This is a genomic window from Agrobacterium sp. BT-220-3 (assembly GCF_025910175.1).
Classification (GTDB): domain Bacteria; phylum Pseudomonadota; class Alphaproteobacteria; order Rhizobiales; family Rhizobiaceae; genus Agrobacterium; species Agrobacterium oryzihabitans.
In genome coordinates this window covers 1-114,418 of the sequence record NZ_JAPAIX010000011.1, presented here as the reverse complement: position 1 = coordinate 114,418, position 114,418 = coordinate 1, and the positions used below count along the sequence as shown (strand labels likewise).

104 protein-coding genes (1 of these 104 cut by a window edge) are annotated in these 114,418 nt (G+C 59.4%); 47 read left to right on the top strand and 57 right to left on the bottom strand.

Features of this window, described 5'->3' with window-relative positions; all coding sequences use genetic code 11:
• A protein-coding gene (locus tag OK142_RS21445) for a helix-turn-helix domain-containing protein (protein ID WP_216333414.1) crosses the window boundary here: on the bottom strand, positions 1-185 show its 5' end (the start). The gene continues 712 nt to the left of window position 1, outside the view; only the first 185 of its 897 coding nucleotides appear in the window; its start codon is at positions 183-185; the stop codon falls past the left edge of the window.
• A gap of 86 nt (positions 186-271) precedes the next feature.
• Between OK142_RS21445 and OK142_RS21440 the strand changes: the two genes are divergently transcribed.
• The 6 genes from OK142_RS21440 (at position 272) to OK142_RS21415 (ending at position 8,340) form a co-directional block, all read left to right on the top strand.
• Positions 272-1,543 carry an ABC transporter substrate-binding protein gene (locus OK142_RS21440; protein WP_498685047.1) on the top strand — a complete coding sequence of 424 codons (1,272 nt, stop codon included), beginning with the start codon at positions 272-274 and terminating at the stop codon, positions 1,541-1,543.
• 262 nt (positions 1,544-1,805) lie between these two features.
• Positions 1,806-2,666 carry a carbohydrate ABC transporter permease gene (locus tag OK142_RS21435; protein WP_498685046.1) on the top strand — a complete coding sequence of 287 codons (861 nt, stop codon included), beginning with the start codon at positions 1,806-1,808 and terminating at the stop codon, positions 2,664-2,666.
• Complete coding sequence (locus OK142_RS21430; protein WP_082185888.1) at positions 2,663-3,499, top strand: carbohydrate ABC transporter permease; 837 nt, start codon at positions 2,663-2,665, stop codon at positions 3,497-3,499. The genes OK142_RS21435 and OK142_RS21430 overlap by 4 nt, the downstream gene beginning before the upstream one ends.
• A gap of 10 nt (positions 3,500-3,509) precedes the next feature.
• Positions 3,510-4,595: an ABC transporter ATP-binding protein gene (locus OK142_RS21425; protein WP_498685044.1), complete on the top strand. Its 1,086-nt coding sequence runs from the start codon at positions 3,510-3,512 to the stop codon at positions 4,593-4,595.
• 36 nt (positions 4,596-4,631) lie between these two features.
• Positions 4,632-6,635, top strand: a complete 2,004-nt coding sequence (locus OK142_RS21420; protein WP_498685043.1) for an aldo/keto reductase — start codon at positions 4,632-4,634, stop codon at positions 6,633-6,635.
• A gap of 472 nt (positions 6,636-7,107) precedes the next feature.
• Positions 7,108-8,340, top strand: a complete 1,233-nt coding sequence (locus OK142_RS21415) for a M24 family metallopeptidase (RefSeq protein WP_498685041.1) — start codon at positions 7,108-7,110, stop codon at positions 8,338-8,340.
• Positions 8,341-8,350: 10 nt separating this feature from the next.
• On the opposite strand, the gene OK142_RS21410 is transcribed toward OK142_RS21415, so the two are convergent.
• The 3 genes from OK142_RS21410 to OK142_RS21400 all read right to left on the bottom strand — a co-directional run bounded on the left by OK142_RS21410 (position 8,351) and on the right by OK142_RS21400 (position 10,379).
• Entirely contained in the window at positions 8,351-8,668 is a 318-nt protein-coding gene (locus tag OK142_RS21410) for a cupin domain-containing protein (RefSeq protein WP_003499912.1), read from the bottom strand.
• 41 nt (positions 8,669-8,709) lie between these two features.
• Positions 8,710-9,447, bottom strand: coding sequence for a FadR/GntR family transcriptional regulator (locus OK142_RS21405; protein ID WP_137038802.1), 738 nt, complete (start codon positions 9,445-9,447; stop codon positions 8,710-8,712).
• Between the two features lie 134 nt (positions 9,448-9,581).
• Entirely contained in the window at positions 9,582-10,379 is a 798-nt protein-coding gene (locus OK142_RS21400; RefSeq protein WP_498685039.1) for an NAD-dependent epimerase/dehydratase family protein, read from the bottom strand.
• A gap of 174 nt (positions 10,380-10,553) precedes the next feature.
• Here OK142_RS21400 and kduI point away from each other — a divergent pair, with 174 nt between their 5' ends.
• The 9 genes from kduI to OK142_RS21355 all read left to right on the top strand — a co-directional run bounded on the left by kduI (position 10,554) and on the right by OK142_RS21355 (position 19,395).
• Complete coding sequence (kduI, locus tag OK142_RS21395) at positions 10,554-11,378, top strand: 5-dehydro-4-deoxy-D-glucuronate isomerase (protein ID WP_003499907.1); 825 nt, start codon at positions 10,554-10,556, stop codon at positions 11,376-11,378.
• Complete coding sequence (kduD, locus tag OK142_RS21390; protein WP_035225647.1) at positions 11,375-12,118, top strand: 2-dehydro-3-deoxy-D-gluconate 5-dehydrogenase KduD; 744 nt, start codon at positions 11,375-11,377, stop codon at positions 12,116-12,118. Before kduI ends, kduD begins: the two co-directional genes overlap by 4 nt.
• A gap of 113 nt (positions 12,119-12,231) precedes the next feature.
• On the top strand, positions 12,232-13,143 hold the full coding sequence (kdgD, locus tag OK142_RS21385; protein ID WP_498685037.1) for a 5-dehydro-4-deoxyglucarate dehydratase: 912 nt from the start codon (positions 12,232-12,234) through the stop codon (positions 13,141-13,143).
• Between the two features lie 35 nt (positions 13,144-13,178).
• Positions 13,179-14,315: a D-galactarolactone cycloisomerase gene (locus tag OK142_RS21380; RefSeq protein WP_498685035.1), complete on the top strand. Its 1,137-nt coding sequence runs from the start codon at positions 13,179-13,181 to the stop codon at positions 14,313-14,315.
• Complete coding sequence (locus tag OK142_RS21375; protein WP_498685032.1) at positions 14,312-15,190, top strand: amidohydrolase family protein; 879 nt, start codon at positions 14,312-14,314, stop codon at positions 15,188-15,190. Before OK142_RS21380 ends, OK142_RS21375 begins: the two co-directional genes overlap by 4 nt.
• A 141-nt stretch (positions 15,191-15,331) precedes the next feature.
• Complete coding sequence (locus OK142_RS21370) at positions 15,332-16,309, top strand: TRAP transporter substrate-binding protein (RefSeq protein WP_498685031.1); 978 nt, start codon at positions 15,332-15,334, stop codon at positions 16,307-16,309.
• 78 nt (positions 16,310-16,387) lie between these two features.
• Positions 16,388-16,909, top strand: coding sequence for a TRAP transporter small permease (locus OK142_RS21365; protein ID WP_082185897.1), 522 nt, complete (start codon positions 16,388-16,390; stop codon positions 16,907-16,909).
• Positions 16,910-18,190, top strand: a complete 1,281-nt coding sequence (locus tag OK142_RS21360; RefSeq protein ID WP_035225635.1) for a TRAP transporter large permease — start codon at positions 16,910-16,912, stop codon at positions 18,188-18,190.
• A gap of 110 nt (positions 18,191-18,300) precedes the next feature.
• The gene (locus tag OK142_RS21355) at positions 18,301-19,395 is read left to right on the top strand and encodes a glycoside hydrolase family 88/105 protein (RefSeq protein WP_498685029.1); all 1,095 of its coding nucleotides are present in this window, start codon (positions 18,301-18,303) and stop codon (positions 19,393-19,395) included.
• Between the two features lie 211 nt (positions 19,396-19,606).
• On the opposite strand, the gene OK142_RS21350 is transcribed toward OK142_RS21355, so the two are convergent.
• From OK142_RS21350 to OK142_RS21330, 5 genes are all read right to left on the bottom strand, one after another.
• The gene (locus tag OK142_RS21350; RefSeq protein ID WP_444759636.1) at positions 19,607-22,102 is read right to left on the bottom strand and encodes a TonB-dependent receptor; all 2,496 of its coding nucleotides are present in this window, start codon (positions 22,100-22,102) and stop codon (positions 19,607-19,609) included.
• Between the two features lie 91 nt (positions 22,103-22,193).
• The gene (locus OK142_RS21345; protein ID WP_498685027.1) at positions 22,194-23,144 is read right to left on the bottom strand and encodes a FecR family protein; all 951 of its coding nucleotides are present in this window, start codon (positions 23,142-23,144) and stop codon (positions 22,194-22,196) included.
• Positions 23,141-23,665 (bottom strand): RNA polymerase sigma factor, encoded by a 525-nt coding sequence (locus OK142_RS21340; protein WP_313609743.1) that lies wholly within the window; start codon positions 23,663-23,665, stop codon positions 23,141-23,143. Before OK142_RS21340 ends, OK142_RS21345 begins: the two co-directional genes overlap by 4 nt.
• Positions 23,666-23,810: 145 nt before the next feature.
• Positions 23,811-25,076, bottom strand: a complete 1,266-nt coding sequence (locus OK142_RS21335; RefSeq protein ID WP_498685025.1) for a HAMP domain-containing sensor histidine kinase — start codon at positions 25,074-25,076, stop codon at positions 23,811-23,813.
• On the bottom strand, positions 25,073-25,804 hold the full coding sequence (locus tag OK142_RS21330) for a response regulator (RefSeq protein ID WP_498685022.1): 732 nt from the start codon (positions 25,802-25,804) through the stop codon (positions 25,073-25,075). The genes OK142_RS21335 and OK142_RS21330 overlap by 4 nt, the downstream gene beginning before the upstream one ends.
• A gap of 202 nt (positions 25,805-26,006) precedes the next feature.
• Here OK142_RS21330 and OK142_RS21325 point away from each other — a divergent pair, with 202 nt between their 5' ends.
• From OK142_RS21325 to OK142_RS21310, 4 genes are all read left to right on the top strand, one after another.
• Entirely contained in the window at positions 26,007-26,624 is a 618-nt protein-coding gene (locus OK142_RS21325; protein ID WP_498685020.1) for a hypothetical protein, read from the top strand.
• Between the two features lie 124 nt (positions 26,625-26,748).
• Positions 26,749-26,997 (top strand): hypothetical protein, encoded by a 249-nt coding sequence (locus OK142_RS21320; RefSeq protein WP_137038790.1) that lies wholly within the window; start codon positions 26,749-26,751, stop codon positions 26,995-26,997.
• 2 nt (positions 26,998-26,999) lie between these two features.
• Positions 27,000-28,223, top strand: coding sequence for an efflux RND transporter periplasmic adaptor subunit (locus OK142_RS21315; protein WP_498685018.1), 1,224 nt, complete (start codon positions 27,000-27,002; stop codon positions 28,221-28,223).
• A gap of 2 nt (positions 28,224-28,225) precedes the next feature.
• Positions 28,226-30,184 carry a MacB family efflux pump subunit gene (locus OK142_RS21310; RefSeq protein ID WP_498685016.1) on the top strand — a complete coding sequence of 653 codons (1,959 nt, stop codon included), beginning with the start codon at positions 28,226-28,228 and terminating at the stop codon, positions 30,182-30,184.
• 16 nt (positions 30,185-30,200) lie between these two features.
• Here the strand turns inward: OK142_RS21310 and OK142_RS21305 are convergent, their stop codons facing one another.
• Complete coding sequence (locus tag OK142_RS21305; RefSeq protein WP_003499836.1) at positions 30,201-30,437, bottom strand: acyl carrier protein; 237 nt, start codon at positions 30,435-30,437, stop codon at positions 30,201-30,203.
• Positions 30,438-30,749: 312 nt separating this feature from the next.
• Between OK142_RS21305 and OK142_RS21300 the strand changes: the two genes are divergently transcribed.
• Positions 30,750-31,847 carry an acyltransferase family protein gene (locus OK142_RS21300; protein ID WP_498685012.1) on the top strand — a complete coding sequence of 366 codons (1,098 nt, stop codon included), beginning with the start codon at positions 30,750-30,752 and terminating at the stop codon, positions 31,845-31,847.
• Positions 31,848-32,126: 279 nt separating this feature from the next.
• Here the strand turns inward: OK142_RS21300 and OK142_RS21295 are convergent, their stop codons facing one another.
• The 14 genes from OK142_RS21295 to OK142_RS21230 all read right to left on the bottom strand — a co-directional run bounded on the left by OK142_RS21295 (position 32,127) and on the right by OK142_RS21230 (position 41,232).
• Positions 32,127-32,435, bottom strand: a complete 309-nt coding sequence (locus OK142_RS21295; RefSeq protein WP_003499825.1) for a hypothetical protein — start codon at positions 32,433-32,435, stop codon at positions 32,127-32,129.
• A gap of 12 nt (positions 32,436-32,447) precedes the next feature.
• Positions 32,448-32,738: a hypothetical protein gene (locus OK142_RS21290; RefSeq protein ID WP_498685010.1), complete on the bottom strand. Its 291-nt coding sequence runs from the start codon at positions 32,736-32,738 to the stop codon at positions 32,448-32,450.
• A gap of 578 nt (positions 32,739-33,316) precedes the next feature.
• The gene (locus tag OK142_RS21285) at positions 33,317-33,454 is read right to left on the bottom strand and encodes a hypothetical protein (protein WP_003499822.1); all 138 of its coding nucleotides are present in this window, start codon (positions 33,452-33,454) and stop codon (positions 33,317-33,319) included.
• A gap of 86 nt (positions 33,455-33,540) precedes the next feature.
• Positions 33,541-33,819: a hypothetical protein gene (locus OK142_RS21280; protein WP_082185907.1), complete on the bottom strand. Its 279-nt coding sequence runs from the start codon at positions 33,817-33,819 to the stop codon at positions 33,541-33,543.
• A 148-nt stretch (positions 33,820-33,967) separates the two neighbouring features.
• Positions 33,968-34,183, bottom strand: a complete 216-nt coding sequence (locus OK142_RS21275) for a hypothetical protein (protein ID WP_003499818.1) — start codon at positions 34,181-34,183, stop codon at positions 33,968-33,970.
• Between the two features lie 35 nt (positions 34,184-34,218).
• Complete coding sequence (rpsU, locus tag OK142_RS21270; RefSeq protein ID WP_035225615.1) at positions 34,219-34,455, bottom strand: 30S ribosomal protein S21; 237 nt, start codon at positions 34,453-34,455, stop codon at positions 34,219-34,221.
• 27 nt (positions 34,456-34,482) lie between these two features.
• Complete coding sequence (locus OK142_RS21265; RefSeq protein ID WP_003499813.1) at positions 34,483-34,770, bottom strand: hypothetical protein; 288 nt, start codon at positions 34,768-34,770, stop codon at positions 34,483-34,485.
• A gap of 111 nt (positions 34,771-34,881) precedes the next feature.
• Entirely contained in the window at positions 34,882-35,091 is a 210-nt protein-coding gene (locus OK142_RS21260) for a cold-shock protein (RefSeq protein WP_003499811.1), read from the bottom strand.
• A gap of 270 nt (positions 35,092-35,361) precedes the next feature.
• Complete coding sequence (locus OK142_RS21255; RefSeq protein ID WP_003499808.1) at positions 35,362-35,532, bottom strand: hypothetical protein; 171 nt, start codon at positions 35,530-35,532, stop codon at positions 35,362-35,364.
• Between the two features lie 336 nt (positions 35,533-35,868).
• Positions 35,869-37,104: a Gfo/Idh/MocA family protein gene (locus tag OK142_RS21250; RefSeq protein WP_498685003.1), complete on the bottom strand. Its 1,236-nt coding sequence runs from the start codon at positions 37,102-37,104 to the stop codon at positions 35,869-35,871.
• Between the two features lie 19 nt (positions 37,105-37,123).
• Positions 37,124-37,945: a sugar phosphate isomerase/epimerase family protein gene (locus OK142_RS21245; protein ID WP_003499802.1), complete on the bottom strand. Its 822-nt coding sequence runs from the start codon at positions 37,943-37,945 to the stop codon at positions 37,124-37,126.
• Positions 37,946-37,971: 26 nt separating this feature from the next.
• The gene (locus tag OK142_RS21240; RefSeq protein ID WP_498685000.1) at positions 37,972-39,135 is read right to left on the bottom strand and encodes a dihydrodipicolinate synthase family protein; all 1,164 of its coding nucleotides are present in this window, start codon (positions 39,133-39,135) and stop codon (positions 37,972-37,974) included.
• 10 nt (positions 39,136-39,145) lie between these two features.
• The gene (locus OK142_RS21235; protein ID WP_216332335.1) at positions 39,146-40,288 is read right to left on the bottom strand and encodes a Gfo/Idh/MocA family protein; all 1,143 of its coding nucleotides are present in this window, start codon (positions 40,286-40,288) and stop codon (positions 39,146-39,148) included.
• 245 nt (positions 40,289-40,533) lie between these two features.
• On the bottom strand, positions 40,534-41,232 hold the full coding sequence (locus tag OK142_RS21230; RefSeq protein ID WP_082185910.1) for a TetR/AcrR family transcriptional regulator: 699 nt from the start codon (positions 41,230-41,232) through the stop codon (positions 40,534-40,536).
• 118 nt (positions 41,233-41,350) lie between these two features.
• Here OK142_RS21230 and OK142_RS21225 point away from each other — a divergent pair, with 118 nt between their 5' ends.
• From OK142_RS21225 to OK142_RS21210, 4 genes are all read left to right on the top strand, one after another.
• Positions 41,351-42,640, top strand: coding sequence for an ABC transporter substrate-binding protein (locus tag OK142_RS21225; RefSeq protein WP_035243412.1), 1,290 nt, complete (start codon positions 41,351-41,353; stop codon positions 42,638-42,640).
• 6 nt (positions 42,641-42,646) lie between these two features.
• Positions 42,647-43,600 (top strand): carbohydrate ABC transporter permease, encoded by a 954-nt coding sequence (locus OK142_RS21220; RefSeq protein WP_003499791.1) that lies wholly within the window; start codon positions 42,647-42,649, stop codon positions 43,598-43,600.
• Complete coding sequence (locus tag OK142_RS21215) at positions 43,593-44,468, top strand: carbohydrate ABC transporter permease (RefSeq protein WP_498684997.1); 876 nt, start codon at positions 43,593-43,595, stop codon at positions 44,466-44,468. The genes OK142_RS21220 and OK142_RS21215 overlap by 8 nt, the downstream gene beginning before the upstream one ends.
• Before the next feature lie 84 nt (positions 44,469-44,552).
• The gene (locus OK142_RS21210; protein WP_313616561.1) at positions 44,553-45,629 is read left to right on the top strand and encodes an ABC transporter ATP-binding protein; all 1,077 of its coding nucleotides are present in this window, start codon (positions 44,553-44,555) and stop codon (positions 45,627-45,629) included.
• 221 nt (positions 45,630-45,850) lie between these two features.
• On the opposite strand, the gene OK142_RS21205 is transcribed toward OK142_RS21210, so the two are convergent.
• Genes OK142_RS21205 through OK142_RS21190 form a run of 4 tightly spaced genes read right to left on the bottom strand, consistent with a single transcriptional unit; the run spans position 45,851 to position 50,571 of the window.
• Complete coding sequence (locus OK142_RS21205; RefSeq protein ID WP_498684993.1) at positions 45,851-46,627, bottom strand: sugar phosphate isomerase/epimerase family protein; 777 nt, start codon at positions 46,625-46,627, stop codon at positions 45,851-45,853.
• Entirely contained in the window at positions 46,624-47,640 is a 1,017-nt protein-coding gene (locus OK142_RS21200; protein WP_498684991.1) for a hydroxyacid dehydrogenase, read from the bottom strand. Before OK142_RS21200 ends, OK142_RS21205 begins: the two co-directional genes overlap by 4 nt.
• Positions 47,637-49,514 (bottom strand): DUF2264 domain-containing protein, encoded by a 1,878-nt coding sequence (locus tag OK142_RS21195; RefSeq protein WP_498684990.1) that lies wholly within the window; start codon positions 49,512-49,514, stop codon positions 47,637-47,639. Before OK142_RS21195 ends, OK142_RS21200 begins: the two co-directional genes overlap by 4 nt.
• Positions 49,507-50,571 (bottom strand): LacI family DNA-binding transcriptional regulator, encoded by a 1,065-nt coding sequence (locus tag OK142_RS21190; RefSeq protein WP_137038775.1) that lies wholly within the window; start codon positions 50,569-50,571, stop codon positions 49,507-49,509. The genes OK142_RS21195 and OK142_RS21190 overlap by 8 nt, the downstream gene beginning before the upstream one ends.
• A gap of 112 nt (positions 50,572-50,683) precedes the next feature.
• Between OK142_RS21190 and OK142_RS21185 the strand changes: the two genes are divergently transcribed.
• Positions 50,684-51,976: an ABC transporter substrate-binding protein gene (locus tag OK142_RS21185; RefSeq protein ID WP_035225569.1), complete on the top strand. Its 1,293-nt coding sequence runs from the start codon at positions 50,684-50,686 to the stop codon at positions 51,974-51,976.
• 102 nt (positions 51,977-52,078) lie between these two features.
• Here the strand turns inward: OK142_RS21185 and OK142_RS21180 are convergent, their stop codons facing one another.
• The 4 genes from OK142_RS21180 to OK142_RS21165 form a co-directional block, all read right to left on the bottom strand.
• Positions 52,079-52,813: an ABC transporter ATP-binding protein gene (locus OK142_RS21180; RefSeq protein ID WP_498684987.1), complete on the bottom strand. Its 735-nt coding sequence runs from the start codon at positions 52,811-52,813 to the stop codon at positions 52,079-52,081.
• Positions 52,810-53,679, bottom strand: coding sequence for an ABC transporter permease (locus tag OK142_RS21175; RefSeq protein ID WP_498684986.1), 870 nt, complete (start codon positions 53,677-53,679; stop codon positions 52,810-52,812). The genes OK142_RS21180 and OK142_RS21175 overlap by 4 nt, the downstream gene beginning before the upstream one ends.
• On the bottom strand, positions 53,676-54,671 hold the full coding sequence (locus tag OK142_RS21170; protein ID WP_498684984.1) for an aliphatic sulfonate ABC transporter substrate-binding protein: 996 nt from the start codon (positions 54,669-54,671) through the stop codon (positions 53,676-53,678). Before OK142_RS21170 ends, OK142_RS21175 begins: the two co-directional genes overlap by 4 nt.
• Positions 54,672-54,820: 149 nt before the next feature.
• Positions 54,821-56,149, bottom strand: a complete 1,329-nt coding sequence (locus OK142_RS21165) for an LLM class flavin-dependent oxidoreductase (RefSeq protein WP_498684983.1) — start codon at positions 56,147-56,149, stop codon at positions 54,821-54,823.
• Between the two features lie 225 nt (positions 56,150-56,374).
• On the opposite strand from OK142_RS21165, the gene OK142_RS21160 reads away from it, so the two are divergent.
• The gene (locus OK142_RS21160; RefSeq protein WP_498684982.1) at positions 56,375-56,632 is read left to right on the top strand and encodes a hypothetical protein; all 258 of its coding nucleotides are present in this window, start codon (positions 56,375-56,377) and stop codon (positions 56,630-56,632) included.
• Between the two features lie 245 nt (positions 56,633-56,877).
• Here OK142_RS21160 and OK142_RS21155 read toward each other — a convergent pair whose 3' ends face one another.
• The 6 genes from OK142_RS21155 to OK142_RS21130 all read right to left on the bottom strand — a co-directional run bounded on the left by OK142_RS21155 (position 56,878) and on the right by OK142_RS21130 (position 62,773).
• Positions 56,878-57,999, bottom strand: coding sequence for a sn-glycerol-3-phosphate import ATP-binding protein UgpC (locus OK142_RS21155; RefSeq protein ID WP_498684981.1), 1,122 nt, complete (start codon positions 57,997-57,999; stop codon positions 56,878-56,880).
• 40 nt (positions 58,000-58,039) lie between these two features.
• Complete coding sequence (locus tag OK142_RS21150) at positions 58,040-58,924, bottom strand: ABC transporter permease subunit (RefSeq protein ID WP_137038768.1); 885 nt, start codon at positions 58,922-58,924, stop codon at positions 58,040-58,042.
• 7 nt (positions 58,925-58,931) lie between these two features.
• On the bottom strand, positions 58,932-59,822 hold the full coding sequence (locus tag OK142_RS21145) for a carbohydrate ABC transporter permease (RefSeq protein ID WP_035243448.1): 891 nt from the start codon (positions 59,820-59,822) through the stop codon (positions 58,932-58,934).
• 86 nt (positions 59,823-59,908) lie between these two features.
• Positions 59,909-61,252, bottom strand: coding sequence for an extracellular solute-binding protein (locus OK142_RS21140; RefSeq protein WP_003499749.1), 1,344 nt, complete (start codon positions 61,250-61,252; stop codon positions 59,909-59,911).
• Positions 61,253-61,512: 260 nt separating this feature from the next.
• A complete protein-coding gene (locus OK142_RS21135) occupies positions 61,513-61,986 on the bottom strand; it encodes a VOC family protein (RefSeq protein ID WP_035243406.1) in 474 nt (157 codons plus the stop codon).
• A 196-nt stretch (positions 61,987-62,182) separates the two neighbouring features.
• Entirely contained in the window at positions 62,183-62,773 is a 591-nt protein-coding gene (locus OK142_RS21130) for a methyltransferase family protein (RefSeq protein ID WP_498684976.1), read from the bottom strand.
• Between the two features lie 293 nt (positions 62,774-63,066).
• Between OK142_RS21130 and OK142_RS21125 the strand changes: the two genes are divergently transcribed.
• From OK142_RS21125 to OK142_RS21115, 3 genes are all read left to right on the top strand, one after another.
• On the top strand, positions 63,067-64,851 hold the full coding sequence (locus OK142_RS21125) for a methyl-accepting chemotaxis protein (protein ID WP_498684975.1): 1,785 nt from the start codon (positions 63,067-63,069) through the stop codon (positions 64,849-64,851).
• A 239-nt stretch (positions 64,852-65,090) separates the two neighbouring features.
• Positions 65,091-65,984, top strand: coding sequence for a transglycosylase SLT domain-containing protein (locus OK142_RS21120; protein ID WP_498685067.1), 894 nt, complete (start codon positions 65,091-65,093; stop codon positions 65,982-65,984).
• Positions 65,985-66,133: 149 nt separating this feature from the next.
• A complete protein-coding gene (locus tag OK142_RS21115; protein ID WP_498684972.1) occupies positions 66,134-66,547 on the top strand; it encodes a hypothetical protein in 414 nt (137 codons plus the stop codon).
• 45 nt (positions 66,548-66,592) lie between these two features.
• Here OK142_RS21115 and OK142_RS21110 read toward each other — a convergent pair whose 3' ends face one another.
• From OK142_RS21110 to OK142_RS21100, 3 genes are all read right to left on the bottom strand, one after another.
• Positions 66,593-70,171, bottom strand: coding sequence for a TonB-dependent receptor domain-containing protein (locus tag OK142_RS21110; RefSeq protein WP_498684971.1), 3,579 nt, complete (start codon positions 70,169-70,171; stop codon positions 66,593-66,595).
• A 161-nt stretch (positions 70,172-70,332) separates the two neighbouring features.
• Positions 70,333-71,256 (bottom strand): FecR family protein, encoded by a 924-nt coding sequence (locus OK142_RS21105; RefSeq protein ID WP_498684969.1) that lies wholly within the window; start codon positions 71,254-71,256, stop codon positions 70,333-70,335.
• Positions 71,257-71,342: 86 nt separating this feature from the next.
• Positions 71,343-71,852 carry an RNA polymerase sigma factor gene (locus OK142_RS21100; protein WP_313607675.1) on the bottom strand — a complete coding sequence of 170 codons (510 nt, stop codon included), beginning with the start codon at positions 71,850-71,852 and terminating at the stop codon, positions 71,343-71,345.
• 253 nt (positions 71,853-72,105) lie between these two features.
• Between OK142_RS21100 and OK142_RS21095 the strand changes: the two genes are divergently transcribed.
• From OK142_RS21095 to OK142_RS21070, 6 genes are all read left to right on the top strand, one after another.
• The gene (locus OK142_RS21095) at positions 72,106-73,086 is read left to right on the top strand and encodes a 3'-5' exonuclease (protein ID WP_498684968.1); all 981 of its coding nucleotides are present in this window, start codon (positions 72,106-72,108) and stop codon (positions 73,084-73,086) included.
• Between the two features lie 213 nt (positions 73,087-73,299).
• Positions 73,300-74,385, top strand: coding sequence for an ABC transporter ATP-binding protein (locus OK142_RS21090; RefSeq protein WP_498684966.1), 1,086 nt, complete (start codon positions 73,300-73,302; stop codon positions 74,383-74,385).
• A 30-nt stretch (positions 74,386-74,415) separates the two neighbouring features.
• Entirely contained in the window at positions 74,416-75,705 is a 1,290-nt protein-coding gene (locus OK142_RS21085; protein WP_082185933.1) for an ABC transporter substrate-binding protein, read from the top strand.
• A 238-nt stretch (positions 75,706-75,943) separates the two neighbouring features.
• Positions 75,944-76,855: an ABC transporter permease gene (locus tag OK142_RS21080; RefSeq protein ID WP_498685065.1), complete on the top strand. Its 912-nt coding sequence runs from the start codon at positions 75,944-75,946 to the stop codon at positions 76,853-76,855.
• A gap of 4 nt (positions 76,856-76,859) precedes the next feature.
• A complete protein-coding gene (locus OK142_RS21075) occupies positions 76,860-77,678 on the top strand; it encodes an ABC transporter permease (protein WP_498684965.1) in 819 nt (272 codons plus the stop codon).
• An 11-nt stretch (positions 77,679-77,689) separates the two neighbouring features.
• The gene (locus OK142_RS21070; RefSeq protein WP_498684962.1) at positions 77,690-78,499 is read left to right on the top strand and encodes an aspartate/glutamate racemase family protein; all 810 of its coding nucleotides are present in this window, start codon (positions 77,690-77,692) and stop codon (positions 78,497-78,499) included.
• Here the strand turns inward: OK142_RS21070 and OK142_RS21065 are convergent.
• Positions 78,454-79,266 carry a hypothetical protein gene (locus OK142_RS21065; RefSeq protein WP_498684960.1) on the bottom strand — a complete coding sequence of 271 codons (813 nt, stop codon included), beginning with the start codon at positions 79,264-79,266 and terminating at the stop codon, positions 78,454-78,456. The genes OK142_RS21070 and OK142_RS21065 overlap by 46 nt on opposite strands.
• Before the next feature lie 592 nt (positions 79,267-79,858).
• Here OK142_RS21065 and OK142_RS21060 point away from each other — a divergent pair.
• The 5 genes from OK142_RS21060 to chrA all read left to right on the top strand — a co-directional run bounded on the left by OK142_RS21060 (position 79,859) and on the right by chrA (position 85,461).
• A complete protein-coding gene (locus tag OK142_RS21060; RefSeq protein WP_498684959.1) occupies positions 79,859-80,758 on the top strand; it encodes a hypothetical protein in 900 nt (299 codons plus the stop codon).
• A gap of 50 nt (positions 80,759-80,808) precedes the next feature.
• Positions 80,809-82,677, top strand: coding sequence for a tyrosyl-tRNA deacylase (locus OK142_RS21055; protein ID WP_498684957.1), 1,869 nt, complete (start codon positions 80,809-80,811; stop codon positions 82,675-82,677).
• A gap of 231 nt (positions 82,678-82,908) precedes the next feature.
• A complete protein-coding gene (locus OK142_RS21050) occupies positions 82,909-83,451 on the top strand; it encodes a hypothetical protein (RefSeq protein WP_082185939.1) in 543 nt (180 codons plus the stop codon).
• A gap of 132 nt (positions 83,452-83,583) precedes the next feature.
• Complete coding sequence (locus tag OK142_RS21045) at positions 83,584-84,066, top strand: hypothetical protein (RefSeq protein ID WP_498684956.1); 483 nt, start codon at positions 83,584-83,586, stop codon at positions 84,064-84,066.
• A gap of 186 nt (positions 84,067-84,252) precedes the next feature.
• Complete coding sequence (chrA, locus tag OK142_RS21040; protein ID WP_498685064.1) at positions 84,253-85,461, top strand: chromate efflux transporter; 1,209 nt, start codon at positions 84,253-84,255, stop codon at positions 85,459-85,461.
• Here chrA and OK142_RS21035 read toward each other — a convergent pair.
• Positions 85,456-86,346, bottom strand: a complete 891-nt coding sequence (locus OK142_RS21035; protein ID WP_498684954.1) for a LysR family transcriptional regulator — start codon at positions 86,344-86,346, stop codon at positions 85,456-85,458. The genes chrA and OK142_RS21035 overlap by 6 nt on opposite strands.
• Positions 86,347-86,479: 133 nt before the next feature.
• On the opposite strand from OK142_RS21035, the gene ampC reads away from it, so the two are divergent.
• The 3 genes from ampC (at position 86,480) to OK142_RS21020 (ending at position 90,993) form a co-directional block, all read left to right on the top strand.
• Positions 86,480-87,637, top strand: coding sequence for a class C beta-lactamase (gene ampC / locus OK142_RS21030; RefSeq protein WP_498684953.1), 1,158 nt, complete (start codon positions 86,480-86,482; stop codon positions 87,635-87,637).
• A gap of 253 nt (positions 87,638-87,890) precedes the next feature.
• Positions 87,891-89,213 carry a solute carrier family 23 protein gene (locus OK142_RS21025; RefSeq protein WP_498684952.1) on the top strand — a complete coding sequence of 441 codons (1,323 nt, stop codon included), beginning with the start codon at positions 87,891-87,893 and terminating at the stop codon, positions 89,211-89,213.
• Positions 89,214-89,406: 193 nt separating this feature from the next.
• Complete coding sequence (locus OK142_RS21020) at positions 89,407-90,993, top strand: ABC-F family ATP-binding cassette domain-containing protein (RefSeq protein WP_498684951.1); 1,587 nt, start codon at positions 89,407-89,409, stop codon at positions 90,991-90,993.
• A 163-nt stretch (positions 90,994-91,156) separates the two neighbouring features.
• Here OK142_RS21020 and ehuA read toward each other — a convergent pair whose 3' ends face one another.
• The 11 genes from ehuA to OK142_RS20965 all read right to left on the bottom strand — a co-directional run bounded on the left by ehuA (position 91,157) and on the right by OK142_RS20965 (position 103,089).
• Positions 91,157-91,936, bottom strand: a complete 780-nt coding sequence (ehuA, locus tag OK142_RS21015) for an ectoine/hydroxyectoine ABC transporter ATP-binding protein EhuA (RefSeq protein ID WP_082185943.1) — start codon at positions 91,934-91,936, stop codon at positions 91,157-91,159.
• Positions 91,933-92,625: an ectoine/hydroxyectoine ABC transporter permease subunit EhuD gene (ehuD, locus tag OK142_RS21010; protein ID WP_035243392.1), complete on the bottom strand. Its 693-nt coding sequence runs from the start codon at positions 92,623-92,625 to the stop codon at positions 91,933-91,935. The genes ehuA and ehuD overlap by 4 nt, the downstream gene beginning before the upstream one ends.
• Before the next feature lie 13 nt (positions 92,626-92,638).
• The gene (gene ehuC / locus OK142_RS21005) at positions 92,639-93,304 is read right to left on the bottom strand and encodes an ectoine/hydroxyectoine ABC transporter permease subunit EhuC (protein WP_003499678.1); all 666 of its coding nucleotides are present in this window, start codon (positions 93,302-93,304) and stop codon (positions 92,639-92,641) included.
• Between the two features lie 60 nt (positions 93,305-93,364).
• Positions 93,365-94,216, bottom strand: coding sequence for an ectoine/hydroxyectoine ABC transporter substrate-binding protein EhuB (gene ehuB / locus OK142_RS21000; protein ID WP_498684949.1), 852 nt, complete (start codon positions 94,214-94,216; stop codon positions 93,365-93,367).
• A 61-nt stretch (positions 94,217-94,277) separates the two neighbouring features.
• The gene (doeB, locus tag OK142_RS20995; RefSeq protein WP_498684947.1) at positions 94,278-95,291 is read right to left on the bottom strand and encodes a N(2)-acetyl-L-2,4-diaminobutanoate deacetylase DoeB; all 1,014 of its coding nucleotides are present in this window, start codon (positions 95,289-95,291) and stop codon (positions 94,278-94,280) included.
• A 4-nt stretch (positions 95,292-95,295) separates the two neighbouring features.
• Positions 95,296-96,474: an ectoine hydrolase DoeA gene (gene doeA, locus OK142_RS20990; protein ID WP_498684945.1), complete on the bottom strand. Its 1,179-nt coding sequence runs from the start codon at positions 96,472-96,474 to the stop codon at positions 95,296-95,298.
• On the bottom strand, positions 96,471-97,484 hold the full coding sequence (gene eutC / locus OK142_RS20985) for an ectoine utilization protein EutC (RefSeq protein ID WP_498684944.1): 1,014 nt from the start codon (positions 97,482-97,484) through the stop codon (positions 96,471-96,473). The genes doeA and eutC overlap by 4 nt, the downstream gene beginning before the upstream one ends.
• A complete protein-coding gene (eutB, locus tag OK142_RS20980; RefSeq protein ID WP_498684941.1) occupies positions 97,481-98,500 on the bottom strand; it encodes a hydroxyectoine utilization dehydratase EutB in 1,020 nt (339 codons plus the stop codon). Before eutB ends, eutC begins: the two co-directional genes overlap by 4 nt.
• A gap of 67 nt (positions 98,501-98,567) precedes the next feature.
• Positions 98,568-100,016, bottom strand: a complete 1,449-nt coding sequence (gene ehuR / locus OK142_RS20975; RefSeq protein WP_498684938.1) for a MocR-like ectoine utilization transcription factor EhuR — start codon at positions 100,014-100,016, stop codon at positions 98,568-98,570.
• A gap of 176 nt (positions 100,017-100,192) precedes the next feature.
• Positions 100,193-101,596 carry an aspartate aminotransferase family protein gene (locus OK142_RS20970; protein ID WP_498684936.1) on the bottom strand — a complete coding sequence of 468 codons (1,404 nt, stop codon included), beginning with the start codon at positions 101,594-101,596 and terminating at the stop codon, positions 100,193-100,195.
• 14 nt (positions 101,597-101,610) lie between these two features.
• Positions 101,611-103,089: an NAD-dependent succinate-semialdehyde dehydrogenase gene (locus OK142_RS20965; RefSeq protein WP_498684932.1), complete on the bottom strand. Its 1,479-nt coding sequence runs from the start codon at positions 103,087-103,089 to the stop codon at positions 101,611-101,613.
• Between the two features lie 121 nt (positions 103,090-103,210).
• On the opposite strand from OK142_RS20965, the gene OK142_RS20960 reads away from it, so the two are divergent.
• The gene (locus tag OK142_RS20960; RefSeq protein WP_003499661.1) at positions 103,211-103,678 is read left to right on the top strand and encodes an Lrp/AsnC family transcriptional regulator; all 468 of its coding nucleotides are present in this window, start codon (positions 103,211-103,213) and stop codon (positions 103,676-103,678) included.
• Positions 103,679-103,713: 35 nt separating this feature from the next.
• On the opposite strand, the gene OK142_RS20955 is transcribed toward OK142_RS20960, so the two are convergent.
• Positions 103,714-104,997, bottom strand: a complete 1,284-nt coding sequence (locus OK142_RS20955) for a cystathionine gamma-synthase family protein (RefSeq protein WP_498684930.1) — start codon at positions 104,995-104,997, stop codon at positions 103,714-103,716.
• Positions 104,998-105,123: 126 nt separating this feature from the next.
• Here OK142_RS20955 and OK142_RS20950 point away from each other — a divergent pair, with 126 nt between their 5' ends.
• On the top strand, positions 105,124-105,582 hold the full coding sequence (locus OK142_RS20950; RefSeq protein ID WP_137038745.1) for an Lrp/AsnC family transcriptional regulator: 459 nt from the start codon (positions 105,124-105,126) through the stop codon (positions 105,580-105,582).
• Between the two features lie 49 nt (positions 105,583-105,631).
• Here OK142_RS20950 and OK142_RS20945 read toward each other — a convergent pair whose 3' ends face one another.
• A complete protein-coding gene (locus tag OK142_RS20945; RefSeq protein WP_498684928.1) occupies positions 105,632-106,696 on the bottom strand; it encodes a class I SAM-dependent methyltransferase in 1,065 nt (354 codons plus the stop codon).
• A gap of 240 nt (positions 106,697-106,936) precedes the next feature.
• Here OK142_RS20945 and OK142_RS20940 point away from each other — a divergent pair, with 240 nt between their 5' ends.
• Positions 106,937-107,749, top strand: a complete 813-nt coding sequence (locus OK142_RS20940; RefSeq protein ID WP_498684926.1) for a nickel-binding protein — start codon at positions 106,937-106,939, stop codon at positions 107,747-107,749.
• Between the two features lie 151 nt (positions 107,750-107,900).
• Here the strand turns inward: OK142_RS20940 and OK142_RS20935 are convergent, their stop codons facing one another.
• Positions 107,901-109,109: an MFS transporter gene (locus OK142_RS20935; protein WP_080836920.1), complete on the bottom strand. Its 1,209-nt coding sequence runs from the start codon at positions 109,107-109,109 to the stop codon at positions 107,901-107,903.
• A gap of 697 nt (positions 109,110-109,806) precedes the next feature.
• Here OK142_RS20935 and OK142_RS20930 point away from each other — a divergent pair.
• Entirely contained in the window at positions 109,807-113,382 is a 3,576-nt protein-coding gene (locus tag OK142_RS20930) for a P-loop NTPase fold protein (RefSeq protein ID WP_498684924.1), read from the top strand.
• Positions 113,383-114,418: the final 1,036 nt, after the last annotated feature.

Here is a 114,418-nt window from a genome sequence, read left to right as displayed (position 1 = left end):
CCCATGCGGTAATGCACCGATCCCGACATCACATAGTTCACCTCCACCTGGGCATGCCAGTGCGGCCGGAGCATGATGGGCGGGTGATTGTGAAAAAGCTGCAGCGTCGTCGGCATGCCCTCGATGCTGCTGGCGCCCGGCTGGTAGAAGGCTCTTTCGGCAATCTTACTTTCCGCCAAATCGATGTTCCCTTTTTACGAGACAGATTTCCTGCCGCCGGTAATGTGCCCATGTTCGCTGAAGAACGGCAATTGAAAAAGGGAGGTTTTCAATGTGCTTTAAATTTCTTGGCGCGTCTACTGCTCTGGTGCTTCTCGCAGCCCCGGCATTCGCGCAATCCGAGACCGTCACCATCTGGAGCTGGAATGTCGCGGCTTCCGCGCTGAAATCCACGGTCGAAGGCTTCAACAAGCAGAATCCGGATATAAAGATCGTCGTTGAAGACCTTGGAAACAATCAGGTTTTTGACAAGACGCTGGCGGCCTGCGCCGCCGGTGGCGATGGTCTGCCTGACATCGTAACCATTGAGAACTTTGAGGCGGAGCTGTTCTGGAGCCGTTTTCCCGATTGTTTCGCCAATCTGACCGAGCTTGGCTACTCGCCTGAGAAGCAGGCGCTTTTTCCCGATTTCAAGCGCACGGAACTGGAGGTGGAAGGTGTCGCCTATGCCGTTCCGTGGGATTCCGGTCCTGTGGCGGTGTTTTATCGCCGTGACTTCTACGAAAAGGCGGGTGTTGATCCCGCCACCATCAAGAGCTGGGACGATTTCACCGATGCGGGCAAGAAGGTCATGGCGGCCAATCCCGGCACGGTGATGGCGCAGGCCGATTTCAACGGTGACAGCGAATGGTTCCGCATGATCGCCAACGAGCAGGGATGCGGTTACTTTTCGACCGACGGCCAGAGCATCACCATCAACAAGCCTGCCTGTGTCGCGACCCTTGAAAAGGTCAAGCAAATGAAGGATGCGGGCATCATCACGGCCGCGATCTGGGACGAGAAGATCCAGGCCAATACGGCCGGCAAGGCTGCAAGCCAGATGTATGGCGCCTGGTATGAAGGCACCGTTCGCTCCGGCTCCCCCGATCTTTCGGGCAAGTGGGGCGTCTATCTGATGCCGAGCCTCACGCCCGATGGCCCGCATGCCGCCAATCTCGGCGGTTCTTCGCTGGCGATCAGCTCGACGTCCGAGCACAAGGAAGCCGCCTGGAAATATATCGACTATGCGCTCACCACCAATGAGGGGCAGGTGACGATGCTGAAATCCTTCGGCCTCGTTCCCTCGTTGCTCTCCGCCATCGATGATCCTTTCGTCAAGGAAAAGCAGCCCTATTGGGGCGGGCAGGCGGTCTGGACCGATATTCTGGCAACCCTGCCGAAAATCGTGCCGAGCCGTGGCACGGCGTTCCAGTCGGATGCGGATGCGATCTACAAGGCGGCGCAGACCAAATATTTCGCGGGCGGGTATCCGGATGCGAAAGCAGCGCTCGACGATGCGGCCAAGCAGATCGAAACGGCGACAGGGCTACCGGTCGCGCAGTAAGCCGGTGGCTGTTTTATGGACCGAGAGGGTGCTGCACTTTTCTTCTCCCCGAGGGAGAGAAGTCCGCGGCAGCGGGATGAGGGGGCGAGGGTAGAGATATCCAGAGAGCCAGCCCCCTCATCCGACCCTTCGGGCCACCTTCTCCCCCTCGGGGGAGAAGAATTAGACCGCACCGTTTTGCAAAGGCCTTCCCCACATAGGGGCGCGCTCTTTCTGAAGCTTTTCCATTTATCCGGCCATCGTCCGGCATCTGGAGGTCGTCATGCCGTCAAGGAACAGGATCGCTTATGCGTTCCTTGCGCCCTATCTCCTGATTTTCGCCACCTTCTGGGTCTGGCCGATCATCAGCTCGTTCATGCTGTCGTTCCAGAATACCCGCATCAATCCCTGGCAGTTCGCGCCCTCCATGAACTGGGGGCGGCTCGTCTCCGATCCGGCGTTTTACAACGCGCTTTATAATACGCTGATCATTCTCATCATTCAGGTGCCTGTCATGATCGCGCTTGCGACCGTCATGGCGGTGCTGCTGAACTCGCCGCTGTTGAAGGTGCGCCCGCTTTATCGTTTTGCCTTCTTTGCACCCGTCGTCGTTGGAGAGGTCGCTTATGCGGCCGTTTTCCGGCTGATGTTCAGTGCCGATTTCGGCATCATCAACAAGCTCATCACCTCCGTTGGCCTTTCGCCAATCTCGTGGTTCGACAATGCCAATGCGGCGATGGCGCTGGTCATCATCGCCGTCACCTGGCGCTGGGCGGGGTATAACGCCATCATCATTCTGGCCGGGCTGCAATCCATTCCGGGCGATGTCTATGAGGCGGCGACGCTGGACAAGGTGAGCAAGCGGCAGCAGTTCTTCCACATCACCCTGCCGCTGTTGAAGCCCATCATCCTCTTCTGCGTGGTCCTGTCGGTCATCGGCACCATGCAGCTTTTCGCCGAACCCTTCCTCATCACCAACAGGGGCGGGCCGGGCGGCGGCACGGAGACGCTGGGGCTGTTCCTGTATCGGCAGGGCTTCACCTCACTCAATTTCGGTTACGCCTCGGCCATCGCCTACACCATGGCGGCGCTCGCCATCGCCATTTCACTTCTCAATCTCTGGGTCGGGAGGGAGCCGAAATGAGATCGAAATCCAGATCGCTTTTCTGGCAGAAGATTGCCCTGCATGCGGCGCTGACGCCGCTCGCCGTCATCTGGCTGTTTCCGCTGTGGATGATGTTCGTGTTTTCGACCATGCCGGATTACGGCATTTTCAGCCCGGATATCGTGCTCGTCCCCTCCACCAATTTCATTGAGAATTTCAACAACCTGCAGGCGGATACCGACTTCCTCAGGGCCATGTTCATCTCAATCACCGTCGCCGTCATCTACACGGTTCTTTCGGTGTTCCTGACCTCGATGGCGGGCTGGGCGCTGGCGCGGTACCGCTTTGCGGGACGCTCGGTGGTGATTGCCATCATTCTCGGTACCATCACACTGCCTTTCGCGGTCGTCGTCATTCCGCAATTCATCATGGTGGCGCGGGAATTCAAGCTCGCAAACACATGGGTGGCGCTGATTGTGCCGCCGCTGTTCAATTCGCTCGGCGTGCTGTTCATGCGGCAGTCTTTCTCGATGATGCCGACGGAGCTTTTCGATGCGGCAAGGGTCGAGGGTGTCAAGGAATGGCAGATATTCCTGCGTATCGCCTTGCCATTGGCGCGACCCACCATGGCGGCGCTGTCGATCATCCTCTTCCTCGCCTCGTGGAACAATTATCTCTGGCCGCTTCTCATCAATTCCCGCCCAGGAATGATGACCGCACCCGTGGCGCTTGGCACCCTCATCGGGCTCACCAAAGTGTCATGGGGCGGCATCATGGCCGGCGCGGTTCTGCTCACCGCGCCCATCCTCGTGGTTTTTGTGGCTCTGCAGCGTCACTTCATCGCCGGCATTTCCGCCGGGGCAGTCAAGTAAGGGAGGCCGCATGGCGGAACTTTCGCTCAAAAACGTCGTCAAGCGCTTCGGCGCGCTCGAAGTCATCCACGGTGCCGATCTCGAAATTGCCGACGGTGAGTTCGTGGTCTTCGTCGGCCCGTCCGGCTGCGGCAAATCCACGCTTCTGCGCATGATCGCCGGGCTGGAGGATATATCGGACGGCGATGTCAGCATCGGCGGCAGGACGGTCAACGACGCCGATCCGGCCGATCGCGGCATCGCCATGGTGTTCCAGTCTTACGCGCTCTATCCGCATATGACGGTTGCCGAAAACCTCTCCTTTGGTCTGAGGATGAACGGCAATCCCAAAGCCGATACGCAAAAGCGCGTCAGCCGCGCCGCCGAAATTCTGCAGATCAACGAGTTGATGGAACGCCGGCCGAAACAGCTTTCCGGCGGGCAGCGGCAGCGCGTCGCCATCGGCCGCGCCATCGTGCGTGAGCCGCAGGTCTTCCTGTTCGATGAACCCCTGTCGAACCTCGATGCGGAACTTCGGGTGCAGATGCGGGTGGAAATCTCGCGGCTGCACAAGCAGCTCGGCACCACGATGATCTACGTCACCCATGACCAGACCGAGGCAATGACGCTGGCCGACAAGATCGTGGTTCTGCGCGCGGGCAATATCGAACAGGTCGGCGCGCCGCTCGATCTTTATGACGACCCCGCCAACCGTTTCGTTGCCGGTTTCGTCGGTTCGCCGAAGATGAATTTTCTGGAGGCGACCGTCATCGGTATGGGCGCGGAGAGCGCAACGCTGTCGCTCGACAGCGATCCCGCCGTACGGCTGACCCTGCCTGTACGGGATCGCTTGAGCGAGGGAAGCAAGGTCTCGCTCGGTATCCGGCCCGAACATTTTGCCGATGCCGGAAAGGGCGATGCCGATCTCACCGTGCATGTCGATGTCGCCGAGCATCTCGGCAATACCAGCTACGTCTATGCCCGGACGGCAGGCGGCGAGCAGCTTGTGATCGAGCGCCCGGAATCGCGCGATGTCGCCAATCGTGACCGGCTGACGGTCGGTCTCTCGGCCCGCAAGGCCTTTCTTTTCGACAGCAAGGGCACCCGCCTGCGCTGAACCTTTTCCCAAGCACCCATGACAGACGAGGATTTCATGACGACCGACCAACCGATCCGCTGGGGCATCATCGGCCCGGGCACCATCGCCAGGACTTTTGCAGACGGCATTGCCCATTCCCGTACCGGCAGGTTAGAGGCCATCGCCACCCGCAATCCGGAAAAGCCCGGCCTTACTGACGCCTTTGTCGGCGCGCGCATCATTCATGGTTACGATGCGCTGCTTTCCGACCCCGATATCGACGCAGTTTATATCGCCACACCCCATACCGGCCACGCGGAATGGGCGATCAAGGCGATCCGGGCGGGTAAGAACGTGCTGGTTGAGAAACCGATCGCGCTTTCCGCCTATGATGCCGACGCCATTTTCCATGAGGCGAAAAAGGCCGGTGTCTTTGCCGGCGAGGCCTATATGTACCGCCTGCATCCGCAGACGGCGAAACTGGTGGAATTGATCAGGAGCCGAGCCATTGGCGATATCCGTATCATCCGCTCCAGCTTCGGTTTCAACATGGGCTCTTTCCGGGCCGATCATCGGCTTTTCGCCAATGAGATGGCGGGTGGCGGCATTCTCGATGTCGGTGGTTATCCCGTATCCATGGTGCGGCTGATTGCCGGTGCCGTGGATGGCAAGCCCTTCGCCGAACCGGAAAAGGTTGTGGGTGCGGCCCATCTCGGCCAGTCGGGCGTTGATGAATGGGCCTCGGCCGTTCTTAAATTTTCAAACGGCATCGTCGCCGAAGTCTCCTGCTCGATCATGGCGGGGCAGGACAATGTGCTGCGCATCATCGGTTCGGAAGGCCGTATCGAGGTTAAGGATTTCTGGTTTGCCGCCGGCCACAAGGGCGGCACCGGCCGGATCGATATCTTCAGGGGCGACAAGACCGAGACCATCGAGTTGCCGGAGGACCGCTGGCTCTATTCATTCGAGGTCGATGCGGCAGGCGAGGCGATCAGGCAGGGCAAGCAGGAGTTCGCTGCGCCTGGCATGGGCTGGGCCGACAGTCTCGGCAATCTGCGGGTCATGGACCAATGGCGCGCCTCTGTCGGCCTTGAATACAGCGTCGAAAAGGCGACCTCTCGTGTCGCGAATATTGCCGGTGGAAAGGTCGTGGCCGGTCATGCGGTTCCGAAGCGGCAGATACCGGGTGTTGCCAAGCCCGCTTCGGTGGTTGCGCTCGGTTTCGAGTTCTTCCCCAACTTCGCCTCCGCATCCCTGACGCTCGATGCCTTTTATGAGGCGGGCGGCAATCTGTTCGATACCGCTTATGTCTACGGTGCGGGCAAAACAGAGGCGATTTTCGGTGACTGGCACACCAGCCGCAAGGTGCCGCGTGAGGAGATCGTGCTGATCGGCAAGGGAGCCCATTCGCCGCTCTGCTATCCGGATATGATCGCCAAACAGCTCGATCAGTCGCTCGAGCGTCTGAAAACGGATTATGTCGATGTCTATTTCATGCATCGTGACAATCCGGATGTGCCGGTTGGCGAATTCGTGGATGCGATGGATGCCGAAGTGCAGCGCGGCAGTATTCGCGGAATTTTCGGTGGATCGAACTGGACGCGCGAACGCATGGACGAGGCGGCAACCTATGCGCAGAAGAATGGCAAACAGGCCCCCGGCGCTCTTTCCAACAATTTCTCGCTTGCCGAAATGCTTGATCCCATCTGGGCGGGATGCGTGGCGGCGTCGGATGAGGACTGGAAGGCATGGCTCCAGTCCCGTCAGATCCCGAACTTCGCCTGGTCGAGCCAGGGGCGCGGCTTCTTCACCGACCGCGCCGGGCGGGACAAGCGTGATGACGAGGAAATCGTCCGCGTCTGGTATTCCGACCGCAATTTCGATCGCCGTGACCGCGCGATCGAGCTTGCCCGTAAACTCGGCCGCCACCCGATCCACATCGCGCTTGCTTACGTCATCGCACAACCTTTCCCTGTCATCCCGTTGATCGGGCCGAGGACGATAGCGGAGCTTGAGGACAGCCTTTCGGCGCTGGATATCAGCCTGACGGATGAGCAGGTGAAGTGGCTGGAGGCGTGACCGGTAGCGGATTATCCCGGGGGTAGTCGGGCGAAAACTGCAAAACATTTGTCATCCTCGGGCTTGACCCGAGGATCCACAACCCGCCGAAAAATGGATCCTCGGGTCAGGCCCGAGGATGACGTCGCGGCTGTGGGGAGATTTGTGAGCAGCTCTGCAGTGGATTTGCCCCGAACGTCAATCAATGAGGCGTCGCCGCCCGTTTCTTCTCCCCGCCGGGGAGAAGATGCCCCGAAGAGGTAGATGAGGGGGCAAGCTCTCCGCATATCTCTGCCGTCGCCCCCCCTCATCCCGCTGCCGCGGACTTCTCCCCGGCGGGGAGAAGAAACAAGAGGCACCCGCTCGCGCCGAATTGTGAGCTTCCGGTTGTGGGTGTCATCTTCCACCTTCATTCCTCTCCCGGCGACTGCTAAAGCGTAGGTTCATAAACGGTGCGGTCTCGCACCGCAGGCAAACGATCTACGGGGTTCCCATGAGCGATATCGACCGAAGCCGTGCGCAGCAGCTGATGCGGGAGGCGGATATCGAGGCGCTGGTGCTTTTCCAGCCGGAAGCCTTTCGTTATGCGGTCGGGGCGCATGCGGGTGTCGCGACGATGTGGGGCAGGGCGGGTTCGGCAATCGCGCTGGTGCCCGCCGATGCCGGGACGAGATTGGGCGCTGTCGTCAGCGATCATGCCGCACCTCTTGTCGCAAGGGCCGCGCCCGATGTCGATTTGCGCTGCCATCGGATCTGGATCGATATGGTCGATCTGTCGAACGTCGAAAACATCTCGCAGGTGGACGATGCCTATCGCCGCCACAATTCCGGTGGGCCAAGACCGGAGACATTCGATCGGGCCGCCTGTTTCGGTCTGCTGGCCGATCTTCTGCGGGAGCGCGGGCTGTCTGCGGCGCGCCTTTGGGCGGACCTGGAATTCATGCCCGCCGCTGATTTTCTCGCCCTGCGTCAGGCCCTTCCCGATGTCACCTGGGTGGACGGTTCGACGGTGCTGAAACGTCTGCGTGCCGTAAAATCCGAACGCGAGACAGGGCTCCTCAGACGGGCGGCGGCCGCCGCCGAGGCCGGACTGATCGAGATGGCGGCCGCCATCCGGCCTGGAGCGGCGCTTGGCCAGCTTTCAGCCGCCTGGAAAACAGGCGCACAGGCGCATGCCCACAACTCGGGTTTTTCGTTGAGCGGCCATTGGGATTACATATCCATCGGCCCGGCTTTGTCGGATATGGCGGCGGTCGTTACGCCGGGCGCGCTGATCAAGGCCGATGTCGGCACGCTGGTCGACGGTTATTCGTCGGACGGCGCGCGGACGTTTTCCTGGGGGCCGGTCTCTCCGCTCGCGGCCGATATTTTCAAGGCGCTGGAGGCAGCCTTTGCCCGTGGGCTCGAAGCTCTCCGCCCCGGCAATACATTCGGTGCCGTGCACGCCGCCATGCTGGCCTCGATGCGCAGGCAAGGTTTCAGCGAATATTATCGCGGCCATTTCGGCCATTCCGTCGGGGGTGGCGTGGGTATTGAGGAATGGCCGTTCTTTTCCCATGACAATCCGGAAATCATTCTGCCCGGCATGGTCGTGGCGCTTGAAGCGCCTTTCTATGGCGAAGGGCTGGGGGCGCTGATGATCGAGGACCAGTTCCTCGTCACCTCGGCAGGGACAGAGTGCATGAACAGCCTGCCACGCACCCTGCGGGATTTGTCTCTAGACTGATTGCCGTCCCTCAGAGAAAATCGTCGCGGCGCGGGGTGAAGCAGTCGATCAGCTCGCCCTCTTCCAGACACAGGCAGCCGTGCTCGATGTGGCCGGGGACGACGAGACTGTCGCCTTTCTGAAGGTCGTAGGCCTCGCCATCGCGGTAAAAGCGGAAGCTGCCGCTGGCGACATAGGTGGATTGCACATGCGGGTGGCTGTGCAGCTTGCCTTCCGCACCGGTTTTGAAGCGGAACGAAACAACCATCAGTTCAGGCGCTTCGGACAGCACGGTGCGTTCAACGCCATCGTCGGGTGAAACTGTCGGGAATGTCGGAAGCTGCTGCATGTCGTTCTCCTCGGTCTTGCAATATGGATATGCGGGAAGTTTCAGCGTGGTGCGCGCAGCATGGCGCGATACCGCGTCTGGCTGCTTTTCAGGTGGTGACGCATGGCGCTTCTGGCCGCCTCTTCGTCACCGTCCTGTATCGCAATCAGGATTGCTTCATGCTCGCCGACAAGCCGGTTGAGATCGGCGGGCGAAAGCACGGTTTCCGTGCCGTTTTCAGCAACGGCGCGGCGCGGAATGAGGGTCGGGCCCAGCACCTGTAGAAACTCACTGAAGCGCGGATTGTTGGTCGCCTCGGCAACCGCCAGGTGAAAGGCGAAATCAGCTTCTGCCGTCGGAATGCCCTTGGCGGCGCTGGCGCGGAAGGCATCGAAGGCTTCGATGATCTTTTCCTCCTGCGCCGGCGAGCGGCGAAGGGCGGCAAGACCGGCAGCATCCCCCTCGACGGCGGTGCGCAGTTCCAGCATTTCGATCAGCGACGAGACACGGGCGAGATCGACATTGTGGAAAGGCCGTCGCTCGACTGGCGCTGGCTCCAGTACAAAGACGCCCGCACCCTGACGCGGTTCGACCAGACCATCGGATCTGAGTGACGCGATGGCCTCACGCACCACGGTGCGGCTCACGCCGAATTCCTGCGTCATCTGCGCTTCGGAAGGCAGGCGCTCGCCCGTCTTGTAACGGCCCTTGGCTATCTGGCTGCGGAGCTCCTCCGAAACCTTCACCACAAGCGTCTTGGCTTGCGGAGCTGCGGGTTCGGAGGTTGTCGCTTTTGTCATTGTCATCGCCGTTCTAAAAAAGGGTGCAGGTTTGCGCCCGGTATTCCTCGATACGTTATTCGCGGCCCGGCTTGCAATCCCGCTCCTCGCACAGGAAAGACCGGTTGTCGCGCCTGCCGGTCTCATAGGGCATTTCAGTTCGCCTTGAAGATCGGGTTGTCGATGAAAACGCCGCCCTGAAACCGTGCCACCGCATCGTTCGGGTCCGGTTGCGGCATTGTCTCGGCAATGTGCTGCCGGAAGGTCTCGGCATTGTCCTTCGGTTTCCAGCCAAGCCAGCCGAGGTGCGAATTGTCCCACCAGCCCGCATCATTGGCCGATGCGCCCCAGATGACCGGGCAACCGAGCACGGGCGCGCGGAAAACCGCCTCTATCAGCGATACGAAGTCATCCTGCGAAAACCAGGTCGACAACATGCGGTGGTTTTGCGGTTCTGCCGTGCAGGAGCCGATACGGACCAGCGCCGTCTCCTGACCGAATTTTTCGAAATACATGCGGGCGAGGCTTTCACCGAAACATTTGGAAACGCCGTAAAGACCGTCCGGCCGGAAGGGGATGTCCGGTCCGAGCCGCTCGGTCTGGGAATAATAACCGATCGTGTGGTTGGAGCTGGCGAAGACGATGCGCGGCTGGCCGTGGGCACGGGCGGCTTCGTAGAGATTATAAAGCCCGATGATATTGCCCTGAAGGATCTGCTCGAAAGGCCGCTCCACCGATATGCCGCCGAGATGGACGATGCCGTCACAATCGGCCACCATCGCATCGACGGCCCCGGCGTCGGCCAGATCGCATTGCAGGCATTCTTCGTTCGGCCCGGCCGGATCGAGCGGTGCAAGATCGGCAAGGCGCAATATCTCGGCCATCGGTGCGAGGCGCTTGCGCATGACGCGGCCGAGCTGGCCTGCCGCACCGGTAACAAGAAGCCGTTTCATTGCAATTCTCCTAAACGAATGGGCTGCGGATCAACGAAGCTGCGGAAAACCCGCATCCAGCCTCTCCGGCGTGGCCGAGATATCTCAGCACCTCTTGACCTTATCATACAGATCGTACAAAAGCGGATAACATATATTATGTCCTATGCGCAACAATCATGAAGGATGAGTTTGATGCTGACCGTCGAAACAAGGCAGGCCGTCAACCCGGAATTTGCTAAAACGCTCGATACTGAAGGGCTTCGCAAGCATTTCCTCGCCAGCGACATGTTCCGTTCCGGTGAAATCAGACTGATCTACACCCATTACGACCGTTTCGTCATGGGCGGCGCGGTGCCGAACGGCGCACCGCTGACGCTGGATAAGGTAGAAGAAACGAAGACGCCGTCTTTCCTTGACCGGCGCGAGATGGGCATCGTCAATATCGGCGAGACCGGCACCGTCAGCGCCGGCGGGCAGAGCTACACGCTCAATCGTGGCGACGTGCTTTATCTCGGCGCGGGCAGCGGTGCCGTTACTTTCGACGGGGCAGGGCGATTCTACATCACGTCGTGCCCGGCCCATCGCAGCCTGCCGGCAAAGCTCGTCAGCCTTGCCGACAGCAAGGAGGTCAAGCTCGGCGCGACGGAGACTTCCAACAAGCGCACCATCAACCAGTTCATCCATCCGCTTGTCATGGAAAGCTGCCAGCTGGTGCTGGGTTATACGACGCTGGAGGACGGCTCCGTCTGGAACACCATTCCTTCCCATATTCATGATCGCCGCATGGAGGCCTATCTCTATTTCGGCATGGATGAGAAATCCCGTGTTCTACACCTGATGGGTGAGCCGCAGGAAACCCGGCATCTGTTCATCTCGAATGAAGAGGGTGCGGTTTCGCCGCCCTGGTCGATCCATTCCGGCGCCGGCATCGGCTCCTACACCTTCATCTGGGCGATGGCGGGAGACAATGTCGATTATACCGACATGGACTTCATCCAGCCGGGGGATCTGAAATGAAAAATCCCTTTTCGCTTCAAGGGCGTAAGGCATTAGTGACGGGCGCCAATACGGGGCTCGGCCAGGCAATCGCCATCGGCCTTGCCGCCGCCGGCGCGGAAGTGGTCTGCGCCGCCCGCCGTGCGCCCGACGAAACGCTGGAACTAATTGCGAAGAATGGCGGCAAGGCCAGCGCGCTCACGATCGACTTTGCCGATCCCTTGGCGGCGAAGGACAGCTTTGCCAATGCCGGTCTGGATATTCTCGTCAACAATGCCGGCATTATCCGCCGTGCCGATTCCGTCGAGTTTTCCGAACTCGACTGGGACGAGGTGATGGACGTCAATCTCAAGGCGCTGTTTTTCACCACGCAGGCTTTCGCGAAAGAGCTGCTGGCGAAAGGCCGTTCCGGCAAGGTGGTCAATATCGCCTCGCTCCTGTCGTTTCAGGGTGGCATCCGCGTGCCCTCCTACACGGCGGCGAAACATGGCGTGGCCGGTCTCACCAAGCTTCTGGCAAATGAGTGGGCCGCAAAGGGCATCAATGTGAATGCCATCGCGCCTGGTTACATCGAAACCAACAATACCGAGGCGTTGCGGGCGGATGTGGCCCGCAACAAGGCCATTCTCGAGCGTATCCCGGCTGGCCGCTGGGGGCATTCCGAAGATATTGCCGGGGCGGCGGTTTTCCTCGCATCGCCGGCGGCGGATTATGTGCATGGCGCCATTTTGAATGTGGATGGCGGCTGGCTGGCGCGCTGATTTGCGCCAGTTTCTAAAATTCATCATATAACTTGTATGATGAGTTATTGACAAATATACGGCAAGCGGTTTAGGTGGCTTTCAGTCAGTGAACTTGCAGAGGAATACCGATTATGAACCCTGAACAAATCAAGGCGGCGCTTGGCTCCGGCCTGCTCTCCTTCCCGGTAACCCATTTTGATTCCGAGGGCCGTTTTGCGGCCGATAGCTACAGGGCGCATGTGGAATGGCTCGCCGGTTACAAGGCGCCGGTGCTGTTTGCCGCCGGCGGCACGGGCGAGTTCTTCTCGCTGAAGCCGGATGAAATCCCCACCATCGTTTCGGCTGCCAAGGAAGTGGCCGGTGAAACGGCAATCGTTTCCGGCTGCGGCTACGGCACCGAGGTTGCGGTCGATATCGCCCGTTCCGTCGAAAAGGTCGGTGCTGACGGCATCCTGCTTCTGCCGCATTACCTCATCGATGCGCCGCAGGAAGGCCTCTACGCGCATATCAAAAAGGTCTGCCAGTCGGTCGGCATCGGTGTCATGGTTTATAACCGCGACAATTCGGTGCTCCAGGCGGATACGCTGGCGCGTCTTTGCGATGAATGCCCGAACCTTGTCGGCTTCAAGGATGGCACCGGCGATATCGGTCTCGTTCGCCAGATCACCGCCAAGATGGGCGACCGCCTGATGTATCTCGGCGGCATGCCGACGGCGGAACTGTTTGCCGAAGCCTATCTCGGCGCCGGCTTCACCACCTATTCCTCGGCCGTCTTCAACTTCGTGCCGGGTCTTGCCAACGAATTCTACGCGGCGCTGCGTGCCGGCGAGCGCGCCACCTGCGAGCGCATCCTGACGGAGTTCTTCTATCCGTTCATGGCGATCCGCAACCGCGCCAAGGGTTACGCCGTCTCCGCCATCAAGGCCGGTGTTCGCCTGCAGGGCTTTGATGCCGGCCCGGTGCGTGCGCCGCTGAAGGACCTGACGAATGAGGAAGTCGGCATGCTCGATGCCCTGATCGGCACGCATAAGCGCAAAGCCTGATCAAGGTCTGATCCGGGCAAAACGGGAGGGGAGCGATGAAGATAACGGCGGTGCGCACGCATCTGCTCGAACATCGGCTGGACACGCCGTTTGAAAGCGCCTCCATGCGCTTTGACAGGCGCGCCCATATTCTGGTGGAGATCGAATGCGATGATGGAACCGTCGGCTGGGGCGAATGCCTGGGTCCGGCGCGACCGAACGCCGCCGTGGTTCAGGCCTATTCCGGCTGGCTTATCGGCCAGGACCCGCGCCAGACCGAAAAGATCTGGGCCGTGCTTTATAATGCCCTGCGCGATCAGGGCCAGCGCGGCCTCAGCCTCACCGCTTTGTCCGGTATCGATATCGCGCTGTGGGATATCAAGGGCAAACATTACGGTGCTTCCGTCTCGATGCTGCTGGGTGGACGCTGGCGCGAAAGCGTCCGCGCCTATGCCACCGGCAGCTTCAAGCGAGACGGTGTAGACCGCGTCTCCGACAACGCCGCCGAAATGGCGGAACGTCGGGCAGACGGTTTCCACGCCTGCAAGATCAAGATCGGTTTCGGCATCGAGGAGGATCTTCGCGTCATCGCCGCCGTGCGCGAAGCGATCGGGCCGGATATGCGGCTGATGATCGATGCCAATCATGGTTATACCGTCACGGAAGCCATCACGCTCGGCAACCGTGCGGCTGACTATGGCATCGACTGGTTCGAGGAACCGGTGGTTCCGGAACAGCTAGATGCCTATGCCCGCGTTCGGGCAGGACAGCCTATTCCGGTTGCGGGTGGTGAGACCTGGCACGGGCGTTACGGCATGTGGCAGGCGCTTTCCGCCGGTGCGGTGGATATTCTCCAGCCCGACCTCTGCGGCTGCGGCGGTTTTTCCGAAACGCAGAAGATTGCCACGCTCGCCACGCTGCACGGCGTGCGCATTGTGCCGCATGTCTGGGGCACCGGTGTGCAGATTGCCGCCGCCCTGCAATTCATGGCGGTGATGACGCCCGATCCGGTGCGGGTCAACCCCATCGAGCCGATCATGGAATTCGACCGCACGCCCAATCCCTTCCGCCAGGCAGTGCTGAAGCAGCCGATCGAGGCGGTGAACGGCGTTGTCGCCATTCCCAATGGCCCAGGCCTCGGCATTGAGATCAATCGCGATGCGCTCACCGAATTCAGGATGCCCGACGCATGAGCGACCTTGAACGCCAGCTGACCGGTACCCCGCCGAAGCCGCCCTTTCCCAGGGGCGCCATAGATACGCAGATGCATCTGTATCTGCCGGGATATCCAGCATTGCCGGGCGGGCCGGGCCTGCCGCCGGGCTCGCTTCCGGGGCCAGCCGAGTACAGAAAGCTGATGCAGTGGCTCGGCCTGAACCGCGTCATCATCACCCAGGGCAATGCCCATCAGCGCGACAATGCCAATACGCTTGCCTGCGTTGCCGAGATGGGCGAGGCGGCGCGTGCGGTGGTGATCATCGATGCGGGCACGACGGAAAAGGACATGGAGCAACTGGCGGCCGCTGGCGCTGTTGGCGCGCGTATCATGGATCTGCCGGGCGGTGCCGTGAACCTTGCCGAACTGGAAGCGGTGGACGAGCGCGCTCATGCGGCCGACTGGATGGTGGCGGTGCAGTTCGACGGCAACACGTTGCTCGATCATCTGCCCAGACTTGAGAAAATTCGCTCACGCTGGGTTTTTGATCACCATGGCAAGTTCTTCAGGGGCATTAAAACCGATGGCCCGGAAATGGCCGCGCTTCTGAAGCTCATCGACCGTGGCAATCTCTGGTTCAAATTCGCCGGGGTGTATGAAAGTTCGCGTGAGAGCTGGCCCTATGAGGACGTCGCCGCCTTTTCGCGCGTGATCGCGGCCCATGCGCCGGAACGCATCGTCTGGGGCACCAACTGGCCGCACAATTCAATCCGCGAGACCGCAGCCTATCCGGATGATGCGCGGCTTGCGGAACTGGTTCTTGGCTGGTTGCCGGATGAGGCGGCACGCCAGCGCGCGCTGGTGGAAAACCCTGAAGCGCTGTTCAAGCTGCCACCGTTCAAGGCGGCATAGCGTCAATCCGGGATGGTTGGGAAAGGGAGGTCCCATCGTCCCATCAAGTGAAAGGTCTTTGCATGCCGGCCCGGATGGGCGTGAAAATTCGGTCCTATAGCCTGGAGGGGCTGGACCGTTGTTACAACGGAGGAGGAAGACATGAAAAAGATTGCAAGCATGATGTGCGTCGCGATGGGGATCGCGCTCGCGGGCGTTTCCGCCAAGGCGCAGGAAATCACCCTGCGTTCTGCAGACATCCATCCCGACGGTTATCCGACGGTCGAAGCCGTGAAATATATGGGCGAGCTCCTGTCTGAGCGCTCCAATGGCCGCATCAAGGTGCAGGTCATGAACAATTCGGTTCTCGGCGGTGAGAAAGACACCATCGAGCAGACCCGCTTCGGTGTCATCGACATGAACCGCGTCAATGCCGCGCCCTTCAATAATCTGGTGAAGGAAACCACGGTTCTCGGCCTGCCTTTCCTGTTCCGTTCGACGGAGCACATGCACAATACCGTTGACGGGCCGATCGGCGATGAGGTTCTCGCGGCCTTCGAACCGCACGGCCTTGTCGGTCTTGCCTTTTATGATTCCGGTGCGCGCTCTTTCTACACCACCAAAAAGCCCATCGAAAAACTGGCGGACCTCAAGGGCCTGAAAATCCGCGTGCAGCAATCGGATCTGTGGATTTCGATGATGCAGGCTTTCGGCGCCAACCCAACGCCGATGCCGATGGGTGAGGTCTATTCCTCGCTTGAAACCGGTGTTGTCGACGGTGCGGAAAACAACTGGCCGTCCTACGAATCCGCTCGCCACTATGAAGTCGCGAAGAACTATTCGCTGACGGAACATTCGCTCAACCCGGAAATCCTCGTGATGTCCAAGGTCTCCTGGGACAAACTCTCTCCGGAAGACCAGAAGCTCGTGCGCCAGGCTGCGAAGGATTCCGTCGGCAAGATGCGCGAACTGTGGAGCGCCCGCGAAAAGGCCTCGGAAGAAAAGGTGCGTGCCGGCGGCGTCAACGTCATCAAGGTCAACAAGGAGGAGTTCGCCGCAGCGATGGGTCCGGTCTACGACAAGTTCGTGACCGATCCGAAGATGAAGGACCTTCTGGAACGGGTCAAAGCGGTCAAGTGACATGGGGGAAACCGGCTCTGGCGACAGGGCCGGTTTTCTTTTGCAGCCGTCTTGTTTGAAGGAGGAGGAGGAAGGCAAATGCGAAACTTCATGCGGGCGGTTCGCCCATTTCTCGGCGCACTCAGCCATGTGTCGCTCTATATTGCCGGTATCGGCATGGTCGCCATGACGCTTATCGTCGGCTGGCAGGTCTTTGCCCGTTATATCCTGAATGATTCACCCAGCTGGTCGGAACCGCTGTCGCTTCACCTCATGTCATGGTTCATCATGCTGGGGGCTGCGGTCGGTGTGCGGGAGAGCGTGCATCTGGGGCTGGATATTCTGCGTTACATGATGCCGCCGCGCATACAGAAGGGAATGGACCTGACCAGCCTTGCCCTGATCTTTTTCTTCGGTGTCGGCATGGCCTGGTACGGAACATCGCTTTCCATCGGGACATGGACGGCGACGGTCCCGGTTCTCGGCTGGCCGGGCGGCACGGATTTCTTCCCGCTCGTGGGTGGCGGTTTCCTCATTGCGCTGTTTGCGGCCGAACGTTTTGTCGATCTCGCCATCGGCGAGGAGATCGCGGCGGATATTCTCGTGCAGGAGGCCGCGTAAATGGCTTACACCATCCTCTTCGGTGTCTTCACCCTTTTGATGCTGATCGGCACGCCGATCGCCTTCTGCCTTGGCATCGCTTCTTTCGTTACCGTGCTTTATCTCGGCCTGCCGCCCATCGTGGTGTTCCAGCAGATGAATTCCGGCATGAACGTGTTTGCGATGATGGCGATCCCGTTCTTCATCTTCGCCGGTGATCTGATGGTGCGCGGCGGTATCGCCCATCGTCTCATCCGTTTCGCGGCCGGTCTTGTCGGCCATCTGCGCGGCGGTCTCGGGCAGGTCAATATCGTCGCCTCGACGCTGTTCGGCGGTATTTCCGGTTCGGCTGTGGCGGATGCATCCGCCGTCGGCGGGTTGATGATCCCGCAAATGGCCAAGCGCGGTTATGACAGGGACTATGCCGTCAATGTCACCGTCAACGCTGCCATCATCGCGCTGATGATCCCGCCATCGCATAATATGATCCTTTATTCGATCGCGGCGGGCGGCAATGTCTCGGTGGCCGATCTCTTCACCGCCGGCATCATTCCGGGCCTCCTGCTTGCCGCAGCCCTGATGGTCACCGCCTATATCGTTGCGCGGCGCAAGGGTTACCCTTCAGAGCCATTCCCCGGCTTTTCCAAGCTGATGTATTATCTTCTGGCGTCGTTCCCCGGCATCCTGCTGATCGGCATCATCTTCGGCGGCGTGCGTTCTGGCATCTTCACCGCAACGGAAAGCTCCTGCATCGCCGTTCTCTATGCCTTCCTCGTCGCCATGTTGGTCTATCGCGAGCTTGACTGGAGCGGTTTCGTCGAAGCGGTGATGGGCGCGGTTCGGACGACGGCGATGGTTCTGCTGGTCATCGGCACGGCGGCGTCCTTCGGCTGGCTGATGGCGTTCCTGCAGGTGCAGACCCTGATGATCGCAGCCATCAGCGCGATTTCGGACAATCCGATCATCGTGTTGCTGGTCATCAACGTCATCCTGCTGCTGCTCGGCACCTTCATGGACATGGCGCCGATGGTCATCATTTCGACGCCGGTCCTTCTGCCTGTGGTGAAGGCCTTCGGTATCGACCCCGTGCATTTCGGTGTGGTGATGATCCTCAATGCCGGTATCGGCCTCAATACGCCACCCGTCGGAACGGTGCTTTTCGTCGGCTGCGCGGTCGGCGGCATATCGATCAGGGAGGCGATGCGGACGATCTGGCCGTTCTTTGGAGCAAGCATCGCGGTGCTGCTTGCCGTGACTTATATCCCGTCACTTTCGCTTTGGTTGCCGTCGCTCTTCCGGTGAGTGCAAGGGCATCTTCAAAAACAGGCCTCGCCATTCCGGCGGGGCCATGATGCATGGGGCCCGGCACAGACAGACCCATATCATCTGTCAGAAATTTATTGAGAAAATCCATGAAAGCCACTGATTACTTTGACCAATTCTCCATTCGCTACAAGCACTACAAGGGCGGTAGCTGGTGTTATGAGGATGGATGTGTCTATCGGGGGCTACAGCTTTTATTCGAGGCCAGTGGCGATGAGCGCTGGCGTCACCACCTCCATCGGCTGGCCGACGCCCAGATATCGGCGGATGGAACACTCGCCGGTTACAAGCCGGCAGAATATAATATCGATCATATTCTGGCCGGCCGCATTCTCTTTCCCCTTGCCGCGGAAACGGGTGAGGCGCGTTACCTTGCCGCGGCGGATCATCTGGCAGGCCAACTCCGCACCCATCCGCGCATTGCCGCCGGCAATTATTGGCACAAGCAGCGTTATCCGCATCAGGTCTGGCTGGACGGGCTTTATATGGGGCTGCCCTTCCAGATCGAATATGCGCAGGCGACGGGTCGCACCGAGCTGATCGACGATGCGCTGCGGCAGTTTTCATCCGCACTTTCGCTCACCGCAGATGCCGGCGGGCTTTACGTCCATGGTTATGACGACAGCCGCAGCCAGCGCTGGGCCGACCCCTCGACCGGCCAGTCGCCCGCCATCTGGGCGCGTGCCGTCGGCTGGCTTGCCATGGCGCTGGTCGATGCATTGGTCATTCTGCCTGATGATGGCGCAACGGCACCGCTTCGCGAGCGTGCACGTCTGCTTCTGGCCGGCATTGTTGCGCGGCAGACGGAAGCCGGTCTCTGGATGCAGGTGCTCGACAATTCGACCCTTGCCGGAAATTACGAGGAAACCTCCGCGTCGGCCATGTTCGCCTACGCTCTGCTGCGTGCTGTCCGGCTGGGACTTTTGCAGGGCGAGGAGGCCGATGCTGCCGTTTCGGCGGGCCGCCGCGCGCTTAGGGTGCTGCTGGAGACGCGGCTCAAGGTGGACGAGGAGGGCATCACCCGCCTTACCGGCATCGTCCACGTCGCGGGGCTCGGCGGCTTCGAGGGCAATTATCGCGACGGCTCGCCGGGATATTATCTGACCGAGCCGGTGGTGTCCGATGATGCCAAGGGTGTGGGGCCGCTGATGATGGCCTATGCCGAGGGGCTTCTTCTGAAATGATAGTGGGGTGAGCGGCCGAAGCGGTCTCCACTGACGGGAATAGTGCAAAGCCCCCGTCACTCTCGACGTCATCCTCGGGCTTGACCCGAGGATCTACGGTCGATCGATCAATGGATCCTCGGGTCAAGCCCGAGGATGAGGGCAGGTTTGGATGCCCTTTATCGATGTTCGGGGCAGAAAGCTCCGCCCCGCTGGCTCAGTCATCTTCCGCTCAGAACTTGCGGCTGATCGACAGTTTGAAATTGCGCCCCGGCATGGCGGCGATGCGGTCGCTGAGATAGGGGAAGTAATATTTGTCGAACAGGTTGTCGATTGAGGCGTGCACTTCCGTTCCGGCCATCATGCCTTCCTTCGGCGTCCAGTCGAGGGCAATGCCGTGGACCGCGTAGCCGGGGCTTTCGGGCCGGGCGTAGGAGGCGCCGCCCTGGTTGGCGGGTGTATTTTCCTGCGCGGCGACGAATTGTCCGTTCCAGCTAAGCGCCAGATCCCAGTCAGGCAGCTTGTAGCCAAGCTGAACATTGGCTGTGAACGGCGAAAGATCGTTCACATAGGTATCCCGGCCATAGACATTGTTGATTGCGCCGTTACGCGAGCCGTTCATCCACGACAGGCCGAGATTTCCGAAGATGTGGTCGGAATCGTAGCTTGCCGAAACATCGAGGCCGTAAATCTTGTAGGAAGGGGTATTCCAGTAAAACGGCACGTTCTTGACGCCGGCAAGGTTGGCGGTGCCGAAGCGGCGCGTGATGGGATTGGTGACGTTGTTATAAAAGCCGCCAATCGAGGCCGTCAGGCTGTCGCCATTCAGGAACACGTCGTCGAATTGCTGCGAGACGCCGATGTTGAAATTGTTGTTGCGCTCCACTTTCAGGTTGCGCGATGTTCCCGACGCCGTGGTTGCCAGGCTTTGGCTTGAATAGATCTCGTCGATGACGGGTGCGCGCATCGCATAGGCCCAGTCGGCGAAAAAGGTAGTGCCCGGAACCGCTTCCCAGCGCATGCTGAGAGCCGGCGTCGCGCCGCTATGGGAGACGGCGGAATAGTCGTGCCCGGCGGCCGGAGTGTTAAAGCGCGGCGCCGCATTTGGAACGCCTTCGGAGCGGACATGGTCGAACCTGATGCCGGGTGTCACCTTGAAGGTGTCCGTCAGGCTGATTTCGTCACGGAAAAAGGCCGCTATGGTTTCCTGCGTGCCTTCCGGTTTGATCCACGATGCATAATAGCCGTAATTATATTGCGCACTGGTGCGGTTGGCTATGTCATACATCCACGAGTCCCGGTCGTGGCGCATATATTGCACGCCGTAATTGGCGACGTGGGACAATCCGCCCAGTTCGAAATTGGAGGTGTTCTCCGCTTCCAGCTTGAAGTCGGTATATTTCGTATCGTCCTGCATGCCGCCCAGCGATCCGCTGGGCACGAAACCCGGAATGGTCGGGCGGGTCATGTCGAGGCTGGTGGCGGAGAAGCTCGCCATCGCCTTGAAATTCACGAGATCGCTGTCGCCGTCATAGGAATATTTCAGCGTCGAGGAGAAATCCTCCATGTCGCGCCAGGCAAGCGCCCTCAGCCGCGCCAGATCGTAACCATAGGTCTTGATGGTGTAAGCGGTGAGACCCAGATCGCCACGGTTGGCGGCAAGCGGGCCGTAATCGGCCGATTTGCCGTAGATGACCGACGCACGCAGTTCGTGGCCGTCATAGGCAGCGCCGGCATTGGCGGAAAAGGAGGTGATCTTGTCGTTGGAGGCGTCATAGACCTGCCCGCCGCCGACGCGCACATTGTCGCTCTTGCGCCAGATCACCGAGGCAAGCCCGTCATAGGTCACGGCGCCGCCGAAATCCGATTTGCCGTAAATGGCCGCCGATCCAAGCTTCTGCTTGTTGGCGGACTGGAAGCTGCTCTTGCCCCAGGCGCCGAAGGTCTGTCCCGGTTTCAGCATGTCGGAGGCCGTCTTGCTTTCCATGATGACAGTACCGCCGAAGCCGCCATTGCCATAACGAACGGATGTCGCGCCCTTCTGGATTTCCACGCGCTTGAGCAGTTCCGGATCAATGAACACAGTGCCCTGATCGTAGCGCTCGAAGTTCTTCGGAGCGCCGTCGAGCAGAAGTCGCACGTCGGACTGGCGGGCGAAGCCGCGAATGGCGGTGGATTGGCCCTGCAATCGCACGCCGCCGCTGGAACTGACACCGGGCGTCTTCTGGAGAAGTTGCGGCAGGGAGGTGGCTTGCGCCGCCTCGATGGCGGCCTGATCGATCTCGACAACGCTTGGCGCGTCGCCGTTGAACACACGGCCGCCCTTGAGCGTGATCGGCTCGAGAAGCGTTCCGTCACCATTTTCGGTCGTTCCGGCGGAGCGGCTCGCCATCTCCATCCTGACGGTTTTTTCACCGATGAACTGGTAGCGGATTCCGGTTCCGGACAGCAGCCGTTCCAGCGCCTCGGCCGGGGTCATGGTGCCCGATACGGGAGCGCTTTTGAGGCCTCTGGCGACAGAGGCGTCATAGACCATCTGAAGGCCGGACTGGCTGGCGAGACGATTGAGCGCGCTCGCCATGTTGCCGGCGGGCAGATTGATCGCGATCCGCTGCGTCTGCTGCGCCAGGGCCGATGCCGGAATGGTTGCCACCGCCGCACTCGCAAGCAAAATGGATAATAGCGATACGCGGGTCCGGTGGCGGAAAGTCGGTTCTGGTCTTGTCATGGCGGGCACCTCTCCGGGGCAGCAAATGGGGTTCTGCTCCACGAACGAACGAGCCCGCTTTTCAGGGACACCTCCGCCGGAGAAATTTCATTCAATAAAGAACGGTCAGATAAGGACCTGCCCTGACGACACCGATCTCAAGCGCGGCAGCCAGATCCGCAAGGGCCGCACCCGGGTCGGAAAGGTCGAAATTGCCCGACAGCCGTTTTCTCCGAAGGCTCTCCCGCGTCACGACGATGCGGCCGGGAAGATAACGCTCAAAGGTCTCCACCACTTCGGAAAGCGGCCTGTCCTCGAAGACGAAGCGGCCGTTACGCCAGGCGGCGATGGAGGAGGGATCGACCGTCTCGATGCTGCCCAGCAGGCCATCCGACGAATAGTCGACGCGCTGGTTTTCGTTGAGCCGGCCGTTCTGGCCCTGCTGGCCCGTCTCCACGGATACGCTGTGTTCCAGCACCGTCACGCTCGTTGCCTCGTTGCGCATGTCGATGTCGAAGGCGGTGCCGAGTGCGGTGGTCGTGCCGCCGGCGGCCTCGACGGAAAAGGGCCGCGCCGCATCGGGCGCGACTTCTACGAAGATTTCCCCGCGTAGCAGCAATAGACGCCGTTCCTTTGCGGAAAAACGCAGCGCGATGGCCGAATTGGCGTTCAGGGTAATGGTTGAACCGTCCGGCGTGGTGACGATCTGCCGTTCCGCCGTGCCGGACATATAGTCGGCACGCAGACGCATGGGCATATCGGTCAGGTAAAAACCTGATAGCAGCGAGACGCCGGCAATTGCCGCCGCTGCCGCCTTGCCTTTGGCGTTGCCGCGCTTGCGGGTCGCCTTCAGGAGAAACGCCTGATCAGCCGCAAGCAGGGCGCCGGCGTCGCCCATCAGACATCGGACACGCTCATAGGCTTTTGCATGTCTCTCATCCCTGGTGAGCCAGGCATCGAAATCCGCTGCCAGTGCTGAGTCGTCCGGCCTTTCCCGCCGTTGCAGAAACCAGTCGACGGCTTCCTCGCGCAGCGTCGAGGCGGTTTTTATCAGACCCGTCACAGCGTTTCCTCCAGACATTCCAGGCAATGCAGATAGGCCTCGCGGAGATGGCGGTCGACCATGTTCTTGCTGATGCCGCTTCTTTCAGCGATCTCGAGCGAATTCAGGTTTCCGATGCTGCTGGCAAGAAAGACCCGCCGGCGCTGCAACGACATGCCCATCACCGCGCGGCGCAACATTTTCAGGCGATGTTCCCTGTCGGCAAGGCTGTCCGCATCGGCTACCGGCTGCGGGGCGGCGAGCGCTTCTTCCATGCTGCCGGAAAACAGCCTGCGCTCGAATTGTTCGCGACGAAGGCGGTCAATGCCGAGATTGGCGCAGGCGCGGACCAGGAAGGCGCGGATGAGCGAGGTATTCTCAGGCAACCTCGGTTTTCCAGTCAGCCGCACGTAAAGATCGTGGACGATCTCCTGCGAAATGGCGGTTGTGTGCCCGCGCCGGTTCATGGCCTTGCACAGTTCCTCATAATAGAGCTGTACGGCATCATCAACGAGTGCGCGTGACGTGGGCTTGCTCCACATGAGGCGGGTTCCCGGTCGGAAGAATTGAGCGATCCCCGGGTCAATAGGTGAAAAATCACCCGATGGCAAGAAACATGACTAATTTTATCATGTATCTTTTTTCTCAGCAAAAAAGGTCAGGCCGACAGACAATGCCGGCCGTTTTTCAAGGTGCCGCTCTGGCAAAGATCACTGTCTGGATCAGGCCCTGTTTCCTGTGGTTGGCGATGGTGATCGTGCCGCCGAAACGTTCGATGATTTCCTTGGCGATGGCCAGACCAAGCCCGACACCCGGGATCGATTTGCGCCGGGCGAGATCCACCCGGAAGAAGGGTTCGAAAACCCTGCCGATCAGCTCCTGCGGAATGCCGGGACCTTCATCCCGTATCGTCACGACGATCTCGCTTTCATCTTCGGTCAGGTCGATATGCGCCTTTTTCCCATGGGTGACGGCGTTGAGCACGAGGTTACGCATGGCCCTTTTGAGCGCGAGCGGCGCGGCCCTGATCGTCATGGTCGCTTCCGGCTCCATGAAATCCAGCGCACCGGCGTGGCCGAGATCGGAAAGGTCTCTTACGATTTCGCGGAGCAGCGCGCCGATATCGATCGTCTTGACCGTATCCTGGTTCACCTCTTCGCGCACCAGCATGATGGCGCTGTCGGCGATGGCATCCAGTTCTTCGAGGTCCGCCAGCCATTTGGCCCGTTCCTCGTCGTTTTCGATGAATTCCGCCCTGAGGCGCATGCGGGTCATCGGGGTTCTGAGGTCATGGCCGGCGGCGGCGACAAGGCGCATCCGGCTTTCCATCGCCGCCTTCAGGCGCGCGGCGAGCTCGTTCAGCGCCCGTGCCGTGGCGCGGATTTCGCCGGGCCCGGTTTCCGGCAGGCGCGGCAGCGAACCGTCTGGCCCGATGCTGGCGGCGGCATTTTCCAGCATGTCGAGCGGGCGGGTGATCTTGGTCGCGGCAAAGATCGAAACCGCAGCACTGCCGAGAATGATGAGGCCGATCCACATGCCGAAGACCTTCCAGCCGCCGGGCGGCGGGCCCATATGCGGAATTTCGGCGACCAGCCATCCGCCTTTTTCAAGCGCGATGGCCGCGACCGGTGCGGGGTTTCCCGGCATGCGAACGACGATTGCGGCGCGGGGTTCTCCGACACGGGTGAGCGCCTTTTCCAGAAATTCCGAAAGCATGCCGTCCGGGTCACCTGTCGGCGGCCGTTGTTCGATGCGAAAATAGCCTGGTTGTTGCAGGGTCGGGTCGCGCTCGGCCATCGTCACGGCAAAGGCGAGACTGCGCGCCAGGGGCTCGATGGTGGCGTCGGGCGGCGGCGGCCGCAATGTCCGGTCGGCCACGACAGTCGCAAGCGCGATGACCGCGATGATGGAGGCGATCAGCAGGGCGGCGATACGGTTTCTCAGCGAATTCATCGCGGCACCGGCAGGGTTTTGACCTGCACCGTCATCTGGTAACCGCCGTTGCGCACCGTCTTGAAAATCGGGCTTGCTGCGTCGGCGTCCAGCTTTTTGCGCAACCGGCTCATCAGCACGTCTATCGAGCGGTCGAAAGGACCGCGGTCCCTGCCCTGAGTCAGATCGAGAAGCTGGTCGCGGGAAAGAAGCCGGCCGGGCCTGTCGAGAAAGACTTTCAGCAGATCGAATTCCGCCCCCGTCAACTCGATCTTTTCACCGCCCGCGTGGATGACGGAGCGCTGCTCCGGATCGGCGGTAAACTGCGCAAAATGATAGGCGGCGGATGCGGCGCGGGGAACTTCCTGCGGTGTCGCACGGCGCAGCACGGCCTTGATGCGCGCCGTCAATTCGCGCGGGTTGAAGGGTTTGCCGAGATAGTCGTCGGCGCCGATCTCCAGCCCGACGATCCGGTCCACATCTTCCTTGAGCGCGGTTAAAAGAATGACGGGCGTGCGTGGCCGGCGGCCCTGAAGATCGCGGCAGATATCGAGGCCCGAGCCATCGGGCAGCATCACGTCGAGCACGATGAGATCGGGATCGGAACTGACGATCTTTTCCTCGAACTCGCGCCTGTCGGCGGCCATCGACACGCGAAATCCCTGCGAGCCGAGATATTTCGCGAGCAATGTGCGTATTTCCGGATCGTCATCAACGATCAATACATGTGTAACCGAAACCGTCGTCATATCGTCCAACCTTTTGATGCCACTATACATAAGCGTCGCAAGGAAACGGCGGATTTTTGCAACGAAAGCTTTCCACCGCCCGTCTGGCAACATTCGGTTACAAATAGGCCGGCTGCGAAAGAAAATCGGAAACATTCGGACCAAAGCCGGAAACCCGGCACTCCTATCGTCCTTTCATGTTGGAAAACGGAAGGAAGGTAAGATGAGAAACTCGTTATTGGCCACCGCCGTCATCGCGACCGCAATTTTGGGCGCTTCTGCCGTCTCGCAGGCGGAGGAGCAGAATGCGCCGGCACCACAGGCAACCGAGCAGGGCGTGCCGCCCGGGGCTCCCGATCTCGGCCCGGATCGTGGACCAGATCGGGGGCCGATGCCACACATCCGCAGAATGGCAGGACCTGATGTTCTCGGATTGGCGACGAAGCTTTCGGCCGCCGAAATCTATATTGGCGTTACGCCGGAACAACTCGGTCCGTGGCGGGCCTATGCCTCGGCGCTGATCGATCTCGTTTCGCCCGGTCCTGAGCGCGCGCCGCCGCCGACAGTGTCGGCCGAAGATTCGGCCAGACCCGAGCCGCGTCTTGCAGGCGAGGAACTGGCAGGCATCGTCGCGAAGAAAGCCGAGCAGGCGAAAACCTTGCAGGACGCCGTCGCAGCGCTGAAGCCGAAGCTCTCGCCGCAGCAGGTACAGAAACTTGCCGAACTCGAGCGTGCCTTGATGCCACCTCCCGGCCCGCGCCACGGACCCGGGGAGGGCGATCGTTTCGGACCGCCTCATGGCTACACGATGCCGCCGGTTCCGCAGGCGGAGCGGGGCTGAAACCACTATTCACAGTTTCCTCCTTTAATCTGCCCCCCAGTAGAGGAGGAAATCAGCCGGTGACGGCTGCAGCCGGGGGATCGCTCGCCCGCGATCCCCCGCGTGATTTTCAAGCGGGAAGACGATGATGAAATATTTCTATGTGGTTCTGGCAACGGTCTTCGGCTTGAGCTTTGTCTGGTCTGTCGCCGCAGCCAGGGAACGGGCGGTGGAAACGCCGGCGACGAAATCGCGGCAGGTAGAAAAGCGGCTGCATCCCGCCTGCAAGACGGACCAGCACGAAAAGACGGGCTCCAAACGTGCTCGCAACACCTGCCGCAAGGCTGACGCTGAAAAATCCACAGGCGCCTATCGCCGGCCGGACTGGACATAAATATGAAAACGGCACGTAAGGCAGGGGCATTGCTGGCGATTGCGGCTCTGGCTGCAGGCGGTTACTGGCTGTCCTCGCAATATACACGGGCCGCCACGCCCGCCTACATCACATCGCAGGTGACGCGCGGCGATATAGAGCAGACGGTGCTGGCAACCGGAACGCTGAAACCCGTTCGCCTCGTGGCCGTCGGCGCACAGGCCTCCGGTCGCATCACCGCCGTCAAGGTTGCGCTGGGAGACACGGTGAAGGCGGGCGATCTCGTCGCCGAGATCGATTCCGTCACCCAGACCAACAGCCTGCGCACCGCGCAGGCAGCGCTGGCCAATGTGAACGCGCAGCGTGTAGAGAAACAGGCGACGCTTGTTCTCAACCGCCAGAGCCTTGCCCGCCAGCAGGAAATGGTCTCCAAGAACGCCGCCTCCCGTGCCGATTTCGAAAGCGCCACCGCAGCACTCGCCGTTACCGAGGCGCAGATCAAGGCAATTGACGCCCAGATCGAGGAGGCGCAGGTCGCGGTCGAAACCGCCGAAGCCAATCTTGGCTATACGAAGATCACCGCTCCCATCGAAGGCACGGTTCTGTCGATCGTCAGCCAGGAAGGGCAGACCGTCAACGCCACCCAATCCGCGCCGACCATCGTGATCCTCGGCCAGCTTGACCGCATGACGGTGCGCACGGAAATTTCCGAAGCGGATGTAACGAGGGTGAAGCCCGACCTGCCGGTCTATTTCACGGTGCTTGGCGAGCCGCAGCAGCGCTACGATGCGAAGCTCGTTTCCATTGAGCCCGCGCCGGAATCGGTGCGCAGCGATTCCAGCTTCAGCTCCTCGACGTCTTCCACATCCACCTCGTCCTCCTCCAGCACCTCGTCATCGGAAGCCATCTATTATAACGGCGTTTTCGAGGTGCCGAACCCGGAAGGCAAATTGCGCACCTATATGACGGCGGAGGTTCATATCCTTCTCGGAGAGGCAAAGGACGTCCTGACGGTTCCTGCCGCCGCACTTGGTAATATGGATGGAAACGGCGATTATTCGGTGCGCGTGGTCGCTGCCGATAGCGGGATTTCCGAGCGCAAGGTGAAGGTGGGGCTGAACAACAAGGTCACGGCTGAGATTCTCTCCGGCCTTGCCGAGAACGAGCGCGTCGTGACCGGAGAGCTTTCAGCCGAAAGCAAAACGAACTCCATGCCGGGGCCGGGCGGGCCGCCGATGGGGCTTTGAATATGGCTGCCTCTCTGATCAGCCTCAAATCCGTGCGGCGGGACTATCCCTCCGGCGAAGGCACCATCAGCGTGCTCAAGAACATCGACCTCACCATCGAGGCCGGCGAGATGGTGGCGATCGTCGGCGCGTCCGGATCGGGCAAGTCGACGCTGATGAATATTCTCGGTTGCCTCGATCGACCGAGTTCGGGAAGCTACAGCATCAGGGGCCGGGAAACGGCGCATCTCGATGCCGATGAATTGTCGGCGCTCAGGCGCGAAAATCTCGGCTTCATCTTCCAGCGTTACCATCTGCTGGCGGAATTGACGGCGCTCGGCAATGTCGAAATCCCGGCAATTTACGCCAGCAAGTCGCAGGCTGAGCGCAGGAGCAATGCCGCAAGGCTTCTTGGCCGCCTTGGCATGGCGGAACGCCTCGATCACCGGCCCGGCCAGCTTTCCGGCGGCCAGCAGCAGCGTGTCTCCATCGCCCGCGCCCTGATGAACGATGCCGAGGTCATCCTTGCCGATGAACCGACCGGCGCGCTCGACAGTGCTAGCGGCGATGAGGTGTTGCGTATTCTCGACGAGCTGCATGCCGAAGGCCGCACCGTCATCATCGTCACCCATGACATGTCGATTGCCAGACGCGCGGGGCGGATCATCGAAATCAGCGACGGCGCCATCGTTTCGGACCGGAAGGCGGATGCATTGGCGATATTGCCGGAAGAGGTCCGGCCCGCTGCCGTTTCCCGCGGGACTTCAGGCCTCTCCAGTCTCGTTTCCTCACTCCGCGAAGCCTTGCGCATGGCGCTTCTGTCGATGCGGGCGCACAAGCTGCGTACTTTCCTCACCATGCTGGGCATCATCATCGGCATCGCCTCGGTCATCAGCGTCGTGGCGCTCGGGCAGGGGTCGCAGCAGCGCGTATTGCAGAATATTTCGAGCCTCGGCACCAACACGCTCGAAATCTTCGCGGGCAAGGATTTCGGCGACATCAGGTCGGGCAAGATCACCACGCTTGTCGTCTCTGACGCCGATGCGCTCGCCCAACAATCCTATGTCGCGGCGGTCACGCCGACGGTGTCCACCTCCAGCACGGTGCGTTTCGGCGCGAAGGAGGCGAATGCGCTCGTCAACGGCGTCAGCGAGCGTTATTTCGTCGCCAAGGGCACCAAGCTGTCGCAGGGGCGGTTTTTCGATGCGGCTAGCGTCGCGCAGAAGGCGCAGGAGGTGGTGATCGACGAAAATACCCGCAAATCGCTGTTTGCGGATTTCAGCGGCAGTCCCGTCGGTCAGGTCATTCTCATCGGCAAGGTGCCGGCCCGCATCGTCGGCATCACGCAGGCGCAGCAGGGCGGTTTTGGTTCAAGCCAGAACCTGTCGCTTTATCTGCCCTATACCGCCGTCCAGTCGCGCTTCCTCGGCAGCCTGTCGCTGCGCAGCATCACGGTGCAGGTAAGCGACGATACCGACGCCGCCATTGCCGAACAGGCGGTGACGACGCTTTTGACCCAGCGGCACGGCACCCGGGATTTCTACATTCTCAACACCGACGATATTCGTCAGACGATCACCAGCACCACGCAGACGCTCACGCTTCTGATTGCGGCGATTGCGGTGATCTCGCTTCTGGTCGGCGGTATCGGGGTGATGAACATCATGCTCGTTTCCGTCTCCGAGCGCGTGTCGGAAATCGGCGTGCGCATGGCCGTCGGCGCTCGGCGCACCGATATTCTGCGGCAGTTCCTGATCGAGGCAGTGCTCGTCTGCATCATCGGCGGTACGCTCGGCGTGCTGAGCAGTCTCGGCTTCGGGGTGCTTTTCGCCGCCTTCAGCAGCAATTTCGCCATGGTCTATTCCACGACGCCAATCGTTGCCGCTTTCGTCTGCTCGACGCTGATCGGTGTCGTCTTCGGCTACCTGCCGGCGCGCAACGCGTCGAAACTCGACCCCGTCGCGGCACTGTCGGCAGGATAGTGCTTGCCGCTACCGGTCACGCCTTGTTTTTTTCGATGAAACGAATGGCGTCGCCGACGGTCAGGATCGTGTTGGCGGCGGAATCGGGGATTTCCACGCCGAACTCTTCCTCGATTTCCATGACGACCTGAACGACTTCGAGAGAATCGGCACCGAGATCGTCAGCAAAATTGGCGTCGTCGACAACCGTGCCTGGGTCTACACCCAGCTGGTCGACGATGATTTTTTTGATACGGTCTGCGATGCTGGACATGGTGGGACTCCGCGAAAGTTGCTTGCCGCCGTACCGCACGATTGAATTTGCGCCCAGAACATCTGTGCGAAAATCGAAGCCGGTTTTCGCGAGGCATAATGCGCGGAGTCAAAGGTTCAAAGCATCGATGACATCCGGACGTAGCATGCCTTTGGCGACTGCGAAAGAGCGTTGACCGCGCGTAGATGCCCCATAAGAATGCGGGGTGTGCGCCGCGTTGAACAGTTTGTGACTGGAAGCGGTGAACCGCTGCGCGCTAAACCGCGTTTTTATGGAGTAAATATCGTTCAGCCCCACCGAGCATCCATGCCCATGGTCCAGTCGTCCCCGGAACGCTTCATATTGCTCGATGGCATAAGGGGTGTGGCCGCCCTATTTATCGTGCACCGCCATGCCGAGGTGCTTTTCGGAAAGAGCACGGCGTCGAGCTATCTCGCCGTCGATCTGTTCTTTGCGCTCAGCGGTTTCGTGCTGGCGCATGCCTATAGCGTAAAACTGCGCGAAGGCGCGATAACGCCCGGCTTTTTCATGAAGGCGCGCTTTGCGCGTCTTTACCCGCTCTATGTGCTGGCGCTGGCCCTGATGGCGGCCTATTTCATCTGTCTTTACGTTCTCGGTCTGCCAACGCCGATCGATGATCTCCATCGCCTCATTGATCCCGGCGAGCTGGCTTTCGCTCTGGTGACGGGGCTTCTCTTTCTGCCAGCGCCCTTCACGTTGACATTGAACGGGGCCCTGTTCCTGGTCAGTCCGGCATGGTCGCTTTTCAACGAGCTGGTCGTGAATGCGGTTTATTCCCGATGGGGCGTGCGGGCGACAACGAAGCAGACGATTGCGGTGCTGGCCGTCAGCGCTGTCGTGCTGATGGTGGCGGCTGCGGAGTTCGGCAGACTGCATGCGGGCTTTCGCTGGAACGAAATGTATGCCGGCATGGGCAGGGTGTTTTTCTCATTTTTCGCCGGCGTATTGATCTACCGTTTCCGCAACCGCGTTCCGGAGCTGAGGCCTGTCCATGCGGCTCTTTGCCTCCTCGTGGTCTGCGTCATCCTTGCCATGCCCATGTCTCGTGAGCTGCGGCCGTTCTTTGACCTTGCAGTCGTTCTTTTTGTCTGGCCGCTGCTGCTGTTCGTTGCCAGCAAGACTGTTCCCGGCCGCAGGGTTGGCATGGTGTCGGCGTTCCTCGGTACGGCGTCCTACGCGGTCTATGTGCTGCATATTCCGCTTCTGGCCTGGATGGAGTTTCTGGTTCCTGCAGTCCACAGGGACAATATCGCCTTGCCTGCCGGTATCGTGTTCCTGATCGGAACGACGTGCCTGTCATGGTACCTGACGGTCCATTACGATCAGCCTGTCCAGAAATGGCTAAAGATCCGCTTGAAAAAGCGGACCGACATCAGGCAGCCGGTGTGACCGCAGGACTGAATGGTCAGTAATGGGCGAAGATCGGGGCCGTTAGCACAAAGGCGGCGACGAGGCTGATGATCGTCAGTTTCGCGGCGCGCATGCGGCGCATTCTACGGCCGCTCCAGTCATACGTCATACTCACCCTCCACGCAGACGCAAACTCCCGGACATGATGTCCGATCGATTTAGTGTCTCCTGATATATCCCGTTTGCCAAGCCGTTATTTTCATCGGTGATTTTGATGGTTATTAAATCTGGTAGACTGGGCCGGTTGTCGGCGGAGCCTCAGGGGAAAAGCCGAATGAGTTGATTATCTTTCAATTTCAGACGGCTGCCCTCGTCAGAAGAGATGCAGCTTTCAATATTCCGGCGCAAATCCTCGGGAACAACAGGGCCACCGGCCTTCAACAGCTTGTCGCCCATCGAAAAGAGAATGCCGAACTGGGCTTCGCATTCCGATGACGTCATCAGTTGCGGCAGCGCCGAAACAACGTTCGGCGCAACAATTTTATCCGTATCGTACAGGGTGACGAGATACCATGTCAGGAACAGCCCGAGCCAAAGGCCGGTGCTGACCATGATGTATTCACGCATCTGCGCTCTCCCTCAGTGCCGGTAAAGCAGTGGCAGGCCCTGGATTGCATAACGGGGGAGCGGTTTCCATGGTTTGATCCGGTCGTGCTTCTGGACGCCGAACAGGAAACGCATTTCTTTCGTCAGTTCCACAGGATCGGTCAGGCCGTCCTGATACAGTTCGATTATCTTGCGGGCTGCCCTGTTGTGAAGTTTCTTGTCGTTATCCTCGTCATGGCAATTGAAGCCGACATTTTCGAGGACCGATTGAAGCATTTTGAGATCCTGGGAAGAGATCAGGCAGCTATGGGATGCGGAAGACATTGAATCCTCCTTTCTTGTGAGCTCAGAAAAGCCGGAGCGTCGCGCGTCCCTTATTAAGGCTGCACGGGGACGCTCCAACATTTTGAAACGATGCCGGGACGGTTGATGACCGATGCCGGTTTTCGGGCCGATGCCTTCGGCAGGCCCTGGTGAATTCCAAGGGCGGCCGGTCCATCGAAAGCATGTGTAAAACGGGGCTTGAAATCGGCAACCAGCCTCAAGACGGCAACGCCCTTTAAAATCGCCGCCAATAAAAGGTGCGCTCTTTGCACGGAATACGCAAGTTAATTCCGCCGTCAGCGGCGGTATTGAGCAGGTTTCGGCATGGCCTTTAAAGACAACAAAAAAGGCCGGGGCAATATTGCACCGACCTTCCTCATATCGCTCTTAACACCAGTGCCAGTACATCCGTGGTCAAAAGTCCAAAGCGACTAAAACAACTGCGAACGACAATTTAACTTGCGCTCACCAGCAGCTGCTACCTTCTTTGTATAGAAGGGCAATGTGGCCAAAACAAGTCCGTGTACCAGGAGATGTTTCGTTGCCGGCGCCTGTCAGCGACCGGCTTCGACCTTGCCCTATTTCTTTTTGCCATCCGCTGTCGTGGCGTTTGCGAACTTGACCTGCGAGCCAGCTGGCGCTGCTGCTGCGGCCTTGGTCTTGTCCTTCTTCGGCTTGCGGATTTCCTTGTTGCTGCGTACTTGACCCTTGGCCATGGTGTCCTCCTCATATTGAACTGGTATCGGATGCGGTCCGTGCATGGTCGCTCGTCACAGGCCGATTGCGGCAAGCGGCCTTATCGTCACGGGGAAGGTGGTCCAGACAGTGGATTTTTCTCCACGGCCGGGTTGGTCAGGCGGATACGCCCTGCAGAGAGGAGGCTTCGCGCCATGCGGGTCTGACGGCTGAAATCCGGAAAGGCCGAAAAGCCTGTCGGTTCCCCGCGATAGTAGTCCACGCGCTCAGCCGTTTCTTCGGCTTTGCCCAGGAGTAGACGCAACGAGGCGTTTTCCCGGTAGCCCGCGCCACCGGTGCGGACGAGGTTGCGTGAGAGGCTTGATGAATAAAACTCGGAAGACATCTCGACCTTCTTTCGTTCGGGGGCGAGGACACTCAGCCCTCAATCATCAGCGTCATTCAGCGGAATGCTGACCACGCGAAGCCTGCGCCTGTTATGTATCAGGTTCAAGAATTTTTTGCGGTCGGCCGCGTCAAAAAACGCAGCCGGATCATTTTTTCGCGGAGGGCTTTTTCGGGCGTGCGGGCACAGGGGCGACGATGGTCGCTTCCTGTGCTTCGCGAAGCTGGCGAAGGCGTTCCGTCTTGCGGGCACGCTGGGCGGACTCAGCATTGATGATCTGCTTTGCCGCGCTGTCCGTCAGCGATGCCTTGTCCTGCGCGGATAATTTGCCGGGTTTGAAAAAGGCTTCTTTTGTCGCAGCCATTGGCATTCTCCTTTGCGCAAGCGCTGTTTTGACGGTTAGCGGGCGCGGGCAACCTTCTTGGGGGAGGGAAGCAGTCCCTCGCGCTGCAATTTCTTCTTCGCCATCTTGCGGTGGCGGCGCACGGCTTCGGCTTCCTCACGGATGCGCTTTTCCGACGGCTTTTCGTAGGATTCACGCGCGCGCATTTCGCGGAAGATACCTTCGCGCTGCATTCTCTTCTTCAGGACGCGAAGGGCCTGTTCAACATTGTTATCTCGGACGAGTACCTGCAAAATATCTCCTTAACGCAGCCACCGCTGCTATTTTCTGATCTTGATCGTATTCGTGTTGATCCAGCTCGATCCCGGCGCGCGGGGTGCTGAATTCTCCACATCTCGGGCCCGCGATGACGAGGAAGCCGCATCAATTTCGTCGAGCGCTATATTCCGTTCGAAATTCTCGTGCTGGAAACGCACCCTGAAACGAACCAGGCCCTGTGTTTCCGGCAGAACCGCTATGATCCGGCCGGGGCCGCTGGGCTGATTGGCGCCAAGGACGCCTGCCTTCAGAACGATCGCATCGCCGGAGCGGTATAGATTTTTGCGCATGAGGGCCTCCCATGGCCAAAAAAACAAAAGGCCGGGCTTAAACCCGACCTCTCACAATCACTCGAACCGGCAGCCAGTACATCCGTGGTCTGCGGGGTCAAATGACAAATATCAAGCTGCCTGAAGGTTATCGGCGGAGCTTTTGCCGGACTTGCGGTCCTGGACGATGTCGTAGGTGATCTTCTGACCGTCGTTCAGCGAACGCATGCCTGCGCGCTCAACAGCAGAGATGTGGACGAAAACGTCCGTGCCGCCGTTGTCAGGCTGAATGAAGCCGAAGCCCTTGGTGGCGTTGAACCACTTTACAGTACCAGTGTTCATAACGATTTCCTTTCGTAGCAATCGTTGTGGTTCCCGCGATACCTTGCGGGATTAGATCGATTATTTGAGAGGAAATCCGTCGGGACGTAGTGTCCCAGGAGCGACGTCACAAGCAATGGTCGATATGGCGAATATAGGCTCAATTTTTGATTTTGCAATGGGCCGGGGCGGGAATTGCATCATTCGACGATGGTCATGCGCATAAGTCACTGTTAAAATTTACTTTTTCCACGCGTAGCCCGGTTGCGAAACCAATTTTTCGATGTTTTGTCAGCCTGCACCGGGAGAGACGTCTTTCGCGTCGTCCTCTGGCAGGCTGCCCGCGCCGGGCGTCTTGTCATGGTCGGTGAGGGAGGGTTTGGCATGCGGGCCGGCGGGTGGGATTTCGCTTGCCTTCGAGGGCCGTTTATCGGTCGTTTTCGGCTTTTGCTGCTGCGTCATCGCGCGTTCTCCTGTTGGACAGGGAAACGCCGGGATGAGTGCGAAGTTCCGCTGGCGCGCCAGGGCAGGCGCGCTTTTCACCGTCAGCGGCGGGAGCGCGGCTTTTTCTCTTGCCTGTTCATGTCGCGGCCTACCCATTTGAAGAATAGGATAAGGCTGGCGCCAATGATGATGAGCGGAACGAGTGATTGAAGACTGGACATGGTTAACTCTTTCTTCCCCCGGCCATCACCTTACCGGCAGGGAAGAAGCGCGTAATCTGTGGAATGTCGTCCGTTCTTTTTGGCAGTTGCGGCGCGCGGCGACAGAATCGAAAGGGCCGCGCACCGGAAATATCTAGCGGGGCAGGGATTTCACCGCCGCCGTGCCGCCTTCGCGGGCGCTCTTCAGGGCTGCCACGCCGCAGAGAACGGACATGGCGCCGGCGCGTGAACCGGCCCGCTGCCGCAGCCGGTCGTTGGAGCCGGGCTTGAAGATCATGTCTCGCATGCGGTTGTCGCCGCCATAGTGGCCGCCCGGCTCGTGCGGCACCCAGATACGCTCGACGCCGCCGCCGAAACTTTTCACCAGCAGGATTTCGTCAGCCGGCGGCTCCGTCCAGGGCTGCTTTTCATACTGGCGCATCTCGATTCGGCCCTTGTGCCCGTTGAAGGCGATGTGGTGGCCCTCGATCGGCATATAGGTGTTGAGCGAATAGGAGACCTGCACGCCGCTTGCATAACGGATGGAGGCGCTCATCGTATCAGGGATATCGATCTCCTCGCGGAACACGCAGGCGTCACGCATATAGCCGTCCACGGCCGAAGGGTCTTCATAGAGCGCATCGAGGAAGGGGTCGGCGCCGAGATCCATGAAATAGTCGCACTCCTCCTTGTGCGGACAGGTGCGACAGCGCGTTCCCCGGAATGGGCCGTTCTTGCCATAATGCAGCAATTGCCCAAACCCTTTGACTTCGACGGGGTCGGAATCGAGATACCAGTTCAGAAGATCGAAATGGTGCGTGGCCTTGTGCACGAACAGGCTGCCCGAATGTTCGGTGAAGGCGTGCCAGCGGCGGAAGTAATCCGCGCCGTGCTGGTTATCGAGGTACCAGTGGAAATCGACCGAGGTGACGGTGCCGATCGCGCCGTCGTCGATCAGCTCCTTGATGCGCGCGGCCGTCGGCGAAAAACGGTAATTGAAGGACACGTCGACGCGGCGGCCGCTTTTCGCCTCCGCCGCGCGGATGCGGTCGATCTTTTCCGGCGTCGTGGTCATGGGTTTTTCACTGATGACATCGGCGCCGCCTTCAAGCGCACGGATGATGATGTCGTCATGGGTGTCGTCTGGCGTGCAGACGATCACCAGCTCCGGTCGCTGCTCCACCATCATCCGGTCGAAGTCATCATAAAGAGGTGCGCTGGATCCCATCATGGCGCGGGCCCGTTCGGCGCGCATCAGGTTCAGGTCGCAAATGCCGACCAGCTCGACATAGTCGCTCCACCCGGCCAGAAGTTCGCGGCCCCACATGGTGGTGCCGCGATTGCCGGTGCCGACCAGCGCATAGCGTTTGCGTTTCACCCTTTCAGGCATTGTCTCTCTCCCGGATATATCAACAAACAGTCTTGAAACGCTCCACCACGGTGGTGAGAACCTCATCCATCGGGCGCGCCTGCCAGCGATGCGAAAAAATCTCCACTTCCTGCGGGCCGTGGAAGCCGGCGGCCTCGATCATGGCGCGAAATGCCTTGAGGTCAATCACGCCGTCGCCCATCATGCCGCGATCGTTGAGCGGATCGGTCGTCGGCACCAGCCAGTCGCAGATATGGTGCGCCAGAATTTGCCCGTTCCGGCCCGCGCGCGCCACCTGTTCCTCCAGTTCCGGGTCCCACCACACGTGGTAGACATCGATGGCGACGCCGGTTCCAGACCCCAGCCTGTCGCAGAGATCGAGCGACTGTTTCAGCGTGTTGAAGCAGGCGCGGTCGGCGGCATAGAAGGGATGCAGCGGCTCGATGGCGAGCGGCACGCCAGCGGCGCGCGCATAGGGCAGAAGTTCGGCCATGCCGTCTTCCACCATCTGCCGCGCACCTTTGAGATCGCGCGAGCCGGCGGGCAGACCGCCCACAACAAGCACGAGGCAGTCTGCCTTCATGGCGGCGGCCTCATCGACGGCGCGTTTATTGTCCTCGATGGCGCGGCGGCGGCCTTCCGCATCGGGGGCGGGGAAAAAGCCGCCACGGCAATGGCCGCTGAGGCGAATGCCGTTCTGTTCAACGATGCGGGCGGCTTCAGTAAGGCCGATGCCGTGCACCTGTTCGCGCCAGGGCGAAATGGCGGTGATGCCATGCGCAAGGCAGGCATCGACGATAGCGCCGAAATCGCCGCCCTGTCGCACGGTGGCGAAATTGATGGAAAGGCCTTCAAGGCTCATGTCGTTCTCTCCCTTGTTCTATTGCCTCAGCCGATGCCCCGCACCGCCAGAAACGCTTTCATGCGGTGCGTGGCGAGATCCGGCTCGGCAAGCACATTCGCCTTGTCCGCCAGCCGGAAAAGCTCGGCGAAATGCTGGGTGGAGCGGGTGCTTTCCTGCCCGCCGACCATGGTGAAATGGTCCTGCAGGCCATTGAGATAGGCGAGGAATACGACGCCGGTCTTGTAGAAGCGGGTCGGCACCTTGAAGATATGGCGCGAAAGCGCCACCGTCGGCTCCAGAATGTCGAAGAATTCATTGTCCGCACCGCGCTTCAGGCTGGCGAGCGCCTTGGAGGCGGCCGGCGCAATGGCGTCGAAAATGCCCAGCAGCGCGTCCGAATGACCTTTTTCGTCACCGGCGATCAGTTCGGCATAATTGAAATCGTCGCCGGTATACATGCGCACGCCTGCAGGCAGGCGGCGGCGCATGACGATTTCCTTTTCCTTGGAGAGAAGCGAAATCTTGATGCCGTCGATCTTGTCGGCATTCTCCGCGATCATGGCAAGGCAGGTTTCCATTGCCTCCATGTGGTCGCCGGCCCCCCAATAACCCTCAAGCGCCGGGTCGAACATTTCACCCAGCCAGTGGATCACCACCTTTTCATCCGCGCGGGACAGAACCTTGGCATAGGCGCGCAGATAGTCGTCCGGTGAACGGGCGGCAGCGGCCAGTGCACGGCTTGCCATCAGGATGACGCGGCCACCTTCTCCCTGAACAAAATCAAGCTGTTCGATGTAAGAGTCGATAATCTGGTTCAGGTCGTGGCTGCCGCCATTGAGATGATCCGTGCCAACGCCGCAGGCAATCAGCGCATCCTTGCGGGTGGCCGCTTCCTTCAACGATCGGGAGATCAGTTCCTGCGCCTGCGGCCATGCCAGCCCCATGCCGCGCTGAGCCGTATCCATGGCCTCGGCGACACCAAGGCCGAGGTCCCACAGGCGGTGACGGAAACGCAACGTGGCGTCCCAGTCGATGGCGGGCGTCAACCACGGGTCGTTGTCGGCAAGGGGATCGGCCACCACATGGGCCGCGGCGAAGGCGACGCGGTTGAAATCCGCAGCACTTCGTTTTTCGACGGGAACAGGCGTGCCTGACAGCCGGTAGACCTCAATGCTGCGGTCGTCCTTCGGAAGCTTGAGTTCGCTCACTGTCGCCTCCTCAGGAAAGTGTGGGAACGTCGAGCCAGCGGCGTTCCTTCCACGATCTCAGCCCCAGTTCGGCCAACTGCACGCCCTTCACGCCTTCCATCAGCCCGTAGGGCCATGGGTCGTTATCGACGAGATGGCGCACGAACATTTCCCATTGCGCCTTGAAGCCGTTGTCGTAGACAACATTGTCCGGCACTTCCTGCCAGGTCTTGTAGAAATCGATGGTTTGCGGCTGGTCTGGGTTCCACACCGGCTTCGGCGTGTTGGTGCGATGCTGGGTAAAGCATTTGGTGAGGCCCGCCACCGCCGAACCATGGGTGCCGTCCACCTGGAAGGTGACGAGATCGTCGCGGCGTACCCGCACGGCCCAGGAAGAGTTGATGTGGGCGATAGCGCCGCCTTCCAGCTCGAATGTGGCATAGGCAGCATCGTCCGCATCTGCCTTATAGGCTTTGCCCTGCTCGTCGAAACGTTCAGGAATATGGGTTGCGCCGAGGCAGCTGACGGATTTGACCGGGCCGAACAGATTGTCGAGCACATAACGCCAGTGGCACAGCATATCGAGAATGATGCCGCCGCCATCCTTCAGGCGGTAATTCCAGGAAGGACGCTGCGCCGGCTGCCAGTCTCCCTCGAAGACCCAGTAACCGAACTCGCCGCGCACCGAGAGGATTTTCCCGAAAAAGCCGCTGTCACGCAGCATGGCGAGCTTGCGAAGGCCGGGCAGAAACAGCTTATCCTGCACCACGCCGTGCTTGATGCCCGCGCTTTCGGCCAGCCGGGCAATCGCCAGCGCTTCTTCCATCGTATCGGAAATCGGCTTTTCGCAATAAACGTTCTTGCCGGCCTTGATGGCTTTCTCCAGCAGGCTGCCGCGCATCTGCGTCGTGCCGGCGTCGAAGAACAGCGTGTCATCGGGGTTTGCGAGCGCCGCATCAATATCGGTCGTCCAGCGCGCGACATTGTGCTTTTTGGCGATTTCCTCGATTTTCGCACCGTTGCGGCCGACCAGAATGGGGTCGAGCATGACCCTTTCGCCGCTCTTCAAAACCACGCCGCCCTGATCGCGAATGGCGAGAACGGAGCGCACGAGGTGCTGATTGTAACCCATGCGGCCGGTGATGCCGTGCATGATGACGCCGATACGTTTCATGAATTTCCTCCCAAGGCGACCTTTTCCCAAAAGCCGCTTCCGTCAAACATGGCAATTTGTAACCATTTGGTTATTTGTGATCGTGAAGGACGCGATCTGTCAAGGTGTTTTTGGCAGGAAAATCACATGTTGTGGCGGCGGCTGGAATCACGGCTTCGTGCCGCGGCGCAAAAGGAAACGACGCGCTTCGCGAATGCGAATGGCGCGTCGTCGCTGTTGTTAAAGAGGAATTCGGTTTTTGCGGCTCAGACCGGCCGCACTGCAGCAAGCAGGGTGTCAACGATATGCTGGCCCCAGCGTTCGAGTTCGGCGGGGTCGGTCAGGTCGCGCTGGAAGATCGTCGACAGCGTAAATCGATTCGACAGATAGAAAGCGCCGAGCGAGGCAATCGTCAGATAGACGTCGATCGGATCAAGGCCGTCACGGAATTCGCCCGTATCGCTGCCGCGCCGCAGCACGTCCTCAAGCTCGGAAATGAAGTTCGAGTGCATGGCTGCAATCGTCGGGGATTGCTTGAGATAGCGGGCTTTATTGAGATTTTCGGTGGCGAGGATGCTCAGGAATTCCGGGTGGTCGAGAAAATAATGCCAGGTGAAAAGCGCAAGTTCCCGCAGGCCTTCCGACGGCGCCTTGCGGGTGAGGTCAAGCCGTCTTTCGGTGTGACGGATATGGCGATAGGCGTCTTCCAGAACCGCGAGATAGAGCGCGTCCTTGTCGCCGAAATAATGGTAGATCATCCGCTTGTTGGTGCCGGCCCGCCTTGCGACGACGTCGATGCGCGCGCCTGCCAGCCCCTTGGCGGCCACCTCACGGCGGGCGGCTTCGAGGATGGCTGCCCGCGTTCTCTCGGGGTTTCGCACCTGGGCCGTCGCACGTTTACGCTTGGGGGCAGGCGCTTTTTCGGGAGCCGGATCGGGCTGATGGTTTTTCGTCGTTTCTTCCATTTCATCACCCGCTTGACAATGTTGTCGATCAGTGTTCCCATGTAACCAATTAGTTATAAAACGGCAATAGTCGTTTACACTCATCATCAATTTGGCAGTCAATAGGGAGGAGTTGCCAATGTCCGTGATGCTTCAGAGGAGAACTGTGCTTTCTGCGGGCCTTGCGGCCCTTTCACTTGCAACATTGGGGGGCGGTTCGGCGCAGGCTCAGGCCGCGCGGCTGCGTATGTTGTGGTGGGGGTCGCAGGAGCGTGCGGATCGTACCAACAAGGCGATAGCCGCCTACAAGCAGGTCAAGCCCGATCTCGACATTGCCGGTGAATTCGCCGGCTGGAGCGATTACTGGCCGCGCCTTGCCACGCAGGTTGCGGGCCGCAATGCGCCGGACCTGATCCAGATGGATTATCGCTATATCTTCGAATATGGCCGGCGCGGCGCGTTGGCGCCTCTCGACGACTATATCGGCAAGGGTCTGAAGATCGAAGATTTCGGCAAGATGAACATCGATTCCGGCCGGGTCGACGGCAAGCTTTACGGCATCAATCTCGGGGTCAATTCCAGTGCTGTCTTCTTCGACAAGGCGGCTTGGGAAAAATCCGGTGCGACGCCGCCGTCGATCGGCCAGACCTGGGAGGAGTTTGCCGAAAACGCCGCCAAGCTCAGCAAAAACAAGCCGAAGCCCGGCTATTACGCGACGGCTGATGCGAGCGGCGTGGAGCCGAGCTTCGAGAACTGGCTGCGCCAGAACGGCAAATCGCTTTACACGCAGGATGGTGGTATCGGTTTTGATCCCACCGACGCGACCAAGTGGTTCACCATGTGGGCGGATCTGCGCAAGAGCGGCGCCTGCGTGCCGGCCGATGTCCAGGCGCTCGACCAGCTCAACATCGAGACGAACCCGCTGACAACGGGCAAGGCGGCAACCGCATTCGCCCATTCCAACCAGTTCGTGGGTTACCAGGCGCTCAACAAGTCCAAGCTGGCGATGAGCTCCTATCCGAAGAGCAAGAAGGATGGCCCTTCTGGCCATTATCTGAAGCCCTCGATGCTGATCAGCGTCGCCAATGGCAGCGCCGGAATTGAGCAGGCGATCGGCTTCATCAACTTCCTCGTCGCCGAACCGCAGGGCATCGATATTCTCGGTGTGGAACGCGGCGTTCCGGCATCGGAATCCATGCGCGACGCGCTGACCCCCAAGCTCGACGAGGTCAGCAAGAGCATGGTGGAATATATTGCCAAAATCACCCCCGATGTCGGCGATCTGCCGCCCGCACCACCTCCGGGCGCCGGCGAATTCGCCTTCGTCCTGAAGCGCACGGCCGAGGAAGTCGGCTTCGGCAAGATCTCGCCGGAACAGGGTGGTGACCGGCTCGTCAAGGAATCTGAAACCGTTATCAAACGGAAGTGATAATGTATGGCCTTTCGATCTGAAACACTCGTTGAGGAGAGCCGTGGCGCGGCTCTCCCGAAGCGGGGCGGCGTGAAGCGGATTTTCGACCGCAACATTCACGCCTACCTGTTTCTTCTGCCCTGGCTGATCGGCTTTTTCGGCCTCACCCTCGGCCCGGCGCTCGCGTCGCTCTATCTGTCGTTCACCAATTACGACCTGTTGCAATCTCCGGATTGGGTGGGGGCGGCCAACTACGTGCGCATCGCCACCGCCGACCCCAAATTCGCAGCCGCCATGCAGGTGACGTTTACCTATGTGCTGCTGTCGGTGCCCTTGAAGCTCATCTTTGCGCTTCTGGTCGCACTCGCCTTCAATCGCGGCATCAAGGGGCTGACGCTCTACCGGGCGATCTTCTATCTGCCGTCGCTGCTCGGTTCCAGCGTGGCTATCGCCGTTCTCTGGCGCCAGCTTTTCGCCTCCGACGGTCTCGTCAACATGATCCTGTGGCAGGCCTTCGGTTATGAAGGGCCAAGCTGGATTTCCAATCCGGATTATTCGATCTACACGCTGGTCATCCTGTCCGTCTGGCAGTTCGGTTCGCCGATGATCATCTTCCTCGCGGGTCTGAGACAAATTCCGCAGGATATGTATGAGGCGGCCGATATCGACGGCGCGGGCAAGATGCGACAGTTCTTCCGCATTACGCTGCCGCTTTTGACGCCGGTGATCTTCTTCAACGCCGTGATCCAGACGATCGACGCCTTCAAGGCCTTCACGCCCGCCTTCATCATCTCCGAAGGCACCGGCGGCCCGATCAACTCGACGCTGTTCTACACGCTCTACCTCTACCAGGAAGCCTTCGGTTTCTTCCGCATGGGCTATGCCTCGGCGCTTGCCTGGATATTGGTGATCATCATCTCGCTGTTTACGGCCTTCTCGTTCCTCAGCGCAAAATACTGGGTGCATTACGATGACTGACGCTGTTACCGCTCCCCGGCCGGGACAAGGCCCGCAACGCACGCCGCTGAAATCGATATTGCTGCACACGGCGCTGATCATCGCGTCCTTCGCGATGCTCTATCCGATCCTGTGGATGATTTCGGGTTCGTTCCGTCCGCAGGATGAGCTGTTCGGCTCTTCCTCGCTCATTCCTTCGTCGGTTGATTTCGGCGGGTATATCCGTGGCTGGTCCGGGCTGCAGGTGAGTTTCGGGCAGTTCTTCTGGAACTCCTTCTTCATCTCGGTGCTGGCCACCATCGGCAATGTCGTCGGATGTTCGCTCGCCGCCTTCGCTTTTGCCCGGCTTCGGTTCGGCGGGCGCAATTTCTGGTTCGCGCTGATGCTCGGCACGCTCATGCTGCCCTATCACGTGGTGCTCATCCCGCAATATATCTTGTTTCTGGAAATGGGCTGGGTGAATACGTCGCTGCCGCTGATCGTGCCGAAATATCTGGCGACGGACGCGTTCTTCATCTTCCTGATGGTGCAGTTCTTCCGCGGCATTCCGCGCGAACTGGATGAGGCGGCTGTCATGGATGGCTGCTCGCCCTTCCGCATTTACTGGAAGATCATGCTGCCGCTGTCCATGCCGGTTCTGGCCACGGCCGCGATCTTTTCCTTCATCTGGACATGGGACGATTTCTTCGGCCCGCTGATCTATCTGAACGACATCAATACCTACACCGTGCAGCTCGGCCTCAGATCCTTCGTGGATTCCACCGGCAGCTCGGACTGGACCTCGCTTTTCGCCATGTCCAACCTGTCATTGGTGCCGGTCTTCCTGTTCTTCCTGTTCTTCCAGCGGCTGTTGATCGAGGGCATCGCCACCACTGGGATGAAACGCTGAACGGAACCCGGACAGAGAACGAATTTTAGCATCAACACCGTCGCGGCCGCTCTTTCACGCGGCGCGACGGTCGGGAGAAACAGCATGGCAAGCAGCATTACGCTCGAAAAAATCGTCAAAAGGTTCGGCGCCTTTCCGGTCGTTCACGGTATCGATCTCAAGATCGAGCCGGGTGAGTTCACCGTTTTCGTCGGCCCCTCGGGCTGTGGCAAATCCACGCTTCTGCGCATGATCGCCGGTCTTGAGGAAATCTCCGAGGGCGATCTTCGCATCGATGGCGAAAGGGTCAACGAAACAGCCGCCTCCAAGCGCGGCATCGCCATGGTTTTCCAGTCCTATGCCCTTTATCCGCATATGAGTGTTTATAAGAACCTCGCCTTCGGGCTGGAAACGGCAGGTTACAAGAAGCCGGAGGTCGAGGCGCGGGTTCAGAAGGCGGCCGATATCCTGCAGATCGGCCCGTTGTTGCAGCGCAAGCCGAAGGCGCTTTCGGGCGGTCAGCGCCAGCGCGTCGCCATCGGCCGGGCGATCGTGCGCGAGCCGAAGATTTTCCTGTTCGACGAGCCCCTGTCCAACCTCGATGCAGAGCTTCGCGTGCAGATGCGCGTTGAAATCGCCAAGCTGCACCAGACGCTCGGCAGCACCATGATCTATGTGACGCATGACCAGGTGGAGGCCATGACCATGGCCGACAAGATCGTGGTGTTGCGCGACGGCCGCATCATGCAGGTCGGCCGTCCGCTCGATCTTTACAACAATCCGGCCAACCAGTTCGTGGCTGGTTTCATCGGTTCGCCGAAGATGAACTTCCTCTCCGCGAAAGTCTCATCCGGCGATAGTTCCCACCGCACCATCGAGGTGGCCGGCCAGCGCATCGTGCTTGACAAGCCGGTGGCGGCTCAGGAGGGCGAGCCGCTTACCTTTGGCGTGCGTCCCGAACATGTGAACCCGCAGGCCCAGTCGGCCTCGCTCGGTGATGCCTCCATCCAGCTCGTCGAACATCTCGGCGGCTCGACGGTGGTTTACACCAGCACACCTGACGGCCAGCCCGCCACCGTTGTTCTCGACGGCCAGCGCCAAATCCGCATCGGCGAGACCATTCCCTTTGCGTTTGATCTGGCGAAGACGCATCTGTTCGGATCGGACGGGCGGCGGATATAGCGGACATGACCGGGTGGGGGAGGAGCATGCCTCCCTCATTCCTGTGCTTGTCACAGGAATCCAGCCGACGTGCGTCCGCGCGGCGAAAAGAGTCTTTTCAGCCCAAAGACTTGGGCTGGCTGGATCCCTGTGACAAGCACAGGGATGAGGGCAACAGGACGCGTTGTGACGATAGCGAATTTTAGTCCGCCGCGTCCGTTTTCGATAAGGGAAAAGCGGTTCTACGAGCCGGCGAGAATCTCGCTCAGCACCGCCACATCTTCCGAGAACTGGCCGACATTGTCACCTTTGACGAATTCCAGCATCGCATAGGCAGGTTTCGTCCAGGCGCTTGCCGGCAGGGCATCGACGCAGGCCCGCCAATAGTCCGCACGCTCGCGAAGCGGCAGGCGGCTGGCATCGCTGAGCCAGGCGAAGGCATGCAGGTGGCAGATGCGCGAGCCGAGCGCCGATATCTCCGTAAGTGCGTCCTCCAGCGGCAGGCCGGGGGCGGGTTGCCAGTAGAAATACAGGTTGGGCATCGGCAGGTCCTGCATGAGTTGCAGGGCCGAAGGCAGGGTGTCCGTCAGTGAATTGGGGTGATATTCGAGCCCGATCGTCATGCCATAGTCGTCTGCCCGGCGGGCGAGTGTCGCCAATGCATCAGTCGCCGCGCGGCGTTCTTCGGGGGAATAATCGGCAGATGGGCGTTTGCGGCTGCCGGGCCAGATGCGGATATGGCCGGTGCCGAGCGCCTTTGCGGTTTCCAGAGTGGCGGTCACATCCTCCAGTGCAAAATCCGGCGCGAAGATGTAGGAGCCATAGGAGGAAACGGTGAGGCCGGCTTTCGCAGTGCGCGCCGCCACATCCCTGGCATTATGGAGGTCTCCGGGCGGAACATGGATGTCGCCGCCCCATTCGATTGCCTTGATACCATTTGCGACGGCAAGCTCGATAACCGCCTGCGGTGACAGCGAGCGGAAGGTGACGGAGCAGAGGCCCGGCTCGACAATTCTCATGCGATCAGTTCCAGATGTTCCGGCCGTATCTGCTGTTGCAATGGTTCCGCCCGGCAGAAACGTTCGATCTCGGCAATCGCCATGTCGCCGAGCCGTGCGCGCTCAAGGCCGACGGCGCCGGCGATATGCGGTGTCAGGAATACATTCGGCAGGCTGTAGAAGGGTGAATTCTGCGGCGGCACTTCCGGATCGGTCACGTCGATGACGGCTTCGATGCGTCCGCTTTTCAGTTGCGCGAGAAGGGCATCTTCATCAACAAGTGCGCCGCGCGCCGTGTTGATCAGGGTTGCGCCGGCCTTCATCCGGGCAAGCGCATCCGCGCCGATCATATGCCGGGTCTGCGGCAGGGATGGCGCATGCAAAGAAATCACGTCGCTCATCGCCATCAGCTCATCGAGCGAGACAAGACGCACACCGAGCTGCTCCGCCTCCGCCGCGCTTAAGAACGGGTCGAAAAGAATAAGATCGAGATCGAAGGGCTGCAGCAGATTGATGACCCGACGCCCGATGCGCGAAGCCCCGACCAGGCCGACCGTCAGGCCGAGATTTCCGATGGCCTGCGATTGCAGGCGGTCGACGTTTCCCCGCCCGCGATCCTCCCCGTAGATGCGCCGGAAACCGAAGGTACGCTTGCCGGAAAGCAGGATCATAGCCAGGGTGAACTCCGCGACCGGCTGCGCATTCGCCTCGGCTGCGCTGCACACCGTGACACCGCGTTCGAAAACCACCTGGGACAGGAAATATTTCACCGTCCCGGCAGCATGCGAAATCAACCGGAGGCGCGGCATCAAGGCCAGTTCCCGCAGGCCGATTTCGGGACAGCCCCAGCCGGTCAGAAGAATATCGGTCTGTTCCAGCCGGTCTTTGACAGCTGGATCGTGAAAATCGCAGATCGATCGGATGTCGAGGATATCGACGCTCTGCGACAGTTTCTCGAGCGCCTGTGGCGTCAGCACATGCTGCGTCCGCTCCGGGTCCATGGCAAGGCTGAGACGCGGAAGCGGGCTCGTCATTGGGGTTCTCCCGCCGCCGCCATGCTGCTGACGGGGACGCCGCGCTCAACAAACAGGCGATCAAGCGCTGCCATGTCCGGAAGTGCAGGAACTGCCGCCACGGCTTTTTCGCCTTCGGGCCCGGCCAGTCCGACAAAGACGGCGCAGGCGAGCAGGGTTTCGCCCGCCGGAATGTCGCCCCGCAATTGCGGCACCGTGGTCTTGGCATAAACAAGGCTGGTATTGGGCAGCGCCTTCAGCGCCACGCCCTGGCGGGTTATGCCGGAGCCGAGATCGACGATGGCGGATATGTCGGTGCCGCAATCGGCCGTCGCCCGGCCGGGCGCTTCGCTCACGGCATCGCGGTCACCATCGTTGCGGTTGATCGCAAAACTGCCCTCGGTGACCGATAGAGCGCGGGCGGAGGTGATGCGGTGAAGCCTGACATGCCAGTCACCAGCCGCAACCAGCGTCGTTTCGACCGTCACATCCGGGAATGGTTTCCATGTCGCCCGCAGGCTTTCGCCGGCCAGCAGAACCTTTTCATTGGTTTCACGCACGCGGTAATGCAGGCCGCCTTCGGAGAAGGCCAGCATATTGTCGAAACCATTGGTCTTGAAACCACGCTCATCCACTTCCACGCCAAAACCGTAGCGGGAGGAATAGGCGAATTTGGCATATTTCTCCGGCCCGCAGCGCATAGACAGGTTTTCCTGCCCGCTAGAAAGCGCCGTGACGTTGCCTTTGCTGCGCATCATCACCATGCCGGGATGAACGAGCGGCCGTGGTTTTTGCGATGTTTCGGGCAGCTTTTCTTCCGCCTGCCAGAAGGGATGGCTCTCAGGCAAAGCGAGCGGCAGGAAGGCCTTGAAGGCCCAATAGGGTGAGCCCGCCGAATTATAACTTTCCGACATGGTGAGCTGCGGATAGGCATAACCGATGGAAAGCACACCATCGCGGTCAGCGATCGGCTTGTTCGCCCACCAGCGCAGATGTTGCAGATACAGCCCCTTGATCTCGCCCCAGGGCAGCGCTTCCTCATCGGCAAAGGCAAGGCCGGCCCAGAAGCCGCCGCAGGCGAAACGGTAGGTCATGGAGCGGCCGAAGGCCAGTGTGCCACCATCCTCGTCGAACCAGCTGGCGAAATCTCTTGCAAAGAGCCGGGCGCGTTCGCGGTAGCGCTCGGCGAAGGCATCGCCCGGCTTGCTTAGCTTCGCATAGATCAGGCCGTAAAAATGCATGGCGAAGGCGATGTAATGGTCAATGCGGCGGTAGTTTCCATCGCGATACCAGCCGTCGGCAATGTAAAACCCGTCCAGCTCCGTCTGGAACGTTTCCGTCAGGCTGCGGTCAAATTCGATGCCGAGATGATCAAGAGCCATGTCGACCATCACCCGGAAAAACTTCCAGTTATTATCGGCATAGATACGTTCGCGGGCCGTCAGCAGATAGCGGCGCACATTGTCTTTCTGTGCGTCGGACAGGGGTTCCCACAAATGTTGCGGGGCAAGCCGAAGCGCAAAGCCGAGGGCGGCGAGCTCCACCAGACGCTGGTCCTTCTGGCGCACTTCGCCCCAGTAATCGGGATGGGCGGGATCGGTGCCGTTGGCGATGCCCTTGGCCAGAAGCGGCCAATGAGCGAACGTATCGCCGCTGAGCGCCAGCGGTGCGATGCCCCAGAGTGGCCGTGCAAATCCTTCCAGATCGGCCGCCGCCCGGTCGAAATGCGCGGCGGTGCCGCTCAGCGTCACCCTTGCGCCGCTTTCGGAAAAATAGGGAAGCAGAGGTGCGAAACTGTCGTCCAGCGCCCGCCGCACGTCGGCGCGGGTCTTGAGCGGATTGCCATATAGTGGATTGAGACGGGTCATCGGATCGTTATTTGCCGCATCATGCATTGCGTATCGCCTTTTCCATCTTCTTCGCCTGACCGGCCGTCTGTCCTTCCACCAGCTGCACACCCAGCTGAACCTGCCGGGCATTGGCCGAAGGTTCCGTCAGCCGGCGGCGCATCAGCTCTACCGCCTCGCGGGCGATCTCGCGGCGGTCGACCCGGATGGTGCTGAGCCGCGGGGTGGAGAGTTCAGCGAAGGGCAGGTCGTCAAAACCGATGATCGAAAGATCGTCCGGCACGGCAAGACCAAGTTCCTGCGCCGCGCCAAGCGCGCCGAGCGCAATGGCGTCATTCATGCAGAAAATTCCGGTCAGATCGGGGTTTTTGGCCAAAAGCTGACGAACCGCATCGCCGGCTTGCCCAAAGCCGCTATCCGCCGTCGAAAGCAGAAATTCCTCATAGGTGGTTCCCTCGTCCTCGAGGATCGTATGCCGGAAGCCGCGCATGCGTTCTCTGATGGTGTGGCGGTGCTCCGGGCCGATATAGGCGACCTTGCGGTGGCCCAGTTCCAGCAGCCGCCGCGCCGCCATAGCGCCGCCGTAAAAATTGGAAGGCGAGACGCAATCCAGCATCATCGAGGGATCGGCGCTATTGACCAGAACCGGTTGCAGCACCCCCTGCGTGATGCGGTGAATGATCTCCTCTTCTGGGTCAAGGCCAATGGCGAGAAGGCCATCAACCTCGCAGACCCGCTGCGTGAGGGCGTCATCGATCTGCTTCTGGTGCAGCAGCCGGATATCGAGCTCGAAACCATCCGTCTGGGAAAGGCTGCGCAGCATGTCGAAAATATCGTGATAAAAAGCGCCGATATCGCCGGTCGCCCTCTCGGCCGACATGAGGGCGAGAATTTTCTTGCCCTCCAGCGATACGCCGCTCGCCTGGCTCGTAACCGGCCGCAGTGGATAACCAAGTTCCGCCGCCACGCCCAGAACCTTGGTCTGTATCGATGCGCTGATGCCTTTTTCCCCGGCGAGAACCCGTGAGACGGTGCTGATGGAAACCCCTGCGCGCTGGGCGATATCCGACTGGCGCGGGCGGCTGATGTCGGGCGTATCGTTCATGTCGTCTCCTGCGCTTGCAAAAAATTCTATTATGATGCAAATATTGCAAATAAGGAAAATTTGCAAGAATTTAAGTGATAAGTGAGAAATTTGCAAAACGCGGGAGGAGCAGATGCAAACTATCGATAGACGTGGATTTTTGGTGACGGCGGCACTGGCCGGTCTTGGCGCGGCGGCGGGCGGTTTCCGCGCAATGGCGGCCGAAACCCGGCTTCGTTGCGTATGGTGGGGGTCGGCTGACCGCAACAAACGTACCAATGAGGTGATCTCCCTTTATCAGAAGGCAGATCCACAAACGGTGGTCAGTGGGGAGATGATCGCCGGTTCCGACTACTGGACCAAACTTGCGACATCCATGGCGGGGCGTAACGTCGCCGATATCTTCCAACTCGAGCCTTCCACCATTGCCGATTATTCCGGCCGTGGCGCCTGCATGGAGCTTGATCAGTTCGTCGGCTCCGCGCTTGATCTTTCCAGCTTCGGCAAAAGCGAGATCGATCTTTGCCGCATCGACGGCAAGCTTTACGGCGTCGGTCTCGGGCTGAATTCCTTCTGCATGATGTACGATGCCGAGACGCTGAAGGAAGCCGGCGTCTCCGTGCCGAAGGAGCAGATCACCTGGAAGGCGCTGGCGGAACTGGCGCGTGATTTCAAGAAGAACGCTCCGGCGAAACGAAACTATTGGGCGGTGCCCTATGGCGGGCGTTATCATTACGTTTTCGACGTCTGGCTGCGCCAGCGCGGCAAGCTCCTGTTCCAGGATGGCACCATCGGCTTCAACAAGGAAGACGCCAAGGAATGGTTCGCCTATTGGGAGGATCTGCGCGAGAACAAGCTCTGCGTCTCCGCCGATATCCAGACGCGTGATGATAATACCATCGAATCCAACGCGCTGACCCTTGGCAATTCGGCAATTGGTTTTGCCTATTCCAACCAGCTCGTGGGTTACCAGGCGCTCAACAAGAAGACGCTGTCGATCGGCATGCTGCCGGGCGAGGGAGCGGGCAAACCGACCGGGCATTATTACCGGCCGGGCCTCATCTGGTGCATTTCGTCCACCTCCACCAATCCGGAAGCGGCGGCGAAGTTCATCAACTTCTTCGTCAACGATCTGGACGCCGGCAAGGTTCTCGGCGTCGAGCGCGGCGTGCCACCGGCAAAGAAGGTGCGCGAAGCGGTGTTGCCGAGCCTCAACGAGACCGAACGCAAGACGGTGGATTACATTGAAAGCCTGTCCGGCAAGCTCGATCCCTATCCGGAGCCTGCCCCGATTGGCGCCAATGAGTTCGACCGTGGCGTGATGCGCCCCATCGCCGACTCGCTCGCCTTCGGCCGCGCCAGCGTGGACGAGGCGGCGCAAAACCTCGTCGACACCGGCACGCGGACCCTGCGCAAGCGCGGATGACGACGAAAGGGGCACCGCTGCGTGGCGTCAAAACCGCGCTGCGGTGCCCCGTTTTTGCATTCTTTCTCAGTCGCGCCGACTAGTCGGGCGAGGCCGTAACCGTCAGATGACGTGGGCGTTGTGCAGGGCGGTCAGCACCTCGTTCTTGAGGCTGGCGAGCTGTGGCGACCTTCGGTCGCGTGGGCGTGGTTCGTCCACCTCTATCCGCTGCTGGATACGGCCGTCATGCGCCCCCATCATGTAAATCCTGTCACCGAGGTAAAGCGCTTCGTCGATATCGTGGGTGACGAGCAGGAAGGATATGCCGTGCTGTTCGACGAGTTTCAGCACGAGGTCCTGCAACTTCATCCGCGTGAAAGCATCGACCGCACTGAAAGGTTCGTCGAGCAGCAAGATGCGCGGCTGGGTATAAAGCGCTCTTGCGATGGCGACACGCTGAGCCATGCCGCCTGAAAGAGCCTTTGGCAGTGCGCTGCCATGGCCGCTCAACCCCACATCGTTGATCAAGCCTTCGACCCGCTCGACATCATATTTCCTGCCAGCCGCATAACCGATGTTTTCGGCAACCGTCAGCCATGGCATCAGGCGGGGTTCCTGAAAGACGAAGGCAATGGGCGGTGAGTCCGATGCCTGAGCTTCCGTTGCCTGCTGAACTTTGACCGCGCCTGAAAAACGCCGGTCGAGACCGGCGGCGATGCGCAGCAACGTGCTCTTTCCGCACCCACTGGGGCCAAGAAGAACCGCCGCTTCACCATCCCTGAGCGTCAGATGGATATCCTGAAGAATAACCGTGTCGCCGAAAGCTTTTTCGTGCACATCGACATCGAGCAAACTCATCGCACCCGTCCTCCTTCGTGGAGGGAATAGGTGTCACGCCAGCGCAGGCAGCGTTCCTCGACGATCTTGAAGAGGCTGTCGGAAATCTTGCCGAGCACCGCAAGACAGATGATGGCGATCATCACCAGATCGGGCCGGGATAGCTCCCGTCCGTCGGAAAGCATGTAGCCGATGCCCTCGGACGCTGCCAGAAGTTCGGCTGCGACGACACTCAGCCAGGCCAGCGACAGCCCATAACGCAGCCCGGTGAAGAGATGCGGCAAGGAGGCGGGAATGAAGATCCGCCACACCAGCACGGGCAGCGGTTGACGATACATTTCGCCCACCTCCACCAGCTTGCGGTCAACATTCCTGATGCCGGAAAAGAGGTTGAGATAAACAGGGAAAAACGCGCTCTTGGCGATCAGCACGATTTTCGAGGTTTCGCCGATGCCAAACCAGATCATCAGCAGCGGCACCCATGCAAGGCTTGGGACCGCCCTCAGCGCCTGAAAGGTCGGCTCGAGATAACGTTCGGCGGCAACCACCAGACCGACCAGCGAACCGACGACGATTGCAAGCAGAGAGCCGATAACGAAACCGACGAAGACACGGGCCGTACTGGCCGCGACATTTGTCCATAGCGGACCTTCAGCAAGGCGCAGAAACGTCTCGTAAAGCTCGGAGGGCGGCGGCAGCACGTAAGGACTGACCCAGCCCAGGCGAACGAAAAGCTCGAGCAGCACCAACGAGCCGACCGGCACGATCGCGCCGCGCAGGTCGAACCGCCCCAGGAAAATCCCCGCCCTCTGCAAGAACGGCAATCGGGAAGGGAATTGTTTCGCAGTCTGCTTCACGCGCTGAAATTCGCGCGGATGGGAATTCATGCGCCAAGCGCCTTTTTAGCGGGTGCCGGATCGATGAGCGACGAGAGGACATTATCGACATTGACGCCCGGACGCAGAACATCGTCGCCGAGCAGCGGGGTGACGACGCGGATCGAGTTCAGCAGTTCCTCGCCTGGGACGGGATCTTTCCAGTCACGCTTTTCGATCGTCAGCTTGGTGATCTTGGGGTCGTTGCCGGTGACCTGCGTGACGAAATCGATGAATTCGCCATTGTTTTCGCGGATCCACTTCTGCGTCTGCACCCAGACGCCGAGGAGCCGCTCGACCGCTTTCGGGCGCTTCGCCAGAAATTCCTCGGAAACGCTGAAGACGCTGCCATCGCGCCAGCTGCGCTCATCGAAAATCGCTCTGTCGCCGGCAAGTTCGGCCTGGGAGGTGTGCGGATCGATGCCGACCCAGGCATCAACCTGCCCCTGCTGAAGCGCGTTGAAGCCTTCCGGATGCTGCAGGTTCACCACCTTCAGATCGTCGATCGACAGCTTGTTCTGGTCAAGGGCGCGGATGAGGGTGAAATAGGGCGCGGTGCCCTTGGTGACCGCAATGGTCTTGCCCTTGAGATCGGCAACGGTCTTGACCGGTGAATCCGGGCGCACCTGGATGATGGAGGAGCCGCCCCAGCTCGCCACATAGATGACTTTCAGCGGCACGCCGTTGGCGCGGGCCAGAAAGGCCGAAAGTGCCGCTGAACCGGCAAAATCCGTCGATCCGACCTTGAGGAATTCGAGCGAATTGTTGCTGCCCCGGGATTGCACCCAGGTGATCCTGGTGCCGACATCCTTGAAAGCTTCCTCAAGCCAGCCCTTGTTCTTTATCAGCAACGTGTGGGACGAGTAAAATCCCCAGTCCAGCTTCAGCTCCGCGGGGAACTCCGGTGAGCTTTGGGCCAGTGCTTTGCCCGTGACAAGCGGTGCTGCGAGCGCGCCGGCAATGCCGAATTTCAGGATCTGGCGGCGGGAATGTTCAGCCTTCATATTAATTCACCTAATTTATGTATTTTATGTACTTAAAGGGTATGGGCGCGTGTTTTTGAGGTCAATCGGCCCTGCTGGAACCTTATGCCAAACTTCCGGGCGGGTGTGGAAAATCTCGCTACCGTCGGCGGGATTGGCGCGACGGCGCGTTATTCAGGGAAAAAACGGTTGACCGGCCGTTGCAGACCGAGATGGTCGCGCAATGTCGGCCCCTCATAGTCCTTCCGGAACAGCCCACGCCGTTGCAATTCCGGCACGACCAGCGTCGTGAAGTCGTCAAGGCCGGCAGGCAGGAAGGGGAAGGTGACGTTGAAACCGTCCGAGCCCTCTTCATGGAGCCATCGCTCCATCTCGTCGGCGATGGTCTTTGGCGTGCCGACGAAGGCAAGACCCGCATAACCGCCCAGCCGCTGGGCAAGCTGGCGCACCGTCAGGCCCTCGCTTCGGGCAAGCTCGATCACCCTTTCACGGCTGGATTTACTCGCATTCGTCTCGGGGATATCAGGCAGGGGACCATCGGGATCGAATCCGGAAACATCGTGGCCGATGGCAATCGAAAGCGAGGCGATCGCGCTGTCATAATGGACGAGGCTATCGAGTTTGGCGCGTTTGGCCTTCGCCTCTTCCACCGTATCGCCGACCAGAACGAAAGCGCCCGGCAGGATGACAATGCTGTCGCGGGAGCGGCCTGCCGCGACGGTCCTATCCTTGACGTCCTTATAGAAGGCTTTTCCCGCCGCAAGCGTGGGTGTTGCCGCAAAAACCACCTCTGCGGTTTCGGCGGCAAGCTGGCGTCCCGGCTCCGAGGCTCCTGCCTGAACGATGACAGGCCAACCCTGGACCGGACGCGCGATATTGAGCGGCCCGCGCACGGAGAACTCGTGTCCCTTGTGGTTGAGGACGTGCATTTTTTCAGGATCGAAGAACAGTCCGCTATCGACATCCCGTATAAAGGCATCATCGGAAAAGGAGTCCCAGAGCCCGGTGACGACATCGTAGAACTCCCGCGCCCGGCCATAACGCTCGGCGTGATCAGGCTGTTCGTCGCGGCCAAAATTTCGCGCCGCATCCGGGTTTGAGGTGGTGACGATGTTCCATCCGGCCCGGCCATTGCTGAGGTGATCGAGCGAGGCGAAACGCCGGGCCACATGATAGGGCTCATCGAATGTGGTGGAGGCGGTGGCGACCAACCCGATGCGGGACGTGACGGCGGCGAGCGCCGAAAGCAGGGTGAAGGGCTCGAAAGAGGTCACGGTATGGCTGCGGCGCAGGGCTTCCGTTGGCATGTTCAGCACCGCCAGATGATCGGCCATGAAGAATGCATCGAATTTTGCGGCTTCAAGCTGTTGCGCGAAGCGCGTCAGATGGGCGAAATTGAAATTCGCGTCCGGGAAGGATCCCGGATACCGCCAGGCACCCGTGTGAAGACTGACGGGTCGCATGAAGGCGCCGAGATGCAGTTTGCGATCATTTGCCATTGGGCATCACTCTTTCGTCGATGTTTCTGATGCGGGCGGCTTGTGTTGCCTGTTGCCTCCAAGGGGACGCGAAGGTGGCCCGATACTCGCAGCGACGATATCCCTACCAAGGAATTGGCGCGGCAAAGACTATTCCTATTATGATTTGCAAACCGAAAGATTTTTCCTGAAAATTTTGGTTTGGCGATGATCCCGTCACCGTCGCCGAGGTTTGGTTCAACCTCGGTGAGCGCGGGAATCGACGGGCGGAACTTCACTTCCTGTCGTCTGAGGGCAGAGCATTTGCTTGAAAAATGTCATGCAAGCGGTGATGGCTGGCACAGCGGATATTGGCGCGATCAGTCGGTCATCTACGCGGTGGAACAGCTGGTGACCACCGCCAGAGGGATCGTGTTGGATATCCCGCAGGCTGTGGTTTTTATGAAATCTTATAAATTCAGTATTTTAATTGAGTTAGTTAATGTAATTTTCTATCCGGCGTGACGGGCAGCCGTCATATAAATTTTCCTTCTGAATATCCTCCCAGCCGCCAGTCAAAAGTAGCGTCGGTGCGGCTTTTCGAGGGGAAATTTTATGGCGCGGTATGCCCATCGCGGCAATGCGGGCGCGTGGACAGAGGCGTCCCGGAGAAACTTCATTCAGTGGGTTGATGAGGTCGCTCCCGTTGTAGGAGCGTAGAGCGAAAACAGAAGCGGGCCGGCGATATCCGACCCGCTCTCACTCTGCTTTCAAACCGCCAGCAGCTTCTCGGTGCCGATGCGGGTGGTCTCGATCGCTCCTTCCGTCTCGATCCGTTTGCCGGTGGCCGGGTCGAAGAAGTGGAGGTGGGCGGCGGGCAGGTCGAGGTGGATGCGCTGGCCGGGTTTTACCGAGAGATTCTCGCCGATGGCAGCGGAGAAGGTCTCGCCGGCGATATCGGCATGCACGATGCGGCCGGAGCCCAGTTCTTCGACGAAATCGACGGTTGCCGGCACGCCGGCGCCATCCGTGCTGACCAGGCATTGTTCCGGGCGGATGCCCACGATCACATCACGGCCGCGCAGTTCGAGGCTGGTTTCAGGAAACAGTTTCACCGGCGTGCCCGCCAGCATCACGGCAGGAGATTCGACCTCTACCCGGGTTGTGAAGAGGTTCATGGCAGGTGAGCCGATGAAGGAGGCGACGAAGGTGCTGGCCGGGCGATGATAGATATCGAGCGGATGGCCGACCTGTTCGACATTTCCCTTGTTCATCACCACCAGCCGGTCGGCCAGCGTCATGGCTTCCACCTGGTCGTGGGTGACGAACACGGAGGTGGCGGACAGGCGCTGGTGCAGCTTGCGGATTTCGGCGCGCATGGTCACGCGCAGCTTGGCGTCGAGGTTGGACAGCGGCTCGTCGAACAGGAACACCTGCGGTTCGCGGATGATCGCGCGGGCCATGGCCACGCGCTGTCGCTGGCCGCCGGAAAGCGCGGCAGGCTTGCGCTCAAGATAATCGGAAAGGCCGACGATCTTTGCCGTCTCTTCGATGCGGCGCAGGCGCTCGGCTTTGGGCACGCCTGCGACCTTCAGCGCATAACCGATATTGCCGGCCACCGACATATGCGGATAAAGCGCATAATTCTGGAACACCATGGCGCAACCGCGCTCGCGCGGCTCCAGCGTGTTGACGACACGGCCGCCAATGGCGATTTCACCTGACGTGATCTCCTCCAGCCCGGCGATCATCCGCAAAAGAGTGGATTTGCCGCAGCCCGAGGGGCCGAGGATGACGACGAACTCGCCGGATTGGAAAGAAAGATCCACGCCGTGCAGGGTCGGGGTCTTGCCGTAGGATTTGCGGACCTGGCGAATATCGATCTGAGCCATGATAGGAGAACCTTGTTGTTGAAAGCCACGCGACCCGTCGTCACTTGTCGGACGAGACGAGGCCGCGGACGAACCAGCGTTGCAGGAAGGCCACGACGAGAAGCGGCGGCAGGATGATGATGAGGGAACCGGCAAGCGTGACGTTCCAGTCCGGTATGCCGTCCTCGGCGGGCAGAAGAGCGCGCAGCGACATCATCACCGTCTTGTAGGAAGGATCGGTGATCATCAGCAGCGGCCACAGATACTGGTTCCAGGCATAAACGAACATGATGGTGGTGAGCGCCGCCATGTTGGTGCGCGACAGCGGCAGCAGCATTTCCACGAAGAAACGCACCGGGCCCGAGCCGTCCATGCGGGCGGCTTCGGCCAGTTCGTCGGGGATCGTCATGAAGAACTGCCGGTAGAGAAACGTGCCGGTGGCCGTAGCGACCAGCGGCAAGGTGAGGCCGGAATAGGAGTTGAGAAGGTTCCACTCGACCGAGACCTCGATGCCGAACAGGCCCAGAATGGAGCGGAACGGCTGGAATAGATCGGCGGCCACCGAATAGGTCGGCACCACGCGCACTTCGAGCGGCAGCATCAGGGTGATGAAGACCGTCCAGAAGAAGAAGTGTTTCAGCGGCGAGCGAAAGAACACGATGGCAAAGGCGGTGCAGGCCGAAAGGGCCACCTTGCCGATCGTGACCAGCGTGGCCATGATCATGCTGTTCAGGAGGGCATTGCCGAGATTGGCGCGTTGCCAGGCCGTGGCGGCATTGGTGAAAAGTTCGCCCTGCGGCATGAAGCTGAACGGCACGCTGTTGACCTGCTGCACCGACTGGCTGGCGCCGGAAATGACGACGATGAAGGGGCCTATGAGCAGGAAGAAGCCGGCGACCATGAGAACATAGGTCAGGGCGTCGGCAAAGGGGGTACGCTGGATCATCGCGGCCTCACTTGTAATGAACCTGCCGCTCGACGAAGCGGAACTGGATGAAGGTGAAAACCATGATGAGGCCGATGAGAACGATGCTCTGCGCCGAGGCGCCGGAGTAATTCAGTCCCTCGAAGGCTTCACTGACGATGCGGTACACCATCACCTCGGTGGCGCGGTTGGGGCCGCCTTCGGTGGTGGTGGCGACGATGCCGAACGTATCGGCCCCGACGAAACCCTCGGTCATCATGATGACGGTGAGGAAGAACAAAGTGGGGGCAAGCAGCGGTACCTGAATGTCGATCGCGCGGCGAATGGGGCCGGAGCCGTCCATGGCGGCCGCCTCCGTCAGTGAGCGCGGCACCGATTGTAGGCCGGCGAGCACGAAGATGAAGGTGTAGCCCGCCCATTTCCAGATGAAGATGACGATGACGAGGATCAGCGCGTGTTCACCGTATTTGGCCGGGTTCCAGATGTCCGGCCACCAGGCGTTGAGCGAGGCGGCAAGACCGCGTTCCGGCGACAGGATGAAGCGGAAGGCCATGCCCGCGGCGGGTCCGGCAATGGCATAGGGGAGGATGTATAGCACCCTGAAAAAGCCGGAACCGGGCAGCGCGCGATCGACACAAAGCGCCAGAACGAGGCCGATCAGGATGGTGAAGACAGGCCCGGCAATGGCAAAGACCATGCTGACGAGCACCGAATGCCAGTAAAGCGGATCGAGAAAGGTTTCCTCGAAATTGGCGAGACCGACGAACTCTGCCGCGCCGCCGAAGGGTGGTTCGAGCGTGAACGCCCAGTTGATGACCGCTGCCACGGGCCAGTAGAAGAACAGGAAGATCAGCAGAAGCTGCGGCAGGGCGAACAGCACGGGCAACCACGTGCTTTTGAAGACGGCGCGCTTTTCCATGAAAAAACCGGCATTACTGGAGAAATGGGCGGACTTGCCCGTGAAGCGAGGCATCACGGGCAAGTCCTTCGAAGTCGGGCAGAAGCTTAGTTCAGCTTGGCGCCGGCATAGGTCTTTTCGAAGCGGCGTAGGCCGGCATTTGAGCGCTCGACAGCCTTGTCGAGTTCAGCCTGGATGTCGGCATTCTGCATGAAGATGGCTTCGAGCGAGGTGGCGACTTCCTTGCGGATCTGCGTGAAACCGCCAAGGCGGATGCCGCGGGTATATTCGGACGGCGGCGTAAACGTCAGGCTTTCGATCGCCTTTTCACGGCCCTTATAGGGAGCCTTGTCGTAGAAGCCGTTGGCCTTCATGGCGTCGAAGCCGGTCTTGGTGACCGGGATGTAGCCCGTGACCGTGGACCACCATTCAACCATGTCCGGCTGGGCGATGAAGTTCAGGAATGCGGCTGCACCCTTGTATTCGGCATCCGGACGACCGGCCATGACCCAGAGCGAAGCGCCGCCCACGAGCGAATTGTGACGTTCGGTGCCCTTCCAGACCGGCAGCATGGCGACGTCCCACTTTGCGCCTTCCGGCATGGTCTTGCCGACGGTGCCGTGGTTGGCGATGGAGGTCATGAACATCTGGCAGGTCTGCGAGGTGAAGGCGGGCAGGATGTCCATGCCGAGCTGCTTCGTCTTGACGACGAACAGCTTCTCGTCCTGCATCTTCTTGAAGAACTTGACGTGATCCACGAATTTCGTCTTGTTGATCGTCAGTTCGGCATCAAGGCCCTGATAGCCGTTGCCCTTGGTGGCGATCGGCTGGTTGTGGATGGCGGAGAACTGCTCCATCAGCATCCAGGTGTCGAAGTTGAAGGCCAGCGGGCATTCGAAACCGGCGGTCTTCAGCTTTCTGGCGGCTTCTTCGACCTGTTCCCAGGTGTCGGGCTTGAAGGTGATGCCGGCTTTCTCGAAGGCGTCGACATTGTAGTAGAACATCGCCGTGGAGGAATTGTACGGGAAGGAGTTCAGCTCACCCGAGGCCGTCGCATAATAATTGGCGATGCCCGGGAAATAGTTGTTCCAGTCGATCTTGTAGCCATTGTCGGCCATCAGCTTCTTGGCCGGAACGAAAGCCTTGGACAGCATCATGTCCAGCGTGCCGGCGTCGTAGATCTGGGTGATGGCGGGCTGCTTCTTGGCGCGGTAGGCGGCGATGGTGTTCTGCAGCGTGGCGTCATAGTCGTTCTGCGAGGTGCAGACGATTTCAAATTCAGCCTGCGATTCGTTGAACTTCTTGCATGTATCCTGCACGCGGTCGCCGAGATCGCCCGAAAGGCCGTACCAGAATTCGAACTTGGTCTTTTCTGCGTGGGCGGCCGTGGCGCCGAAGGCGGCCGCGATGGCGACGCCGGCCACAAAAGAGGTCAGAGCGGAAGATTTCATGAGTTGAGCCCCGTTGATGGATGGATGGCATGATCGGCAAGAACATCATGTTCCCAGCACGAAGCCACGGGCTCTGCTAACAGCCGTCTTTGACGGATCGCTTACATTTTGTTGAACGTTTTATGATGACTGGCCGCGCAGAGATATCTGCGCGGCAAAACAGGCGCGATAAAAGCCGTTAAAGAGAATTTTCCCTTATTTTTCAGGGGATTCCGGCTTGCAGTTCATTTCGCTACTTGCTGCTGAATGGTCTCTCGGAGTCAACCGCGGCGTGCGGCCTCAATGGCGGCGACATCGATTTTCTTCATATCCATCATCGCGGTGAAGGCTCGTTTAGCCTCCGCACCACCGGCTGCCATGGCCTCCATCAGCACGCGCGGGGTGATCTGCCAGGAAATGCCCCACTTGTCCTTGCACCAGCCGCAGGCGCTTTCCTCACCGCCATTGCCGACGATGGCGTTCCAGTAGCGGTCGGTCTCTTCCTGGTCTTCGGTCGATATCTGAAACGAGAAGGCCTCGCTATGTTTGAAGGTCGGTCCGCCATTGAGGCCGATGCAGGGCACGCCGGCAACGGTGAACTGCACCATCAAAACGTCGCCTTCCTTGCCGGAGGGATAGTCGCTCGGCGCCCGGTACACATGGGTGACGGCGCTGTCGGGAAAGGTCTCGGCATAAAATCTGGCGGCGGCCTCGGCATCCTTGTCGTACCAGATACAGATCACATTCTTCTTCATGGCGTGTTCCTCCAAATTGAAAGCTGATTTTCGCCCTGCCTGTCAGCGGCAAGGACATTGACCGGCCGGTGTCGGCTCCCCCATTCGGCATAGAATGCAGCTGCCGGGCGAACGTTCCCAGGGGTTGGGCAACAACGCCATTTTTCAGGGAACTGCAGCTCGCGGCGTCAGGCCGACGCCGCCCCGCATGTCGCCGTCACAACCACCGCCTCACCCTTTGGCGGTAGGCGTCATAGGAGGGGCCGAGTTCCTTGCTCAGCACCCGTTCCTCAATCGTTACCTGCAGCATCACGGCGATGACGAGGGCAATGGCGATGGCAAGCTGCAGCACCGTCGTGAACACCAAGACCAGCCCAACAAACAGCGCGATCTGCCCGACAAAGACCGGGTTTCTGGAAAGGCTGAACGGGCCGGTATCCACGATCGCGCCAAGGTGACCTTCAGCCGCGCCGATGCGCCATGACTTGCCCATGTAATGCTGCGCATAAAGCGCGATCAGACCTCCGGCCAGAACCATCGCCATACCGGCAATGCGGATTGCCAAACCGAGATCGCAGCGGCTTAGAAGAAAGCCGGATTGCTGCGGCCCCAGCCACAGACTGCCGAGGGGCAGAATGGCGCCGAGAAGAAAGGCAAGACGGAAGAGCATGGCAGGGATAGCCTGCCTTTCGCGGCCTTTTGCAAAAAGCCAGACAGGCTCACCCATCTGTTTCGCCAGTCGCGCCGTCAAGAGCAGAAACCCGGCGATATATGCCCAGACTGCGAGCACGGCTATGATGTCAATCATGGTTCCCCCAAACATTGGCAAGCGCCACCGTCCCAACGTCAAGGACAGCGTTTTTCGACTCGCTCATATCCGGAGTATAGATACAAATATCCATCATTATTACTTCACTCGCGTGACTTGAAGGCTGTGTAGGATTCCCTCTGAAGAACAGCGGACGACCCGAAGATCGCCGGTAGCAATTAAATCCGCACAGAGAGCATAAACCTTATCATTAAGTATTATTTAATGAGGAAAACGTAGTATTCGATAATTATTTCAGCGGAAACCATTTAGCTGCCATCGGAGGATCGCACGTGAGTTTTCTTGATCGTGGTGCCAATGCTTTCGCGGTTATGGCCGCGCTCTCTAAATCTCAAGCCATCATAGAATTTGATCTGTCCGGAAAGATTCTCACCGCCAATGAGAACTTCTGTCGCGCGCTCGGTTATGAGCTTTCGGAAATCGTCGGCAGGCATCACAGCATGTTTGTCGAGCCCGCTGAGGTGTCTTCGCAGGACTACAAGACCTTCTGGGCAAAGCTTTCGGCAGGCGAGTTCGATCAAAGGCAATATAAGCGCATCGGCAAGGGCGGCAGGGAAATCTGGATCGAGGCCTCCTACAATCCGGTGTTTCGCCGCGGCAAGCCGGTGAAAGTGGTCAAGATTGCCACCGATATTACCGCGCGCGAGCTGAAGGCGGCGGAAGATGCCGGCAAGATCAATGCCCTGTCGCGGGCGCAGGCCATCATCGAATTCTCCCCGAGCGGCGAGGTGCTGGCGGCCAACGAGAATTTTCTGGCCGCCCTCGGTTATTCGCTGGCGGAAGTGCAGGGCAGGCATCATCGGATGTTCTGCGAGCCCGCCTACACGCAATCTGCCGACTATGCGCAATTCTGGAAAAGGCTCGCCGGGGGTGATCTCGTGGCGGATGAATTCATGCGGCTCGGCAAGGGTGGCCGCAGGGTTTTCATTCAGGCCTCCTATAATCCGATCTTCGATCTGAACGGCAAGGTGTTCAAGGTGGTCAAATTTGCGACCGACGTGACCGGCCGCGTGGAAAATGTCGAGACACTCGCACAGTCCCTGACCGAGCTTGCCGAAGGCGATCTCTCGCAGAGCATCGACAAACCCTTCATTCCTTCGCTTGAAAGGCTGCGGACAGATTTCAACGCGGCCTCGGAAAAGCTGAAAAAGGCCATGACGCTGGTTTCTGAAAATGCCGGCGCCATTTCTTCCGGCTCGAATGAAATACGCTCGGCGGCCGACGATCTTGCCAGACGCACGGAGCAACAGGCCGCCTCGATCGAGGAAACGGCCGCAGCGCTTGAAGAGATCACCACCGCCGTCAATGATTCAAGCCGCCGGGCGGAAGAGGCGGGAAAGATCGTCACCCGTGCCCGCGACCATGCCGAACATTCGGGCGCGGTGGTGCGGGATGCGATCGGGGCGATGGACCAGATCGAAAAATCGTCGCGCGAGATTTCCCATATCATCGGCGTGATTGACGAGATCGCTTTCCAGACCAATCTGCTGGCCCTGAATGCAGGTGTGGAAGCTGCGCGCGCGGGTGAGGCGGGCAAGGGGTTTGCCGTGGTCGCGCAGGAGGTGCGCGAACTCGCGCAACGTTCCGCAACGGCCGCGAAGGAAATCAAGAGCCTTATCAACGCATCCGGCGCGCAGGTGGAAAACGGTGTCGGCCTCGTCACCAGAGCGGGCTCCGCCCTGCAGGAGATTGCGGCGCAGGTACGCGATATCAACACAAACGTCGTGGCGATCGTGGAAGCCGCGCGTGAACAGTCCACTGCTCTTGCCGAAATCAACCAGGCGGTCAACACTGTCGATCAGGGAACGCAGCAGAATGCCGCGATGGTGGAGGAGCAGACGGCCGCCAGCCATAGCCTTGCACTGGAAGCGGCGACCCTGTTCGAGCTTCTCGGGCAATTCCGCTTCGATGACGCGACGCGATCGGCATCGTCTTCGCGCATCAGCTTAGGGCAGCAAACTGCGCCGATCGGCTCGCGACGTCCCGTTTCCCGTCCGCTTGCGGGGCGCGGTTCGGCTGCAGTCGCTGCCAAACATGAGGAATGGCAGGACTTTTAGAGCGCTTCGCGTATAGGTGGGTCCAGTTTGAGGCCGTGACATTCGTGAACCGACGTCCCGGCCTCCTCATTTTTGAGAAGGCACAGGAATGAGGAAAGGCCGAGAAAAGACCGAAAAACCGAAACTTCCGTTGAAGAACAGCCGAAGCTCTGGGCATATCGTATCGATTGGCTGATAATCGGCACATCGCGTGTGGAGTTTTCGGGGACGTTCGCTTGGCAGGGATATCGACAGGCCGCCTGGCTTTTGCCTTCTGTCTGCTGGCCATTACCTTTGGCGTAGCCGGGGCGGAAGAGCCGGCAGAGAAAAAGGCGTCCTGCGCTTACGCCCACGACGTTGCGCCGGAATTGTGCATCCGCGTCGGCAGCTACAATAATGACCTGTGTCATGCCATGGAGGTTCTGGCCGGGCGCCATGCCGTTCCGCCGGATTATTTCGCCCGGCTCATCTGGCGGGAAAGCCTGTTCCGGGCCGATGCCGTCAGCCCGAAGGGCGCCGAGGGCATCGCCCAGTTCATGCCGGGAACCGCCAGGCTGCGCGGCCTTGAAGACAGTTTCAACATCATCGCCGCGCTTGAGGCATCCTCGCGCTATCTGTCGGAGCTGAAGACGCAATTCGGCAATTTTGGTCTCGCGGCGGCGGCCTATAATGCGGGCGAGGCGGGATTGCGGACATTCATCGCCACCGGCCGCCTGCCGATGGAAACCCGGGATTACGTGTTTGCGATTACCGGATACCCCGTGGAAAGCTGGAAGGACAATCCGCCGGAAAAAGCGGCCCCGGCGCTGGATGACAACAGGTCCTTCATCGATGCCTGCCTGAAGCTGGCCGATACCCGCACCATGAACGATCCCGTGCTGATCTCCTCGGCCGACTGGGCTCCCTGGGGCGTGCAGCTTGCAGCGCATTATAATCCGGCGGTGGCAAACCGGCTTTTCACCCGCGCGATAGGTCAGCTGGCGGAGCCTCTTAACGCTGAACGAGCCTTGATCGTGCGCCAACGCGGCGGGAATTTCGGTTCGCGCCCGCGTTATGCCGCCCGCATCGGCCGCGAAACACGTGGTGAAGCCAATAAGCTTTGCGGTGCAATCCGGCAGGCCGGCGTTCCCTGCACCGTGTTTCGCAACAGGTAGGCGACTGTCATTTTAAGCCGATCATAACAAGTTGATCGGCATTTCGTTTGCGCCTCCTTCCAGCGGCAAACCATCGACCCTAGATTTGCGCCCGGGCCATGGTCGCGTCTTGTGCGACCACAGGCATTTTACGAGGGGAAGCATTAAAAATGAGATGGCTTGAAACCGGATGCCTTGCGGCTGCGCTGGCAATCGTCAGCGCCTGTTCCTCCACCGGGCAGACGGAGATTTCCCGCACCGTCGCAGGCTTTGTGGGACAGCCCCGCGATGCCGCCATCGCCAGACTTGGCCGTCCGAACAAGGTCATCATCGAAAACGGCGCAACCGAATCCTATTGGCTGAAGGTCGATGTCGAGACCTATGCGGGCCTCAGCAACAGGCGCGAATATAAAACCGTCAATGGCCAGGCGCAGATATCGGAAACCGAGGGCATGAAGATCAAGGAGCACCGCCGTGACTGCATCATCAAGATCACTGCGGACGCCGCCTCCACCATCAAGACGAGCGAGATCATCGGCAATCCCGCCAGTTGTGAAAATATTCTAAATCGTCCGGCCTCCTGAACCGCGTCCGGGGGCGGAACGCGGCTCAGGAGGTTGCAAGGGGGCTCAGAAGCGATAGTTCAGCCCGACCTTGATGGCGTGCATGTTCATCGAATTCGAGGCATTGCGGCCGTTTGCAATTCCCGAAGTGCCGGCATGGTCGACATATTCGTAAACCGGCGATTCGTAGGGAGCGCAGATTTCCGGGTAAATAGCGCAAAGCCAGGCCATATTGGGATCATTGGCCAAACCGGGGTCGATCATCTCGGTGCCGGTCTGCTCGCTGGTCTGGTAGTCCTTGCCGGTGCCGGCGCGGGCATTCTTGAACTTGAAGGATTTGGCGCGGAAATAGCTGTAGCTGTAATCCGCCCTGATCGACCAGTTTTCATTCAGGGCATATTCCGCGCCAAGCCCGATGGTGAAGCCGGTCCGCGTGCCGGAGGCCTTCTCGACGAAGAACGCCGTTGTTTCGGAACCCATGGGGTTGGTAGCGCTCGCACTGTCTGAGACATACTGGTCGCGCCATTGGGTTTCCCGGGCAAGCGCCAGACCGGCGGTGGAGTAAACCAGCAGCCTGTCGTTGACGGCATATCCGAGTTTTGCCCGCAACCCGGCAGTCCAGTCGATGTCGTAGCTGGTGGTTGCGTCCACATGCCCGTTTTTCGCCAGTGTGGCATCCGTGGAGGCGAACTTCTCGATGCCGCGAAGATAGGTTTTGGTGTAATCGGCCTCGACGCCGACGACGAAGCCGTTTTCGAGCTGGCGGTCATAACCCGCATGCAGCCCGAATGCGCCGCCTCGCATGTTGAAATCGGCAGATTCCCGCGCGGCTGCATCGCTGAACGTTCCATCCAGAGAGGTCGTATTTCCAGTGACATCCAGGAAATCGCCGCCCGCATGAGCACCAACATTAAAGCCGGTCCAGTCGCGAACGAAGGAACTGTCCGTCGGGCTGCTGAAGGGGGAAAGGCCGGGCAGGGCTTCACCGCCGCCAATGGTTGCCGTAAGGCTGGCATAGATCGTCCGGCCCGGTCCCGGCTGTGTGACAAGGCCGAGAGGATCGACATAGAAACGATCGAACAGGTTTTCCACGCGCAGGCTCGCGGTCATGTTGTCGTTGATCTTGTATTCGGTAAACAGGTCGACCAGCGTATAGGGTTCCCAGTCCACGAGAGCGATGAATTCGGAGGCGCCCTGCGCCGTGACATCGCCGTGTCCGATGGCGCGCGGCCCGACATAGGAGATGCGGCCGCCGACTGTCAGCCGGTCCTCGAGGAATTTCTGCGAGAGTGTCAGGTCCACCGTATATTCCGGCTGAACATGGTTGGTCGCATAGTCGCCGTAGAGGGACTTGCTGTCGCAGGTCTGGGTCGTGCGGCAATATTCGACATTCAGGAAATAATTGGCCGAAAGATCCGCCGAAAAGCCGCCATTGGTATAACGGCCGGAGAGTTCGAGACCTGAAAATTTCGCCCGGGGAATGTTGCCGATATTGAGGGTCAGCACCGGTTCGGTCACCACGGTGCGCGAGATGTAATTCTTCACGTCCCAATTGAAGTAACCGAACTTGATCATGGCGGTATCGTCGTCGGACAGAATGCCGTCGCGAATGATGTTGGTGCCGATTTCCCAGTTGCTGGACCGTTCCGGCTGGACGCCGGCATTGGCGATCACGCTGTTGAAGGCGGAGACGGATTCGATGATGGATGGCGATCTGAGCGTATTCGAATAGTTGGCGTAGAACTGCGTATTGTCGAACGGTTCCACCGTCACGCCGGCAGAAGGGCTGAAACCCCCGTCATCCACGGTCAGGCCGATGGGTTTGCCCTGGGCCTGATATTTTTCGTAGGGGTCAAATCGATCCTTGAGCCAATAATGCGAGTATCGCAGGCCGCCATTGAGGGTCAGCCAGTCAACGGGCTTATAGGCCGCCTTGGCGAAAGCGGCACCTTCATGACGAATGGCATCGCGCGGCGTCAGCCACCCCTCGAGAGCAGCGGCGTGCTCGCTGCCATTGGTGTCCTCGGCCCGGTAGGAAATGCCGTAGTTCAGATCGAGGTCACCGTAATCCGAGCTGAATTGCGAGCGGTTGGTAATTTCCGCGCCCCACATATTGGTGTCGGTGCCGACCCGGAAACCGGATGGCAGGCCGATTTTTTCGGGCGTCAGTCCTCGCCCGCCGCGCACGGGATTTCGGACTTCGAGATGGTTGAAGTAGAAATTCGACTTGAAGTCGATGAGATCATTATCCTCGGGGTTCCAGTTGTATCTCGCCGTGAACGTGTCGAGGCTAGTGCTGACCGTCTGCTCCTGTTGCTGCGCCTGTCCGGTATTCGAGGTCAGCCGCGAGGCAAGCCGGTCCCCGGCCTCGCTTCTATATCCCATATAACCGATCTGGAATGTCTGGTCGTCCGAAAGGCGCGCGGTCGCTTTTGCCAGAAGAGATTGCGTTTCCAGCTCGGTGTTGAGGACTTCCTCACCCCCGCGATAGTTGACCAGGCCTTCATTGATCATCGTGTTGGGAAGAATGCCGCCCCAATATTTCGTGTTGCCAATGTTTTTCGGGGAGGCGACGGGGCCGTGGCTGCCGGCGTGATAATTGCCCTGACGACGATGCGCATAACCCGCAACGACATCGATGTCCTCGCCCTTATAGGCACCGATCACACTGCCTGAGCCGGTCGTCGGCTTGAGGAAGGCGGGGCGATCCATCCCGTCGGCAGATGGTGTCGCGGTGCCCACGCCGGACTGATAGCTGTAGCCGCCCAGCGCGCCATCCTTCGGGCTTGAAGAATTGGTGCCAAAACCGCCTTTGACCTTGAGGCCCCATTTTTCACCGTCCTTGACGATGTCATCGGCACTGACCGTCCTCATCGCGACCGAGCCGGCATTGCCGAAGGAAGCGGCGTCTGCCCCCTTGGTAATGTCGACGCCGGCGATGAAATCGGGATCGACATAGGTGCGGTTCGAGACGCCCTGATAGCCCTGATAGACCGTCACGGAATTCTCGGCGCCGTCTATCGTCGTGGCGACGCGGCCCATTCCCTGCATGCCGCGAATATTGACGTCGATGGCGCCCGCGCCGTTGCGCGCCTCACCGGACATGACGCCCGCCGTGCCGCGGAACATGTCGGCCGGGCTGGAACCGCGAAAGCGGTCGATGTCCTCGCCCGAAATATAGGCCGTCGGCGCGTCGGTTCCGTAGGGTGCGTCGGGGCTGCCGTATCGCCCGCTTTTGCCGGTGACGGTGATTGTTTCCAGCACGAGCGAACCGTCCGCCGAGGTCGCCTCCTGCGCCTGCGATGCGTTGGAGACCGTCACGCGATCGGGTGCCGTGAAGCGGAAGCTCAGGCCGGTGCCGTCCAGAAGCTTGCCGAGCGCATCGCGCGGCTGAAGGGTACCGGCCGCGCCGGAGGTTTTCAGCCCCTTCGTCAAAGACGCATCGTAGAGAATCTGTATGCCGCTTGCCGCGCCAAATCGCGTCAGGGCCACGTCGAGAGGGCCCGCGGGAATGGAAAACTGGCGCAGCTCCTGCGCATGAGCCTGGGTGTGCGCGTAAAAAGAGACGGAGCATGCCAGCGATGCGCAGAATGCCGCCAGCCTCAAGCGTGCTGCGTGACTACCGGATTTTTGTCCCGCCGCCAATAAAGTCATCCCCGTAACCCCTTCAGTTTCGCCGCGACGATGCGGCCTCTGATAGGGAGGACGACCGAGGCGCAGAAACCCGAAAAGATTTCTGGAGTTTTTTGGTAATATTTTTTTGGATCCTACGAAATCTCTTGCAGCGAAGCGGTTCTGAACCGGTTTCAGACGAGAAGAAGTATCCCGCCGGCACCGATAGCCCGCAGATGCAGGGTCTCTTCAAGATGGGCGATAATGTCCTGTGGCCGGTCGAGCTGAAAAACGCCCGAGACATGCAGGGACCGCAGGCTTTCACGTGTGATGATGATCTTGCCGCGCCGATGCCGGTTCAGGCTGGCGACGATGTCTTCGAGGGGGCGGTTGTTGAAGACCAGCAGGCCGTCCCGCCAGGCGGAGGCGGTTTCAAGGTCGATTGCGGATTTTTCCCTGAGACCCGAACTCGCATAGGCGATTGCCTCGCCGGGAAGGAGCTGCGCATTGCCGAGACAGTGCACGGTAAGCGGGCCGGACAGGCATTCCACCGTTACGCCGCTGGCGTTGTGTGTCACGCTGAACGAGCCGCCGGAGGCCTCGACATAACCGGCGCCGGCATTCACGACAAATGGCATGTCGGATGCCTGCCTGACGGTGAAGACCGCAGCGCCCGCCGTCAGATCGAACCGCCGTTCACCGTCGAGAGACAGGGCCGTGCCACCATCGAGAAAGGCGGTCGACCCGTCCGGCAGGGTCACATTCTGCTGCTCGCCAACCCCGGTTGAAAAATCTGCAAGCAGTGCGCCCATGGACGGCATGTAACCAAGTTCCGGCAGTGCCACGGCGACACCGGCAAGGCCGGCTGCCAGGCTGCCGCCAATCATGAAAGACCGTCTGGAGGTGACAGCTACACGCGTGCGCGTTTCGGCTTGCAGAGCCGGACCGAGATTGCGCCAGAGCGCCGATGCCTCGATGAAGGCGCGTTCGTGGTCGGCACTGAGGTTGCGCCAATGGCTGAGCGCCTCCGTATCCTCGACCGTTGCCGCGCCGGAGTGCAGCCTGACGATAAAGGATGTGGCCTTCCTTCTGAGCGCATCGGATCCGTCGTTCAACACTCAACCCCTATCAAAAGCGCGCCTTGGTGCAGGAATTTCACATGAACCTCATTAGCTCTAACGATTGGCAACCGGAAATCCGAAAATTATCTGCGCCGCTCATGTCCCATTTTCTCCATGCAGTAATTGATCGCCCGGTTGATTTCCATTTCCACCGTGCGGGTCGAGACATGGAATTCCTCGGCTATCTCGGCATGGGGGCGAAACTCCAGCCGGGCTGCGACAAGCATTTTTCGCTGGCGATCCGGCAATTCGCCGATGACGCGCATGAGTTCCCGGACCTGGTCGCGATCGATCACCTGCTGGTCCGGTCCCGGCCGTTCGTCGCGAATTGAAAGGGCATCCTCGATCTGTTCGGTCGTTGCGCGGTGCTTGCGGCCGCGCCCGTGATCGATTGCAAGCGACCTTGCAATCCGCTTGAGATAGGGCACGGGGGCTTCGGACGCATTCGAACTGTTCCTCGCCAGCTTGATCCAGGCTTCGTGGGCAAGATCCTCGGCATCCTCCCGGGAACCCGTCATCCGCGTCAGATATCGCTTGATGTCCGACTGCGTTTTCAGGAATGCCGAAAGGAATTTGTCGTCGCGTTGCGTCATGACCGACCTGAGGATTGCGTTTGAGGCGATACCCCGCACGGCGACTCATTTCAATACTTAACTAGAATAATCATGTTAAAATGGTTTTGCTGATTGCCGTGGTGCTGCGCCCTTGACCGTGCTTTGGCCATGCCCTTCCAGCAGATGTGACCCGGTTTCTGTGGATGACGGTAACCGCTGTTGTGACGTTAAGCCTCTGCGCATATGCTGGACTACTCAATCTCGATTTCCGGCCAAGGCGGACAGGACCATAATGACCTCCCAGTTGGATTTTTTCGCTCCCGCAGCCGCGCGGCTTCCAAAGGCCGAAAAAGAGCGAAAAGCGGCTGGACGGGAAACGACACAGAAGACGGTTCCTGACGATGAGGCTCTGGCCGGATATCTCGAATCCACCGGCAACTACCGTATCCTGCGCAGGCTGCAGCCCCGCGCGGTCATCGAGCGGCCGCGGCCGGGTTTCCCCCGCCGAGGCGTGATCCTCGATACCGAGACGACCGGCCTTGATCATCGAACCGGTGAGATCATCGAAATCGGCGTCATCGCCTTCTCATTCGACGATCAGGGGATGATCGGCGATGTCACCGGCATCTATGGCGGTCTGCGACAGCCGGGCGTTGCCATTCCCGAAGAGATCACGCGCCTGACAGGTATTACCGATGACATGGTTGCCGGACAGGCAATAGACATCGACCGGCTGACCTCCCTAGTCACAGATGCTGATCTGATCATTGCCCACAATGCCGGCTTCGACCGTCCCTTTTGCGAAACCTTCTCACCGATCTTCCGCGACAAGGCCTGGGCCTGTTCCGTAAAGGAGATAGACTGGCGGGCGCGGGGCTTTGAAGGCACCAAGCTTGGATATCTGATTGGACAATCCGGTTATTTCCACGATGGCCACCGCGCCGTCGACGATTGTTTTGCGCTGCTGGAAGTGCTGGAACAGGAGCGGCCCGGACAAACAGGAACGCCATTTTCGGAACTCCATGAGGCAAGCCGGCTGTCGCGGGTCCGCATTTACGCGGAAAACAGCCCGTTTGACATGAAGGATCACCTGAAAAAGCGCGGCTACCGCTGGTCGGACGGTTCCGACGGCCGGCCTAAATCCTGGTGGGTGGAACTGCCGGAGGAAAGGCTCGAAGAAGAGCTGCATTTCCTCCGGACTGAAATCTACCGCTGGGATGCCGATCCGACGGTCAAATATCTGACGGCGTTCGATCGGTTCAAGGCCGGTTAGGACCGCTGCTGCTTGGCGTATGTCGATTAGCCTCGCCGCGTAAATCTCCCGGCAAGATCGCATACAATTTCTACAGTCAATCGAAAACAATCGCTGCAAATTTGAGCAGCCGAGCGGTCGGGTCCGCAAGCCGTTCTGAAATCGCCTTTTAGATCAATGGCAAAGCGGATTGGCACGTCTCCTGCATGACAAGGTTGTCGCAGGAGAGTGTTCATGAGCAAAGCCGCAGCAATCGACATCGCTTCCGTTTCCAAGATCTACGGCAACACCACTGCCGTGCATGCGATAAGTCTCAAGATTCCGGCGGGAAGCTATTGCTGCCTGCTGGGCCCCTCCGGCTGCGGAAAGACCTCGACGCTGCGAATGATTGCCGGCCATGAAAGCATTTCCAGCGGCGATGTCCGGCTGGGCAATGTGGTGGTCACCGATCTGCCGCCCGCCCGGCGCGGTACGGCGATGATGTTCCAGTCCTATGCGCTGTTTCCGCATCTCGATCTCATCGACAATGTCGCCTTCAGCCTCAAGATGAAGGGGGTGGACAAGGAGACGCGTCGCGCAAAGGCGCTCGATATGCTGCGGCTGATGCAGCTCGAACCCTATGCGAGCCGACGCCCGGCCCAGCTTTCCGGCGGCCAGCAGCAGCGTGTGGCGCTGGCGCGCGCCTTGATCACCGATCCCGAGGCATTGTTGCTGGACGAGCCGCTGTCGGCGCTCGATCCTTTTCTCAAAATCCGCATGCGCGCCGAGTTGAAGAAGCTGCAGACCTCGCTTGGCATCACCTTCGTTCACGTGACGCACAGCCAGGAAGAGGCCATGGCGCTGGCAGATGTCATCGTCGTCATGAATGACGGCCGCATCGAGCAGGCGGCGACGCCACGCGAGGTGTTTGAGCGCCCGGCCACCGCTTTCGTCGCCCGTTTCATGGGCGATCACAATGTCATTTCCGGGCGTTTCAAACAGAAGGCCGGCGAGTTCGTCACGCTGGAGGTGGCTGGCGGCGGCGCATTCACGGCCAGCGGCACCGCCCCTCATGATGGCGCGGTCGATATCGCCATCCGCACCGACCGCGTGTGCGTGGGGGAGGCGGATCAGCCGGGCTTCGGTTTTACCGGCATCGTCTCGAATGTCGAATATCGCGGTGCGAGCGTGAAGATCGCCGTCAGCGGCGCGGGTATCGAGGATTTCAACGTCATCCTCAGCGATGCCGCCTTTTTTGAAAAGCCGGTCAGGACCGGCGACGCCATACCGCTTTCATGGAATGCGGCCGATGCCATCGTGCTCGGCCGGGTAGAGAAGTGACCCCAATAATAACCAGAGGAGAACTTTGAAATGACCGATACCTCCAAGATCAAGACCGGCCTTTCCCGCCGTGGCCTTCTCAAGGCGGGTGCTGCCGCCACGGGTGCGGCGATCGGCTCCGGCCTCATCACCGGCTTCCCGACCATCTGGGCGCAGAACCCGATCACCATCCGCCAGTTCGGCACCGGCGTTTCGAACCTCAATGCCATTGCCGAAAAGTGCAAGGCCGATCTGGGCATCACGCTCGAAATGACGGCTACGGATTCCGATGCCGCCGCCCAGCGCGCCGTGACCCAGCCGAATTCCTACGACATTGCCGATATCGAATACTGGATCCTGAAGAAGGTCTATCCGGCGGGCGTCATCCAGCCCATGGAAATCAAGAAGCTGAAATATTACGACAAGATCGTGCCGCTATTCAAAAACGGCAAGCTGAAGCCGGATAGTGTCGTGGCGCAGGGCACCGCCCCGCACACCGTCGGTTTCGTCGAAAAGCCCGGCGACAAGACGTTCGCCAAGGGCGAGACCGATTATTTCACAATGGTTCCAACGATCTACAATGCCGATACGCTCGGCATTCGCCCCGATCTGGTCGGCCGCGACATCACCAGCTGGGCCGATATCATGGACCCCAAGTTCAAGGGCAAGACCTCCATCCTCAACATTCCCTCCATCGGCATCATGGATGCGGCGATGATCATGGAGGCCATGGGCAACATCAAATATGCCGACAAGGGCAACATGACCAAGGAGGAGATCGACAAGACCATCGACTTCCTCATCAAGGCGAAGAAGGACGGCCAGTTCCGCGCCTTCTGGAAGAGCTTCGATGAAAGCGTGAACCTCATGTCATCAGGCGAAGTCATCATCCAGTCCATGTGGTCGCCGGCCGTCGCCGCGGTCCGCTCCAAGGGTATCGCCTGCAAATACCAGCCGCTGAAGGAAGGTTATCGCTCCTGGGGCGGCGGTCTTGGGCTTGCCAAGCACCTTTCGGGCGCAAAACTCGATGCGGCCTATGAATATATTAACTGGTACACGTCCGGCTGGGTCGGCGCTTATCTCAACCGTCAGGGCTATTACTCTGCCGCCATGGAAACGGCAAAAGAGCATATGTCCGCCGACGAGTGGGGTTACTGGGTCGAAGGCAAACCGGCGCAGGGCGACATCATCGCCCCGGACGGCAAGGTCATGGAAAAGGCGGGCGCCGTGCGCGACGGCGGATCCTTCGAGGAGCGCATGGGCAAGGTCGCCTGCTGGAACTCGGTGATGGACGAGGATCGCTACATGGTCCGCCGCTGGAACGAATTCATCGCGGCCTGATGTAAAAGACGGGACTGGTGGCGGCTTGTCGTCACCGGTCCTGAAAGCGGCAGACGCCCAAACCTCTCCTCCGTCATCCTCGGGCTTGACCCGAGGATCTAAAGAACCACCACATCGGACGTGGTTAGATCCTCGGGTCAAGCCCGAGGATGACGCTGAGAGTGCGGAGGACTTGTCAACATGCTCGCTGGCGGCCTTCGCCGCCGGTGCATCTCCAAATTCAGCGAAAGGCTTCATGATGGTGACGGTCAGACTCATCGGCGTCAGCGACAAAAAGGACAGGCCGTCCCGCAGCTTCGTGCTGCCGCAAAAGCTCGTGTCCTATATTCAGGCCACGCCGCTTTTCCTGATCCTCGGCTTCTTTCTGCTTCTGCCGATCGTCATGATCGCCGTCGTCAGCTTCTGGGACTATGACTTTGCCCAGATGTATCCCGATTTCGTAACCTTCAATTATCTGGAAACGCTCGGTTCCTGGGTCACCTGGCAGACCTATCTCAACACGCTGAAATATGCCGCCATCGTCTGGGCCATCACGCTGTTCTGCGGTTTCTGGGTCGCTTATTTTCTCGCTTTTCACATCCGCACAACCACCATGCAGATGGTGCTCTTCCTCATCTGCACCGTGCCGTTCCTGACGTCGAACATCATCCGCATGATTTCGTGGATACCCGTTCTAGGGCGCAACGGGCTGGTCAACAGCACGCTGGTCAGCGCCGGCATCGTGCCCGCGCCGATTGAGTGGCTGCTTTATTCGGATTTCGCCGTGGTGCTGGCCATGGTGCATCTTTATACGCTGTTCATGGTCACGCCGATCTTCAATACGCTGATGCGCATCGACAAAGCGCTGATTGAAGCGGCGCGTGACGCCGGTGCAACGGGCTGGCAGACACTCTGGAACGTCATCATTCCCCTTGCCAAACCCGGCATGGCCATCGGCAGCATCTTTGTCGTGACGCTGGTGATGGCGGATTTTTCGACGGTTCAGGTCATGTCCGGCGGGCAAAGCGCTTCCGTGGCGCTGATGATGAAGAACCAGATGTCGCTGCTGCAATATCCGGCGGCCGCCGCAAACGCCGTCATTCTGCTCATTCTCGTTCTGCTGATGGTCGCGGGCATCCTGCGCATCGTTGACATTCGCAAGGAGCTCTAATCCCATGCATCAGGAAAAACGCGGCCGCGAATTTTACATCCTCGCCTTCTTTTTCGCCCTCTTCGTGCTGTTCCTTTACGGCCCGCTGTCGGCCATCCTCATCCTCGCTTTTCAGGGACCGAATGGCGGACTGACCTTTCCGCTGAACGGTGTTTCGCTGCACTGGTTCGCCAATCTCTTCGAACAGCAGGCGGTCGGTGATTTCGGCGGCTCGTTCCGCCGCTCCTTCGGGCTTGGCCTGATGGTCATGATCGTCACCGTCATCGTTTCGCTTCTGGCCGGCCTTGCCTTCCGGCGAAAATTCATCGGCGCGACGCCTTTGTTTTATCTTTCGGTTGCCAGCCTCGTGGTGCCGTCGATTATAATATCGCTTGGCATTGGCGTTCTTTTCCAACAGCTTGGGCTGGAGCCCTCATGGTATACATCAGCTTTCGGCGCCCATCTCACCTGGACGCTGCCATTTGGGGTGCTCATCATGCTGGCCGTGTTCAACCGCTTCTCGCCATCCTATGAGGAGGCAGCCCGTGACCTTGGCGCGTCCTCCTGGCAAACATTTGCCCATGTGGTGCTGCCGATGATCGCGCCGAGCCTGATCGGCGTCGGCCTGTTCGGTTTCACGCTCTCCTATGACGAGTTCGCCCGCACGCTGATGACATCGGGCACCTACAATACCCTGCCGCTGGAAATTTACGGCATGACCACCAATGTCACGACGCCGGTGCTTTATGCGCTTGGCGCCGTCACGACCCTGTTCTCCTTCCTGGTGATTGCGGGCACGCTCGGCCTGATCGTCACCCTGAACCGCCGCCATTTGCGTGGATGAAAAAACACACCATGCGCATCCTCGTCATCAACCCGAACACGACGCAATCCATGACCGAGACGATCGCCGATGCGGCGGTGCGTGTATCCAATCCGGGAACGGAAATCCTGGCCGTCACCTCATCCATGGGGCCTGTCTCCATCGAGGGATATTATGACGAGGTTTTCGCCGTACCCGGCCTGCTCCTGGAGATTGCAAAGGCTCCGGCGCTCGGTGCGGATGCCGCCATCATTGCCTGTTTCGATGATACGGGGCTCGATGCGGCCCGTGCACTTGCCGATATACCGGTCATCGGCATTTGCGAGGCGGCGGTTTCCGCCACCGCCTTCATCGCACAAAGGTTCACCATCGTGACAACGATGGAACGCTCACGACTGCCGCTCGAACACCTCGTCCATCGTTACGGCATGTCTTCCCGCTGCAATGTCCGTGCCGCCGATATTCCGGTCCTGTCATTGGAAGAGCCCGGCTCGAATGCCCGCGAAAGGCTGCGCGAAGAGATTTCGCTGGCGCTGAAGAATGACCGCGCGGAGGCGATCGTGCTCGGCTGTGCCGGCATGGCCGACCTTACCGCCGAATTGCGCAGCGAATTCGGCGTGCCCGTCATCGATGGCGTCGCCGCCGCCGTCAAGCAGGCGGAAGCGCTGGTGGCCATGGGGCTTTCGACGGCCAAACGCGGCGCTTATGCCACGCCGGTCCTCAAGCCCTATCGCGGATTGCTGGAAACATTCCAGCCGGACAGAATGGTTGCTTCCTCAGGGAGCCATGGAGACCGTCACGGTTTGGAACTCGCCGACCATAAAACAACGAAGGCGAGCTGATAGGCCAGATCGCGTTGCACATTTCGCAATGTCTGATCGCCGAGAACTATTCTGGAGCCGTTTCTCCGCAGGAAATTCAGTCGCTCTGCCCTCGCCAGCAGCGCCGTGACGTGGGCGCGGCTGATACCGTAGGCGCGTGCTGCCGCCTTGCGGGAAAACTCGCAGCCCGTTGTATCAAATGCGCTGGTTTTGGTGGCAACTACAAGGTCCAGCAGGATGGGAAATCCGGGCGCGTGCCCCATAAACATCCGTGTTTCCTCCGAGACTGGATGCAGTTCGTCCGTCTGCCTCAAAAGCCAGCTCACTCCCTCGATAAGAGCGCTTGCTCCGGCCGACATCATCCCGGGCGTCTCCGCCCTATGTTCGACCCAGGGGGAGGCTGCCGCGAGATAGGCCGTTGCCAGCGTCTGCACCGCGAGAACCAGCCAGCCATTCAACGACCATGGGCGCTCGCGGTTATCGTGGCTCGGCGGATGCCGCTGTGCCGTGCCCTCAAGCTCAAGCCAGTCGATCAACGCCCGTGTCCTGCGGCTGGAGACCCACCCTCTCGGGACGACGATCGCCTGAACCGCGGCCAGTGTGAACTGTCGGCCATGGATAGACCCCAGCCCGAGAGCGCACACAACGGTGGCGAATGCGCCGAAATCGCCGATCGCACGAACAAGGCGTCGTTCCCGCTGAAACACGATCGATATCTGCGCGCAAAGGTGGGTGACCGCCTCATCAAAAGCCTCGTCGTTCAGAATCCGGTTCGCAAGTGGGGTCAACCTCTCGAGAAGCATGTCCGGCGGCGGCCGAACGGAATTCCCCTGCGGGAGCGGTTTTGAAACTTGCGAAATCTCTCTTCGAGATGCCTTTCTCCCGTAGGCTTCTAGGTCGTCACTACTTTATGGCGAAATCCAAGGCGTGAGTTTCATGCGCCGGCTACGCCCATTCATTGAAGGCGGGACAGCCCAGAATTTGCGGTCATGGGGATATGTGCAATTTGTTGCACTCCCCCGCCGTCTCATTGAACGGTATTAAAAAATACTCTCATAAATTGAATGTTAAAGGGCGCGTTAAAATATGTGTTCTTTTGAAACGGTTTATGAAAGTCGCGCTAACGAGAATGTTATCGCCTGTTTTTATTGCCTATTTTTATATGTCCATGGATGCGAAATCTTTCGTTGGGTATCTGGAAACACAATCTTTGATGGTTGTTTTTTGGGGCTTGACGAAGTTGCAGAGGATGCATCCCGGGCCAGCTGACATCCAGATGTTTCTACCGGGTTCATGGCGCGGTCGGCAGCGATGCCGAGCGGCCACCGGCTTCGCAATGCCTTTTTATCCACCCCCCAATTCTCCAAGGAGGATGAAGCGATGCAACTTCGACATGTTATTTTTGCCGGCCTCGTCGCAATCGCGGCGCAGTTCGATTTGCCGGCGATGCGCTATGTGGCACCTGCCGATGCGGCCACCCTGTCTGCCGAGCAGCTGGCCGTCTTTCAATCGAAACTGGAGCAGGCGGAAGCAAGCCGGGAGCTGCTCGGCCGTCGATCCGTGTGCCTGATGGAGCATCTGACGGCGCAGCAGCAGCTCAGCGCCGACCGCGAAAAGGCGCTGGGGCAGGCCAAGTATCTGCAGATCGAGCTGGAACGGCAGGTGGTGCAGTCCGAAAGCAGCGTGAAGGGCTACGAGGATCTCGTTCGATCCGAGAGCGAGAACGTCAGGGCGCGTCAGGCCACCTTCGAAAAAGCCCGAAGGGAAAGGGACGAGCAGGCCAAGAGAGTAAGAATATGCAGCGGGGTCCTCTTCTTCCTGCCGGGCATTTGCCAGGCCGGTGACGCCGCGGTGAAGGCGTTTGGCTGGATGAACGACGCGGAGAGGGAATACCGCACCGCGCTGCCGCGGCTGGACAATGCCCGGTCGGCTCTTGAAGGCGTGCGCAACCAGCTCGACAACAATCGCCGCCAGCTTGCGGCGGCAAAACAGAGCCACGCGGAAAACGAGAATGCGGTGAAAACTCTGGAAGAGCAGATCACCCGGCTCAAAGCGGCGATTTCCACCATCAATGTCAAGGTGCAGGACTTTAACACTCAGGTCGGCAACTTCACCAATGCTCTCAAGGAAGCGCGCGAGGTCAATCCTGACGACGCGAAAATACGTCAGGTCAACCGGCTGTCCGCCGAGATCGACGGCCTGACCAGCGACGTGCCGCAGTTCATTTCCTCCACCGAGGCCGGACTGCCTGATGACGCGAAGAAGCAGTGCGGATCGTAAACGATCAACCCCATGACTCTCCATAACCACCCATCCACAGGAGCATGAAAATGAACAATGTCGTTAATCTCGAAAGCCGGGAAGCCAAACTGAACAGCGCGATCGACGCCGATGTCGAGGCGATCGTGTCGAAGCCGGAATTCAGCCTTCCCAAAGCGGATACGGCGCTCGTCCGGTATTATGTCGACAAGATCCAGGGAACCTATGATGTCGATCGCGCCAAGCGTGACACGGACAATGCGATCGACCTGCTCTACATCGCCTACAACACCACGCCGCAGGAAGAAGGCAAAATCCGCGGCCGCATCAGCGCCATCATGGACAGCCTGATAAGGGCGCAGCAGAACAGTGAAATCACCATGAGACATGCGATGGATATTGCCAATCGCGTCCGCATTTCAGTCGACGATCTTTTCCCGGAGTGGCTGGACGTCCGCGAGGGAAATGACCAAAGCGAGATCAAGGCCTTCGTCTCCAACGATTTGATCAAGCTCGCGAAAAGCATCCGCGACAAGGCGTTGGAAGTGCGGGACGATCTCCTTAAGGTCGCCTCCACCTATGACGACATCATCAAGGCAACGGCGCAGATCACCGATGCCAGCGAAATGGTGTTGAGCAAGCGTCTGGAAGACAAGGCGACGATGGAGCGGGAGATCCGCGAGGCCGACGCGCGTCGTCAGCAGCTTGAAGCGCTTGTGAATGATCTGAAGGCGCAGGTTGCGGAGTTCGAAAAGAAGGCCCGCGAATATGAAAAGCGGGCCAATACGGCCGAGGAGCGTGCTTTTATCATGTCGATCGTCCGGGTCGGCGCACAGATGATTTCAAGCGCCATCCCCGCAATCGCCATGGTGGCGGGCGGCCCGGCCTCCATGCTGGCCTCTTCGGTCGGCGGCGCGCTTCAAGGACAGTCCAGGGGTGGCCAGGATGCCGACGGGCAGGGGCAGGGCGGCGGCTCGCGCACACCGACAACCGGCGGCGGAAAGGCGGATGGGGCAGCCACCCAGAGCAAGCTTTCCGAGCAGAAGGCAGAACTGCGCAAGAGCGAGGAAAAACGCGATAGCTTGAAGACGGACATCAAATCGCTGGAGGACAGCAGGTCGGCGCTGGCGAAAGACGCCGATGGCGCTGACCCGAAATCGAGCAAGGCCGTGGAACTTGCCGAACTCGATAAACGCCTGACCGCCCGCGCTGCGGAACTGAAAGCGCAGGAGGAAAAGATTGCAGGTCAGCAGACCCTGATTTCCAGCCTGCAGGCTTCACTCGACGCGCTCGACAAGGGGCTCGGCAAGCTCACCGACGAGCAGCAGCAACAGGCCGCAAGCCTGCGCGACATGCAGATGAAGATGATCGACAAGGCGGAAGCCTATGAGAACGAACGCCGCACCCAGGCCGCCGAACTCATAAAGATCAACGCTCTGCTCAAGGGGAAACAGGCCGAGGACGACAAGATCAAGCTTGCGGTCCAATCCCTCAATGTCAGCATTACGGCGCTGAAACGCATGAAGGAAATCATTGAAGAAATCGCCTTTTTCTTCAAAAGCTTCGCCGATTTCATGCAGGCCGTGGCCGACGATGCCGAGCACCAGATCAAGGCGATCGACAATGTGGCCGAACTGGAGGTCATCCGCAAGAACCGCCTCGCCCAGCTCGTCCGCTCCGTCAACGAGTTCTTCGTCAGGCAGACCGGCCAATGGTATGCGGTCGCGACCGTCAGCGACAGGTTCAACCGCAGCTTTGCGGATGGATGGTCGAAGCTCAACAAGCTGCAGGGGAAATATCTCACCGGCACTGATCTCACGAACTATATGGCGGAAGCCTCGGAAAAGGTCTCGGCCATCGTCGCCGAACGCGAGGCCGCGGCGGACGCAAAAATCGCGTCGCTGCAGGCCTATCGCCAGGATCTGAGCAAAACCGGCTGATCCTGTTCGCGACTGCATTTCCTGTCCCGGCCGGGCAGGAAGCGTATCCGTGGTCTTAAGCGGTACTCGTCCCCTCCGGAAGATCACGGGCAGTGTCCTGCCGGCGCATATGCCGGCAGGACGGCCAGCCTCACCGAAACCTCAACACCCACCCTGTGAAACATCAAAGCGGGTATCCGGTCGCCATCGAAGCGCAATCCGTGCCCCGTCATTTTCAAGAAGGAGAAGACCATGCCAACAGTCAACAACCCTCCCGCCTTGATCGCCCAGGCGACCGCCGCCTGGTGCTTTGCCGCTGTCGAACAGATGGTACGGGCCTATTACGGGCTCGGCCCAGCCACACAATACGAGATTGCGCGGCGCAATACCGCAGCGCTCGCGACCGTCGATCCGCAGGTTCAGGAGCGCTGGGAGCTGGCGCAGGTTCTGGATCAGTCCGCCAGCATCAATGAACTGGGCGGCGCCAATCCGAACAGCAATATCGTCAAGCTGGTTTCCAGCCAGTGGAATGCCTTCGATCACACGACGACCGGCGGCCACTTTGTCGACGGCCTGACGGCCGATATCGCCAGACGCGAAATCGATAACAACCGCGTCTTCGTCATCGGCACGCATATCCATTACTACCTCGTCTATGGCTACACCGTGAATGGCAAGGATCTGGATCTTCATATCCTCGATCCATGGCCGGCCGGACAGGGCGGCACCAGAACACGCATCGGCCTGCGGGAATTCCTGGAAATGCCAGCCCGCGTCGCCATCATCTTCGGCTAAGCGGCAAGCCGACCACCTTTCCATCTGTCGCCGGAGATATCCCGGCACCCAGATCAACCCACAAATCCCGCCAACCGACCCTGCACATCAATGTCCGGGAACAGGTGGCTCATGCTCAAAAAGGAGATAAAAATGCCAATTCTCAGCAGTTTCGTGGTCAAGCATATCCGGCCCTTCGGTGAAGCGGGCTACGATGCCTTCGGCAATGACCAGACCATCGAGTTCCTCTCAAGCCTTGGGCTCGATATGGACGATATCGCTGGTATCTTCGCCGCATGGCGCCGGGCGGCCCTGGCCGATCCCGTGGGTGAGAGCAATCTTCTCGTTGAGGCGGCAAATGCGCTGGCGCAGGCGCGATGGGAGAACCTCTATGAGACCGAGATGAGCACGGTGCTGTTCCTCGACGATGTTCAGCTTGAATCCCTCAGCCACCTCGCACCGGGGGCGAACCGGAATTTTTCGTGGCGATCCCCGACCCCCATCGCCGCCGCGGTGACCATTCACAGCGGCAGCAACAGGCATCACATCATCTGGGATGCCACGGGTTTCTCCGGCGGTACCGATGAAAATGGCTGGATTTCGCACTTCGCCGCATTGTTGCCGACCGAGCGATAGGCCCTTCGCCGGATAATTGCCAAAGACGCCGGAGAGTGAGCGCGACTTTCCGGTGTCGACCCAGCCAGCCCCTTCATATCCCTGTCGTAATAGTGTCTGATACCGAAATCATTTTGAAGCCGACAGTGTGTTGACGAGCAGCCGTTGCACGCAGGGAGTTCTTTCGTGAAATCGTCAACACAGGCCATGCGCACCGAAGCGGACAGCCAAAAGCACGGCACGCCCGGCGAGGTTTTCGCAACCTTCCTGAAACTCGGGGTCACCTCCTTCGGAGGTCCCATCGCCCATCTCGGTTATTTCCGCGATGAGCTGGTCGTTAGGCGCAAATGGATCGATGAGGCGGGTTATGCCGATCTCGTGGCGCTCTGCCAGTTTCTTCCCGGTCCTGCCTCCAGCCAGGTTGGTTTTGCGCTGGGGTTGCTGCGGGCAGGCCCGCTTGGCGCGCTGGCGGCCTGGACGGCGTTTACCCTGCCATCCGCCATCCTCCTCTTTTTCTTCGCCATGGTTGCCGCCTCCATTGAGGGGCCGGTCGGCACCGGCCTGTTGCATGGCCTGAAGATCGTTGCCGTTGCCGTCGTGGCGCAGGCGGTCTGGGGCATGGCGAAAAGCCTCGCCCCGGATCGTGAACGCGCCAGCATTGCGCTGGCAGGCGTCATCTGCGTCGTGTTTCTCGCCGGTGCCTTCGGCCAGATCCTCGCACTTGCCGTCGGGGCCATTGCCGGTCTCGCCTTCTGCCGCACGAATGCCACACGTCAGGCCGCCCATCTCGCATTCCGGGTGCCGAAAAGCATCGGGTATATCGCGCTCGCCACTTTCGCGCTTCTCTTGGCCTTCCTGCCGCTCTTCGCGGCAATGGCCGGATCGCAGGGCCTCTCCCTGTTCGATGCGTTTTATCGTGCCGGCGCGCTCGTCTTCGGCGGTGGCCATGTGGTGTTGCCCTTGCTGCAATCGGAAGTCGTCGCAACGGGCTGGGTCACGAAAGATGCATTTATTGCCGGTTATGGTGCAACCCAGGCCGTTCCCGGCCCGCTCTTCACTTTCGCGGCCTATCTTGGCGCGGTGGTGGGGCCGCCGCCGAACGGTATTGTTGGGGCGGCCATTGCTCTCCTCGCGATCTTCCTACCGGGCATGCTGCTGCTCGTCGGCGCGCTGCCCTTCTGGGAAGGGTTTCGTAGGCATCTTCTGGCGCAGGCGGCCATGCGCGGGGCAAACGCCGCCGTTGTCGGCATTCTCGGCGCAGCACTTTACGATCCGGTGTGGACAAGCGCCATCTTCACCCAGAAGGATTTCGCGCTTGCGCTGACCGGCTTCATCCTGTTGACGGTGTGGAAAACGCCGCCATGGATCGTTGTGGTCATCTCCGCCATTGGCGGTGTCCTGCTTGCCCTCTCATAGGCCGTCCTGCGCAGGGCCAATATTGGCGAACATCCAGTCGGAAAAGGCCTGCATGGCCGCCGTCTGCGGTTTTGATTGCAACCGCGTCAGCCAGTAGCTGCCGAGTGATATGGTGATGGGAAAGGGCTGCACGATCGCCCCGGATGCCAGGTGCCGCGAAAACATCGAGGGTGGAGCCAGCGCCACCCCCAGCCCCTGCAAGGCGGCCTCCATCATGCCGAGCGACGTATCGAAAACGATCCCGGCATTCACCTGCGCCACCGGTGCCACGCCAGCTGTTGCAAACCACGTCGCCCATTCGTCAGACCTGTAGCTGCGCAGCAGCGTCGCCTCCACGAGATCGGCGGGAGACTTCAGCGTTTCCGCCAGTTTCGGCGTACACAGAGGCGACAGGGGCGCCTCGAAAAGCCGGAACGCATCCGTGCCATGCCAGGAGCCCTGACCGAAGCGAATGGCAAAATCCAGCCCTTCGGCGGCCATGTCCACCCGGTTGTTGTTGGTGGAAACCCTGACATCGATGAATGGATGCTGCTTTTGAAATGCCTTCAGGCGGGGCAGCAGCCAGCCCACGGCAAAGGTTCCCACAACTCCCAGAAACAGCAGCTCGCGCACCTGTCCGGCCTCGATCCTGTCAAGTGTGGTCGCCATCTGGTCGAAGGAACTGGTGACCGTCGGCAGCAGGGCCTCGCCCTCGGCGGTGATTTTCAAACCTCTTGGAAGCCGCTGGAAAAGCGAAACCCCGAGCCGCTTTTCCAGCCCTTTCACCTGCTGGCTCACCGCCGCCTGCGTCACACGCAGTTCGATGGCCGCACGGGTGAAGCTGAGGTGCCGGGCTGAGGCCTCAAACGCCCTCAAGCCATTCAGGGGAAGAAATTGCCGAACCATTCAAGACCTAGATTTTATTATGTCTCCTCCGAGATATCATGATTTGTTCGTGCAATGTAGGGCGGTTAAACCTCTTTCGCTGGGGGCGGCGCACGTGCCGAAAATCCACCTTAGGTTTTGGAGAAAGCGAAAGATGAAACTTAATCGCAGACATGTCGCACTGACCGCCTTGCTCTCGGCGAGCCTGTTTACGCAGGCACTCGCTGCTGATGATGCCAGGCTGAAGGCGATAACGGATGCCGCGATCAAGCCGGTCATGGAGAAAAACGGCATTCCGGGTCTGGCCGTCGCCATCAGTGTCGGTGGCGAAAATCATATCTTCACCTATGGCGTCATGTCCAAGAGCACGGGCCAGCCCGTCACCCCGCAGACGCTTTTCGAGCTTGGCTCCATCAGCAAGACATTCACCGTCACGCTCAGCACCTATGCGGAGTTGAATGGCCAGCTGTCGCTCTCCGGCAGGGTGGGTGACTATCTGCCGTCCCTGAAGGGCAAGCCCTTCGGCGATGTCGCCTTGATGCATCTTGGCACTCACACGGCCGGCGGCTTCCCCATTCAGGTGCCCGAGAATATCAAGACGGAGCAGCAGCTGTTGGCCTATCTCAAGGCCTGGAAGCCCTCATACAAGGCCGGAACCCATAGAAGTTATGCCAATCCCAGCATTGGAATGCTTGGATATGTCACTGCAAAGGCCATGGGTAAAGGTTTTGACAGCGCCATGCAGGACACGCTGTTTCCCGCGCTGGGATTGAAGAACACCTTCACGACCGTGCCCAAGGCGAAGATGGCCGATTATGCGCAGGGCTATAAGAGAACCGGCGAGCCGGCCCGCATGACACCCGCCATTCTTTCTTCAGAGGCTTATGGCGTCAGATCGACAGTCGACGACATGATCCGTTTCGTCAACGCGAATATGGGTCTGGAAAAGCTGGACGGAAAAATCCAGCAGGCGATCATCAACACCCACACGGGATATTTCAGCGTCGGTGCCATGACGCAGGATATGATCTGGGAGCAATATGCGTACCCGGCCGCCCTGAAGACGCTCACCGATGCGAACTCCGGCGCCCTGCTCAAGACAGTGCCTGTCTCCGAAATCTCACCGCCGATGAAACCCCGGCAGGATGTCTTCATCAACAAGACCGGCTCCACCAATGGTTTCGGCGCTTATGTCGCGTTCATACCTGAGCAGAAACGGGGCATCGTCATTCTGGCCAATAAAAACTATCCCAATGAGGAGCGGGTTTCTGCGGCCTATGAGATTTTGACGGCGCTCGACAGGGCAGAATAAGCATCGGGACAGCATTCCGGGCTCCATGTCTTCGGCGCGGGAGTTGATCTCTCCCGCGTCAAAGCGCCTTTCGACCGTATTCGACCCGATGACAGCGGCAGGCAATCGCGCTACCGGAGAAAAGATGTGCCGGCCACCGATTCGATCTCGGTCGACGGGCGCATATCATGGAAAGACAAATCTTTTTGCCCGGCTGTGGACTGAAACGGAAAAGCCCGTCCAGCGCGCGCCGGCCGGTTCGTGGGGGACGATGATGAGCGATACGGGTGGCTATTTTCCGCGTTGGCGATTGAAAACCGAAGGGCGCATCATGCCGGATGAGCGGCTGCCCGCCGGGCAGACCGCGGTGCTCGGGTTGCAGCACGTCGTCGCGATGTTCGGCTCCACGGTTCTTGCGCCACTGATCATGGGCTTCGATCCGAATGTTTCCATCCTGTTTTCAGGCATCTCGACGCTGATCTTCTTCATCGCCGTGGGCGGCCGGGTGCCGAGCTATCTCGGCTCGTCTTTCGCATTTATCGGCCCCGTGCTGGTGGCGACCGGCGCGGCCGCCGGTGCGGCCAGCCCGAACATCGCGCTTGCACTGGGCGGCATCATTGCTGCCGGCGTGCTTTATGCGCTGATCGGCGTCATCGTCATGATCGTCGGCCATAACTGGATCGAGCGGCTGATGCCGCCCGTTCTGACCGGCGCGATCGTTGCCGCGATCGGTCTCGTACTTGCGCCCATTGCCATAGCCAGCGCCTCCGGCACGGGCCCGGGCAATCCCGATGGCGACCAGCTATCGCGCTGGATTGCGATTTTGACGGTCGCATCCGTCGGTGCAATTGCGGTCTATGCGCCGGGTATGGTGCGCCGGTTGCCCATCCTCATCGGCGGTGCGATTGCCTATATTGCCTATCTGGTTCTGGCCAATGGCTTCGACCTCGGCAAACCCGTCGATTTTACAGGCGTTGCGGCGGCATCCTGGTTCGGACTGCCGACATTCACCGCGCCGGAATTCTCCGCGCCGGCCATTGCCCTGATCGCGCCGGTCGTTGTCATTCTGGTGGCGGAAAATCTTGGGCATATCAAGGCGATAGGGGCGATGACCGGCCGCAATCTCGACCCCTATCTTGGCCGCGCCTTCATCGGTGACGGCATCGCAACCATCTTCTCCGGCGCCTTCGGCGGAACGGGAATGACGACTTACGCGGAAAACATGGGTGTCATGGCGATCACGCGCATTTTTTCGACGCTTGTGTTCATCGTCGCCGCACTCGTCGCCATCATTCTCGGCTTCTCGCCGAAATTCGGCGCGCTCATCCAGACGATACCCGGACCCGTCATTGGCGGCCTGTCGGTCGTCGTCTTCGGCCTGATAGCGGCGACCGCCGGGCGCATATGGGTTGAAAACAAGGTCGATTTTTCCGAGCCCCGCAACCTCATCACGGTGGGTATCGCGCTGGTACTGGGTGCCGGAAACTTCAAGCTCAATGTCGCCGGCTTCACGCTGGATGGCATCGGCACGGCAACGATCGGCGCAATCGCCTTTTACCATCTGCTGGGTCTCGCAAGGCCGGCGCAAGGCAAGTAATCCAGTGAATACGGGGCAGGGTGGACGAGATATCGTGCACCCTGCAACTCACTAAACCCAGCCTTCTTTGCCACGACCATGCCATTTTTCACGCATAAAGAACTGTCGTCCGCAGCACGAACAGGATGGTGAACCATGGATTTTAACCCGACCGCAAAGCCACAAAGCCTTGTCATTCGGGGAAATAATATCCGTGCCGCACGCCATCACTCTTTCGGACCTCTCGTGGTCGACGCCTGACGGTCATCCGCTTTTTTCCAATATCAATCTTTGCTTCGGTCTCGAACGTACAGGTCTGGTCGGGCGCAACGGTGTCGGCAAGACGACATTGTTGAAGCTGATCGCCGGTGAATTGTCGCCTTCCGTTGGCACTGTCGCCGTGTCCGGTCGTATCGGTGTCCTGCGCCAAAGCGTCCAGGTCAGCTGCGACAAAACCGTCGCGGACCTCTTCGATGCGCGCGATGCCTTGCAGGTTCTCGACCGCGCCCAAGCAGGAACGGCGACGCTTGACGAACTCAACGACGTCGACTGGATGCTGGAGGAGAAAATTGCCGATGCGCTGTCACGGGTCGGGCTTGATGCATCACCCTCGACGCCGCTTTCAGCCCTGTCTGGCGGGCAGCGCACAAGGGCCGCACTTGCGGCACAAATAAACGCCGCGCCGGATTTCTTGATCCTCGACGAGCCGACCAACAATCTCGACCGGGCCGGACGTGCCTTTGTCGCGGATTTTCTGGCGGCCTGGCGCGGCGGGGCGATCGTCGTCAGCCATGATCGGGAACTTCTCGAAACCCTTGATGCGATCGTGGAGATGACGACGCTGGGCGTCACGCGTTATGGCGGTAACTGGAGCCATTACCGTGCCCAAAAGGCGCTGGAACTGGCCGCTGCCGAACAGGATTTCGCAAGCGCCGAAAAGCGATTGGCCGAGGTGAAACGCAGGTCGCAGGAGGTGGCGGAGCGCAAAGCCCGCCGCGATGCCAGAGGTGCTGCAAAAGCTGCGAAGGGAGACATGCCTCGCATTGTGGTCGGCGGGATGAAAAGGCGAGCCGAAAAAACCAGCGGCGACAATGCCAATCTCGCCAACCGTTTGAGCGCAGAAGCGACAGAAGATCTGAAGGCCGCACGCGAGCGTATCGAAGTCCTGCAGGGCGTCACCGTCACCTTGCCATCCAGCGGATTGCACACGACCAGAACCGTGCTGAGCCTGCAAAACTTGACCGCGGGATATTCTCCCGAGCAGCCCGTCCTTCGCGATCTCTCCTTCGAGATCACCGGCCCGCAGCGCGTTGCTCTCAGCGGCCCGAACGGGTCGGGGAAAACCACGCTGCTTTCCGTGATCACGGGTGAGCTTTTGCCGCTTGCCGGGACAGTGCACCTTCCGGTGAAATCCGCATTTCTGGACCAGCAGGTCAGCTTGCTGGATGTGACGCTGTCAATCCGCGACAATTTTCTAAAGCTTAACCCGAAGGCGGGAGAAAATGCCTGCCGGGCAGCGCTCGCACGCTTCATGTTCCGCGCCGATGCCGCGTTGCAGGTGGTCGAAACGCTTTCGGGCGGGCAGATGCTGCGGGCCGGTCTCGCCTGTGTTCTGGGTGGTCCGCAGCCTCCGCAATTGCTGATCCTCGATGAACCGACGAACCATCTCGATATCGATTCCATTGCAGCCGTAGAGGCAGGGCTGCGGGCCTATGATGGCGCATTGCTGGTCGTCAGCCATGACGAGGCATTTCTGAAGGGCATCAATATCAACCGGCGACTGGAGCTCGGTACTCCATAAACTGCCGTCCACGTTGCCTCTTGCTGGACACAAGCGCGCAGGACGGCTCAACCGGCTGCAATCCTGCTGCCATAGACCCTTAAACGAGATGAGTTTAAGCCGGTGTATCGCACTCAGCCGCGCGCGGATGGATGTTCCTTTTTCAACCGGAGTGAAGCGTCACTTACCTGAGTACCGAAGAGAGGAATTCGCGCGTCCGCTCCTGTTTCGGCGAGCCGAATATCTCTTCCGGCAGACCCTCCTCACAGATGCGGCCTTTATCGAAGAAGCAGACCCGGTCCGACACTTCGCGGGCAAACCGCATTTCGTGCGTGACAAGCAACATTGTCAGGTCGTGCTCATGGGCGAGGTCACGAATGACGGAAAGGACTTCGCCCACCAATTGCGGGTCGAGTGCCGAGGTCGGCTCATCGAAAAGCAGGACACGGGGCCGCATGGCGAGCGAACGGGCAATGGCGACGCGTTGCTGCTGTCCGCCGGAAAGCTGCACCGGATAGTGATCTTTCTTGTCCGCCAGTCCCACCATCTTGAGCAGTTCGATGGCGCGTGCTTCCGCTTCGCCACGGCTGATGCCCAATACGCGCACCGGCGCTTCAACGACGTTGCGCAGAACAGTCATATGCGGAAAGAGATTGAAGCTCTGGAAGACCATGCCGACGTGATTGCGGATCTGGCGAAGGTGCTTTTCCGAGGCCCTGAAAGGGCCTTTGCCTCCGTTTTCGTGATAGGAGATATCGGCCAGGGTAAGCTTGCCCTCCTGAAACGGTTCCAGCGTCATGAGAATGCGCAGGACCGTTGATTTGCCGGATCCGGACGGGCCGATCAGCGTGACTTTTTCACCCTTCGCGACACTGAAATTGAAATGGTCGAGAACCGTCAGAATGCCGAAGCGCTTCGTGACGTCGGAAAATTCGATAAGCGGCTGATTGATGATATTGGTCATCGCAACGGTATTCCTGCTTTCGGGAGCGCCTTCTGCAGGCGGTTGAGGCCTGCTGAGCAGATTAGTGTGAGAAGTAGGAAGATGAGGCCGACAAGCGTCAGCGGCACCAGATATTCGAAGGTGCGCTCGCCGATCATGTTGGCAAGCCCCATCATCTCGAGAACGGTGACGACGGAAAGGACCGGTGTCTCCTTGATCATGGCGACAAGGTAGTTGCCCATCGCCGGAACGATACGCGGGATTGCCTGGGGAATGATGATGTCCCGATAGGTCTGCATCTGCGTCAGATTGAGTGCAGTGGCTGCTTCCCATTGGCCGTGGTGCACTGCTTCGATGCCGCCGCGATAGACCTCGGACGTATAGGCCGCATATTGCAGGCCGAGCGCCAGGGCACCGGTCAGGAAGGCGGGAAGCACGATACCGAAATCGGGAAGCACGTAATAAAGGAAAAACAGCTGCACCAGAAGCGGCGTATCGCGCAGGAATTCGACAATCAGAGCGGTCGGCCAGGAAATCATCCTGACGCGGCTCCTGCGCAGGAGCGCAAAGACCAGCCCCAGCACCAACGCGATTGCGAAGCCGGCCGCGGCGGCCTTCAGGGTCACCGTCAAGCCAATCAGGATGATGGGCAGGATCGACGTTGTGTAGGTGAGCCAGGTGGTCGTGTCCCATTCGTAACCGTACATCATGACAAGAACTTCCTTACGAATGGCGGGTGCGTGGGAAGACGTTGCCACGTCTTACGAAATGCTCGATCACCCGGATGACTGCCATAAGGATGAGTGACATCGCGAAATAGCAGAGGAGCGTGATCGAATAGATGCTGGCGCTATCCAGCGTCAGGTTGCGGATCGACTGCGCCGCGAAGGTCAGGTCGGCGATCGAGATCAGTGATACAAGCGAGGAGAGTTTCAGCGTTTCGATGGCCAGATTGCCGAAAGCCGGCATCATCTCAACGACCGCCTGCGGCAGCGAAATGCGAAACAGCGTCTGCAGCCGCGTAAAGTTGAGCGCGCGGGCGGCTTCCAGCTGCTGCACCGAAACGGAGGACAATGCACCCCGCACGATCTCCGCACCGTAGCCGCCGGCGTGGGCCGCCAGCACCAGAACGCCGGTGGTGATCGGATCGAAGCTCAGGCCAACCAGAGGCAGGGCATAATAGAACCAGAAGAGCTGGACCAGCAGCGAGGTGCCGCGAAACACTTCGGTATAACAAAGCGCGATTGCCGACAGGATTGGACCGCCTTCAACGCGTAAAATACCGAAGAAGAAGGCGAGCACCGTTCCGACAACGAGCGCAGCCAGCGTGATCGTCATGGTGACGACGGCGCCTTGCCACATCATCGGCAGGTAGGCTGTCATGTCCATCTCAAGTCTTCCCGAGTTGTTGACGAGCGGCGCCCGGCGAGAGCCGGGCGCTATTTGATGTTATTTGCCGGCGCAGAGATCGGCGACCTTCTTTTCGGCTGCCGCCGCGATGCTCTGTTCGGATAGGCCGTATTTGCTCAGGATTTTCTTGTAGTCGTCCGTCTTGCGAAATTCGACCAGAGCCGCATCGAAGGCATCGCGCAGTTCCTTGTCCTCCGGGCGAAACGCAAAGCCGCCGTAATTACGGACTGGCGCGCCCTTGACGACCGGATCCTCGAACGGCGTAACCTGCTCGACATTGGCCTGACCCTTGGCGAGTTCCGAAACGGTCAGTTCCGTGGCGGCATAGGCGTCAGCACGGCTCTGAACGGTGGGGATGGCATCTGCATTGGCTGGAATGAAGACGATCTGCTCATCCTTGACGCCAACCGCCCGCAGGAAATCGACATTATTGGCGCCGGACACCACGGCCACCTTCAACGATGGATCCTTGGCGATATCGGCATAGGTGGTCAGTTTTTTGGGATTGCCCTTCTTGACCAGCAGGCCTTCGCCATAGGACGAATTCGGCTCGGTGAATGCGACCTGCTTGCAGCGTTCGGGCGAGATATTCTGTTCCGCTGCGGCGAAATCGAAGCGGCGCGCCTTCAGTCCGGGGATCAACGTGCCGAACGGCGTCACGGTCCAGTTGACCTCTTCGATCCCCATGGATTTCAAGACGGCATTTGCCACATCCGGCCCTATGCCGGCAGAGGTGCCGTCGGGCTGCATGTAGGAATAGGGTACTTCGTTGGCCGTGGCGGCACGGATGTATCCCTGTTTCTTCACTTCCTCGACGGTCAGAGCGCTGGCCGACGTCACGCCGATGGTGAGGGCAAGGGCAGATAGCCCCGCGAGTTTGGTAATGCGCATGTTCTTACTCCTCTGGTTGGGTTGCGTGGTCCGTTTTCGGATCTCACGTGGGTTCATTTGACTAGGGTTTCTCCGTTATCGTGGCGATGACGGAAAGGCAGTCGCCGGCCTTGATCAGGCCGGGAACGTGGCGCGCCGCAAGCACGCCATCAATGGCCGCGCGGTACTCGACGGGTGCAAGGCCGGTTTTTCCAACCGGATAGACCCGCGCGATCGTCTCACCTGCCGTGACCATATCTCCCAGATCACGGACAAAGGCGACGAGCCCGTCGTCTTCTGCAAAGGTGAAGCAATCGCTTGAGGGCATGTCCAGCCAGCGGCTTGCCAACGGGTCCGGCGCGCCGGCGAGTATGCCGACATGCCGCAGCAGGTTGAGGCTGCCCTTTCGGGCGATGTCGATCGATTTTGCACTGGCCGTTCCCGCCCCGCCGAGCTCTGTCGTGACAAAGACCTTGCCAAGTTCCTCGACGGTCGTGTCGAGCATTCCCACGGCATCGATTTCCAGCATCTTCATCGAATAGGGTGCCGCAAAAGCCGCCACCGCATCAAAGCAGCGGGCTTCCTGTGTCTTGTCTGGCAATTCATGGGCGGCGGCATAGGGCAGGAAGTCGAGCGTCTTGCCGCCGGAATGAAAGTCCAGAACGATATCCGCCAGCGGTATCAGGTGGCGGGTGACGTAGTCGGCGATCTTCTCCGTCACCGTTCCGTCGGGGCGGCCGGGAAAGCTGCGGTTGAGGTTTCCCCGGTCGATCGGCGATGTGCGCGTCCCGGCTCGAAATGCTGGATAGTTCAGCGCCGGCACTATAATGATGCGCCCGCTCACCTCCGCCGGATCAAGCGTGTGGGCGAGTTCGAAAAGTGCGGCGGGCCCCTCATATTCGTCGCCATGATTGGCGCCGGTCAGAAGTGCGGTCGGCCCTTCGCCATTGGCGATAACGCAGATCGGTATCATCACCGAGCCCCAGGCGCTGTCATCGCGGCTGTAGGGCAGTCGCAGATGACCATGCTGCACGCCCTTCGCATCGAAATCGACGGAGGGCATGATCGGCGAGGGGCGAAGCGCGGTACTCAACATTGTCTCAGCCCTTCACGAAGAGTTGCCGCGGCACATTCGACAGGCATTCGACGCCGGTTTCGGTGATCGCGATGCTTTCGGTGATTTCGAGCCCCATATCGTCCAGCCACAGACCGGTCATGAAATGAAACGTCATGCCGGGCTGAAGCTCTGTGCGATCGCCGGGTCGCAGGCTCATGGTGCGCTCGCCCCAGTCGGGCGGGTAGGACAGGCCGATCGGATAGCCGGTACGATTGTCCTTGATGATCCCGTATTTTTTGAGCACGGCGAAAAAGGCGTTGGCGATGTCTTCGCAGCTATTGCCCGGTCTGGCAGCCGAAAGCCCCGCCTCCATGCCTTCGAGCGTCGCCTTCTCTGCGTCGAGAAACGCCTGTGTCGGCTTGCCGAGGAAAACCGTCCGTGACAGCGGGCAATGATAACGCCTGTAGGCGCCGGCGATCTCGAAAAAAGTGCCTTCCCCTGAGCGCATCGGTTTGTCATCCCAGGTCAGGTGCGGCGCGGAAGCGTCCGCTCCGGATGGCAGGAGGGGAACGATGGCGGGATAATCGCCGCCAAATTCGGCGGTGCCGCGAATGCCGGCATCGTAAATCTCGGCAACGAGATCACATTTGCGCATGCCCGGTTCAACCACATCCACGATGCGCCTGTGCATCAGCTCGACGATTCTGCCCGCCTTGCGCATGTAATCGAGTTCGGTCGGGCTCTTGACCGCGCGCTGCCAGTTCACGAGACCGGCCGCATCCTTGAAGCGGGCGTTCGGCAGATGTTTCTGCAGCGATGCAAAAGCGGCGGCAGAGAAATAGTAGTTATCCATCTCGACGCCGACCGTCAGGCCGGACCAGCCCCGGTCTTCGATGATCTGCGATAACAGATCCATCGGGTGCCGCTCGGTCGATTGAACGTAGTGATCGGGATAGCCAATAATGTTGTCATGGGCGAGGTAGGCCGTGCGCTTTGCGCCGTTGGCGTCCTGCTTGCGGCCGTACCAGATCGGCTCGCCATCCGGCGGCACGAGCACGCATTGATGCACATAGAAGGACCAGCCGTCATAACCGGTCAGCCAGTGCATGTTGGATGGGTCGGTGACAACAAGGAGATCGATGCCGGCCTTTTCCATGGCATTTCGGGTTTTGGACAGGCGCGCGGCATATTCCTCGCGCGTAAAGTTCAGCGTCACGCTCACGCCGCATCTCCCATTTTGATAGTGTTTTCGATGGTTTTTCCGCTTTTCGCATCTCTTGCGCGTGCGACGGCCAGATTGGCGATGGCGGTGTCCTGCACGCCCGTGCCGGTGAGATCGGCGAAGGTTATGTCTTCCCGTTGCAAGCGGCCCCGCGCCTTGCCGGCAATGATGGCTCCAAGTTCGGCAAATTGCTGATCCGGCATCGCGCGCCCTGCGGTGATGGCATGGTGCAACTCGCCCAGAATGCGGGTCTGGCTGATCCGGTCTGCGACATAACTCGCCCGGGCAAAAACGGCAGGATCGATCTCGTTCTTGTGTTCGGCGTCCGATCCCATCGCGGTCAGATGCTGGCCCGGTTGCAGCCAGTCCGCAAAGAGGATCGGCTTTTCCGATGGCGTCGTGGTCACGACGATGTCGGCGCCTTGCACGGCTTCTCGCGGATCGGCGACGGCGGTGACGTCAATGCCATGTTCAACGGCGAAATCACCCGCCAGTTTCTGCGCTTTTTCATGGCTTCGTGCCCAGATCCGGGCCGATCTTATCGACCGCACCAGCATCAGGGCTTCGAGCTGCAAACGGGCCTGCATGCCGGCGCCAAGTATCGCGGCAACGCAAGCGTCCTCGCGCGACAGGTGCCGTGCAGCAACGGCGCCGGCTGCGGCGGTACGAACATCGGTGAGATAACCATTGTCGAGAAGAAGCGCTTCCACCACTCCGGTTCGTGCGCTGAAGAGGATCATCAGGCCGTTGAGACTTGGCAGACCAAGCTTCGGATTGTCGAAGAAACCCGGGCTGACCTTGATGGCAAAACCTTCAAATCCGGGCACATAGGCCGTCTTCACATCCACTTCACCACGAAATTCGGGAATGTCGAGGCGCAGGATCGGCGGCATGGCGACGGCTTCGGTGGCGAGCGCTGCAAAGGCCCGCTCGACACAATCGACAGAGGACAGATCGAGCTTGATGACAGCGCGAAGATCGCTTTCCGTCAGGATAGTGATGCGGCTCATGCGTCAGCTCCGTCGATGATCAGCCTGTGAATTTTCGGATCTATGTTGCCGCCGGATACAATGATGACGGCAGGGCCGGTGATCTTGACCTTGCCCGACAGGATCGCAGCGAACCCGACGGCGCCCGCACCCTCTACCGTCACGCCTTCCACGCTTGCCGCATGGCGAATTCCGGCCGCAATCTCGGCCTCGGAAACCAGCACGATCTCATCGAGAAGCGCACGGCAAAGATCAAACGTTACGCGGTTTGCGAGCCCTATGCCGCCTCCCAGCGAATCCGCCAGTGTTTCCTCTTCGCGCACTGTGACTGGCCTGCCGGCTGAGATCGATGCGTGCATGGCCGCACCCCGCTCCATGGAAATGCCGATTACCCTTGCCTGTGGTTTCAAGGTCTTGACCGCAGCGGCGATGCCGCCGGCAAGGCCGCCGCCGGACAGGGGCACGAGCACGGTTTCCAGATCAGGCATATCCTCGACAACTTCAACGCCGATCGTTCCCTGACCGGCAACGACGTTCGGATCGTCAAAGGGCGGAATTGCAGTGAGGCCGCGGCTTTCCGTCAAGCGCTCCACCTCTTCCTGCGCATCGTCCTGTGATGTGCCAACGATGCGGATTTCAGCACCAAGGGCGCGAATGGCATCGACCTTGTTTGTCGGTACGAGCGACGACATGCAGATGGTTGCCGCAATGCCAAGTTCGCGCGCGGCATAGGCCACGGCGCGACCATGATTACCCGTCGAGGCAGTGACCAGACCACGGCTGCGCGCCCCGTCACCCAGCGACAGGATGGCGTTCATCGCTCCGCGCAGTTTGAAAGCACCAATCGGCTGAAGGGTTTCCAGCTTGAGGCCGACGGGGCTTCCAACGCGTTCAGAGAGGACGGGGGAGTGAACAAGTGGGGTGCGCGCGACGTGTCCGTGAATACGCAACGCTGCCTGCTCGATCTCGGCCAAGGAGACCGGGAGCAGGATTTTGTTAGCAGATGGGGACAGGTTTGCGCTCTTCATGATTGTCATGTTGAGAGCGAAGTAAAATCATGTCAATTATTATATTGTAATGATTCAATGATTTTCCGGCGGCGGCTCAACCGATGGAGCCGATGTCGTAGACGGGCGGCAATTGCTCGAAGGCCTGGCGCACGGTGGTCAACGCCTTGACGAGGGTCGGATGATTGAGGCGTCCGCCGAGACATATGCGGATGCCCCCGCCATGCCCCGGACCGGCGACGAAAGGCTCGGACGGCGTGACCGCGACGTTCTGGTTGGTCAGGGAGCGGACCAGTCCGTCCTCCGTCCAGTGTGGCGGAACTCTCAGCCAGGCGCAGAAGGAGAGGGGGTGGCTGGACGCGATATGCTCGCCGAGAATTTCCGCCGCGATTTTCTGTCGCGCGCGGGCTTCCGTACGCTGGACGTCCAGCAACCGGCGTGCGGTGCCGTTTTCGACCCAGCGTGTGGCGATTTCGGCGGTCAGATATGTGCCGCTCCAGCTCGATACACGCAGGATGGAGGCGGCGCGTATGGAATAAGCGGGTGGGACAACGAGATAACCAACGCGCAACCCGGTCAGGACTGTCTTCGTGAAGCTGGTAACGAAAAAGCCGAGATCCGGCAGCATTTCGCTGATCGATGGCAGGTCATCCTCGATCATCGGGCGATAGACTTCGTCTTCAATGACGAAAACACCGTATCGCTCCGCGATCGCGGCGATGTCGCGCCGCCGCTGCACGCCGGCGACGTGACCGGTGGGATTGTTGAGGGTCGGTATGAGGACAAGTGCGCGCACGCCTCCGGCTTCACAGGCGGCTTCGAGCGCGTCCGGCAGAATGCCCTCATCATCGGTGGGTAGCCCCTTGAGGCTGAACCCCAGAATATTCGAAAGTCCGATAATGCCGTGGTCGGTAAGGTTTTCGCATAGAACAACGTCGCTCGAACGAACGATGCAGCTCAAGGCGAGGAAAATGCCGTGTGCCGCGCCGTTGGTAACGAGGATGCGTTCAGCACCGGCTGTGACACCCAGCATGTGCAGCCATGTGCGCGCAGTCTCGCGGTGGTTGTCCAGGCCCGCGACCGGACGGCAGGGACGCATGAAGCCTGAATTGTCGCCATCTGCCAATTCGCGAAGAATGGCGCGCGAGGCGGTTTCGTGATCCTCGAGATAGACGCCGCGGATAATGGAAAGATCGAGCACCTCTGTCGGGCTGTGATCAAGCATCATACGGCCAGCCCGGTCTGTTACCCGCGCCTTGACGAAGGTCCCACGACCGATTTCGCCGCTCAGATAACCCAGCCGTTCAGCTTCCTTGTAGGAAAGGCTGACCGTCTGGACGGAAAGGCCGAGTTCGCGCGCCAGATCGCGATGTGTCGGCATGCGGTCCATCGGCTTCAGGACGCCGGCGTCAATATCCGCAATGATGCGTTCCGTCAGTACGGAATGTTTCGTCTCGCCTTTTTGCTTGGTCAGGTTCGGTCGCCACGCCACCGGTTTCGTCGCGGGTACCGGGTCGAGGCTGAGCGGATTGGCTTGACGACGCATGAAATTGTCTCGTTTTTGGCGAAGGTAATTTCATGACATTATGCACGGTTCTCCAAAAAGATGAAGCTCTATGCAGCGTGCACGACGAATGCACTGTGAATAAGCGCAGTCGTCGTGCCGGTGGCGCGCAAACAGGCAGTGGTGGTACGGCCCAAACGTGCAGGTTGGGAAGCGTATCAGATACTTTCGCCAGCCTGCACCAGGTCATCCATGACGCTACGAACAGCACTTTCGGCGATGGCGATGATCTCGTCCACTTCCGCCTTCGTGGTGACGAGCGGTGGTGCAAAGCCAAGAATGTCGCCATGCGGCATCGCACGCGCAATGAGTCCGCCATTGCGCGCCGCCTTGGAAACACGCGCACCCACCGTAAGACCGGGGGCAAAGCGCGTCTTCTTTTCACGATCCGCCACAAATTCGATTGCGCCCATCAGGCCCACGCCGCGCACTTCCCCGACGATTGGAAGCTGTGCAAACTTTGCCTTCAGCTGCTCCTGGAAATAGGTGCCGACGGCCTGTGCATTGCCCGGCAGGTCTTCCTTCTCGACAATGTCGAGCACCGCGTTTGCGGCTGCCGCCCCGATGGGATGACCGGAATAGGTGTAGCCGTGCGAAAAGGCGCCGACGCGATCAGCGCCTTCCTCCATCACCTTGTAAACTTTCTCGCCGACAATTGCGCCCGAGAGCGGGAAATATGCCGAGGTCAGCCCCTTGGCGACGGTAATCAGATCCGGCTCGATGCCATAATGCTGCGAGCCGAACATGGAGCCGGTGCGGCCGAAACCGGTGATCACTTCATCGGCGATCAGCAGGATATCGTATTTCCTGAGGACATTCTGAACGGCCTCCCAATAACCTTCCGGTGGAGGCGTGATGCCACCGGTACCGAGCACAGGTTCTGCAATGAAGGCACCGATTGTGTCAGGATCCTCGCGAAGGATGAGTGCTTCGAGTTCGTCGGCACGTCGTCTTGAAAATTCGAGTTCGGTTTCACCTGCTTCAGCGCCCCAGTAGTGATGCGGAGCGCCGGTGTGCAGGATTCCCGGGCGCGGCAGGTCCATGTGGTCGTGATAAAAACTCATGCCGGTCATGGAGCCAGAGACGACGCTGCAACCGTGATATCCACGCTCGCGAGAGATGATCTTCTTCTTCTTCGGTTTGCCGCGCAGGTTGTTGTAATACCAGACGATCTTGGCCTGGGTCTCGTTGGCGTCGGAACCGGACATTCCATAAAACACCTTGCTCATCTTGCCGGGCGCCATTCTCACCAGCCGATCGGAAAGGATCGCCAGCTCGTCCGTCGTATGCGCGGCATAGGAATGATAATAGGCAAGGCGATAGGCCTGACGGGAAATGGCCTCGGCCACTTCGGTCCGGCCATAGCCGACATTGACGCAATAAAGACCAGCGAAGCCATCGATCAATTGCCTGCCATGCGCATCCTGAATGCGGATGCCCTTGCCGGTTTCAACGATCGTCGGATCGCCGAGCTTGCCGCTGGCGAAATCCTTCAGCTGCGTAAACGGATGCAGAACCGCGTTTCGATCCATTTCCGCGATACGTTTGATGTCGATGGTCATAACGGGGTTTCCTTTCAGGCTGCAAGATTGCCGAAGCAGACATATTTGGGTTCGAGATATTCAAGCAGGCCGTGGCGCGACCCTTCTCGGCCAAGCCCGGATTGCTTCCAGCCACCGAATGGAATGGGTGCGCCGGTAAATTTTGGCGTGTTGACAGCAACCATGCCGTATTCCAGCCGATCGGTCAGGCGCATCGCACGGCCCAGATCGTTGGTGTAGAGATAGGCCGCCAGCCCCATCTCTGTCGCATTGGCGCGGCGGATCACTTCCTCCTCGTCATCGAAGGGCAATATTGCGGCCACCGGCCCGAAGGTTTCTTCACGGGCGATCAGCATGTCGTCGGTCACGTCGGCCAGTACGGTCGGCGTGACGAAATTGCCGCCCAACGGGCTGTCCTGTCCGCCGCATACGAGGCGCGCGCCGGCAGAGACGGCCTGCGCAATCTGCTGGCGGCATTTCTCGGCAACCGACGGGCGCGTCATAGGTCCGATGTCGATATCGGGTTCAAGGCCGTGGCCGACGGTGAGTTTGGAGGTTGCATCGGCAAAACGATCGATGAATTGTTCGTAGAGCGCGCGTTGAACGTAGATCCGGTTTGCCGCGAGGCAGTCCTGTCCCGAGGTGGCGAATTTGGCGCCGAGGCAGCCCTTTACGGCTTGGGAGAGATCGGAGTCCCGGAATACGATGAAGGGCGCATGACCACCAAGCTCCAGCGATGCTTTCTTGATGGTTGCTGCCGATTGCGTCAGGAGAATTCGTCCGACTTCCGTCGAGCCGGTGAAGGAAAAAGCCCGGACATCGGTGTGGTCCAGAAGACGACGTGCGAGTGGCGCGGCTTCGCCGGGAAGCACCTGCAGGACGCCGGCCGGCATGCCCGCTTCTTCCGCAAGTTTTGCCAGAGCCAGCGCCGACAGCGGTGTTTCCGGTGCCGGCTTGACGATCATCGTGCAGCCGGCGGCAAGAGCTGCTCCTGCCTTGCGGGTTATCATCGCCGAGGGGAAGTTCCACGGTGTAATGGCAACGGTCACGCCGATCGGCTGCATCCGGACGGAGAGGCTGCCGCCCTTTAAATGGCTCGGAATCGTCTCGCCATAGGATCGTTCGCCTTCGCTCGCGAACCAGTCGAGAAAATTGGCCGCATAGGAAATCTCACCCAGCGACTCCGCCAGCGGCTTTCCCTGTTCAGCGGTGGCAATCGTGGCGAGATCGCCGGCATTTTCGCGCATCAACTTGCTCCATGCGCGCAGGATGTCACCACGTTCGACGGGCAGCTTTTCCCGCCAATGCAGAAAGGCGCGGCTGGCAGCGTCGATTGCATCATCGGCGTCATCGAGTGTACAGGATGTTACGCTGGCAAGGTGGTCGCCGCTCGCCGGATCGATGACGCTCAGCATCTCGTTGCGCGCCACCCATGCCCCGTCGAGAAAGGCACGATGCTCGACCAGATCGGGTCGATGCAGATTTTTCAACGCCGCGCTGGCGATACCTTTCATGAGCAGGCTCCCTTTTTGTTTGTCAGGAGCTTAGCCGCGGGGCATGATTGATCGACAGCGTTTATAATCTCTTGAGCGCAGGAATAATGCTTAATTTGATCAACCAGCGCAGGAATTCTGCATGACCAGCATTGATCGAGCCGACAGGGCGCTGCTTGAGGCCGTCCAGAAAAACAACCGCCTGACCTCGGAAGAACTGGCGCAGATCGTCAATCTCTCGCCGACCGCATGTCAACGGCGCCTGAAACGCCTGCGCGAGGAGGGGGTGATAGAGGCGGATGTCGCGATCATCTCGCCCAAAGCCGTTGGGCGCGGCATCACCATGATCGTTCTCGTATCGCTGGAACGCGAGCGCGCTGACATCGTCGATCGATTCAAGGCGGCGATACGGGCAACGCGCGAAGTCATGATCGGCTACTATGTGACAGGAGATGCCGACTTCATCCTGGTGATTACGGCAAAGGATATGGAAGACTACGAGGCTTTCACGCGGAGGTTTTTTTATGAGAACCACGATATCAAAGGGTTCAAGACCATGGTTGTGATGGATCGCGTGAAAGCCGGTTTCGCCTTTCCGATAGAGAACTGACGGTCCTCGGAAGGTTTTTTCTGCCCTTTGGATGCTCAGGCGGCATCCAGGGAAACGGTCAGGTCGGCGATCAGATCGTCGGGATGCTCGATGCCGATGGACAGCCGGATGGTGGAATCGAGCACGCCAATGCGCTGGCGCACATCGGCCGGAACGCCCGAATGCGTCATGGTTGCCGGGTGGGAGGCGAGGGATTCCGTGCCGCCAAGGCTGACCGCGAGTTTGAATATGGTGAGGGCATTGAGGAATTTGAAAGACGCTGCCTGCCCTCCCGTTATGTCGAAGGAGAAGGTCGATCCCGCGCCGGTGCATTGATCTGCAAAGACCTTGCCAACCGGGGATGCCGGATCGTTGAACGGCAGGTAATGGATTTTCTCCACCTTGGGATGCGCCTTCAGGAATTCGGCCACCAGCTCCGCATTGCTGTTTGCCCGCTCCATCCGGATCTGCAGCGTCTCAAGCGAGCGCCCCAGCATCCAGCAGGAATGCGGATCGAGCTGCGTGCCGATTGCCCCGCGCAACGCCTTTACCTGCTTCATCACCTCCTTGCGGCCAAGCGCTGCCCCGGCAATGAGGTCGGAGTGGCCGCCAACATATTTTGTCAGTGAATAGAGCGAGATGTCGGCGCCGTGCTCGATCGGCCGCTGGAAGACCGGACCGAGAAGGGTGTTGTCGCAGGCGATGATCGGCCTGTGCCCCTGCTTCTGGCCGATCATGTCGGCGACACGGCTGATCATCGGGATGTCGACAATGCTGTTCGTCGGGTTGGCGGGGGTCTCGATGAGGATGACGGACACCCTGCCTTTCGCCATAGCCTCTTCCGCGGCTGATATCACCGAGGCCTCGCTGACGCCGTCGGCGAAACCCACGGCCGAAACGCCGAAATTATGGAAGGTCTTTGCCAGCAGCGTCTCCGTGCCACCATAGAGAGGCTGGGAATGGAGCACGGTATCGCCGGGCCGCACGAAAGCGAACAGCGTCGTTGAAATGGCGGACATGCCGGACGAGAACAGCGCACAGCTTTCCGTACGCTCGTAGACGGCGAGGCGATCCTCGACGATCTCGCTATTGGGATGGTTGAAGCGGGAATAAACGAGGCCGGCGCCCCGGCCTGCCGGCGGCTCCTTGCGCCCGGAGACATAATCGAAGAAGTCGCGCCCGTCCTCCGCCGACTTGAAGACGAAGGTCGATGTCAGGAACACCGGCGGCTTCACGGCGCCTTCAGACAATTCCGGATCATAGCCGTAATTGAGCATCTGGGTTTCGGGATGCAGGGCGTGGTTGCCGATATGGGTTTTCGACGGATGTGGTGCGGTCATGTCCGGTAGATCCTCCTCGACAGGCTTTGAACTCTCCGCAGCTTACATGCAATCCAGCCGAAATACCTTGCATTCTGAAGCGCATCCATGTCTGATAAAGCAATATATTGCGGAGAATTCCCATTTATGTCGCAGAAAATTGCAGATGCGGTCGATAGACGGATTCTGAAAGAATTATCCGCCGATGCAAGGATCACCAACAATGAACTGGCCGAGCGGGTTGGCCTGTCGGCATCCGCCTGCCTGCGCCGGCTGCGACGGCTGGAAGAGATCGGGGTGATCAAGGGTTATTCAGCGGTCGTCGATCCGGCCATCGAGGGATGGACGATGACCGCCCTTGCCTCCATCCGCCTCAGCCGCCAGCACGATGACGAAATCCGGATGTTCGAAGCAGCCGTTCTGGACTGGGACGAGGTTCTCGAATGTCACCTCGTCACCGGTTCGAAGGACTATATGCTGAAGGTCATGTGCGGCGGGCTGGAGGATTATGAGCGCTTCATCAAGGAGAAGATCGCCAAGCTCAAATGCGTCGATACCATCGAGACCAGCTTCGTCATGAACACGATCAAGGCCCGGCGCATCTGAGCACCACCAGCTGGAACCATTTTCACCGGGCTCGGCCCTGCAGAACCTCCTAGACGCGCGCCTCCAGCACCATGTTGAAAGGCCCGGTAAAGGCCCGCCTGACATGGGTAAAGCCACCCGAGCGGATGACCTCGGAAAGCTTCGCTTCCCCGGCCTGTGCCCCCAATCCTTCACCCACCTCCTGGTCAAGCGATGTCGGCACGCAGATCATCGTGGATGCATTGTAATAGAGGCGGCCGACGGGGTTCATATTGTCCGCCGGGCGGTCGCCCGCAATGGGCTCGACGATCATCCAGGTGCCGTCCTTCTTGAGAATGCGCGACATGTGCCCCGCACAGCCACGCGGATCACCCATATCGTGCAGACAGTCGTAACTGGTGATGAGATCGAAATCCGTATCCCTGATGTCCTTGGCCGTTGCCGCCACGAACGTCACCCGGTCGCTCACCCCATGGCTTCGGGCATGTTTGTTCGCCTCTTCTATGGATGGCTCATGGAAGTCGTAACCGATGAAGCTGGCGTTGCGATAGGCTTCGGCCATTAGAATCGTCGAGAAGCCAACGCCACAGCCGACATCGGCCACCTTGGCGCCTTTCACCAGTTTCTCCTCCACGCCCTGAAGGGCAGGCAGCCACGATTGTACGATATTGTTCACATATCCCGGCCGGAAGAACGCACCCGTCGCGCAGAACAGGCAACCTGCCGTGTCTCCCCACCGCACCCCGCCGCCGGTGCGGAAGCTGCGCTCAACCTTCGGCTCTCCCTCGATCATCGCGGCCACCAGATCGAATGCGCCTTCCAGATAGACGGGGCTGTCCCTGTTGACGAACACCATCGCCTGCTCGGGTGAGAGGCTGAACATCTCGGAACCGCTGTCATAGTCGATATAGCCGTTCGCCGCCTGTGCCAGCGCCCACTCCCTCACATATCGCTCGGAAAGGCCGCCACAAGCCGCCGCCAGTCCTGCGGAGGTCACCGGCCCCACCCGATGCAGCGCATCGAACAGGCCCAGCCTCAAGCCGATCCTGACGGTTGGAACACTGAAGGCGCCTCCGAGGTCGCCCAGCATTTTGCCAATGAAAGAATGTAGTTTGGTTTCGTCGAGCTGTGTCATCGCATTCCCCCCAATTCGCTTCGTTGGCGGGCAAAGGCTGACCGCAAATTGCTTGCGTCAGTGAATGCTCGTAGACCACGTAACATAGCCGAATGCCCCGAAATTGTCACGCGAACGACCATCGCCCTTTCCGGTGAGGCGCCCCTGTCAGGGTCACCCACGCGGGCGATAGACGATGGTTTGGGGAAGTCGTAAACTGGCTGGAAGAGCAGGCAACGATATACTCTTGGGAGGAAACCAATGCCTATCTTCATGGACCGGCACGAGCTTGCCGGAGTTTCAGCGGCGGATATCGCCGCGGCACACCTTAAAGATCTCAACATCCAGGATCAGTACGGCGTCAGGTTTTTAACCTACTGGTTTGATGAAAGGCGCGGCACGGCCTTTTGCCTCATCGACGCCCCGGATGCTGAAACCGCGCAATGCGTGCATCGGGAAGCGCACGGCTTTATCGCCAGCGAAGTGGTGGAAGTCGCCCTGTCGGCCGTAGAAGCATTTCTCGGGCGCATACAGGATCCCGTGGCGGTCGTGGCCGCCACGAAGAAAATGGATGCCGGCCACCGTGCGATCCTGTTCACGGATATTGTCGGTTCAACCGAAATGACGTCCCGCCTCGGCGATCGTATGGCGGCGGAACTCATCAGGGCGCACGATGCCCTCGTGCGTGGCTGTCTGGGGCGGCGCTCGGGACGGGAGGTCAAGCACACCGGAGATGGCATCATGGCCGTGTTCGCCTCCATCCCATTTGCGGTGGATTGCGCCATTGATATCCAACGCGAGTTTCATCGCTACAACATCGATAGCGGCGAGCCCATCCATATCCGCATCGGGCTGGATTGTGGTGAGCCAATCGAAGACAGCAATGATTTCTTCGGCACGACCGTGCAACTGGCCGCAAGGCTATGCGCCGCCGCCGAGAGCGATCAGATCCTGATATCGGACAAGACCCTGCAGGAATATGGCAGCGCCGATGTCCTCGTGCATGGCAATCGTTACAGGCTGAAAGGCTTTGCCGAACCGGTCCTCGCCTATCGTTGCGAGTGGCTGCACTAATAACGGTTGCTCGCATCGAATGCGATCACGACGAAACCGCCTGCCGGTAACGGCAAGCGTGGAAACCCGTGTGCTGGCGCAGGCAACGCCAGCACAATTGCGCTTGATCAGACGCCTTGCCTCCAGATGATGGCAGGCGGCAGGGCCGTGATCACTCGGGACGCTGCAGCAAAGCCAGAGCCACCGTGGATGCAGCCAGTATCGCGGTCAGCGCCAGCGGAGCAGTAGCACCGTAGGAATCGACGATATAGCCGCCAAAAACCGCACCGATACTGATAGCGACCTGAAAGGAAACGACCATCAGGCTGCCTGCCGCCTCCAGGGCGTCTGGTGCGCCGCGGGAAAGGTTGGTCGGCAGCACCACAGGCGCCATGCCGAAAGCAAGACCCCAAAGGGCGACGAGAGCAAATGCGGCACCGGTATGAACACCCCAGACAACGAGGGCGATGGTCGCAAATGCCATCAGGGCGGCGGTAACGATGAGTGCTAGGCGAATACTGGTGTCAGCCATCCGGCCCCCCAGCACATTGCCGATCACGGAAGCGACGCCAAAGCCGAGCAGGGCGAGGGCAATCGGCGTGGTGTCAAGCAGCGTCACCTGTTCGAGGAAGGGACGCACATAGACCGAACCGGCAAAATGCCCCGTCATCAGCAACAGGATTGCCAGCATCCCCAGTTGAACGCTGCGCCGCCGCGTCAGCCGGAAAACGTCGGAAAGACTGTTGCTCGTACTTGCCGGCAGCGATGGCAGGCTGAGTATCTGCAGCAGCATGGCAATTATGGCAAGTCCCGCCGTCATCGACATGGCGATGCGCCATCCCAGCCAGTCACTGATCAAGGCGCCCATCGAAGGGGCAGCGATGGTGGCAAGCGAAACGCCGAGGGTGACGATAGCCATGCCGCGCCCGGTCGAATTCGCACCAACGAGCCGCGCAACAACAGCAACCGAAAGCGCCCAGAAACCGCTGAGCGCGATCCCCAGTCCCGCCCGGCCCACCAACAATAGCCAGAAATCGGCAGCAACCGATGCGAGAATGTTGGAGCCGATCGCCAGCGCGCTAAGACCGACAAGCACGGTCTTGCGGTTCAGTTTGCCGATGAGAACATTGCTCAGCAAAGCCGTCACGGCGCCCACGGAAGCTGTCGCCGTCACAACCTGCCCAGCCGTACCCTCGGTAATGCCGAGATCGCGCGCCATGGGCGTCAACAATCCCGCTGGCAGAAACTCGGCCGATACCAGCGCAAAACTGGTGGCCGCCATTGAAAGAACCGCGAACCAGGTCGCAGCGGTCCACGCGGGTTCCTCGGCGGCCTCCAGGGCAATTGTTGACCCATCAAATTCTGATGTCGTGTCCGTCATGGTTTCTCTCCTTGAGTTGGGAGAGTTTTAGACGAATTTTTTCGGATGATATGTATCTAAAAATCCGAATTTCATGCCTATTCCTCCGAATTTTGTGCGTTGCACAATGCGCAGCCGCGCCTTGAGCATGACATTGATGCCATCGCAGACCTGCGCGGACATGCCGTGAAACGTCGTCGAGGTTTGTCTCCAGAAGCCAGTGCCCTCCGTCCAGCAGATGAAGCTCGGTGTTTGGTTTGGAGTTTGTCGCTATCGGGATTCTAGGATTGCGTTCCGAGGGCCGTATGCGTGGGGCATTCCCTATGTAACGGCGAACGAGAATATGATTGCGATGCTGGATAATGGAAGGCGTACTGTAGATGAGCCGTCCCCAAGGGGGAACTCTTTCTCTGCGGTTCGGCGATTTGGGTCGATGGCCGTCTTGGCCGGATTGTGCCGTCATTCCTGCCGTTCAGGCCGACTTTTCGGTTTCCGAAAGCCGACGTTCCGAATAGTCCCGGCGGTTTGATGTTGGGTGAAGGAAGCAAAAAGCAGACGACAACATCCACGCAGCCCGACCGTCGCGTAAAGTAAGCACCCCCTAAGCACTTCTGTGCAACCTACCAAGATTATTTGTTGCGCCAACTGAGTACAAGTCCTTGCTTAATTTCCGAATCTGCCCGACGGTTTTTCGACAGATTCGGGGGATTCTTTCACAATGCACGCAAGCAACGCCGCTGAGGCCGAGAACAATGCTACCGGGAATCAGGTAGGGAATACTTGGCCAGCAAAGATTATTTTCGGCGAGCCCAAAGGCGAAGACGAGTTTGGTGGGCGAGGTCATGAAAGGTCGGCCAGAGCGCTAGCTGACGGCATCCGTCAGATCGCGGAAAGGACCAGTGGACGCCAACGAGCAGGCGGAGCAATTGGCTTGGAAGGCGCATGGGGTTCTGGCAAGTCGACCGTCATTGACATTGCCAAGCAGAAGTACCTTGGTCCGGAGTACTGCATGTTCACGTTCGACCTTTGGCGGCACCAGTCGGACGATTTCAGGCGATCTCTCCTTGAGCAGCTTATTATGTTCGTTCGGGAGGAGTTCAATCCAAAGGACAAGGATGGAAAACATATCCACGGAAAGGGTGACCCCCGTCCGAAGGTCGACCTCGACATTGATAGTAAACACGACGAAATAAAGAATCGGAAGTCGGTTACCACAACCACATCCAGCAGGCGGTTGTCACTCTTCGCGGCCATTCTCATCATCTTTCTCCCTCTCATGCCGTTATTATACGCCGCACTTACGAGATTAATCATCGGCACTACAGGTGCTGTCAAAGCGGCAGAAACCACGCGGGAGAACGTGCAGAGCTCGCCGGTGGACGCTATTTTGTCCTTCTTGGTTAATCCCTGGATGTTGGGGATAGTGACCTACCTACTCGCATCTATTTTTCTCATTCTTGCCGCCTATCGCACTCCCTTCGCCGGTAAGAAGAATTTCCACGGAAAGATGGCTTGGTTCCAAGGCGGAGCATCCCGGCTCCTGACCCTATCCGAGCGGGACAGCAACAACGAAGTCGAGCAGAAGATTCGGGACGAGAGCCCAACCACCGTTGAGTTCAGAACGGTATTCGAAGGGATACTCGTCGCTCTCCAGAAGGCAAACCGACACATCATATTTGTCCTCGACAACATAGATCGGATCCCAGCCGCCGATTTGTCGAAGACTTGGGCAGAGGTGCGCTCTCTGGTGGCCGGCAACGGCGGCATGAGCAAACAGTTAGGTTCTGTCGTGGCTGTGGTCCCGTATGACAAAGATCACGTCGGCCGCGAATTTCCTCCCGTCAAAGTGCCTAAGCTTGTCCAGCGGGATGGAGGTGATGACGGCGAGTACGTGATCGATCGCGAAAATGGAATAGTGCTTGAAACCGACATTTTCGAGAAGACTTTCGACCGCATCGTCAAGGTATCCGCGCCTGTGCCGTCGGATTGGAAACACTTCTTGATGGCGAGGATCGCCGAAGCGGGATTTTCTGGTGTGCATGGCTCCGACCATACCGAGAAGCTGTTCAGACTGCTTCAGTTCAAACTTCAACGCGAGGGCGTGTACCCGACACCGCGGAGGATCATCGCATATGTCAACGACATAGGTGGGTTGTGGGTACAATGGGCCGACAGTTCCATACCGATCGAGACCGTAGGCCTTTACGTGCTCCATAAGGCGGTATTCGACCGAGACCCTGGTATTCTCAACAAGTCACAACCTGTCCATATTCGTTTCGCCAGAATCGTCGATGACCCGGACTACGCCAAGCACCTAGCCGCCTTAGCTTTCAATGTTGATCCGGCATTGGCCAATCAAGTCCGTCTTGGCATTCCAATCACCGCAGCGCTGCTCGGTCCAGATGAAAAGAGCTTGGTCGATCTCTCTAAGAGCGATGGCTTCTACGAGATTTTCCAAGACGTTCTTCGGGAGCGCCTTGTCGAGTGGTCGAAGGATAGCCCCGAATCAATTTCTCGCGCAGCGAACCATGTCGACAAAATGGAGCTCCCGGCCGAGAGCGAAGACGTTATCTGGCAGATTTTCGGCGACGCTGTGGATGGTATCGAGAAGCTCGACTATACGCAGGAGGGTCTGGACGGACTTTACACGATTGTGCGGCGGCAGAAACGTTATAAGCCTGAGGCTGTTGGGGGAAGGATCCGGGAAAAGTTTGAGGCCGCTGAGCTTGAAGAGGGTGACAAGGACCTCTTCAGCAAGGGTATGGGCTGGTATCGGGTGATGCAGTCGTTGGCGAAAGCGATATCGTCGGGTGTTGGTGTCGACCGTGGTCAAGTGTTCTGGGAAACTCAAATTCCATCGAGTTTGCCAATTTTCAACCTCGGGGCTATCTCGGCAAACGATCCTGCCAGCAGTTTCAAGTTTTCCAATATCACATTTGGCTGTGACGAAGCCGCGTTATCTAAAGAGTTGTTGAAGATGGCCGAGGTCAATCCGACGGGCTACGACTTCGCCATTGGGGTCGTTGGCCAACGGCTGACCAGACATTTCGCATCGCACTTTGAAGCGATCGCTACGAGGCTCGACAGCACTGAACCTGACGATCAGTCGATCCGTCTGATTCATGCCATTGCCAAATTTATGGCTGCCGGATCACAGGCTACTGCGATTTTGAGTGCCTTTGCTGCTGTGCGGAGCGGCGCTTTGTTGAACTACGCGAAGTGGGCAGCCGAGAGCGGTGAGGATGACAACTTGGCCGTTGCGTTGCTTGTATTGGCAACGGTCTATGATGGTGCGCTCGCGAAGGCGCCGATTGGCACGAAAGAAGCAATCGCTGCGGAATGGTACAATAGCCTTCTTGAGGACGCCGCCAATCTGGGTGACGTTCCCCAGCAGATCGCGGCGTATGCCGCGACAAACCATGCAGTAAGCACGTGGTTGGGATGGGCGGTTATTTCCAAGACGAACGGAGGTCTTTACTGCGAAGTGATCCGCGCGGTAACGGCGCTGCGGTGGGTGTGGCTCCGTGATCAGGTAATGGTTGCAAAGCACTTTGATCGCATCAAGGTGATAGTCGACAAGAATGGTGCAGCGTTCTTCCTCCGGCACTTCAGCGATTATCAGGGACGCGTGAAAAAGGAATTCGGCGGCAGCGCCTCGAGGCAGGTTCCTGCCTCCATGATTGAGGCCTTGGCTGAGTTGGACGAAAATGCGGTCTCCAAGCAAATTCTGGAATTGATCCAAGAGCACCTCGCTAGCCTTCATGTGGATGAGTGGCTTGAAGCGCTTACCACCGCGGGACACAATGACGTTCGACTCTTGGTCGGCATGCGTGAACATACCGGTAGATTTGAGCTCCGATCTCCTGCTTTCATTGAAGGAATGGTAAGGGTATCTCTGGCAGTGCTTTCAGGAGACTTCGACCCAGCCCCGCTGGCGACCAATTGGCGGCACGTTTTTGGCGCCATCCCAATCTCGCAGTACATTCCGCTTCGAGCTCAGATTGTGTCTGGGATGCGAAGCGCCAATGTATCGGCGACTGGCTCTATAGCATTCGTAAAGTATTTCGGCACCGTAGCCCAAAAGATGCGCTTCTCGATCGATCCCGCGACGGCGGACATGGCACTAAGTCATTTCCTATGGCATCTGGCCAACTCAGATGACACGGGGGCTCTTGAGTACCTCGACACCCAGAAGAAAGAGATCACAGCCATCCTCAAGGCGGCAAGCAGTGATGAAGTTCGCGAAGCCTATCAAGAGGCGCGGCGACGTGAAAACGACAGTGACGATGAGTGAACGACGAGCGGATTAGGCGTCGTTTCCAATAAGGATGTTCAGGCTCTACCAACGCTTCCGCAAGCCGAAGTAGAAACATTTTTGCTTGCTGTGGTGGTTTCGACCTGCATCTTGCGGCCCTGAAATTCCCTATTTGTCCAGCCGGGGTATATTTTTTGTCTCGCTTGTTGTTTCGGCTTGCGACAAGGACTTTTATTTCCCCGTTCATCCCCACCCTGTTTGCCTGAAATATACTGACCCTGTTCCGCGATGAACCGGGAAATATCCCGGTTTGAAGTGGAGCCAGCGCCGGCTGTGAGAGAAAGACGTCACTCTCATATTTCGGGGTCTGACAGGCGAAGTCCTCTGGCCGTTACCGGAGGAGAGATAGAATCTGGTTTGTGGTGGGCCTCTCTATTTCTCCGAAACGCATTGGCTGAAGGATGTACTCTGACAGGCATAAATCGCTGATGCGGGGCACTGACAAGTGTCTTTATTTTCCACAGGCGGCAATTTTCAGTGCCCCGTTGCAATGCCCATCGAGCTGAAAGGCTGATGGAAAAATAGATGAAGCTCACAACACGGTCGCAACTGCGTCGCGTGATAGGAAAGGTGTGTTCAATGGGTCTCTATGAGATGTACGTCCTTGCTACTCGTGCAGATACCGCCCTGATGAGGAAGAGGCTGGCGCGATTTCTTTACGCCAGGGCAAAGCTTCGAAATTGGCAGCTCAAGAAACAATATTTACTCAACCAGAAGGAGAGTTCAGATTTATCGACCGATATGAACAGGGCAGGCCAGATGCGGCCTGGACGGTTCCCACAAACATATATTTACAAAATAACCAGCACAAAAAACATATAAAATATACGTTGCAATGAATATATATGCCTGACTGAAAGCGGATGGAAGTCCGGGAGCAGAATTGACTTTTACGGACCTGCAATTTGCGGATTGTGGGCCGACTACGTGTAAATATATGAATTTTATGTTGAATTTGCTGATCTGGGTAGGGGATTGTTATGCGCGGAAACTATATGGGTGAGATGGATTTGAT

What these genes read in the sequence shown, in the direction of transcription:
- OK142_RS20965 (WP_498684932.1), bottom strand. Translation starts at nt 103,089, where the DNA reads ATGAAAGGTATCGCCAGCGCGGCGTTGAAAAATCTGCATCGACCCGAT.
- OK142_RS21375 (WP_498685032.1), top strand. Translation starts at nt 14,312, where the DNA reads ATGAGCGACCTTGAACGCCAGCTGACCGGTACCCCGCCGAAGCCGCCC.
- OK142_RS21155 (WP_498684981.1), bottom strand. Translation starts at nt 57,999, where the DNA reads ATGGCTCAGATCGATATTCGCCAGGTCCGCAAATCCTACGGCAAGACC.
- OK142_RS21130 (WP_498684976.1), bottom strand. Translation starts at nt 62,773, where the DNA reads ATGATTGACATCATAGCCGTGCTCGCAGTCTGGGCATATATCGCCGGG.
- OK142_RS21225 (WP_035243412.1), top strand. Translation starts at nt 41,351, where the DNA reads ATGTCCGTGATGCTTCAGAGGAGAACTGTGCTTTCTGCGGGCCTTGCG.
- OK142_RS21165 (WP_498684983.1), bottom strand. Translation starts at nt 56,149, where the DNA reads ATGGCAAATGATCGCAAACTGCATCTCGGCGCCTTCATGCGACCCGTC.
- ehuD (WP_035243392.1), bottom strand. Translation starts at nt 92,625, where the DNA reads ATGATGTACGGTTACGAATGGGACACGACCACCTGGCTCACCTACACA.
- OK142_RS21135 (WP_035243406.1), bottom strand. Translation starts at nt 61,986, where the DNA reads ATGAAGAAGAATGTGATCTGTATCTGGTACGACAAGGATGCCGAGGCC.
- eutC (WP_498684944.1), bottom strand. Translation starts at nt 97,484, where the DNA reads ATGAGCCGCATCACTATCCTGACGGAAAGCGATCTTCGCGCTGTCATC.
- OK142_RS21280 (WP_082185907.1), bottom strand. Translation starts at nt 33,819, where the DNA reads ATGTCTTCCGAGTTTTATTCATCAAGCCTCTCACGCAACCTCGTCCGC.
- OK142_RS20930 (WP_498684924.1), top strand. Translation starts at nt 109,807, where the DNA reads ATGCACGCAAGCAACGCCGCTGAGGCCGAGAACAATGCTACCGGGAAT.
- OK142_RS21365 (WP_082185897.1), top strand. Translation starts at nt 16,388, where the DNA reads ATGCGAAACTTCATGCGGGCGGTTCGCCCATTTCTCGGCGCACTCAGC.
- OK142_RS21095 (WP_498684968.1), top strand. Translation starts at nt 72,106, where the DNA reads ATGACCTCCCAGTTGGATTTTTTCGCTCCCGCAGCCGCGCGGCTTCCA.
- OK142_RS21145 (WP_035243448.1), bottom strand. Translation starts at nt 59,822, where the DNA reads ATGGAAAAGCGCGCCGTCTTCAAAAGCACGTGGTTGCCCGTGCTGTTC.
- OK142_RS21340 (WP_313609743.1), bottom strand. Translation starts at nt 23,665, where the DNA reads ATGTGGAGCAAGCCCACGTCACGCGCACTCGTTGATGATGCCGTACAG.
- OK142_RS21350 (WP_444759636.1), bottom strand. Translation starts at nt 22,102, where the DNA reads ATGACAAGACCAGAACCGACTTTCCGCCACCGGACCCGCGTATCGCTA.
- OK142_RS21205 (WP_498684993.1), bottom strand. Translation starts at nt 46,627, where the DNA reads ATGAGAATTGTCGAGCCGGGCCTCTGCTCCGTCACCTTCCGCTCGCTG.
- OK142_RS21070 (WP_498684962.1), top strand. Translation starts at nt 77,690, where the DNA reads ATGCGCATCCTCGTCATCAACCCGAACACGACGCAATCCATGACCGAG.
- OK142_RS21430 (WP_082185888.1), top strand. Translation starts at nt 2,663, where the DNA reads ATGAGATCGAAATCCAGATCGCTTTTCTGGCAGAAGATTGCCCTGCAT.
- OK142_RS21425 (WP_498685044.1), top strand. Translation starts at nt 3,510, where the DNA reads ATGGCGGAACTTTCGCTCAAAAACGTCGTCAAGCGCTTCGGCGCGCTC.
- OK142_RS21190 (WP_137038775.1), bottom strand. Translation starts at nt 50,571, where the DNA reads ATGAACGATACGCCCGACATCAGCCGCCCGCGCCAGTCGGATATCGCC.
- OK142_RS21215 (WP_498684997.1), top strand. Translation starts at nt 43,593, where the DNA reads ATGACTGACGCTGTTACCGCTCCCCGGCCGGGACAAGGCCCGCAACGC.
- OK142_RS20945 (WP_498684928.1), bottom strand. Translation starts at nt 106,696, where the DNA reads ATGACACAGCTCGACGAAACCAAACTACATTCTTTCATTGGCAAAATG.
- OK142_RS21415 (WP_498685041.1), top strand. Translation starts at nt 7,108, where the DNA reads ATGAGCGATATCGACCGAAGCCGTGCGCAGCAGCTGATGCGGGAGGCG.
- OK142_RS21210 (WP_313616561.1), top strand. Translation starts at nt 44,553, where the DNA reads ATGGCAAGCAGCATTACGCTCGAAAAAATCGTCAAAAGGTTCGGCGCC.
- OK142_RS20940 (WP_498684926.1), top strand. Translation starts at nt 106,937, where the DNA reads ATGCCTATCTTCATGGACCGGCACGAGCTTGCCGGAGTTTCAGCGGCG.
- OK142_RS21090 (WP_498684966.1), top strand. Translation starts at nt 73,300, where the DNA reads ATGAGCAAAGCCGCAGCAATCGACATCGCTTCCGTTTCCAAGATCTAC.
- OK142_RS21050 (WP_082185939.1), top strand. Translation starts at nt 82,909, where the DNA reads ATGCCAACAGTCAACAACCCTCCCGCCTTGATCGCCCAGGCGACCGCC.
- OK142_RS21420 (WP_498685043.1), top strand. Translation starts at nt 4,632, where the DNA reads ATGACGACCGACCAACCGATCCGCTGGGGCATCATCGGCCCGGGCACC.
- OK142_RS21330 (WP_498685022.1), bottom strand. Translation starts at nt 25,804, where the DNA reads ATGACGACGGTTTCGGTTACACATGTATTGATCGTTGATGACGATCCG.
- OK142_RS21315 (WP_498685018.1), top strand. Translation starts at nt 27,000, where the DNA reads ATGAAAACGGCACGTAAGGCAGGGGCATTGCTGGCGATTGCGGCTCTG.
- OK142_RS21325 (WP_498685020.1), top strand. Translation starts at nt 26,007, where the DNA reads ATGAGAAACTCGTTATTGGCCACCGCCGTCATCGCGACCGCAATTTTG.
- OK142_RS21060 (WP_498684959.1), top strand. Translation starts at nt 79,859, where the DNA reads ATGCAACTTCGACATGTTATTTTTGCCGGCCTCGTCGCAATCGCGGCG.
- OK142_RS21055 (WP_498684957.1), top strand. Translation starts at nt 80,809, where the DNA reads ATGAACAATGTCGTTAATCTCGAAAGCCGGGAAGCCAAACTGAACAGC.
- OK142_RS21035 (WP_498684954.1), bottom strand. Translation starts at nt 86,346, where the DNA reads ATGGTTCGGCAATTTCTTCCCCTGAATGGCTTGAGGGCGTTTGAGGCC.
- OK142_RS21150 (WP_137038768.1), bottom strand. Translation starts at nt 58,924, where the DNA reads ATGATCCAGCGTACCCCCTTTGCCGACGCCCTGACCTATGTTCTCATG.
- OK142_RS21175 (WP_498684986.1), bottom strand. Translation starts at nt 53,679, where the DNA reads ATGAATTCCCATCCGCGCGAATTTCAGCGCGTGAAGCAGACTGCGAAA.
- kduI (WP_003499907.1), top strand. Translation starts at nt 10,554, where the DNA reads ATGCTGACCGTCGAAACAAGGCAGGCCGTCAACCCGGAATTTGCTAAA.
- OK142_RS21310 (WP_498685016.1), top strand. Translation starts at nt 28,226, where the DNA reads ATGGCTGCCTCTCTGATCAGCCTCAAATCCGTGCGGCGGGACTATCCC.
- OK142_RS21400 (WP_498685039.1), bottom strand. Translation starts at nt 10,379, where the DNA reads ATGAAACGGCTTCTTGTTACCGGTGCGGCAGGCCAGCTCGGCCGCGTC.
- OK142_RS21250 (WP_498685003.1), bottom strand. Translation starts at nt 37,104, where the DNA reads ATGCCTGAAAGGGTGAAACGCAAACGCTATGCGCTGGTCGGCACCGGC.
- OK142_RS21140 (WP_003499749.1), bottom strand. Translation starts at nt 61,252, where the DNA reads ATGAAATCTTCCGCTCTGACCTCTTTTGTGGCCGGCGTCGCCATCGCG.
- OK142_RS21300 (WP_498685012.1), top strand. Translation starts at nt 30,750, where the DNA reads ATGGTCCAGTCGTCCCCGGAACGCTTCATATTGCTCGATGGCATAAGG.
- chrA (WP_498685064.1), top strand. Translation starts at nt 84,253, where the DNA reads ATGCGCACCGAAGCGGACAGCCAAAAGCACGGCACGCCCGGCGAGGTT.
- doeB (WP_498684947.1), bottom strand. Translation starts at nt 95,291, where the DNA reads ATGTTGAGTACCGCGCTTCGCCCCTCGCCGATCATGCCCTCCGTCGAT.
- OK142_RS21255 (WP_003499808.1), bottom strand. Translation starts at nt 35,532, where the DNA reads ATGACGCAGCAGCAAAAGCCGAAAACGACCGATAAACGGCCCTCGAAG.
- OK142_RS21355 (WP_498685029.1), top strand. Translation starts at nt 18,301, where the DNA reads ATGAAAGCCACTGATTACTTTGACCAATTCTCCATTCGCTACAAGCAC.
- ampC (WP_498684953.1), top strand. Translation starts at nt 86,480, where the DNA reads ATGAAACTTAATCGCAGACATGTCGCACTGACCGCCTTGCTCTCGGCG.
- OK142_RS21335 (WP_498685025.1), bottom strand. Translation starts at nt 25,076, where the DNA reads ATGAATTCGCTGAGAAACCGTATCGCCGCCCTGCTGATCGCCTCCATC.
- OK142_RS21025 (WP_498684952.1), top strand. Translation starts at nt 87,891, where the DNA reads ATGAGCGATACGGGTGGCTATTTTCCGCGTTGGCGATTGAAAACCGAA.
- ehuR (WP_498684938.1), bottom strand. Translation starts at nt 100,016, where the DNA reads ATGCGTCGTCAAGCCAATCCGCTCAGCCTCGACCCGGTACCCGCGACG.
- eutB (WP_498684941.1), bottom strand. Translation starts at nt 98,500, where the DNA reads ATGACAATCATGAAGAGCGCAAACCTGTCCCCATCTGCTAACAAAATC.
- OK142_RS21220 (WP_003499791.1), top strand. Translation starts at nt 42,647, where the DNA reads ATGGCCTTTCGATCTGAAACACTCGTTGAGGAGAGCCGTGGCGCGGCT.
- OK142_RS21290 (WP_498685010.1), bottom strand. Translation starts at nt 32,738, where the DNA reads ATGTCTTCCGCATCCCATAGCTGCCTGATCTCTTCCCAGGATCTCAAA.
- OK142_RS21080 (WP_498685065.1), top strand. Translation starts at nt 75,944, where the DNA reads ATGGTGACGGTCAGACTCATCGGCGTCAGCGACAAAAAGGACAGGCCG.
- OK142_RS20970 (WP_498684936.1), bottom strand. Translation starts at nt 101,596, where the DNA reads ATGACCATCGACATCAAACGTATCGCGGAAATGGATCGAAACGCGGTT.
- OK142_RS21230 (WP_082185910.1), bottom strand. Translation starts at nt 41,232, where the DNA reads ATGGAAGAAACGACGAAAAACCATCAGCCCGATCCGGCTCCCGAAAAA.
- OK142_RS21305 (WP_003499836.1), bottom strand. Translation starts at nt 30,437, where the DNA reads ATGTCCAGCATCGCAGACCGTATCAAAAAAATCATCGTCGACCAGCTG.
- OK142_RS21275 (WP_003499818.1), bottom strand. Translation starts at nt 34,183, where the DNA reads ATGGCTGCGACAAAAGAAGCCTTTTTCAAACCCGGCAAATTATCCGCG.
- OK142_RS21185 (WP_035225569.1), top strand. Translation starts at nt 50,684, where the DNA reads ATGCAAACTATCGATAGACGTGGATTTTTGGTGACGGCGGCACTGGCC.
- OK142_RS21320 (WP_137038790.1), top strand. Translation starts at nt 26,749, where the DNA reads ATGATGAAATATTTCTATGTGGTTCTGGCAACGGTCTTCGGCTTGAGC.
- OK142_RS21260 (WP_003499811.1), bottom strand. Translation starts at nt 35,091, where the DNA reads ATGAACACTGGTACTGTAAAGTGGTTCAACGCCACCAAGGGCTTCGGC.
- OK142_RS21370 (WP_498685031.1), top strand. Translation starts at nt 15,332, where the DNA reads ATGAAAAAGATTGCAAGCATGATGTGCGTCGCGATGGGGATCGCGCTC.
- OK142_RS20955 (WP_498684930.1), bottom strand. Translation starts at nt 104,997, where the DNA reads ATGACCGCACCACATCCGTCGAAAACCCATATCGGCAACCACGCCCTG.
- OK142_RS21100 (WP_313607675.1), bottom strand. Translation starts at nt 71,852, where the DNA reads ATGACGCAACGCGACGACAAATTCCTTTCGGCATTCCTGAAAACGCAG.
- OK142_RS21380 (WP_498685035.1), top strand. Translation starts at nt 13,179, where the DNA reads ATGAAGATAACGGCGGTGCGCACGCATCTGCTCGAACATCGGCTGGAC.
- ehuA (WP_082185943.1), bottom strand. Translation starts at nt 91,936, where the DNA reads ATGACCAATATCATCAATCAGCCGCTTATCGAATTTTCCGACGTCACG.
- OK142_RS21440 (WP_498685047.1), top strand. Translation starts at nt 272, where the DNA reads ATGTGCTTTAAATTTCTTGGCGCGTCTACTGCTCTGGTGCTTCTCGCA.
- OK142_RS20935 (WP_080836920.1), bottom strand. Translation starts at nt 109,109, where the DNA reads ATGACGGACACGACATCAGAATTTGATGGGTCAACAATTGCCCTGGAG.
- OK142_RS21265 (WP_003499813.1), bottom strand. Translation starts at nt 34,770, where the DNA reads ATGCGCAAAAATCTATACCGCTCCGGCGATGCGATCGTTCTGAAGGCA.
- OK142_RS21075 (WP_498684965.1), top strand. Translation starts at nt 76,860, where the DNA reads ATGCATCAGGAAAAACGCGGCCGCGAATTTTACATCCTCGCCTTCTTT.
- OK142_RS21410 (WP_003499912.1), bottom strand. Translation starts at nt 8,668, where the DNA reads ATGCAGCAGCTTCCGACATTCCCGACAGTTTCACCCGACGATGGCGTT.
- OK142_RS21180 (WP_498684987.1), bottom strand. Translation starts at nt 52,813, where the DNA reads ATGAGTTTGCTCGATGTCGATGTGCACGAAAAAGCTTTCGGCGACACG.
- OK142_RS21405 (WP_137038802.1), bottom strand. Translation starts at nt 9,447, where the DNA reads ATGACAAAAGCGACAACCTCCGAACCCGCAGCTCCGCAAGCCAAGACG.
- kduD (WP_035225647.1), top strand. Translation starts at nt 11,375, where the DNA reads ATGAAAAATCCCTTTTCGCTTCAAGGGCGTAAGGCATTAGTGACGGGC.
- OK142_RS21360 (WP_035225635.1), top strand. Translation starts at nt 16,910, where the DNA reads ATGGCTTACACCATCCTCTTCGGTGTCTTCACCCTTTTGATGCTGATC.
- OK142_RS21085 (WP_082185933.1), top strand. Translation starts at nt 74,416, where the DNA reads ATGACCGATACCTCCAAGATCAAGACCGGCCTTTCCCGCCGTGGCCTT.
- OK142_RS21170 (WP_498684984.1), bottom strand. Translation starts at nt 54,671, where the DNA reads ATGAAGGCTGAACATTCCCGCCGCCAGATCCTGAAATTCGGCATTGCC.
- OK142_RS21200 (WP_498684991.1), bottom strand. Translation starts at nt 47,640, where the DNA reads ATGACGAGCCCGCTTCCGCGTCTCAGCCTTGCCATGGACCCGGAGCGG.
- OK142_RS21295 (WP_003499825.1), bottom strand. Translation starts at nt 32,435, where the DNA reads ATGCGTGAATACATCATGGTCAGCACCGGCCTTTGGCTCGGGCTGTTC.
- OK142_RS21285 (WP_003499822.1), bottom strand. Translation starts at nt 33,454, where the DNA reads ATGGCCAAGGGTCAAGTACGCAGCAACAAGGAAATCCGCAAGCCGAAG.
- ehuB (WP_498684949.1), bottom strand. Translation starts at nt 94,216, where the DNA reads ATGCGCATTACCAAACTCGCGGGGCTATCTGCCCTTGCCCTCACCATC.
- kdgD (WP_498685037.1), top strand. Translation starts at nt 12,232, where the DNA reads ATGAACCCTGAACAAATCAAGGCGGCGCTTGGCTCCGGCCTGCTCTCC.
- OK142_RS21235 (WP_216332335.1), bottom strand. Translation starts at nt 40,288, where the DNA reads ATGAAACGTATCGGCGTCATCATGCACGGCATCACCGGCCGCATGGGT.
- OK142_RS21045 (WP_498684956.1), top strand. Translation starts at nt 83,584, where the DNA reads ATGCCAATTCTCAGCAGTTTCGTGGTCAAGCATATCCGGCCCTTCGGT.
- OK142_RS20960 (WP_003499661.1), top strand. Translation starts at nt 103,211, where the DNA reads ATGACCAGCATTGATCGAGCCGACAGGGCGCTGCTTGAGGCCGTCCAG.
- OK142_RS21115 (WP_498684972.1), top strand. Translation starts at nt 66,134, where the DNA reads ATGAGATGGCTTGAAACCGGATGCCTTGCGGCTGCGCTGGCAATCGTC.
- ehuC (WP_003499678.1), bottom strand. Translation starts at nt 93,304, where the DNA reads ATGGACATGACAGCCTACCTGCCGATGATGTGGCAAGGCGCCGTCGTC.
- OK142_RS20950 (WP_137038745.1), top strand. Translation starts at nt 105,124, where the DNA reads ATGTCGCAGAAAATTGCAGATGCGGTCGATAGACGGATTCTGAAAGAA.
- OK142_RS21245 (WP_003499802.1), bottom strand. Translation starts at nt 37,945, where the DNA reads ATGAGCCTTGAAGGCCTTTCCATCAATTTCGCCACCGTGCGACAGGGC.
- OK142_RS21435 (WP_498685046.1), top strand. Translation starts at nt 1,806, where the DNA reads ATGCCGTCAAGGAACAGGATCGCTTATGCGTTCCTTGCGCCCTATCTC.
- OK142_RS21195 (WP_498684990.1), bottom strand. Translation starts at nt 49,514, where the DNA reads ATGCATGATGCGGCAAATAACGATCCGATGACCCGTCTCAATCCACTA.